The 97,871-nt window shown below is 65.4% G+C and carries 75 protein-coding genes, 3 pseudogenes and 1 other annotated feature (1 of these 79 only partly in view); of the genes and pseudogenes, 43 read left to right on the forward strand and 35 right to left on the reverse strand.

Annotated features, from left to right (window positions below):
* The 5 genes from ASD15_RS19555 to ASD15_RS32935 all read left to right on the forward strand — a co-directional run.
* Positions 1 to 46, forward strand: the end of a protein-coding gene (locus ASD15_RS19555; RefSeq protein ID WP_057156661.1) for a glycosyltransferase. The gene continues 1,109 nt to the left of window position 1, outside the view; only the last 46 of its 1,155 coding nucleotides appear in the window; the start codon falls outside the window, past its left edge; its stop codon occupies positions 44 to 46.
* Positions 47 to 90: 44 nt separating this feature from the next.
* Entirely contained in the window at positions 91 to 657 is a 567-nt protein-coding gene (locus ASD15_RS19560; RefSeq protein WP_082551992.1) for a dual specificity protein phosphatase family protein, read from the forward strand.
* Entirely contained in the window at positions 657 to 1,262 is a 606-nt protein-coding gene (locus tag ASD15_RS19565; protein ID WP_057156663.1) for a hypothetical protein, read from the forward strand. Before ASD15_RS19560 ends, ASD15_RS19565 begins: the two co-directional genes overlap by 1 nt.
* A gap of 56 nt (positions 1,263 to 1,318) precedes the next feature.
* A complete protein-coding gene (locus ASD15_RS19570; protein WP_057156664.1) occupies positions 1,319 to 5,791 on the forward strand; it encodes a DEAD/DEAH box helicase in 4,473 nt (1,490 codons plus the stop codon).
* 245 nt (positions 5,792 to 6,036) lie between these two features.
* Positions 6,037 to 6,918: a PEP-CTERM sorting domain-containing protein gene (locus ASD15_RS32935; protein ID WP_200954001.1), complete on the forward strand. Its 882-nt coding sequence runs from the start codon at positions 6,037 to 6,039 to the stop codon at positions 6,916 to 6,918.
* On the opposite strand, the gene ASD15_RS19580 is transcribed toward ASD15_RS32935, so the two are convergent.
* Genes ASD15_RS19580 through kbl form a run of 3 tightly spaced genes read right to left on the reverse strand, consistent with a single transcriptional unit; the run spans position 6,893 to position 10,498 of the window.
* A complete protein-coding gene (locus ASD15_RS19580; protein WP_057156666.1) occupies positions 6,893 to 8,272 on the reverse strand; it encodes an L-serine ammonia-lyase in 1,380 nt (459 codons plus the stop codon). The two genes, ASD15_RS32935 and ASD15_RS19580, sit on opposite strands and share 26 nt — an antisense overlap.
* Positions 8,273 to 8,307: 35 nt before the next feature.
* Entirely contained in the window at positions 8,308 to 9,270 is a 963-nt protein-coding gene (locus tag ASD15_RS19585) for an NAD-dependent epimerase/dehydratase family protein (protein ID WP_057156667.1), read from the reverse strand.
* A 22-nt stretch (positions 9,271 to 9,292) separates the two neighbouring features.
* Positions 9,293 to 10,498, reverse strand: a complete 1,206-nt coding sequence (gene kbl, locus ASD15_RS19590) for a glycine C-acetyltransferase (protein ID WP_057156668.1) — start codon at positions 10,496 to 10,498, stop codon at positions 9,293 to 9,295.
* Positions 10,499 to 10,662: 164 nt separating this feature from the next.
* On the opposite strand from kbl, the gene ASD15_RS19595 reads away from it, so the two are divergent.
* Positions 10,663 to 11,238 (forward strand): helix-turn-helix domain-containing protein, encoded by a 576-nt coding sequence (locus tag ASD15_RS19595; RefSeq protein ID WP_057156669.1) that lies wholly within the window; start codon positions 10,663 to 10,665, stop codon positions 11,236 to 11,238.
* A gap of 49 nt (positions 11,239 to 11,287) precedes the next feature.
* On the opposite strand, the gene ASD15_RS19600 is transcribed toward ASD15_RS19595, so the two are convergent.
* From ASD15_RS19600 to ASD15_RS19625, 6 genes are all read right to left on the reverse strand, one after another.
* The gene (locus ASD15_RS19600; RefSeq protein WP_057156670.1) at positions 11,288 to 12,346 is read right to left on the reverse strand and encodes an oxidoreductase; all 1,059 of its coding nucleotides are present in this window, start codon (positions 12,344 to 12,346) and stop codon (positions 11,288 to 11,290) included.
* Between the two features lie 66 nt (positions 12,347 to 12,412).
* Complete coding sequence (locus tag ASD15_RS19605; protein ID WP_057156671.1) at positions 12,413 to 13,615, reverse strand: ammonium transporter; 1,203 nt, start codon at positions 13,613 to 13,615, stop codon at positions 12,413 to 12,415.
* A gap of 177 nt (positions 13,616 to 13,792) precedes the next feature.
* Complete coding sequence (locus ASD15_RS19610; protein WP_200954003.1) at positions 13,793 to 16,270, reverse strand: zinc-dependent metalloprotease; 2,478 nt, start codon at positions 16,268 to 16,270, stop codon at positions 13,793 to 13,795.
* A gap of 102 nt (positions 16,271 to 16,372) precedes the next feature.
* Positions 16,373 to 18,544: a prolyl oligopeptidase family protein gene (locus tag ASD15_RS19615; RefSeq protein ID WP_082551961.1), complete on the reverse strand. Its 2,172-nt coding sequence runs from the start codon at positions 18,542 to 18,544 to the stop codon at positions 16,373 to 16,375.
* Between the two features lie 116 nt (positions 18,545 to 18,660).
* Positions 18,661 to 21,078, reverse strand: a complete 2,418-nt coding sequence (locus tag ASD15_RS19620; RefSeq protein ID WP_057156672.1) for a bifunctional diguanylate cyclase/phosphodiesterase — start codon at positions 21,076 to 21,078, stop codon at positions 18,661 to 18,663.
* An 8-nt stretch (positions 21,079 to 21,086) separates the two neighbouring features.
* Positions 21,087 to 21,716, reverse strand: a complete 630-nt coding sequence (locus ASD15_RS19625; protein ID WP_229418267.1) for a methylamine utilization protein — start codon at positions 21,714 to 21,716, stop codon at positions 21,087 to 21,089.
* Positions 21,717 to 21,855: 139 nt separating this feature from the next.
* Here ASD15_RS19625 and ASD15_RS19630 point away from each other — a divergent pair, with 139 nt between their 5' ends.
* Positions 21,856 to 23,658, forward strand: coding sequence for a GGDEF domain-containing protein (locus ASD15_RS19630; protein ID WP_057156674.1), 1,803 nt, complete (start codon positions 21,856 to 21,858; stop codon positions 23,656 to 23,658).
* Positions 23,659 to 23,665: 7 nt separating this feature from the next.
* On the opposite strand, the gene ASD15_RS19635 is transcribed toward ASD15_RS19630, so the two are convergent.
* The 3 genes from ASD15_RS19635 to ASD15_RS19645 all read right to left on the reverse strand — a co-directional run bounded on the left by ASD15_RS19635 (position 23,666) and on the right by ASD15_RS19645 (position 27,063).
* Positions 23,666 to 25,066, reverse strand: coding sequence for a tetratricopeptide repeat protein (locus ASD15_RS19635; RefSeq protein ID WP_057156675.1), 1,401 nt, complete (start codon positions 25,064 to 25,066; stop codon positions 23,666 to 23,668).
* 102 nt (positions 25,067 to 25,168) lie between these two features.
* Positions 25,169 to 25,807: a PolC-type DNA polymerase III gene (locus tag ASD15_RS19640; protein ID WP_057156676.1), complete on the reverse strand. Its 639-nt coding sequence runs from the start codon at positions 25,805 to 25,807 to the stop codon at positions 25,169 to 25,171.
* Positions 25,807 to 27,063, reverse strand: coding sequence for an Hsp70 family protein (locus ASD15_RS19645; protein WP_057156677.1), 1,257 nt, complete (start codon positions 27,061 to 27,063; stop codon positions 25,807 to 25,809). The genes ASD15_RS19640 and ASD15_RS19645 overlap by 1 nt, the downstream gene beginning before the upstream one ends.
* 198 nt (positions 27,064 to 27,261) lie before the next feature.
* On the opposite strand from ASD15_RS19645, the gene ASD15_RS19650 reads away from it, so the two are divergent.
* Positions 27,262 to 28,362: a LacI family DNA-binding transcriptional regulator gene (locus tag ASD15_RS19650; protein ID WP_057156678.1), complete on the forward strand. Its 1,101-nt coding sequence runs from the start codon at positions 27,262 to 27,264 to the stop codon at positions 28,360 to 28,362.
* A 23-nt stretch (positions 28,363 to 28,385) separates the two neighbouring features.
* Here ASD15_RS19650 and ASD15_RS19655 read toward each other — a convergent pair whose 3' ends face one another.
* Positions 28,386 to 28,859 (reverse strand): hypothetical protein, encoded by a 474-nt coding sequence (locus tag ASD15_RS19655; protein WP_057156793.1) that lies wholly within the window; start codon positions 28,857 to 28,859, stop codon positions 28,386 to 28,388.
* 122 nt (positions 28,860 to 28,981) lie between these two features.
* Here ASD15_RS19655 and ASD15_RS19660 point away from each other — a divergent pair, with 122 nt between their 5' ends.
* Positions 28,982 to 29,329 (forward strand): DUF2200 domain-containing protein, encoded by a 348-nt coding sequence (locus ASD15_RS19660; RefSeq protein WP_057156679.1) that lies wholly within the window; start codon positions 28,982 to 28,984, stop codon positions 29,327 to 29,329.
* A 16-nt stretch (positions 29,330 to 29,345) separates the two neighbouring features.
* On the opposite strand, the gene ASD15_RS19665 is transcribed toward ASD15_RS19660, so the two are convergent.
* The 3 genes from ASD15_RS19665 to cphA (ASD15_RS19675) all read right to left on the reverse strand — a co-directional run bounded on the left by ASD15_RS19665 (position 29,346) and on the right by cphA (ASD15_RS19675) (position 34,520).
* Entirely contained in the window at positions 29,346 to 29,705 is a 360-nt protein-coding gene (locus ASD15_RS19665; RefSeq protein WP_057156680.1) for an MmcQ/YjbR family DNA-binding protein, read from the reverse strand.
* Positions 29,706 to 29,720: 15 nt separating this feature from the next.
* Positions 29,721 to 32,291: a cyanophycin synthetase gene (gene cphA, locus ASD15_RS19670; protein WP_057156681.1), complete on the reverse strand. Its 2,571-nt coding sequence runs from the start codon at positions 32,289 to 32,291 to the stop codon at positions 29,721 to 29,723.
* A gap of 63 nt (positions 32,292 to 32,354) precedes the next feature.
* Positions 32,355 to 34,520 (reverse strand): cyanophycin synthetase, encoded by a 2,166-nt coding sequence (gene cphA, locus ASD15_RS19675; RefSeq protein WP_057156682.1) that lies wholly within the window; start codon positions 34,518 to 34,520, stop codon positions 32,355 to 32,357.
* 213 nt (positions 34,521 to 34,733) lie between these two features.
* On the opposite strand from cphA (ASD15_RS19675), the gene ASD15_RS19680 reads away from it, so the two are divergent.
* The 4 genes from ASD15_RS19680 (at position 34,734) to ASD15_RS19695 (ending at position 38,659) form a co-directional block, all read left to right on the forward strand.
* Positions 34,734 to 37,016, forward strand: a complete 2,283-nt coding sequence (locus ASD15_RS19680; protein ID WP_082551962.1) for an ABC transporter ATP-binding protein — start codon at positions 34,734 to 34,736, stop codon at positions 37,014 to 37,016.
* A complete protein-coding gene (locus tag ASD15_RS19685) occupies positions 37,006 to 37,500 on the forward strand; it encodes a DUF1854 domain-containing protein (protein WP_229418268.1) in 495 nt (164 codons plus the stop codon). Before ASD15_RS19680 ends, ASD15_RS19685 begins: the two co-directional genes overlap by 11 nt.
* A 10-nt stretch (positions 37,501 to 37,510) precedes the next feature.
* The gene (locus tag ASD15_RS19690; protein WP_057156685.1) at positions 37,511 to 37,957 is read left to right on the forward strand and encodes an NUDIX domain-containing protein; all 447 of its coding nucleotides are present in this window, start codon (positions 37,511 to 37,513) and stop codon (positions 37,955 to 37,957) included.
* A 144-nt stretch (positions 37,958 to 38,101) separates the two neighbouring features.
* Complete coding sequence (locus tag ASD15_RS19695) at positions 38,102 to 38,659, forward strand: hypothetical protein (RefSeq protein WP_157201019.1); 558 nt, start codon at positions 38,102 to 38,104, stop codon at positions 38,657 to 38,659.
* Here the strand turns inward: ASD15_RS19695 and ASD15_RS33850 are convergent.
* From ASD15_RS33850 to ASD15_RS19715, 5 genes are all read right to left on the reverse strand, one after another.
* Positions 38,613 to 38,768 (reverse strand): hypothetical protein, encoded by a 156-nt coding sequence (locus ASD15_RS33850; protein ID WP_373888193.1) that lies wholly within the window; start codon positions 38,766 to 38,768, stop codon positions 38,613 to 38,615. The two genes, ASD15_RS19695 and ASD15_RS33850, sit on opposite strands and share 47 nt — an antisense overlap.
* Positions 38,769 to 39,158: 390 nt before the next feature.
* Positions 39,159 to 41,264: a TonB-dependent siderophore receptor gene (locus ASD15_RS19700; RefSeq protein WP_082551963.1), complete on the reverse strand. Its 2,106-nt coding sequence runs from the start codon at positions 41,262 to 41,264 to the stop codon at positions 39,159 to 39,161.
* 70 nt (positions 41,265 to 41,334) lie between these two features.
* Complete coding sequence (locus ASD15_RS19705) at positions 41,335 to 42,927, reverse strand: M23/M56 family metallopeptidase (protein WP_057156688.1); 1,593 nt, start codon at positions 42,925 to 42,927, stop codon at positions 41,335 to 41,337.
* 2 nt (positions 42,928 to 42,929) lie between these two features.
* Positions 42,930 to 43,304, reverse strand: a complete 375-nt coding sequence (locus ASD15_RS19710; protein ID WP_057156689.1) for a BlaI/MecI/CopY family transcriptional regulator — start codon at positions 43,302 to 43,304, stop codon at positions 42,930 to 42,932.
* Between the two features lie 99 nt (positions 43,305 to 43,403).
* Positions 43,404 to 43,601 carry a hypothetical protein gene (locus tag ASD15_RS19715; protein ID WP_057156690.1) on the reverse strand — a complete coding sequence of 66 codons (198 nt, stop codon included), beginning with the start codon at positions 43,599 to 43,601 and terminating at the stop codon, positions 43,404 to 43,406.
* A gap of 237 nt (positions 43,602 to 43,838) precedes the next feature.
* Between ASD15_RS19715 and ASD15_RS19720 the strand changes: the two genes are divergently transcribed.
* Entirely contained in the window at positions 43,839 to 44,339 is a 501-nt protein-coding gene (locus ASD15_RS19720; protein WP_082551964.1) for a hemerythrin domain-containing protein, read from the forward strand.
* A 252-nt stretch (positions 44,340 to 44,591) separates the two neighbouring features.
* On the opposite strand, the pseudogene ASD15_RS19730 reads toward ASD15_RS19720, so the two are convergent.
* Positions 44,592 to 45,101 (reverse strand): annotated as a pseudogene (locus ASD15_RS19730) (helix-turn-helix domain-containing protein); the annotation flags it as partial.
* Positions 45,102 to 45,306: 205 nt separating this feature from the next.
* Here ASD15_RS19730 and ASD15_RS19735 point away from each other — a divergent pair.
* Together ASD15_RS19735 and ASD15_RS19740 are read left to right on the forward strand one after the other, a co-directional pair.
* Positions 45,307 to 45,699, forward strand: a complete 393-nt coding sequence (locus tag ASD15_RS19735) for a YbaN family protein (protein WP_057156692.1) — start codon at positions 45,307 to 45,309, stop codon at positions 45,697 to 45,699.
* Between the two features lie 62 nt (positions 45,700 to 45,761).
* Positions 45,762 to 45,968, forward strand: a pseudogene (locus ASD15_RS19740) (IS3 family transposase); the annotation flags it as partial.
* A gap of 225 nt (positions 45,969 to 46,193) precedes the next feature.
* On the opposite strand, the gene ASD15_RS32435 reads toward ASD15_RS19740, so the two are convergent.
* Entirely contained in the window at positions 46,194 to 46,661 is a 468-nt protein-coding gene (locus ASD15_RS32435) for a hypothetical protein (RefSeq protein WP_157201020.1), read from the reverse strand.
* A 3-nt stretch (positions 46,662 to 46,664) separates the two neighbouring features.
* Positions 46,665 to 48,242, reverse strand: coding sequence for an RHS repeat domain-containing protein (locus ASD15_RS31860; protein WP_082551965.1), 1,578 nt, complete (start codon positions 48,240 to 48,242; stop codon positions 46,665 to 46,667).
* Positions 48,243 to 48,407: 165 nt separating this feature from the next.
* On the opposite strand from ASD15_RS31860, the gene ASD15_RS19750 reads away from it, so the two are divergent.
* The 3 genes from ASD15_RS19750 to ASD15_RS19760 all read left to right on the forward strand — a co-directional run bounded on the left by ASD15_RS19750 (position 48,408) and on the right by ASD15_RS19760 (position 54,849).
* Positions 48,408 to 48,926 carry a hypothetical protein gene (locus ASD15_RS19750; protein WP_057156695.1) on the forward strand — a complete coding sequence of 173 codons (519 nt, stop codon included), beginning with the start codon at positions 48,408 to 48,410 and terminating at the stop codon, positions 48,924 to 48,926.
* Positions 48,927 to 49,029: 103 nt separating this feature from the next.
* Positions 49,030 to 51,855 carry a glycosyl hydrolase 115 family protein gene (locus ASD15_RS19755; protein ID WP_057156696.1) on the forward strand — a complete coding sequence of 942 codons (2,826 nt, stop codon included), beginning with the start codon at positions 49,030 to 49,032 and terminating at the stop codon, positions 51,853 to 51,855.
* An 18-nt stretch (positions 51,856 to 51,873) separates the two neighbouring features.
* Complete coding sequence (locus ASD15_RS19760; protein WP_082551966.1) at positions 51,874 to 54,849, forward strand: DUF4982 domain-containing protein; 2,976 nt, start codon at positions 51,874 to 51,876, stop codon at positions 54,847 to 54,849.
* Positions 54,850 to 54,912: 63 nt separating this feature from the next.
* Here ASD15_RS19760 and ASD15_RS19765 read toward each other — a convergent pair whose 3' ends face one another.
* On the reverse strand, positions 54,913 to 55,560 hold the full coding sequence (locus ASD15_RS19765) for a GntR family transcriptional regulator (protein WP_307188288.1): 648 nt from the start codon (positions 55,558 to 55,560) through the stop codon (positions 54,913 to 54,915).
* 118 nt (positions 55,561 to 55,678) lie between these two features.
* Positions 55,679 to 58,003, reverse strand: coding sequence for an outer membrane beta-barrel family protein (locus ASD15_RS19770; protein ID WP_057156698.1), 2,325 nt, complete (start codon positions 58,001 to 58,003; stop codon positions 55,679 to 55,681).
* 116 nt (positions 58,004 to 58,119) lie between these two features.
* Here ASD15_RS19770 and ASD15_RS19775 point away from each other — a divergent pair, with 116 nt between their 5' ends.
* From ASD15_RS19775 to ASD15_RS19800, 6 genes are all read left to right on the forward strand, one after another.
* Positions 58,120 to 59,625, forward strand: coding sequence for a hypothetical protein (locus ASD15_RS19775; protein ID WP_057156699.1), 1,506 nt, complete (start codon positions 58,120 to 58,122; stop codon positions 59,623 to 59,625).
* A 188-nt stretch (positions 59,626 to 59,813) separates the two neighbouring features.
* A complete protein-coding gene (locus ASD15_RS19780) occupies positions 59,814 to 61,052 on the forward strand; it encodes a D-amino acid dehydrogenase (protein ID WP_057156700.1) in 1,239 nt (412 codons plus the stop codon).
* Positions 61,049 to 62,863, forward strand: a complete 1,815-nt coding sequence (locus tag ASD15_RS19785; protein WP_057156701.1) for an AI-2E family transporter — start codon at positions 61,049 to 61,051, stop codon at positions 62,861 to 62,863. Before ASD15_RS19780 ends, ASD15_RS19785 begins: the two co-directional genes overlap by 4 nt.
* Before the next feature lie 119 nt (positions 62,864 to 62,982).
* Positions 62,983 to 64,197: an ABC transporter substrate-binding protein gene (locus ASD15_RS19790; RefSeq protein WP_057156702.1), complete on the forward strand. Its 1,215-nt coding sequence runs from the start codon at positions 62,983 to 62,985 to the stop codon at positions 64,195 to 64,197.
* Between the two features lie 240 nt (positions 64,198 to 64,437).
* Positions 64,438 to 67,428, forward strand: a complete 2,991-nt coding sequence (locus tag ASD15_RS19795; RefSeq protein WP_162249924.1) for a sensor histidine kinase — start codon at positions 64,438 to 64,440, stop codon at positions 67,426 to 67,428.
* 106 nt (positions 67,429 to 67,534) lie between these two features.
* The gene (locus tag ASD15_RS19800) at positions 67,535 to 68,506 is read left to right on the forward strand and encodes an alpha/beta fold hydrolase (RefSeq protein ID WP_057156704.1); all 972 of its coding nucleotides are present in this window, start codon (positions 67,535 to 67,537) and stop codon (positions 68,504 to 68,506) included.
* A 15-nt stretch (positions 68,507 to 68,521) separates the two neighbouring features.
* Here ASD15_RS19800 and ASD15_RS19805 read toward each other — a convergent pair whose 3' ends face one another.
* Entirely contained in the window at positions 68,522 to 69,166 is a 645-nt protein-coding gene (locus ASD15_RS19805; RefSeq protein ID WP_082551968.1) for a response regulator transcription factor, read from the reverse strand.
* Positions 69,167 to 69,238: 72 nt separating this feature from the next.
* On the opposite strand from ASD15_RS19805, the gene ASD15_RS19810 reads away from it, so the two are divergent.
* The 4 genes from ASD15_RS19810 (at position 69,239) to zwf (ending at position 74,220) form a co-directional block, all read left to right on the forward strand.
* Positions 69,239 to 69,646: a cupin domain-containing protein gene (locus ASD15_RS19810; protein WP_057156705.1), complete on the forward strand. Its 408-nt coding sequence runs from the start codon at positions 69,239 to 69,241 to the stop codon at positions 69,644 to 69,646.
* Positions 69,647 to 69,699: 53 nt separating this feature from the next.
* Positions 69,700 to 70,488 carry an alpha/beta fold hydrolase gene (locus ASD15_RS19815; RefSeq protein ID WP_157201021.1) on the forward strand — a complete coding sequence of 263 codons (789 nt, stop codon included), beginning with the start codon at positions 69,700 to 69,702 and terminating at the stop codon, positions 70,486 to 70,488.
* Positions 70,489 to 70,644: 156 nt separating this feature from the next.
* Positions 70,645 to 72,693, forward strand: a complete 2,049-nt coding sequence (locus ASD15_RS19820) for a GDSL-type esterase/lipase family protein (protein ID WP_082551969.1) — start codon at positions 70,645 to 70,647, stop codon at positions 72,691 to 72,693.
* A 63-nt stretch (positions 72,694 to 72,756) separates the two neighbouring features.
* Positions 72,757 to 74,220: a glucose-6-phosphate dehydrogenase gene (gene zwf, locus ASD15_RS19825; RefSeq protein ID WP_057156707.1), complete on the forward strand. Its 1,464-nt coding sequence runs from the start codon at positions 72,757 to 72,759 to the stop codon at positions 74,218 to 74,220.
* A 49-nt stretch (positions 74,221 to 74,269) separates the two neighbouring features.
* Here the strand turns inward: zwf and ASD15_RS19830 are convergent, their stop codons facing one another.
* On the reverse strand, positions 74,270 to 74,704 hold the full coding sequence (locus tag ASD15_RS19830; RefSeq protein ID WP_200954005.1) for a DUF2177 family protein: 435 nt from the start codon (positions 74,702 to 74,704) through the stop codon (positions 74,270 to 74,272).
* 331 nt (positions 74,705 to 75,035) lie between these two features.
* Between ASD15_RS19830 and ASD15_RS19835 the strand changes: the two genes are divergently transcribed.
* Positions 75,036 to 77,960, forward strand: a complete 2,925-nt coding sequence (locus tag ASD15_RS19835) for a TIM-barrel domain-containing protein (RefSeq protein ID WP_057156709.1) — start codon at positions 75,036 to 75,038, stop codon at positions 77,958 to 77,960.
* A gap of 197 nt (positions 77,961 to 78,157) precedes the next feature.
* Positions 78,158 to 79,072 carry a GntR family transcriptional regulator gene (locus ASD15_RS19840; protein ID WP_057156710.1) on the forward strand — a complete coding sequence of 305 codons (915 nt, stop codon included), beginning with the start codon at positions 78,158 to 78,160 and terminating at the stop codon, positions 79,070 to 79,072.
* Positions 79,073 to 79,079: 7 nt separating this feature from the next.
* Here ASD15_RS19840 and ASD15_RS19845 read toward each other — a convergent pair whose 3' ends face one another.
* The 6 genes from ASD15_RS19845 to ASD15_RS19870 all read right to left on the reverse strand — a co-directional run bounded on the left by ASD15_RS19845 (position 79,080) and on the right by ASD15_RS19870 (position 84,705).
* Positions 79,080 to 79,844 carry an SDR family NAD(P)-dependent oxidoreductase gene (locus tag ASD15_RS19845; protein ID WP_057156711.1) on the reverse strand — a complete coding sequence of 255 codons (765 nt, stop codon included), beginning with the start codon at positions 79,842 to 79,844 and terminating at the stop codon, positions 79,080 to 79,082.
* Complete coding sequence (fucP, locus tag ASD15_RS19850; protein ID WP_057156712.1) at positions 79,837 to 81,150, reverse strand: L-fucose:H+ symporter permease; 1,314 nt, start codon at positions 81,148 to 81,150, stop codon at positions 79,837 to 79,839. Before fucP ends, ASD15_RS19845 begins: the two co-directional genes overlap by 8 nt.
* Before the next feature lie 64 nt (positions 81,151 to 81,214).
* Complete coding sequence (locus ASD15_RS19855) at positions 81,215 to 82,081, reverse strand: fumarylacetoacetate hydrolase family protein (protein WP_057156713.1); 867 nt, start codon at positions 82,079 to 82,081, stop codon at positions 81,215 to 81,217.
* Between the two features lie 53 nt (positions 82,082 to 82,134).
* The gene (locus ASD15_RS19860; RefSeq protein WP_057156714.1) at positions 82,135 to 83,148 is read right to left on the reverse strand and encodes an aldo/keto reductase; all 1,014 of its coding nucleotides are present in this window, start codon (positions 83,146 to 83,148) and stop codon (positions 82,135 to 82,137) included.
* Between the two features lies 1 nt (position 83,149).
* Positions 83,150 to 84,370: a UxaA family hydrolase gene (locus ASD15_RS19865; protein WP_057156715.1), complete on the reverse strand. Its 1,221-nt coding sequence runs from the start codon at positions 84,368 to 84,370 to the stop codon at positions 83,150 to 83,152.
* On the reverse strand, positions 84,370 to 84,705 hold the full coding sequence (locus ASD15_RS19870) for a UxaA family hydrolase (RefSeq protein ID WP_057156716.1): 336 nt from the start codon (positions 84,703 to 84,705) through the stop codon (positions 84,370 to 84,372). Before ASD15_RS19870 ends, ASD15_RS19865 begins: the two co-directional genes overlap by 1 nt.
* A 212-nt stretch (positions 84,706 to 84,917) precedes the next feature.
* Between ASD15_RS19870 and ASD15_RS19875 the strand changes: the two genes are divergently transcribed.
* The 6 genes from ASD15_RS19875 (at position 84,918) to ASD15_RS33285 (ending at position 90,260) form a co-directional block, all read left to right on the forward strand.
* The gene (locus ASD15_RS19875) at positions 84,918 to 85,928 is read left to right on the forward strand and encodes a zinc-binding alcohol dehydrogenase family protein (RefSeq protein WP_057156798.1); all 1,011 of its coding nucleotides are present in this window, start codon (positions 84,918 to 84,920) and stop codon (positions 85,926 to 85,928) included.
* Positions 85,928 to 87,073, forward strand: coding sequence for a D-mannonate oxidoreductase (locus ASD15_RS19880; protein WP_057156717.1), 1,146 nt, complete (start codon positions 85,928 to 85,930; stop codon positions 87,071 to 87,073). Before ASD15_RS19875 ends, ASD15_RS19880 begins: the two co-directional genes overlap by 1 nt.
* Before the next feature lie 88 nt (positions 87,074 to 87,161).
* The gene (locus ASD15_RS19885) at positions 87,162 to 88,004 is read left to right on the forward strand and encodes an amidohydrolase (RefSeq protein WP_057156799.1); all 843 of its coding nucleotides are present in this window, start codon (positions 87,162 to 87,164) and stop codon (positions 88,002 to 88,004) included.
* On the forward strand, positions 88,001 to 88,720 hold the full coding sequence (locus ASD15_RS19890) for a FadR/GntR family transcriptional regulator (RefSeq protein ID WP_082551970.1): 720 nt from the start codon (positions 88,001 to 88,003) through the stop codon (positions 88,718 to 88,720). Before ASD15_RS19885 ends, ASD15_RS19890 begins: the two co-directional genes overlap by 4 nt.
* A gap of 182 nt (positions 88,721 to 88,902) precedes the next feature.
* A complete protein-coding gene (locus ASD15_RS19895; protein WP_157201022.1) occupies positions 88,903 to 89,757 on the forward strand; it encodes a hypothetical protein in 855 nt (284 codons plus the stop codon).
* Positions 89,758 to 89,768: 11 nt separating this feature from the next.
* Complete coding sequence (locus ASD15_RS33285) at positions 89,769 to 90,260, forward strand: hypothetical protein (RefSeq protein WP_057156719.1); 492 nt, start codon at positions 89,769 to 89,771, stop codon at positions 90,258 to 90,260.
* 66 nt (positions 90,261 to 90,326) lie between these two features.
* Here ASD15_RS33285 and ASD15_RS33855 read toward each other — a convergent pair.
* Positions 90,327 to 90,581: pseudogene (locus ASD15_RS33855) on the reverse strand (PrpF domain-containing protein); the annotation flags it as partial.
* Positions 90,582 to 90,722: 141 nt separating this feature from the next.
* On the opposite strand from ASD15_RS33855, the gene ASD15_RS19905 reads away from it, so the two are divergent.
* The 6 genes from ASD15_RS19905 to ASD15_RS31870 all read left to right on the forward strand — a co-directional run bounded on the left by ASD15_RS19905 (position 90,723) and on the right by ASD15_RS31870 (position 97,832).
* Positions 90,723 to 93,083, forward strand: coding sequence for a hypothetical protein (locus ASD15_RS19905; RefSeq protein ID WP_057156720.1), 2,361 nt, complete (start codon positions 90,723 to 90,725; stop codon positions 93,081 to 93,083).
* Between the two features lie 146 nt (positions 93,084 to 93,229).
* On the forward strand, positions 93,230 to 94,378 hold the full coding sequence (locus ASD15_RS19910) for a PEP-CTERM sorting domain-containing protein (protein WP_057156721.1): 1,149 nt from the start codon (positions 93,230 to 93,232) through the stop codon (positions 94,376 to 94,378).
* A 54-nt stretch (positions 94,379 to 94,432) separates the two neighbouring features.
* Complete coding sequence (locus ASD15_RS19915) at positions 94,433 to 94,732, forward strand: hypothetical protein (RefSeq protein WP_057156722.1); 300 nt, start codon at positions 94,433 to 94,435, stop codon at positions 94,730 to 94,732.
* Between the two features lie 644 nt (positions 94,733 to 95,376).
* On the forward strand, positions 95,377 to 95,952 hold the full coding sequence (locus ASD15_RS19920; protein WP_057156723.1) for a TetR/AcrR family transcriptional regulator: 576 nt from the start codon (positions 95,377 to 95,379) through the stop codon (positions 95,950 to 95,952).
* A gap of 11 nt (positions 95,953 to 95,963) precedes the next feature.
* The gene (locus ASD15_RS19925; protein ID WP_057156724.1) at positions 95,964 to 96,251 is read left to right on the forward strand and encodes a YciI family protein; all 288 of its coding nucleotides are present in this window, start codon (positions 95,964 to 95,966) and stop codon (positions 96,249 to 96,251) included.
* A gap of 352 nt (positions 96,252 to 96,603) precedes the next feature.
* Positions 96,604 to 97,832, forward strand: a protein-coding gene (locus ASD15_RS31870; protein WP_373888190.1) for an IS3 family transposase whose coding sequence is annotated in 2 segments (ribosomal slippage) — positions 96,604 to 96,886 and positions 96,886 to 97,832 — 1,230 coding nt in all. Because the reading frame shifts where the segments join, the coding sequence is not laid out codon by codon here.
* Positions 96,885 to 97,001: a sequence feature (AL1L pseudoknot), on the forward strand. It overlaps the preceding gene by 117 nt.
* Positions 97,833 to 97,871 lie beyond the last annotated feature (39 nt).

A 97,871-nucleotide genomic window follows, 5' to 3' on the forward strand; every position in this document is an offset into this window, starting at 1 on the left:
TCAACCGGAAGCGCCGCGGCAGTTCGCCAGCGCGCGTGCGGCATGAAGGCGCCGTCCGCCATGGCCTGCGCCGCGTTGCTTGCAGCCCTCATGACTGCCACCGCAGCAGCGACAGCGACGGCTGCTTCGCCGGCTAAGCCCGCGCAAGTTGAGGCAGTGACCGCGCGCAACCAGGACTGGGCCACCCTGATCCACGAGCCCGGCAACCTGTACAGCGTGACGCCGACCTTGTTCCGCAGCGCGCTGCTGCGGCCGGACGACGTCAAGCGGCTGCAGGCCCTGGGCATCAAGACCGTGGTCAGCCTGCGCGCCTTCCACAATGACAAGAAAGTCCTGCGCGGCAGCGGCATCAAGCCGGTCAGTGTGCCGATCAACACCTGGGACATCAGCGACGGCAAGATCATCCAGGCGCTGCGCGCCATCCGCGCGGCCGAGCAGCACGGGCCGGTGCTGCTGCACTGCCAGCACGGCGCCGACCGCACCGGCCTGGTGACGGCCATGTACCGCATCCTGTACCAGCAGCGCAGCAAGGAAGACGCGCTGCGGGAAATGAAGGAAGGCGGCTACGGCTACCATTCGGTCTGGAAAAATATTGAATCGTACCTGCGCAAGGTGGATGTGGAAGCTATCCGCGCAGGCGTGGAAAGGGAACTGTGATGACGCGCACCACCCTGCTGGCACTGCCCGCCGCCCTGCTGTGCCTGGGCGCCGGTGCGGCCGAGGCGATCGACCCGGCCAGGCTGTCCGAGAAGGAAGTCACACTGCACGAAGTGCACTCGAAGGCTGAGCCGAAAGGCAAGGCCTTCGTCGCGGCCACCATCATCGGCGCACCCATGTCCAGGCTGTGCGCCATCATCCAGGACTACGCCGCCTATCCGGGCTTCATGCCCAGCGTGTCGCACACGGCCCTGTCCAAGGCAGCCAGCGGCAATCCGCTGGTCGATATGACGCTCAAGTTGCCACTTGGAAAAGTTAAGAAATACCGCTTGGAAATGACGCCAACAGTCAGCGCGCAGCAGTGCCGGCTGGCGTGGATCATGGCGCCGTCCGCCGGGTTGAGACCCGAGGAAACCATCGCTGGAACGGACGGCTACTGGCAGCTCTCGCCCGTCGCCGGCGACGGCGCCAGGACCGTGGTGCAGTATTATGTCTACACCGATCCCGGTCCCGTACCGCTGGGCGCTGGCTGGATCGTGGACAGCATGAGCAAGGACAGCCTGCCCAAAACGCTGGAAGCGCTGCGCGCCAGGGCTGCGCGCTAGGCGCCAGGCAGGCCGGCCCCCTTGCCATCCACGGCGGCGCCCCCACCTGAACCGCTATGAACAAGCGCACGCCATTGCCTGGCCTTGCCGGGGACTTCCATCCCGCCGTTGCGGCGTGGTTCGGTGCGGCTTTCCCATCCGCCACCGAGGCGCAGCAACGCGCCTGGCCGCAGATCCAGGCCGGCCGGCCCACGCTGGTGGCCGCGCCCACCGGTTCGGGCAAGACCCTGACCGCCTTCCTGGCCGCCATCGACGCGCTGGTGCGCGCCAGCAGCGGCGGCCCGCTGCCGGACGAAACCCGGGTACTGTATGTATCGCCGCTCAAGGCGCTGTCGAACGACATCCGCCTGAATCTGGAGGCGCCGCTGGAAGGCATTGGCGCGCAACTGGCGGCCATGGGCATGCCGCCGCACGGCATCCGCGCCGCCGTGCGCACCGGCGACACCACCACCGCCGAGCGCAACGCCATGCGGCGGCGCGCGCCGCACATCCTCGTCACCACGCCCGAGTCGCTGTACGTGCTGCTGGGTTCCGACAGCGGACGCGCCATGCTGTCGACCGTGCGCACCGTGATCGTGGATGAGATCCACGCCGTGGCGGGCAGCAAGCGCGGCAGCCACCTCACGCTCAGCCTGGAGCGGCTGGATGCGCTGTGCGCGCTGAATGCACCGGACGGGCAACGTCCGGTGCGGGTGGGCCTGTCGGCCACCCAAAAGCCCTTGTCCGCAGTGGCCGATTTCCTGGTCGGCGGCGGCGGCGACCATGCATGCGCCGTGGTGGACGTGGGCCACGTGCGTGCGCGCGACTTGGCGCTGGAACTGCCGCCGGTTCCGCTTGAAGCAGTGCTGCCGAACGAAGTGTGGGAGCGTGTCTACGACCGCATGGCCGAGCTGGTGGTACTGCACCGGACCACACTCATTTTTGTCAATACGCGGCGCCTGTCGGAGCGCATCGCGCGCCACCTGGGAGACCGGCTGGGCGCCGGGCACGTGGCCGCGCACCACGGCAGCCTGGCCAAGGAATACCGGCTGGCGGCCGAGCAGCGGCTCAAGAAGGGCGAGCTGCAGGTGCTGATCGCCACCGCGTCCCTGGAGCTGGGCATCGACATCGGCGACGTGGACCTGGTGTGCCAGGTGGGCTCGCCCCGCAATATCGCCTCCCTGCTGCAGCGCGTGGGCCGCTCGGGCCACCACGTGGGCGGCATGCCCAAGGGGCGCCTGTTTCCCACCTCACGGGACGACCTGATCGAGTGTGCCGCGCTGCTGGACTGCGTGCGGCGCGGCGAGCTGGATGCGTTGCGCATACCGTCGGCGCCGCTGGACGTGCTGGCGCAACAGATCGTAGCCGAAGTGGCGTGCCGCGAATGGAGCGAGGACGAGCTGTTCGAGCTGGTGCGCCGTGCGCAGCCCTACGCGCAGCTGGGGCGGGCGCGCTACGACCAGGTGCTGCGCATGCTGGCCGAAGGCTACACGACGCGCAACGGCGTACGGGGCTCCTACCTGCACCGCGACGCGGCCAGCCGTTCGCTGCGCGGACGGCGCGGCGGCAAGCTGGCCGCCGTCACGTCGGGCGGCACCATCCCGGACAATGCCGACTATACGGTACTGCTGGAGCCACAGGGGCAGTCGGTGGGCACGGTGAACGAGGACTTCGCCGTGGAAAGCCTGGCGGGAGACGTCTTCCAGCTCGGCAACACGTCCTACCGTATCATGAAGGTCGAGGCAGGCAAGGTGCGGGTGGAGGACGCGCACGGCGCAGCGCCCAACATTCCGTTCTGGCTGGGCGAGGCGCCCGGACGCAGCGATGAACTGTCCGCCGGCGTGGCGCGCCTGCGCAGCGAGATCGAGCGGGAGTTGGCTGCGGCCGCCAGCGGCGGCGGTGAGGCAGCGCTGGACCGCGCCGTGGCCTGGCTGGAAGAGCATCTCGGCATGCACGACGCAGCCGCGCGCCAGATCGTCGACTACCTGGCCGTGGCGCGCGCCGCCCTGGGCGCCCTGCCGACGCAGAATACGCTGGTGATGGAACGCTTCTTCGACGAATCCGGTGGCATGCAGCTGGTGATCCACGCGCCTTACGGCAGCCGCATCAACCGCGCCTGGGGCCTGGCGCTGCGCAAGCGCTTCTGCCGCACCTTCAACTTCGAACTGCAGGCCGCCGCCACCGAAGACGCCATCATCCTCTCTCTATCGACCAGCCACAGCTTCCCGCTGGACGAAGTATGGCGCTACCTGCGCTCCAGCAGCGCCGAGCAGATCCTGGTACAAGCCCTGCTGGACGCCCCGCTCTTTAACGTGCGCTGGCGCTGGAACGCCACCACCGCCCTGGCCCTGCCACGCTTCACCGGTGGCCGCAAGGTCGCGCCGCAACTGCAGCGCATGAAAAGCGACGACCTGCTGGCGTCGGTGTTTCCGGACCAGGCGGCGTGCCTGGAAAACATCGTGGGCGAACGCGAACTGCCCAGCCATCCCCTGGTGGACCAGACGCTCGATGACTGCCTGCATGACGCCATGGACAGCGAAGGCTGGCTGGCGCTGCTGCGCCGCATGGAGGCGGGTCACGTGCGCCTGCTTGCGCGCGACCTGCCCGCGCCTTCCCCGCTGGCCATGGAAATCCTGAACGCCCGCCCCTACGCCTTCCTGGACGATGCACCGCTGGAAGAGCGCCGCACGCAAGCCGTGATCAACCGCCGCTGGACCGATCCCGCCAGTGCCGGCGATCTGGGCGCGCTGGACGCGGACGCCATCGCCGGGGTGGCTGAGGACGCTTGGCCAAACGCGCGCACCGAAGACGAAATGCAGGAAGCACTCGTTGCGCTGGCCTGCCTGACCCACGAAGAGGCGCAGCGGCAGGAGGGCTGGCCGGCATGGCTGGCGGCCCTCGCACACCAAGGCCGCGCCACCCGCCTGCGGGGCGGCGGCAGCGGTAGCGCCGGCGATCCCGCAGCCACAGGTGGCGGCGGACCTGATCTGTGGGTCGCCCTCGAACGCCTGGACTGCCTGCAAGCTGTTTATCCCGGCGCCACGGCGGCCCCGGCGCTGACTGTCCCCGATAGCCATCGCGGCAACGGCCCGGACGACTGGACGCGCGACGCCGGGCTGGTCGAGCTACTGCGCGCCCGCCTCACCGGCTTCGGGCCGCAGCCGCTGGCCGCCATCGCAAGCGCACTGGCACTGCCCGAAAGCACCGCCGCCATCGCCCTGGCCCAACTGGAAAGCGAAGGCTACGTCATGCGCGGCCGGTTCACACCCGGCGTGGCGGAGGAAGAATGGTGCGAACGGCACCTGCTGGCGCGCATCCACCGCTACACCATCAGGCGGCTGCGGCGCGAAATCGAGCCTGTCGAGCAGCAGGACTTCATGCGCTTCCTGTTCGACTGGCAGCACCTCACGGACGACACGCAACTGCAAGGCCAGGACGCGCTGCCCGCCGTGCTGGCCCAGCTGGAGGGCTACGAAGCGGCCGCCGGCGCCTGGGAAGCCGACCTGCTGGCGCCGCGCCTGCGCGACTACTCCATCCTGTGGCTGGACGACCTGTGCCGCGCCGGCAAAGTGGTGTGGACCCGCGTCGGCGCGCCGCGCTCAGCAGCGGGCGGTCCGGTGCGCAGCACGCCCATCGTACTGCTGCCGCGCCGCCAGGCCGCGCTGTGGCACGGCTTGAACGGCGCCAGCGAACCGCCCGAGGTGTCGTCCCGCGCCGCCGCCGTGCTGGAACTGCTGCAGCGCCACGGCGCCATGTTCCTGGACGAACTGCAGCAAGACGCGCGCATGCTGCCGGTGGAGCTGGAAAACGCGCTCGGCGAGCTGGTGTCGCTCGGCCTGGTGAACGCCGACAGCTTTGCCGGCATGCGCGCCATGCTGCTGCCCGCATCCAAGCGCGCCAGCAACGACAAGCGCCGCCGCCGGGGCGCCGGCCCTACCATGGAAGAAGCGGGCCGCTGGGCGCTGGTCCGGCGCGACGCCGCAAACACGGCCAGCGCGCTAGCCCCGCCCGCAGCCGGGCTCTCGGCGGTCCGCCCCGCCGGAGCCAGCGCCAGCACCTCCACACCCGGCAAACCTGCCCGCAAGCCGCGCCTGCCACCCGAGACGCTGGAGTACGTCGCCATGATCCTGCTGCGGCGCTATGGCGTGATGTTCTGGCGCTTGCTGGAGCGCGAGGCATCGTGGCTGCCGTCCTGGCGCGAACTGCTGCCGGTTTACCACCGGCTGGAAGCGCGCGGAGAAATCCGTGGCGGGCGCTTCGTGGCGGGCTTCTCCGGCGAACAGTTCGCGCTGCCCGAAGCCATCCCCTTGCTGCGCGAAGTGCGGCGGCGCCAGCACAACGGCAACCTGGCCTGCATCTCCGGCGTGGACCCGCTCAACCTGTGCGGCACGCTGCTGCCCGGCGACAAGGTGCCCGCCGTGCCGGGCAACCGCATCCTGTTCCGCGATGGACTGCCGGTGGCGACCATCGTTGCCGGCAAGCTCAGCTATCTGTCTCCGCCCGGCGCCGAACGCGAACTGTTGCACGCGCGCCTGGTGGGCAGGCGCTAACGCGATCAACCACGCCCGCCAGCCGCTGTGCCCAAACCCCGCGCAGCAGAAGATCGGCAAGCTTCCCTATGGTCACAACGGTGCCGTCTACCTTCTTGAGCGCGACCGGTTAGGGATCATCCCGAACGTGGAAAACCGGGCGCTGGCGGGAGTCAAGTACGTAAACGTAAGGCCCGGCCAGCACCAGCATTTAATGCTAAAATCCGGCGACGTACTTTGATGTCATTTTTACATTGGAGGCATTCATGCGTCGTCTGCTGCTGGCAATTTCCTTTGTGTGCGGACTGGGCAGCGCTCCAGTGTACGCCACGCCCACTCAAACCAGTTTTGCCGCTGACGGCTATTCCGCCACATGGGACTGCCGCTACCGGTCCGATATGTCGCGCTGCAACCCGGTCAACCCGACGCTGAATGGCAGCACGACGCGCTGGCAGTCGGGTGCCAGCTCCAGCGCTTCGAGCCCCCGGGGCGAAGCATGGTCGCTGGCCACGGCTGACGCGGGCGCGTATTTGCCTATCCTGAAAACCTATGCCGCCAGCAATGCCGACTATGTGCCGGATGCGCCGAACGGCGAGACGTCCATGGCCGACGCCAATATTTGGGGCGTGCAAGGCTACCGCTACTCCGGCGCGACGCCGTTCGAGCTGACAGTGAGCGTAACGCTCGACTCGCAGTTCTCCCCTGCCGTCGCCGGCGCGGGATACAACCATTCGTTCTTCGCGGTGAGCCTGTTCGACGTTGAAGGCTATGCGTTCGACTACAATCAGAATGCGGCGAGCGGCAGCACCTGCCCGATTCTTCGGACGGCAACCGGGCCTGGCTGCGCAAGCTTGCCCGCGATCTTCGCGCGGGACCAGAAGTTCCTCTACGACACAGGCTCCGTCACCACCACGGTTTCATACCTGCTCAATCCCGGCCAGGCCTTCTATGTCGGCGCCTACCTGGATGCGAACGTATGCTGTGGCGGCGTGGTGGACTCGTCGCACACGCTGACCATGCGCTTCAACGACGCCACCATGCTGGACAGCTTTGCAGTAACCATGGTGCCCGAGCCGGGCCAATGGGCGCTGATGCTCTCCGGCCTGGCGCTGCTTGCCGTTGTCAGCAGGCGGCGTGGTTCACGGTGACTACGTGGATGGCGAGGCCGCCCAGCGAGGTTTCCTTGTATTTGACCTGCATGTCGGCGCCGGTCTGGCGCATGGTTTCGATCACGTCGTCCAGGCTGACGAAGTGGGTGCCGTCGCCTTTCAGCGCCAGCGAGGCGGCGGTGATGGCCTTCACCGCGCCCATGCCGTTGCGCTCGATGCAGGGGATCTGCACCAGCCCGCCGATCGGATCGCAGGTCATGCCGAGGTGGTGTTCGATGCCGATTTCGGCCGCGTTCTCGATCTGCAGGTTGGTGCCGCCCAGTGCCGCCACCAGGCCGGCCGCGGCCATCGCGCAAGCCACGCCGACTTCGCCCTGGCAGCCGATTTCGGCGCCCGAAATGGACGCGTTGCGCTTGCACAGCATGCCGATGGCCGCAGCCGTCAGCATGAACTCGCGCACGCCCTTGACCGGATCGCTCGGATGGCAGTCTTCCGCGTAGTAGCGCAGCACTGCCGGGATGATGCCCGCCGCGCCATTGGTGGGCGCCGTGACAACGCGGCCGCCGGCGGCGTTTTCCTCGTTCACCGCCATCGCGTACAAGCTCACCTGGTGCAGCGCGTCGTGCGGCAGCGCGTTGGCGACGTCGCCGCCTCTGGCTTGCAGCCACAGGCCGGCAGCGCGGCGTTTCACATTCAGGCCGCCCGGCAGCTGGCCGGCGGTTTCCAGCCCGTGCGCGATGCAGTCGCGCATCACGTGCCAGATCCGGTCCACGCCGGCGTTCAGCTCATCTTCCGAAACGCGCATCAGCTCATTGGCGCGCAGCATTTGCGGGATGGTCAGGCCGGTGCGTTTGCCGTGTTCCAGCAGCTGGGCCATGGTGTCGAACGGATATGGCAACTCGACCGCTGGCCGGCCGTCGATGCCGCCGGTCTCGCCCTCTTCGCGAATGAAGCCGCCGCCCACCGAGTAGTAAACTTTGCTCAGCACCGAGCCGTCGGCGCGCTTGAGCGTGAAGCGCATGCCGTTCGGGTGCTCGGGCAGCGTTTCGGCCTTGTGGAACAGCAGGTTCTGCGCGCGCGTAAACGGCACCGCATGGGTGGCGAGCAGCTTCAGCTCCTTGTTCGCTTCGGCCGCAGCGAGCATGGCGTCCACTTGCGTGGGATCGACATGCTGCGGCGTCTCGCCCATCAGGCCCAGGATCACCGCCTTGTCGGTGGCGTGGCCGACGCCGGTCAGCGCCAGCGAGCCATACAGGGCAGCTTCCACCTCTACCACGTCATCCAGCGGACCGGCGTCGACCAGGAAACGGCGCGCCGCCACCATCGGTCCCACGGTGTGGGAACTGGATGGCCCGATGCCGATTTTAAACAGGTCGAAAACGCTCATGTCCATTGGATGTCTCTTTATAGTAGTTAGCGGGTAGCTATTCAGGCGGCCTGGCCCAGGCTGACGTCGATGTTCGCCAGCATGTCCTTGACCATCTCTTCGGTGCCGACCTTGGCTCGCCAGCCCCAGTCGGCGGTCGCGTGGCAGTCGTCCAGACTGTGCGGCCAGGTATCGGCAATCGCCTGGCGGCTGTCCGGCTTGTATTCGATCCTGAACCCCGGCACGGAGCGGGTAATCGCCTCGGCCAGCTGCGCGGGATTGAACGACACGCCGGCCACATTATATGAGGAACGGACTTTAATTTGTGACGCAGGTGCCTCCATCAATTCCACAGTTGCGCGGATGGCGTCGGGCATGTAGATCATCGGCAGCGTGGTCTGCGGGCCGAGGAAGCACTCGTAGGTCTCGCCGCGCAGCGCCGCGTGGAAAATGGCGATGGCGTAGTCGGTGGTGCCGCCGCCCGGAGGCGACTTGTAGCTGATGATGCCCGGGTAGCGGATGCTGCGCACGTCCACGCCGTATTTCAGGAAGTAGTACTCGCACAGGCGCTCGCCGGCCAGCTTGCTGATGCCGTAGATGGTGGTCGGGTCCATGATGGTCAGCTGCGGCGTGTCGTGCGACGGCGTGTTGGGGCCGAAGGCGGCGATCGACGATGGCCAGAACACGCGCAGCGGCTTGCCCTCGGCGCCGCGCACCCGCGCAACTTCCAGGATGTTGAGCAGGCCGTCCATGTTCAGGGTCCAGGCCTTCAGCGGGGCCGCCTCGCCGGTGGCCGACAGCATGGCCGCCAGCTGGTACACCTGGGTGATGTTTTCGGAAGCCACCAGGGTTGCCAGTGCGTCCTTGTCCAACACGTTCAGCACCTGGTAGCGCGCTGCGTTGTAGACATTTTTGGCGCCGATGTCGGTGGCGATGACGTTTTGGGCGCCATGTTTCTGCGCCAGCGCGTCCACCAGTTCACTGCCGATCTGGCCGTTTGCGCCAATTACTAAAATGCGTTCCATGCTGTGCTTTCTGTTCTCTGATTTAGTTCTTCAGCAAGCCGAGTTCCCGGCCTGCCTGCTCGAATGCTGCCAATACCGTGTCCAGTTGCGCGCGGGTGTGGGCGGCGGACAGCTGCACACGGACGCGGGCCTGGCCCATCGGTACTACGGGGTAGAAGAAGCCGCTGAGCAAAACGCCCAGCTCGTACATTCGTGCAGCGAACTTCTGCGCTACGGGCGCTTCGAACAGCATCACCGGCACCACCGGGTGGGTGCCCGGCTTGATGGTGAAGCCGATGCGCTCGATCTCCTTGCGGAAGTAGGCGGTGTTCTCGTGCAGGCGGTCACGCAGCTCGGTGGAGGCGGACAGGCGCTTGAGCACGGCCAGCGAGGCGCCGGCGATCGAGGGCGCCAGGGTATTGGAGAACAGATAAGGGCGCGACTTCTGGCGCAGCGTGTCGATCACTTCCTTGCGGCCGGAGGTGAAGCCGCCCATGGCGCCGCCCAGGGCCTTGCCCAGGGTGCCGGTGATGATGTCGATCTTGCCCAGCACATTGTGATGCTCGTGGGTGCCGCGCCCGGTCTTGCCCATGAAACCGGAAGCGTGGCATTCGTCGATCAACACCAGCGCGCCGTATTTCTCGGCCAGCTCCACGATCTTGTCCAGCTGGGCGATGGTGCCGTCCATGGAGAACACGCCGTCGGTGACGATGATCTTGTTGCGCTTGCCGGCGGCGTCCTGCAGCTGCTTTTCCAGGTCGGCCATGTCGTTGTGGGCGTAGCGGAAGCGCGCGGCCTTGCACAGGCGGATGCCGTCAATGATGGAGGCGTGGTTCAGCGCGTCCGAAATGATGGCGTCGTTCTCGTCGAACAGCGGCTCGAACACGCCGCCGTTGGCGTCGAAGGCGGCTGCGTACAGGATGGTGTCTTCGGTGCCCAGGAAGGCGGAAATGGCCTGTTCCAGTTCCTTGTGCACGGTTTGCGTGCCGCAAATGAAGCGCACCGACGACAGGCCGTAGCCGTATTTCTCGGTCGCTTCGATGGAGGCCTGGGCCACCCACTCTTCGCCGGACAGGCCCAGGTAGTTATTGGCGCACATATTGATGAGCGTGCGGCCGTCCTGCGCCACCACTTCCGATCCCTGGCGGGAAGCGATCACGCGCTCCGGCTTGTACAGGCCCTGTTCGCGCAGGGTATCCAGATTCTGCTGCAGGCCGGTGTAGAAGGCGTTTTTCGCTTGCTCGCTCATGATCTTCCTCTTTTGGTGGTGTGGGGTTATGCTGTGGGTTGAGTGGAGTTTACTCCAATTTTTTCACCGCACTCCTGAAATCCGTTATTTCGAACTCAAGTTCAATATAATGGATATTACCGAAGGCCAGTGAACTTTGCAACATATAAAAGAATGAAAACCGCATGAGCGCATCCGTCCCAAACAACGCCCCGCCGGAAGTCGGCGCCGCCCTGCAACGCCTGCGCCTGGCGCGCGGGCTGACGCTGGAAGACCTGTCGCGCATCGCGGGGGTATCGAAGTCCATGCTGTCGCAGATCGAGCGCGAGAAGGCCAACCCCACTATCGCCATTACGTGGCGGCTGGCCAATGCGCTGGGCGTGGCCATCGGCGAACTGCTGTCCGAGTCGGGCAAGAGTGTCGAAACGATCAGGGTGCTGGACGCCCACGAGACGCCCACGCTGCCCGGCGCCCACGCCGGCTACACGATGCGCATCCTGGGCCCGATGGAACTGGCAGGCAAGTATGAGTGGTACGAACTGACGCTGGCGACCGGCGGGGAACTGGTATCGCAGGCGCACGACCCAGGCACCACCGAGCACCTGACGGTGCTGCACGGGGCGATGGAACTGGAAGTGGGCGGCAGCAAGAAGAAGGTCAAGATGGGAGGCACCGCCCGCTACCCGGGCGACCTCGATCATGCCATCCGCAATGCGGGCAAGACCGAGGCCAAGGCGATTCTGGTGGTGATCCACCGCTAAGCGGCGCCGGGCTGAGCAGGGCTACACAGGACGCGGCGCCGGGGGCCATTTACAACGGAAAATCGACGGTACGGCGCTCGCGGTGACTGGCTTGGGCTGCCTCGATTACGCGCACCACGTTGAGCGCATCCGCCGCCGCCACCGGGACCGGCAGGCCGGCGTTGATCGCCCGCCCCATGCCGGCGTAGTAACTTTCGTAGCTGCCGGCCAGCGTGGGCAAGCGTTCGGCCACCGGGACGCCGGCGGCCATCACGGTCACCGTGGCGTAGTGAGCGCCTTCGTCGCCGCCCCAGCCCTTGTCACCCGGCCTGGCGCCATGCTTCAAGGCGGTTTCCTGCCCGTCTATGCCGTATTTTGAGAAGCTGCCTTGCGTGCCGTGTACCTCGTAGCGCGGACCGGGCGCGCACACCTGCATGCCGGCACGCAGCACCGCCTTGCAATGGCCGTAGTCCATCGTAAGGTGGAAATAGTCCTCCACCAGCGCGCCCGCGCGCTGCACGGACAGGTCCGCCGTCACTGCGCGCGGCATGCCAAACAGCTGAAGCGCCTGGTCTATCAGATGGGAGCCCAGGTCCCACAGGATGCCAGCGCCCGGTTGCTGCTCCTCTTTCCAGCGCGTCTTCACCTGCGGAGCATAACGGTCGAAATGGGCGAAGTAGGAGTGCACCTGTCCCAGCCGGCCGGATTCGATGCAGTTGCGCAGCGTAAGAAAGTCGTTGTCCCAGCGGCGGTTGTGAAAGGCGCTGAGAAGCAGGCCTTTCCCGTTCGCCAGTGCGACCAGGGCTTCGCCCTGCTCCGACGACACCACGAAGGGCTTGTCGATCACCACATGCTTGCCGGCTTCCAGCGCGGCGCGCGCCAGCGCATAGTGGCTGGCGTTGGGTGTGGCGACGACGATCAGGCCGATGTGCGGGTCGGCCAGCATGGCCTGCGGCCCGGCGTCCAGGACCACGCCCGGATAGCTGCGCCGCACCTCGTCCGCGTCGGCGCTGCTGCTGGAAATGCGCGCCAGCCTCAGGCCCGACGAAGCGGCGGCGGCGATCAGCGGCGCGTGGAACACTTTGCCGGCGAGGCCATATCCGATCAGGCCTACGGAGCATGCTTGCATGGCTTGCCTTTCTGTTCATGTTGATCTATCGCACACCCCGCAACTATAGCCTATCGGAACGGAGGCTTACCAGTTCGACTCGCGCTCCGGGGTGGATGTGATGCGGTGCACCGACAGGTCGGCGCCCTGGAATTCCTGTTCGGGGTCGAGCCGCAGGCCGAGGGTGGCTTTCAGCAGGCCGTAGATGACGTAGCCCGACACACCGGCGATGGCCACGCCCAGTGCGGTGCCGGTCAGCTGCGAGACGAAGGACACGCCGCCCATGCCGCCCAGCCCCTTCAGGCCGAAGATGCCGGCCGCGATGCCGCCCCAGGCGCCGCACAGGCCGTGCAGCGGCCACACGCCCAGCACGTCGTCGATCTTCCATTTGTTCTGCGCCAGAGTAAACATCCACACGAACACGGCGCCGGCGATGCCGCCGGTGACCAGCGCGCCCAGCGGGTGCATCAGGTCGGAGCCGGCGCATACCGCCACCAGCCCGGCCAGCGGGCCGTTGTAGGCGAAGCCGGGGTCGTTCTTGCCCATCAGGACCGCGACCAGGGTGCCGCCCACCATGGCCATCAACGAATTCACCGCCACCAGGCCGTTCATCTTGTCGAGCGCCTGCGCGCTCATCACGTTAAAGCCGAACCAGCCCACGGTGAGTATCCATGCGCCCAGGGCCAGGAAGGGGATAGACGACGGCGGATGCGCCGCGATGGCGCCGTTCTTCATGTAGCGTCCGCGCCGCGCACCCAGCAGCAGCACAGCCGGCAGCGCGATCCAGCCGCCCATGGCGTGCACCACCACCGAACCGGCGAAGTCGTGGAACTCCGCACCAAAGCTGTGCAGCAGCCATTGCTGGAAGCCGAAGCGCTGGTTCCAGACCATGCCTTCAAAGAAGGGATAGACAAAGCCGACCAGCAGCGCGGTGGCGATCAGCTGCGGATTGAAGCGCGCCCGTTCGGCGATGCCGCCGGAGATGATGGCAGGAATGGCGGCGGCAAAGGTGAGCAGGAAGAAGAACTTCACCAGCTCGTAACCGTTCCTGGCCGCCAGCACCTCGGCGCTGGCGAAGAAGTCCACGCCATAGGCGATGCCGTAGCCGATGAAAAAATAGGCGATGGTGGACACGGCGAAATCGACCAGAATCTTCACCAGGGCGTTGACCTGGTTCTTCTTGCGCACCGTGCCCAGTTCCAGGAAGGCAAAACCCGCGTGCATTGCCAAAATCATGATGGCGCCGAGCAGGATAAACAGCGCGTCTGCACCAGAATTGTTACCAGCCATACCAGCCACTCCCCAAAAGAATGCAAAGTCAATTAAAGAATGTTCTTATAAGCAAATTTCGTACCAATTTGGTGCGAATTGCTAAGCGCTTGATTTGACTGGGTTTGGGCAATGCCAGCGACGCCGCGCGACGGTGCGTTCGCACCATTGCGGGGCGCCAGCTTGGTGCGCAGATGGTCAGATCGGCGCGCCGGGCGGGACGGACGGCATGGCGCGCAGCTTTACGCTGCGCGGGTCGGCCAGGTAGGCGCGCACCAGGTCGGCAGCCTGCTTGCGGCTGGCCGCCGTGGCGCCCTGCCCCGGATTTTTCGCCAGCCACGCGGCAAACTCGCTCGCCACGCCGCGCAACTCGGCCTGCACGCCCGCATGCAGCTTGCCGCCGTCGAGCAAGTTCAGCGTGGCGTCCAGCAGCACCCAGTTGGCGGCTGTCTGCACCGCCTCGCCCCCCACCACGGACGCCGGGATGGGTTCGCGTTTCCAGGTGCGCTGCAGCAGCAGGTTCAAGGTCTCCGCCGCGCCGGGCTGCTGCGCGTCGCGCGCGTGCTGCCAGGACAGGCGGTTCAGGCGCGCCGGGTCCAGCAGGAAGCCGGCACTGTGCGCAGCCCCGGCCTCCGCCGCCGACAACGCGTCGAACACACTGTCCATGCGGCCCTGGAAGTACTCGCGGCTGCGCTCATAGCCTTGCGCCGGCGGCGTGAGCGCGTCCAGCACCTTGGCCGGCAGCGCCAGGTATTCGGCGCGCAAGGAGTCGGCCAGCCGGGCCAGCGCCTGGCGCTGGGTCGCAGCGGGAACCGTGCGCACCCCGCCCTTTGCCAGCCCGGCCTTCACGTCGCCGCTGGTGGCGTATTCAAAGTCGCCGCCACCGATCAGGCGCGCCAGCGCTTCGCCCTGGTAGCGCTGCAGCAGATACACCGGCACCAGGCGCGCTTCCAGTTCGCCGGCCTGGCGCTCGTCCGGCAGCACGTCGAAGGAAAAGCGCTCCAGCGCGCGGCGGCGCACGGCGGTCAGGTTGTCCCAGGTCTTGATGGAGTCGGGGCCGAAGTCCCACAGCAGGCCTTGCGGATGGACGGAGCCGGCCGAGCGGGCGTCGCTGTCGCCGCTGTACTCCAGGCCGGCGGCACGCGCTTCGGCGCGCAGTTTGGCCAGCGCCGCCTGCTCGTCGCCGGGGAACTGGCCGTAGACGTGCTTGACCACGTGGTCGTCCCACGGGCCGAGGCCGGCGCCATAGGCGTCCTGCAAGTCGATCTCGCCCTGCGCATTGATCTTCAGGACCGGATGGGGATAGTCCATCACCGAGCCGTTGCCGTGGCGGCTGGCGGCAAAGTTGTGGGCGAAGCCCAGCGTATGGCCAACCTCGTGTGCGGACAGCTGGCGCAGGCGCGCCAGGGCCATGGCTTCGGCCAGTTTCTGTTTGTCCGGGGCGGCGTCCTTGCCGTACGGCGCCAGCAGGCTCTCGGCGATCAGGATGTCCTGCCGCACGCGTTGCGAGCCGAGGTTGACGGCGCCGCGAATGATTTCGCCGGTGCGCGGATCGGCCAGCGCATTGCCATAGGACCAGCCGCGCGTGGCGCGGTGGGTCCAGGTGATGACGTTGTAGCGCACGTCCATGGCGTCCGCACCCTCGGGCAGCAGTTCCACGCGGTAGGCATCCTTGAAGCCGGCCTTCTCGAAGGCGCTGGCCCACCAGCGCGCGCCGTCCAGCAAGGCGCTGCGCACCGGCTCAGGTGCGCCACGGTCGACGTAGAAGACGATGGGCTTGTTCACCGGACTGGGCAGGCCTGCGGCCGCCGCGGCGGCATCGGACTTCTCCAGGCGGTGGCGTACCTGCCAGCGCACGTCCAGGCTCTTGGCCAGCGGCGTGGCGAAGTCGGAATAGCCGGTGTCGAATCCGCCGGATGCGGGATGGTAGGGGCGCGGCTGGTAGCGTGACACGGCGCCGGGACCGGTGTCCGGCAGGCGCACCAGGCTGATGTGCTGGCGCATGGACAGGCTGGCCGGGTCGGCCGCCACCTGCTTGACGAAGTCACCCTGGCCCGGCCCCTGGAAGGTCAGCAATGCTTCAAGCTCCGTATTGTCGGGGAAGCTCCTGGCCAGGTCCGGCAGCACCGCGCTGCGCTTGGGGTCCACGCTGTAGGCGCCTTGCCTGGCGGCGGCGATGCGGCCCGCCACGCCGTGCTGGTCGGCCAGCAGGAAGCTGGAGAAGTCCACCAGGTGCTTGCCGCCGTCGCTGGCCAGGATGTCGCCGGCCCACAGCACGGCGCCGGCGAACGATTCGGCCACCGCAGCGCGCTCGCCGGCGTCGCGCGAGTTGGCCACGAAGCGGGTGTTGTCCTGCACAAGGAACAGGCGGGCGCCGTGCTTCTGGAAACGCACCACTTTCACCTCGCCCGGCTGGCCACGGTCCAGGCCCACGTCGTTCGAGCCCAGCGCGTACGGCAGGGAGCTGACCAGCAGGAAGGGCTGCTCGAGCGCGGCCACGGACAGCAGCACCCTGCCCTTGTCGCTGTCGCGCCAGAGGTCGATGAAGCCGGGCTGCGCTTGCAGGCCCCTGGTGTGGTCGGAGGCCGTCCCGCGGGGCTCGGCGGCGAGGACGGGCATGGCGCTTAGCAGCGAGGTGGCGAACAGCGTTGCAAGGAGCGTGGCGGGCTTGGTCATGGGCATGGTCGATGGATGGTAAAACGCGCCCCGGAGGGCGCGTGTGAATTAAAGCCGGGGGCCGGCCGGCAAGGCGGTTGCAACCCGCCCTGCCGGGCCGTATTACTGGCTGCCGCCCGAGACCGGCGCAGCTGGCGCGTCCATCTGCAGGGCGCGGGTCAGGAAGCCCCAGCGGTCGGCCACTTCTTCAATCTGTTTCGCGGTCGGCTTGCCGGCGCCGTGGCCGGCTTTGGTATCGATGCGGATCAGGATCGGGTTGGCGCCGGCTTGCGCGGCTTGCGCTGCGGCGGCGAACTTGAAGCTGTGCGCCGGCACCACGCGGTCGTCATGATCGGCCGTGGTGACCATGGTGGCCGGATAGCAGCTGCCGGCCTTCAGGTTGTGCAGCGGCGAGTACTTGACCAGCGCCTTGAACTCTTCCGGGTTGTCCGACGAACCGTAGTCCGAGGTCCAGGCCCAGCCGATGGTGAACTTCTGGAAGCGCAGCATGTCCATCACGCCCACGGCCGGAATGGCAGCGGCGAACAGGTCGGGACGCTGCGTCATGGCTGCGCCCACCAGCAGGCCGCCGTTGCTGCCGCCGCCGATCGACAGCTTGGCAGGCGAAGTGACCTTGTTGGCCACCAGCCATTCGGCCGCGCCGATGAAGTCGTCGAACACGTTCTGCTTCTGCAGCTTGGTGCCGGCCTTGTGCCAGGCTTCGCCGTACTCGCCGCCGCCGCGCAGGTTGGCCAGCACGTACACGCCGCCCATTTCCAGCCACGCCAGGTTGGCCACCGAGAACGACGGCGTCATCGAGGCGTTGAAGCCGCCGTAGCCGTACAAATAGGTCGGGTTGCTGCCGTCCAGCTTGATGCCCTTCTTGGCCACGATAAACATCGGCACCTTGGTGCCGTCGCGGCTGGTGAAGAACTGCTGGCGGGTTTCGTACGCTGCCGGGTCGAAGTCCACTTTCGGCTGGCGGTAAACGCTGCTCTTGCCGGTCTTCATGTCGTAGCGGTAGATGGTGGACGGCGTGGTGAAGCTGGTGTAGGCGTAGAAGGTTTCGCTGTCCTTGGCCTTGCCGTTGAAGCCGGCCGCCGAGCCGATGCCCGGCAGGTCCAGCGTGCGCACCGGCTTGCCCTTCAGGTCGAAGATCTTGACGGCGCTGTGCGCGTCGGTCAGGTAGTTCAGCACCAGTTGCTTGTTGATGATGTTGGCGGAGGTCAGCGTTTCGGCAGCTTCGGGCACCAGCTCTTTCCACTGGTCCGGCGCCGGCTTGCGGATGTCGATCGCGATGATGCGCGACTTCGGCGCGTTTTTGTCGGTGCGGAAGTAGAACAGCGGGCCTTCGTTGGCGATGAAGTCGTAGGAGGCGTCGAACTGCTCCAGCAGGCCGACCACTTTGGCGTCCTTCTTGCTCAGGTCTTTGACGAAGACACGGTTCTTGCGCTCGGTGCCATGGCTGCCGTTGATGATCAGGTAGCGGCCGTCGTCGGTCACCTCGGCGCCAAAGCCCCACTCCTTCTGGTCGGGGCGGTCATACACCAGCACGTCCGCGCTTTGCGGCGTGCCGATCTTGTGGAAGTACAGCTTCTGGAAGTAGTTCACGCCGGCCAGCTTGGTCGCTTCGGTCGGCTCGTCGTAGCGGCTGTAGTAGAAGCCGGAACCGTCGTGATTCCAGGCAGTGCTGGAGAACTTGACCCACTTGATGTGGTCCTCGGTGTCCTTGCCGCTGTCGATGGCGCGCACCTTGATCTCGTTCCAGTCGGAGCCGGAAGCGGCGGTGCTGTAGGCCAGCAGCTTGCCGTCCGGGCTGACGGCGGCGCCGGCCAGCGCCACGGTGCCGTCGCTGGACAGCGTGTTCGGATCGAGCAGCACGCGCGGCGTGTCGGTCAAGGTCTTCATGGTGTACAGCACGGACTGGTTCTGCAGGCCGTCGTTGCGGCTGTAGAAGTAGCGGCCGCCTTCCTTGTACGGCACGCCGTAGCGTTCGAAGTTCCACAGCTTGGTCAGGCGCGCCTTGATGGCTTCACGCGCCGGAATCTGGCCCAGGTAACCCTGCGTCAGCTTGTTCTGCGCGTCCACCCATTCCTTGGTCTCGGCGCTGTTGGCGTCTTCCAGCCAGCGGTAAGGATCGGCCACCATGGTGCCGTGGTAGTTGTCCTGCTGGTCGACCTTCTTGGTCAGCGGATAGCTGACCGCCGAGCCGTTGCCGGGGCAGGTTTGCGCCAGCGCGGCGCCGCTGAAGGCTGCGGCCAGCGCGAAGATCAGGGAAGCACGTCGTAATTGCATAGGAATTATTCTCGTCCAATGTTGTTCGGGGAAGGCACGGCTATTGCCACGCCGAAATCGATCATAGCGTGGAATGTGACAAATTTGAAATGTTCCAGAGGGCGCTGCGGCGCTTTTTATTCGGCCAGCGCGGCCGGCACGGCGCCGCTGCCGGCCAGTGCGATCGGCGGCCGCCACTGCTCCAGCCAGCCGGCCAGCTGCCCGGCCGGCATGGGGCGGCTCATGAAATAACCTTGCCCCTGGTCGCAGCCCATGCGCGCCAGCAGGCGCCACACGGCTTCGGTCTCGATGCCCTCGGCCACCACCCGCAAGCCCATGTTGTGGCCCAGGTCGATGGTGGAACGCACGATCTTGGTGTCGCCAATGTCGTGCTCCATATTCATGACGAAGGACTTGTCGATCTTCAGCTCGTCCACCGGCAGCCGTTTCAGGTAGGCCAGCGACGAGTAGCCGGTACCGAAGTCGTCGATGGACAGCTCCAGGCCCATGGCATGCAGGCGCTCCAGCGTATTTTGCGCACGCACCGGATCGTCCATGATGGCGCTTTCGGTGATCTCCAGGCAAAACGAGCCGGGCCCCAGCTGGTGCTGCGCCAGCAAGTCGGCGAACTTCACCGGCAGGTCCTGGTCCATCAGGTCGCGCGTGGACAGGTTGACGGAGATTTTCAGCGCGATGCCCTGCTCGGCCAGCTGGCGGCACAGCACGGCCGACTGCTCCATCACCCAGCGCGTCAGCACGCGGATGAAGCCGGTCTGCTCGGCGAAGGGAATGAACTGGTCGGGGAACACATTGCCGCGTTCCGGGTGCACCCAGCGCACCAGCGCCTCGGCGCCCACCGCCTTGCCGGAATCGAGCAGGATCTTCGGTTGCACGAACAGCCGGAACTCGTTGCGCTCGATGGCGTTGCGCAGCTCGGTGAGCAGCGACAGGCTTTGCTCGCTGGACTTGTCGAAGCCGGCGTCGTACACCACGGCGCCGTCGTTGCGCTGTTTGGCGGTGTACATGGCCACCTCGGCCGCGCTCAGGATGGCCTCGGCGCTGTCGCCGTGCAGCGGATAGCCGGCAATGCCCAAGCCGGCGCCGATGTCGACCATCTGGTCTTCCAGCGACAGCGGGGTTTCCAGCGCGGCCAGGATTTCCCGCGCAATCAGCTGCGCCTGTTCCAGCGCGGTATCGGGCAGCAGCACCACGAACTCGTCGCCGCCCAGGCGCGCCACTTGCGCAGACGTGTTGCGGCGGTTGGCCAGTTGCAGCTGCAGCCGCCCCGCCACCTGGCGCAGCAGCGCGTCGCCGAAGCTGTGGCCCATGACGTCGTTGACGTGCTTGAAGCGGTCCAGGTCCATCATCAGCACGAACACCGAGGACTCGCGTTTGCGCGCCTCGGCGAGGGAATCGTTCAGGTGCAGCACGAACTGGGCGCGGTTGGGCAGGCCGGTCAGGGTGTCCCAGTATGCCAGGCGGCGGATTTCCTGCTCGCGCTTGGCAATCCCGTCGCGCATGCTGTCGAACGCCTGCGCCAGCGCGCCGATTTCGTCCTCGCGCTTGAATTCGATCTGGCCCTTGTAGTCGCCGCGCTCGAGGCGCTTGGCGGTGTCGGCCAGCAGCGTCAGCGGCTGCGCGATGCGCTTGGCGGTGAAGACGCTGACGGCGGCCGAGATCAGGATGCCGGCAATGGCCAGGCCCAGCAGCCAGCGCTCCAGGCGTGCATACTCGGAAATCGCTTCATCGATGGAGCGCGCCAGCAGCACGGTAACGGCCTGGCCGGCATCCTCGCCGATCAGCAGCTGGCGCACGCTGTAGCGCGCGTCCTGCACGTCGAGGTCGAACGGGGCGTCCGGGCGCGCCGGCGCGGCGCGCAATTGCTGCACCAGCCCGGAGATGACGGGCACGCCGAACGTGGACGCCACCGGCAGCAAATTGCCCTGGCGGTCGCGCGTGAGGATGGAGGTGTGCAAGCCGCTTACGCTTTGCATCTCGGCCGCCAGCTGGCCGTCGATCGGGAAGGTCATCACGATGTAGCCGATGACGATGGGCGCTTTCACCGGCATCACCACCACCTGGTAGGGATAGCGGTCGACCACGGCAATGCCGTTGGCGCCGTCCGACGCTTCGGCCTGGTCCAGCATGCTCATGACCAGCTTTTCCAGGCCGGCCGACTGCGCCTCGCTGGTGGTGGCGGTAATCTTGCGCTCGGCCGATACCAGCATGGAGGCGGTGGCCTTGATGCGGCGCCCGCTGTTGGCCAGCGCCGACTCGATGGTGGCGCGGTCCGATTCGTCGTTGTTGCCGATGGCGGCCACGAAGGCGGTGTCGCGCGCCAGCAGGCGCGCGCCGAAACGCAGGCTTTGCGCGTTTTGCTCCAGCAGGCGGCGGAACACCTTGGCGCCGTTGTTCAGTTCCACGCCGATGGCGGCGCGCGCGTTGCTGTCGATGCCGCCCTGGATCACCAGCAGCCCCACCACCTGCACTGCGACGATCAGCACCAGGAATAAGGTGGCGATGCGGCTTTCCAGGCTGCGGAATCGGAAGCGCATGCAGGCTCCTACAGCGCGTCGCCGCCGGCGGGCGGCTTCATGGCCAGGCGCAAGCTGGCCGTGCCGTACGCCTCGCCGGCCTTAATCGCCACCGCCTGCTCGGAAGGCTGGCCGCCGGCCATATTGAAATGCCAGACCTTGAGCACGTACTTGCCGGCCGGCGCGTCCACGCGGCCCAGGCCGCTGGCGTCGGCCTTGGCGAAGTACGGCGTGTCCACCACCCGCACGTAGGCCACCATCTTGTCGTGGATATTACAGCCCAGCACCACCACACCGGGCTTGTCGAAAATCTGCGGCGTGGCCGAGGTGCCCGAGTACAGTTTCTGGTCGAACTTGTGTGCCGGCGAGAAGGAATAGATGTGGTGGCGCACCTTGTCGTTGTTCGGGAAATCAATGCGGCTGCCGGTCTGCACCACGGTCACCAGCGGCAAGAATTTAAGGCCCTTCTGCTCGATTTCCGCGCCCTTGGCCGGCTTGGCCTGGCCCTGGCCGGCCTCCGGCTCCAGCCAGGCCACGGCGTCCGGCAGTGGCGCGCCGGCAGTGTCGGCCACGTGCACGGCCAGTCCGGAAGCGCCGGCGCCGCCCGCCGTGAGGCACAGGGTAGCGGCGGCTGCCATGCGGTGAATCAGTATGCTCATCGGGAGAGACGCGGCGCGGAATAGAGGAAAACCTATTGTAGCGCCAGCCGCCTGAGGCGTTAAGTAGTTTCCTGAATTCATCACCCTGTCATATTCGATGCCTAATATGGCAGGGTTGCTACTTTCTTGCCTGCCTATCATGAACAATGTGGCCTACCTGCGGCCCGCGCCCGACGACGATGCCTTGCTGCGCATGCAACTGAACGACATCATCGAGCGCCGCCAGCTGAGCGCGCTGCTGCAGCCCATCGCCCGCATGCAGGACGGCGAGATCATCGCCTACGAAGGGCTGATCAGGGGGCCATCCGACAGCCCGCTGCACTCGCCGCTGAACCTGTTCAAGGCGGCGCGCGCCTGCGGCCGCACGGTGGAGGTGGAGCACCTGTGCCGGCGCGTGGTGCTGGAGCGCTTCGCCGAACTGAAGCTGCCGGGCAAGCTGTTCCTCAACGTGAGCCCCGAATGCCTGTTGCTGCAACCCGACGGTACGCGCGGCGAAACCTTGCAATACATACACCAGATCGGCATCAACCCGGACCGCGTGATCATCGAGCTGACGGAGAACCAGCCCACCTACGACTATGAGCTGATGCGCGAAGCGGTGCTGCATTACCGCAACATGGGCTTCCAGATCGCCATCGACGACCTGGGCGAGGGCTTCTCCAGCCTGCGCCTGTGGTCCGAACTGCGGCCCGAGTACGTGAAAATCGACATGCACTTCATCCAGGGGATCAACCAGGACCCGGTGAAGCTGCAGTTCGTGCGCTCGATCCAGGAAATCGCCGACAAGTCGGACACGCTGGTGATCGCCGAAGGCATCGAAACACAGGCCGAACTGCTGGTGCTGCGCGACATCGGCGTGGCCTACGGCCAGGGCTACCACCTGGGACGGCCGCACAGCGCGCCGGCGCGCGCCCTGCCAGCCGAGGTGGCCAAGGCGCTGAGCCGCAATGGCGTGGCGGTGTATCCGCAGCGCAGCGGCGAGAAGCAGGCCGCCACCATCGCCAAGCTGCTGCACGAGGTGGCGGCGGTGGCGCCGTCGCTAAGCAACAACGAAGTCTACGAAATCTTCATGGCCGAGCCCAAGCTGCTGATCATCCCGGTGGTGGACGACGGCGTGCCGCTGGGGCTGATCAGCCGCTTCGACATGATCGACCACTTCGCGCGGCCCTACCAGCGCGAACTGTACGGCAAAAAATCCTGCCGCCAGTTCATGGACCCCAAGCCGCTGATCGCCGACAAGGACACCAGCCTGCAAGACCTGTCCTACCGCATGGTGGAATCGGCCGCGCACCACCTGTTCAACGGCTTCATCATCACCGAGCACGGGCGTTACCTGGGCATGGGCACCGGCCACGACCTGATGCGCGAGATCACGCAGATGCAGATCCATGCGGCGCGCTACGCCAATCCGCTGACCCAGCTGCCGGGCAATGTGCCGATCAACGAGCACATCGACCGCCTGCTCGAGAGCGGCACCCGGTTCTGGGTGTGCTACTGCGACCTGGACCACTTCAAGCCCTTCAACGACGTATACGGCTACCGGCGCGGCGACGACGTGATCCAGATGACGGGGCGCATCCTGAGCAGCCATTGCGACCCGGACCGCGACTTCATCGGCCACATCGGCGGCGACGATTTCATGCTGCTGTTCCAGAGCGAAGACTGGGAAGCGCGCTGCCGCGCCATCCTGGCCGATTTCGAGGCCGGCGTGCTGGACTACTACAGCCTGGAAGACCGCGAGCGCGGCGGCTATATCAGCGAGGACAGGCAAGGCAAGAAAGTGTTCTACTCAATGATGAGCTTGTCACTTGGCACGATACGGGTGGAGCCGCACCAGTACTATTCGCACCACCAGATCGCCACCCAGGCCTCCGACGCGAAAAAGCAGGCCAAGAAGATCCACGGCAACAGCCTGTTCGTGGACCGCCGCCAACCGGCTTGAAGCCGGCTCAGGCATCCGCTTGCGGACCGTTTGGGCGCGCGCCCTGGCCGGGGACCGGCAGGAATTGCGCCGCCAGCGCCTGCGCGTCGGCCAGTTGCGCCTCGCTCAGCCTGGCGCGCATCTGCTCGCGCTGCACGGCGGCGCTGGCGTTGCCGCTGGCGGCCGCCACCGAGATCCACATATAGGCTTGCACCGGATCGCGCGCCACGCCGCGCCCGCCGTTGTACATGCCGCCCAGGTTGTACTGCGCCAGCGCATGGCCCTGCTCAGCGGCCTGGCGGTAGCAGGCCACGGCCTCCTCGTCGCTGCGCGCCAAGCCCTGGCCGTTGGCGTACATCACGCCCAGGTTGTTCAGGGCGCTGGCGTCGCCCTGCCCGGCCGCCGCCTGGTACCAGGCCACGGCGCGCGCCTCGTCCCGTTGCACGCCCTGGCCGTTGGCGTACATGACGGCGGCGTTGAACTGCGCGTTGGCCACGCCCTGCGCGGCGGCCAGGCAATACCATTCCAGCGCGCGCCCCGCGTCGGCCGCCACGCCGCGCCCCTGCGCATACATGGCGCCCAGGTTGTACTGCGCCAGCGCATGGCCGGACTCGGCGGCGCGGCGGTACCAGATGAACGCTTCCGGCTCGTCGCGGTCCACGCCGAAGCCGTTGGCCAGCAGCACGCCCAGGTTGAATTGCGCATCGACGTCGTCCTGCGCGGCGGCGCGCGCCAGCCAGCAGTACGCGCGGCGCTGGTCGGGCGCCACGCCGCGCCCTTCGGCATAGGCCACGCCGACCTGGCGCTGCGCCGCCGGATGGCCTTGCGCGGCGGCTTGCCGGAACCAGGCCAGCGCGGCCGCGTCGCTGGGCGGCACGCCCTGGCCGCGCCGGTGCATCAGCCCCAGGTTGAGCTGGGCGCCGGCGTCGCCCTGCAGCGCCGCCTTGCGCAGCCAGGCCAGCGCCAGTGCTTCGTTGCGCGGCGCGCCCAGGCCCAGCAGGTAGGCTTCGCCGGTCAGCGCCTGCGCGCTGGCCACGCCCTGCTCCGCGGCACGGCTGAACCAGGCCAGCGCATCGGCCTCGCTGTGCGGCACGCCGCGTCCCTTGCGGTACATCTGGCCCAGGTTCTGCTGGGCCGACGCGTCGCCCTGGTCGGCGGCCTGGCGGAACCAGAACGCGGCTTCCCCGTCGCGGCAAGGCGTGCCGCGCCCGTTGTAATACATGGCGCCGACGTGGTTCTGGGCGAAGGCCAGGCCTTGCAGCGCGGCCAGCCGCATCCAGACGAAAGCGCGTTCCTCGTCGCGGCGCACGCCCTGGCCTTTTTTGTACAGCAATGCCAGGTTGAACTGGGCATAGGGATCGCCGCGCGCGGCCGCATCCCGGTACCAGGTGAAAACAGAGGTGTCGGCTGTGGGATGGCGGTGGTCCATGATGGCCCTTTGCGTCGCGTGTGCCTCAAGCTTAGACAGTCAGGCGGACGCGCGTTTGATCCCGCTCAATCGAAATTGCGAATTGATAGCCTTGTGGAAATACTAACGTTGTGCGCCGGCGTCCGCCTGCTTGAGCAGGTAGGCATGCACTTTGGCGGCGGCCAGTTTGTTGACCGACAGCAGCAGTTCCGGCGCCACGGCGGGCAGGCCGTAAGTGTCGCCCAGGTGGCGGGCAATGTGCAGCAGCACCTGCGCCGCCACTTCCGCGTCGGACTCGGCCCGGTGGGCCGCGCTCTTGAAGCGGATGCCGAGCTGGCCGGAGAGCTGGCCCAGCTTGTAGCTGCCCAGCGCGGGGAACACCCGGCGCGACAGCTTGAGCGAACACACCGTGCCCTGGTGCGCGGGCGCCAGGCCCAGGCGGGCGCTTTCGGCGCGCAGGAATTTCTCGTCGAAACTGGCGTTGTGCGCGGCCAGCGCGTCGGCGCCGATGAACGCCAACAACGCCGGCACCACTTCGTCCACCGGCGGCGCCGTGTCCACCATGCGCTGCGTAATGCCGGTCAGGCCGGTGATGAAGGACGGAATCCGCACCCCGCAATTGATCAGCGAGACGTAACGCTCGGTGATGCGGCCGTCCTCGATGCGCAGCGCCGCCACTTCGGTGATGCGGTCGCCCATGTCGGGCGAGAGCCCGGTGGTCTCGAAGTCGATCATCACGATGGGCTTGCTGTACACCGCCATCACGCGCCCCCGAACTTGCGCACCGCGTCCAGCGCCAGGCCAGCGCCGATGCTGCCGAACAGGTCGCCTTCCACCTTGCGCGCCGCCGGCAGCACCGCGCCGATGCGTTCGCGCAGCGACTGCACGCCGCTGGAGCCGCCGGTGAAGAACACCGTGTCCACCTGCTCCGGCTTGACGCCGGCGTCGGCCAGCATCTTCTGTACGGTTTGCTCGACCGAGCCCACCAGGTGGCCGATGGCGGCATCGAAGCCGCTGCGGCTCAGGTCCAGCGTGACGGCCGGCGACAGGCGGTCCAGCTCCAGCGCCACCTGCTCGGCGCCGGACAACGCGATCTTGCCCTCCTCCACCTTCATCGCCAGCCAGTGGCCGGCGCGCTCGTCGATCAGCTTCTGCAGGCGGCTCAGCTTGTCCTGCTCGCGCGCGTCGCGCACCAGTTCGGACAGCTGGGTCCACATCTTCTTGGTGTAGGCCAGGTTGATGGTGTGCCAGGTGGCCAGGTTGAAGTAGTAGCTCGACGGCACTTCGCTGTTGTTGTTCAGCTGGCTGCCATAGCCCAGCAACGGCATCACGGCCGACAGGCTCAGGTATTTATCGAAATCGGTGCCGCCGATGTGCACGCCGCCGGTGGCCAGGATGTCGTCGCGCCGCTCGGCCTTCCTGGCCAGTTCGGGCGACAGGCGCACCAGCGAAAAGTCCGAAGTGCCGCCGCCGATGTCGGCGATCAGCACCAGCTCTTCGCGCTCGATCTGCGACTCGTAGTCGAAGGCGGCGGCGATGGGCTCGAACTGGAAGGCGATGTCCTTGAAGCCCACCGAACGGGCGATCTCGGCCAGCGTGTCCTCGGCCAGCTGGTCGTTCGCGGCGCTGTCGTCGATGAAGTGCACGGGGCGGCCGAACACGGCCGAGTTGAACTGGCGGCCGGAGGCCAGTTCGGCGCGCTTCTTGACTTCGCCGATGAAGTTGGCCAGCAGCATGCGGAACGGCAACGCGCGTCCGCCCACTTCGGTCTGGCCATCGATCAGGCTGGTGCCCAGCAGGCTTTTCAGCGAGCGCATCAGGCGGCCTTCGTAGCCGGCCAGGTATTCGCCCAGGGCGGCGCGGCCGAAGGTGACTTCCTCGTCCTCGGCGTTATAGAACACCACCGAAGGCAAGGTGGTTTTGCCGTCCTCGAGGGCCAGCATGGTGGGATGGCCTGGACGCACCCAGCCAACCGTGGAATTGGACGTGCCAAAATCGACTCCGCAAGCTATGGCCATGTCTCTCTTCCAGTGTGTTGAAGGGGCGGTAGTCTACCAGAAACGGCCGGGTCCGGCTACCGCCCCGCGGCGTAAGTCTTGCTGCGCCGAAATAGCGACACTTGCTTGCCAAATCAGTGCAAACTATTGCCACAAGGTAAGATCCTGAGCTATCCTCAAGTCACAACTATAAACATGCAACGGCTGGCCTACGAGACAATGAGAACCACAAAAGACGCGCCGGCACCCACTATCGCCGAGCACAAGGCCGCCATTCAGCGGGAAAACCGCCGCGTCACCTCCTACGACGTGGCGCTGGTGGCGGGCGTGTCGCAATCGGCCGTGTCGCGCTGCTTCAAGCCCGGCGCCAGCGTTTCCAAGCATACCTATGCGCGGGTAATGAAAGCGGCCGACGGCCTCGAGTATATTCCCAACGCGGCGGCGCGCAGCCTGATCACGCGGCGCAGCAATATGGTGGCGGTCATCATCTCCAACGCCGCCAATCTGTTCTATCCCGAAGCGCTCTCCGAACTCAGCAAACACGTGGCCCGTGGCGGCAAGCGCGTGCTGCTGTTTACGCTGCACAAGGAAAGCGAGCTGGACCTGGTGCTGAACGACGTCTGGCAATACCAGGTCGACGGCGTGATCGCCGCCGCCACGCTCAGCGAAGCGCAAGTGGCCGAGTTCGAGCGCCGGCGCGTGCCGCTGGTGATATTCAACCGCAACCTGCGCGGCCAGGCCGCCAATACGGTAGCGTGCGACCAGTACGAAGCGGGGCGCGCGCTGGTTTCGCGGCTGGCGGCGGCGGGGCACCGCGTGTTCGGCATGATAGACGGCGCGCAGGACAACGCGGTGGCCAGCGAACGCCGGCGCGGGGCCTGCGAGCGCCTGGCCGAACTGGGCTTGCCGGAGGCCGTCATCGTGCGCGGCAACTTCGACTACGCCAGCGGCAAGCTGGGGCTGCGCGAAATCATCGCCCGCAGCGGCGGCCGGGTGCCAGACGCCGTCATCTGCGGCAGTGACGTGATGGCCATCGGCTGCCTGGACTGCGCGCGCCACGAGTTGGGGCTGGCCGTGCCGGCGCAGCTGTCGGTGGCGGGTTTCGATGCGGTCGAGGCGTCCAACTGGCTCAGCTACAACCTGACCACCTTGCGCCACCCGATGCAGCAAATGACTGCCGCGGCGGCCGAACTGCTCTACAGCCTGATCGACAATCCCGGCGGCGCGGCCGAAAAGCGCATGTTCGCGCCCCAGTTCGTCGAAGGCGCCACCGCGCGGCTCGTCGCCCTGCCCCCTGCCGCCGTCTCGCTCGCGGCCTGAAAACGCTGTTCGGCTGCGCCGGCCTACTCGTGGCCGCGCCTGGTTGCCAGCGCCACCACGGCGGCGCCTGCCGCCACCACCAGCGCATCTTCGATCAAGCCGCTGCGGGTTTGTCCGATGCGCGCCATGGCTTGCTTGCGGACGGACAACGTCAAGTAGGCAAGCGGCACGGCGGTTGCGATGGCGACCGCCGCGCCTGCGCCCTCCCGGCCTTTCGGGGCCAGCGCGGCACCTGCAATTCCGGCGCTCATGACACGCGCAAGCAGCCCCAGGAACACGGTGCGGTCCGGCGCACTCTTCATCTTGTCGCCGGCCAGTTCGCCCAGCCCCATCGCCAACGCACCGGCCTTGACCACCGGCCGATCGAGGAGGACCAGTTCGCCGCTGGTACGGCGGTGCGCCAAGCGCGCTGCAGCGAGAGTCGCCATGGGCGTCATGGAGCGGGCGCTGGCGACAGCGCCCATCAGGGCGGAGGAAAGAAGGCTGGGAATCTTCATCGTTGTACCCCTATGCAAGTGGAATGCGAACTTGAGGTTCAACCATACAGGCAATTGCGCATTCCATCTGTTAGATGGAACATATAAACTCTGGCTTCATGGCGGTTCCAGGAGAATTGACGATGTCCAATCACCCTCTTTTCACGATGCCGTTCGCCAAGGTCTACCCGCTGTATGTCAAGAAGGCGGAACGGAAGAATCGCACCAAAAAGGAAGTCGATCAGATCATTTGCTGGCTGACGGGCTACGACCAGGCCGGGCTGGAGCGGCAAATCGCACAGCAAGACGATGTTGCCGCTTTCTTCGCACAAGCGCCCGCCATGCACCCGCACGCCGCACAGATCAAGGGCGTGGTGTGCGGCATACGTGTGGAACTGATCGACGATACGCTGATGCGCAACATCCGCTATCTGGACAAGCTGATCGACGAGCTGGCGAAGGGAAAGGCGATGGAAAAGATCCTGCGCTAGCTGCGCCGGCGCCGCGCTAGGCGCCCAGCGCCGCCAGCCGCTTGGGCTTGCTCAGGCTGGACAGCGCCTTGTCGTAGGACCACTGCACCAGCTCGGCCAGGTAGTCTTGCGGGAAGTGCTGGACATTGACGATGGTGACCCAGTGGAAGCGGCCCATATAGCGCGCCGGCTTGACGCCGGGCACGCCGGTCAGTTCCAGAAAGCGGTCCGGCGAGGCGCGGAAGCTGAAGCGCCAGCGCTCAGGGTCGCTGGTCTTGAAATAGGCGAACGACTTTTCGCCCACCGCGTACACCAGGATGTTGCTCGGGGCGCCGTGCAAGGTGGCCACGGCGCCGGGAAACTGCGCGCAGTGCGCTTTCAGCTGTTCAACATCCATTCCGGTGCGGCCGCCTTAAGCTTCGGCGACGCGCTTGGCGATATGCGCCAGCGATTCTTCCACCTGGTCCACCAGCACCAGGCACAGGTCGCCCGGCTGCAGGCGGGCCAGCGCCGTGTCGATGGCGATGAACTCGCCGTTGATCTCGTCGACGTAGTTGGTGCGCGGCGCGCCGGCCAGGCCCTGGCGCAACAGCGCGACCACTTCGCCGTCGGCGCGGCCGCGCTGGCACTGGTCCTGGTAGAGCAGCACGTCGTCGAAGGCCTTGCCCAGGATTTCGGTCTGCTGGCGGATGTCTTCGTCGCGGCGGTCGCCGGCGCCGGAGATCACCACCGAACGGCGCTTGGCCGGCAGCGCGTCCACCGCCTGCACCAGTGCCAGCATGGCATCCGGATTGTGGCCATAGTCGGCGATCACGGTGGCGCCCTTGTACGAGAACATGTTGAAGCGGCCCGGCGCGTTGTCGCTGTCGTTGGCGAAAGTGGCCAGACCCTTGCGGATCGACTCCCAGTCGATGCCGGCGCCCCATGCCGCCGCCACGGCGGCCATCACATTCTCCACCTGGAAACCGATGGCGCCGTTGCGCGTGATCGGCACTTCCGACAGCGCCACCGCTTCGGCGTGCTTGCCTTCGGCGGCGATCAGCTGGCCGTCTTCGATGTAGACCGTGCGGCGGCCCTGCGCCAGGTGGGTGGCGATGACCGGATGCTCGCGGTCGGCGCCAAAGAAGGTCACCTTGCCTTTGCACGACGCCGCCATGCCGGCCACGATGGGGTCCATCGCGTTCAGCACGGCCACGCCGTTCTTGTCCACGTTCTGCACGATGACGCGCTTCAGCACCGCCAGGTCTTCCACGGTGGTGATGTAGTTCAGGCCCAGGTGGTCGCCGGCGCCAATATTGGTCACCACGGCCACCTTGCAGCGATCGAAAGCCAGGCCTTCGCGCAGCACCCCGCCACGCGCGGTTTCAAACACGGCCGCGTCCACGTCCGGGTGCTGCAGCACGTTGCGCGCGCTGCGCGGGCCGGAGCAGTCGCCGCTGTCGGTGCGGCGGCCGTTGATGTAGACGCCGTCGGTATTGGTCATGCCCACGCGCAGGCCGCTGGAAGCCATCAGGTGCGCGATCAGGCGCACGGTGGTGGTCTTGCCGTTGGTGCCGGTGACTGCCACCACGGGAATGCGGCCGTCGTCGCCCTCGGGGAACATGGCCGAGATGATGGCTTCGCCCACCGGACGGCCCTTGCCGTAGGAAGGTGTCAGGTGCATGCGCAGGCCCGGCGCGGCGTTCACTTCCACCACCCCGCCGCCTTGCGCTTCGATCGGCTGCAGCACGCTGTCGCACACCACGTCCACGCCGCAGATGTCGAGGCCGATCATCTGCGCCGCTTCCACCGCACGCGCCGCCACTTCAGGGTGCACGTCGTCGGTCACGTCGGTGGCCGAACCGCCGGTAGACAGGTTGGCGTTGTTGCGCAGGATCACGCGCTGGCCTTTCGGCGGCACCGAGTCGGCCTCGTAGCCTTGCAGCGCCAGGCGCGCCAGGGCGATGTCATCGAATCGGATCTTGGTCAGCGAGGTGGCGTGGCCGGAGCCGCGGCGCGGGTCCGCGTTCACCAGTTCCACCAGTTCGCGCACCGAGTGCACGCCGTCGCCGACCACGTGCGGCGGGTCGCGGCGCGCGGCGGCGATCAGCTTGTTGCCGATCACCAGCAGGCGGAAATCGTGGCCTGGCAGGAAGCGCTCGACCAGGATGTCGTCGCGGAATTCGCGCGCGGCGGCAAAGGCCTTGAAGACCTGCTCGCGGGTGGTGATGTTGACCGTCACGCCCTTGCCCTGGTTACCGTCCTTCGGCTTGATCACCACCGGCAGGCCGACTTCGTTGGCGGCCTTCCAGGCGTCTTCCTCGTCTTCGGCCGCGCGGCCGTGCGGTACCGGCACGCCGGCCGCGTCCAGCAGTTTCTTGGTCAGTTCCTTGTCCTGCGCGATGGTCTCGGCGATGGCACCGGTGGAATCCATCTCCGCGGCCTGGATGCGGCGCTGGCGCGAGCCCCAGCCGAACATCACCATCGAACCCTTGGTCATGCGCTTGAAGGGGATGTTGCGCACCACGGCGGCGTGCACGATGGCGCCGGTGCTCGGCCCCAGGCGCACGTCCTCGTCCAGGTCGCGCAGCTGCGCCAGCGCGCCGGGCAGGTCGAACGGCGTGTCGTCCAGCGCGGACTTCAGCAGCTGCTCGGCCAGTTCCACCGCCAGGCGGCCCACTTCTTCTTCGGTGTACTCCACCACCATCTGGTAGATGCCGGTTTCCAGCGTCGGCGTGGTGCGGCTGAAGGTCACCGGGCAGCCGGCCTCGGCCTGCAGGGCCAGCGTGGCCAGCTCGAGCACGTGCGCCATCGGAATCGCGTCGTCATGGCCGATCGGCTGCAGCGCAGCGATCCCCGGGAAGCGCGCGCGCAGGCGTACTTCGAAGCCGGGCAGCTTGTCGATGTTCTCTTCATCTGCCGTGCATTTGACGATGGCTTCGACCGCCGTGTGGTGACTCCAAAGATTGGGACCGCGCAGCGCGCGGATGCGAATAACTTCCATTACCTGTGTCCTGTATGTGAACTGGGTGATCTGCTGATCTGTCTACGTGAGCTGAGTGATGTTTCAGTTGGCCTTGAAAGTGCGCAGCGCGGCGGCGATCAGGCCCGGTTCCAGGCCCAGCGCCCAGCCGGCGGCGATGGCGGCCAGCACGGCTTCCTCGTTGCCTTTCTGGCTGGCCGGCATGCAGGACAGCGGCAGCATCGCCACTTCATTGGCGCCGGCCGCCAGCACAAAGCCGGTGGCGCGCATGAACACCGCGCGCTCGCCGTCCTGGCGGTGCTCGACAATGGCTGGCAGCTGCTCGTCCAGGCCGTAGAAAATCACCGCGCCGTCGCACAGCTCGGCCATTTCCACCACTTGCGGCTCGGCGGCGTTCAGCACCGCGGCGCCGTCCGGCAGCACCACATCGACCTGGGTGCGCAGCACGCCGTACATGTCGTCTTCGTCGCCGATGTAGAACTCGGACAGGTCGCCGTGGCCGGCCACGTCGGTGACGATGCCCACCGAGCACTTGTCGTAGGCCAGGCCTTCGGTCAGGATCATGCGGCTGCCGTTGTGGAACACGGCCGCTTCCACGTTACGGTTGAGCAGCAGGCGCTGGCCCGATTCCCAGGCCGTCAACGGGCCGCGCGGCACCTTGCGGCCGTTCAGGTAAATGCCTTCTTCGCAGCTCAGGCCGACCGACTTGCCGCTCACTTCGAGCAGCCAGGCGGTCAGGTTGGCGATCAGCACGCTGTGCCGTTCGCCGGCCACGCCCACCACCGGGATGCGGCCGGTGTCGTCATGCGCGAACAGCTGGTCGACTATGGCGGCGCCCACCGGGCGCGGCTGGCCGCCTTCGGCCGGCTTCAAATGGGCCAGCAGGCCCGGGCTGGCGTTCACTTCGATGACGGCGCCGCCCTGCTGGTCCAGCGGGCGCGAAATGTCCTGCGCCACCAGGTCGATGCCGGCGATGTCCAGGCCGATCACGCGCGCGGCCAGGGTAGCCATGTCGGCGATGTCCGGATGCACCAGATCGGTCACGTCCACCGCCACGTTGCCGTTCGGCTGGATCAGCACCTTGTGGCCGGCGGCCGGCACCGATTCGTGCGTCATGTTCTGGCGCTTGAGCTCGAGGATGATCTCGGCCGACTCGTGCGGCTTGATCAGGCCCAGCGGCGAGCCTTCGGTCTCGCCCCGGCGCGGGTCGATATTGATGTGCAGGTCGCACAGCTGCTTGATGGTGTGCTGGCCGTCGCCCGTCACCCACAGCGACTCGCCCTTGGCGGCCGCAATCAGCTTCTTGCCCACCACCAGCAGGCGGTGCTCGTCGCCGGCAATGAAGCGTTCCACGATCACGCTCTTGCTGCCGCCCTTGCGCGCGGCCAGCTCGTAGGCCGCGTGCACGTCGGCTTCGGTGGTCAGGTTCAGGGTCACGCCGCGGCCGTGGTTGCCGTCGTAGGGTTTGACCACCACGGGCAGGCCGATGTCTTCGGCCGCTTCCCACGCCTCTTCGGCGCTGCGTACCAGCTCGCCTTCCGGCACCGGCACGCCGGCCGAGGCCAGCAGGCTCTTGGTCAGGTCCTTGTCGCTGGCAATGCCTTCGGCAATGGCGCTGGTGGCGTCGGTCTCAGCGGTCCAGATGCGGCGCTGGCGCGCGCCGTGGCCCAGTTGCACCAGGTTGCCGTCGGTCAGGCGGATCGATGGGATCTTGCGGTCAGTGGCGGCGTCGACGATGTTGGCCGTGCTCGGGCCCAGGCACAGCGACTCGACCATGTCGGTCAGCTCGGCCACGGTGGCGGCCAGGTCGTACGGCCGGTCTTCGATGGCGGCCATCAGCAGTTCGCGGCCGGCGGCCAGCGCGGCGCGCCCCACCTGTTCCTGGCGGGTGCGGAAGGCCATCTTGTAGATCACGCCATCCTCGGAGGTCTGGCGCGTCTTGCCGAAGCCGGTGCGCATGCCGGCCAGGTTCTGCAGCTCCAGCACCACGTGCTCGAGGATGTGGCCGGCATAGGTGCCGTCCCGCAGGCGTTCGTTGAAGCCGCCGCGCTCGCCCACGCCGCAGCGGTGCTCCACCAGGTGCGGCAGGATGGCCGTCAGGCGCTCGTACAGACCGGGGATTTTGTCAGAGGGGAAATTTTCGAGCTCGCCAATATCCAGCCACGCCTCGATCACCGGGCGGTAGGTCCAGATATTTGGTCCGCGCAAGTGTGTTACACGGAGAAATTCAATGTCTTTCTTCTTTGTCATGTTTTTGCTCTTGTACCTCTTGCGGTATACTCCGCAAAAGCAGGCCGCACTTGGCGGTCCCCCTCTTTTATTTCGTCAAATGATGAATAACTGACAGAATACCGTAAATCACTGCCTAGCTACGACGCGCTTACGACTATCCTGCTTCGCTATTTTCCCACTGTTTCTCTTTCCTTGCCAATTGGCAAAGCCCGCACTGGAGTATGTTGCACAATGATAACAAAACAGCTTTCCCCGGAACTCAGCCATACGGAACTACCAGAAGTATGGCGTGCCGAGGTGCAACTACAACTTTCCTCCGGGGAAAACGTTTCAAGTGCGCTCGAGGTTGACCTCGACGCGCGCCTTCATTTTTCCAAGGGCCTCATCCTCGTTACCGAGCGCCGCATTATGGCACGCGCGCCGGGGGAAACGGTATGGCAATCTTGGCCTTACGAACAGGATTTGACCTTAAAACTGCACGACCATGCGGGCGTCGGCCACCTGGAGTTATTCAACCAACAAGGCCGCCTGGCTAACTGGCGCTTCACGCTGGGCCAGAACCTGCTGGCCATCCGCCTGGCCGAAAAGTTCGCCGCGCTGCGCGACAGTTTCGTCAGCGGCCAGCCCATCGTACAGGACGAGGAGCACATCTGCCCGTCCTGCAAGGCGCCGCTGGAGCCGGACCAGGACGAATGCCCGATCTGCACCAAGGTGGTATACACGCCGCCGTCCACCTGGACCCTGTTCCGCCTGTGGCGCTTTGCCGCGCCCTACCGCTGGCCGCTGCTGGCCGGCTTCCTGCTCATGCTGCTGAGCACAGCGGCGCACATGATCCCGCCGTATCTGACCATGCCGCTGATGGACAACGTGCTGATCCCTTACCAGAACGGCAAGCCGGTCGACACCGGCCTGGTGACCATGTATATGAGCGGCCTGTTCGGTTCAGCGGTGCTGGCCTGGATCCTGGGCTGGGGCAAGACCTATGTGCTGGCCCTGGTGTCCGAGCGCATCGGCGCCGACCTGCGCACGACTACCTATGAGCACCTGCTGCGATTGTCGCTGGAATACTTCGGCGGCAAGCGCACCGGCGACCTGATGTCGCGCATCGGCAGCGAATCGGACCGCATCTGCGTGTTCCTGTCGCTGCACCTGCTAGACTTCGCCTCCGACGTGCTGATGATCATCATGACCGGCGTGATCCTGGTCTCCATCGACCCGTGGCTGGCCGCCATCACCCTGCTGCCGCTGCCCTTCATCGCCTGGCTGATCCACCTGGTGCGCGACCGCCTGCGCACCGGTTTCGAAAAGATCGACCGCGTGTGGGGCGAAGTGACCAACGTGCTGGCCGACACCATTCCCGGCATCCGCGTGGTGAAAGCCTTCGCCCAGGAATCGCGCGAAGCGGGCCGCTTCCGCACCGCCAACAAGCACAACCTGGCCGTGAACGACAAGCTCAACAAGGTGTGGTCGCTGTTCTCGCCCACCGTGTCCTTCCTCACCGAGCTGGGCCTGCTGGTGATCTGGGTGTTCGGTATCTACCAGGTGTCGCAATCGAACATCACGGTCGGTGTGCTGAGCGCCTTCGTGGCCTACTCCAGCCGCTTCTACGGCCGCCTGGACTCGATGAGCCGCATCGTCTCGGTGACCCAGAAATCGGCCTCCGCCGCTAAGCGCATCTTCGACATCCTGGACCACGTGTCGTCGGTGCCGGAGCCGGTCAAGCCGGTCAAACTGGGCAAGGTGGAAGGCAATATCGCGCTGCGCGACGTCGGTTTCCGCTACGGCAACCGGGCCGTCAACCGCAACATCAGCATCAACATCAAGGCCGGCGAAATGGTGGGCCTGGTGGGCCACTCCGGCTCCGGCAAGAGCACGCTGGTCAACCTGATCTGCCGCTTCTACGACGTGACCGAGGGCGCCATCCTGCTGGACGGCGTGGACATCCGCGCGCTGGGCGTATCGGACTACCGCCGCAACATCGGCCTGGTGCTGCAGGAGCCGTTCCTGTTCTTCGGCACCATCGCCGAGAACATCGCCTACGGCAAGCCGGACGCCACCCGCGAGCAAATCATTGCCGCCGCGCGCGCCGCCCATGCGCATGAATTCATTCTGCGCCTGGCGCAGGGCTACGACTCCATGGTGGGCGAGCGCGGCCAGGGCCTGTCCGGCGGCGAGCGCCAGCGCATCTCGATCGCGCGCGCACTGCTGATCGACCCGCCTATCCTGATCCTGGACGAAGCTACCGCCTCGGTGGACTCGGAAACGGAGAAAGAGATCCAGAAAGCGCTGGACAACCTGGTTACCGGCCGCACCACCATCGCCATCGCGCACCGCCTGTCCACGCTGCAAAAGGCCGACCGCCTGGTGGTGCTGGACCGTGGCCGCGTGGTCGAGGAAGGCGGCCACGACGAGCTGATGGCCGCCGAAGGCGCCTACTACCGCCTCTATATGGCACAGGCGCGCAACGTCGACACCGACCTTGACGACGCCCCCGGAAAACGACATGACGACTGATTCCATGACTACGCTGAGCATTCACAACTTCACCCTGGCGCGCGACTCCTTCGGCCGCCTGAACCTGACCGACGCCGCCGGCGTGCTGCACGAAAACGTGGCGCCGGTACGCGCCTTCCCGATCCAGGCGCCGGAACAGGGCATTTCGCTGGTGACCACGGACGGCAAGGAGATCGCCTGGATCGACGCCCTGGCCGACCTCAGCGGCCCCAACGCGGCACTGGTGCGCGAGGAGCTGCAAGGGCGCGAATTCATGCCCGAAATCGCGCGCATCCTGGCGGTGACCAGCTACGCCACGCCATGCACCTGGACCGTGGACACCAACCGCGGCCAGACCGAATTCGTGCTGCGCGGCGAGGAAGACATCCGCCGCATCGGCAGCGATACGCTGCTGGTGTCGGACACCCATGGCATCCACTTCCTGATCCGCAACCAGTACGAATTGGACAAGCACAGCAAGAAAATCCTGGACCGTTTCCTGTGACCGCACGCTCATGAAACAAAAATCGCTCTCGGCCGGCGCAGTAGTTCTGCATGGCAACGGCGACACCCGCCGCTACCTGCTGATGCGCTGTTTCCAATACTGGGACTTCCCGAAAGGCATGGTGGAGCCGGGCGAGTCGCCCTTCCTCGCTGCGCAGCGCGAGATTGCTGAAGAAGCAACCCTGACAGACCTGGATTTCCCGTGGGGCGAACAGTTCACCGAAACCGCGCCCTACGGCGACGGCAAGGTGGCGCGCTACTACCTGGCGGTGAGCGCCACGCGCGACGTGGTGCTGGGCGTGAGCGAAGAACTGGGTTTCCCGGAACACGACGAGTTCCGCTGGGTCGATGTTGACGAAGCGCGCTCCCTGCTCGGCGCCCGCGTGCGGGCGGTGCTGGAATGGGCGCACCAGCTCAGCGCCACGCCGCCGCAGGCATCCAGCTCTGGAAGTAGCTGAAAAGCAACATCTTTTTCCTCACAGAGTCGCGCCAGTCGCGGCTTTTTGTTTACTTGGCGGCCGCCAGGGGCTAGCATGATAAACATAAGCAACGAAAGTTGCTACATGTGAAATTTGCAAGACGCCTCAATGCCGGAGACCGCCATGTGCCGCACCCCAACCGCTCGTCAACTATGCCAGCTGCTTGCAGCCGGCTGGCTGGCTGCGGGCGCGCCGCTGGCTTTTGCCGCCGCCATCGCTGATGGGGGATCTTCCGGCGGCGCGCCTGCAGCAGCCGTCCCGGCCATCGCGTCCGCTCCGCGCAGCACCCCAGCGTCGCCGACGGCAGCGCAAGCAGCGGCAACGCCAGCGCCTACCGGCCCGTCAGCTGCCTTCGAAGCACTGGATCAAACGGAACCGCAGCTGCTGGCAGCCGCCGGCAGCGTCGCACAGGGCTATGTAACGCCAGCCAGTTTCTCCAAGCCGCAGGCCTACGACCACAGCGCCAACCGCCTGCACCTGCCGCGCCAGGACGCGGACCTCGATTCCCTTGATCCATTCAAAGGCAAAGCTGCCAAGGCGGATGAAGGCATGAATCCGGCCCTGCTCTGGCTTTCCATACTGGGCCTGGCCACGGCCGCCATCTCCGGCATCCTGCAATACGCGCGCAATCCGATTACGCGCAAACGCAAATACCGCAACTACGACCGCACCACGCCGTAGCCGGGCGTCTCACATTCCTTTGAAGCGATGCTGGAAGCGCTGGCTCACCGTCGCTGTGGCGGTTGGCCGCTGCGATGCGTTTCACCGCCACCACATGTCTGCGGTGCACCTGCCAAAATCCCGCCTCGTCCAGCGTTTCCGCCAATTCCTTGAGCGGCGTGCGGATTGGCGGAATACGAGGCCGGAGAGAACTATTCCTTCCTGCAGTTCGTCGGCATGAAGGGCGACGGCATGGCTTCCAAAATCGACCTATCTGCGCTGGGCACCTCCTTGACTGTGCCGGTGTTCCTGGTGCAAGGCGAAGAAGACCTGCTGACCGTACCGGCCGGCACGCGCCGCTACTACGACGGCATCCGCGCGCCGCAGAAGGACTACGTCAGCATCCCGCGTGTGGGCACGATCCCAACCAGGCCATGGTGGACAGACAGTTCAAGCTGCTGCAAGAGCGCGTGCGGAAACTGGCACAATAGGCGCGCCCGGCCAGCTTTACGAGCTCGACCTACCAGCTGCGTTCAAGCCCCGCGCGCAGCGTCGGAGAGACGTCGGTCCGTGTCAGCAAGCGCTGGACACCGCCGGGAATGTCGGCGCTGGCCCAATCCGTCGTGTCCTTACGCATCAGGTTCTCCGCACCCAGCCGCACCCGGGTTGCGCTGTCCAATTCCCACACCGCGTACAAATCCAGCTTGCGCACACTGCCAACCGACGACGCCTCCACCAGCGACACCTGGGTACGCGCCCCGCGCTGATAGTTCAGGTCCGCGCCGGCCTTCAGTCCCGGCCGCACCTGCCAGTCCAACCCGGCGTTTGCGCTCAGCGGCGCCTGGCGGTCCAGCCGGTTGTCCGGCCCCGTCACGCTCTCCACGCGCGACCAGTTGCGGGCCAGGTTCGCCCGCAGCGACCAGCCGGCCGACAAAGCCGCCTTCGCCTCCAGCGCCAGGCCATGCGCAACCGCCCGTCCCTGGTTCGACGGCGTCCGCACCCAGCGGGTGCTGTCCTTGAACAGCAGCGGCAGCGTGACGTCGCTGATCCTGCGCGCATAGGCGCTGGCGCTGACCATGCCGTCCTTGCCGAAATAGTGGTCGTAGCCCGCGTCCAGACCCCACGCCAGTTCCGGCCGCAGGGCCGGGTTGCCCTGTGTGTCCGGGTTGGTGGCGCTATTATTGTTGTCGGCCGTATAGCGGCGCGGAATCAGGTCCACCATGGTCGGCGCCTTGAAGGTGCGGGCCAGTCCAAGGCGCACTTGCCGTTCGGGCGACAGCTTGACCATCCCCTGCAGCACTGGGCTCAGCACCGGCGAGCGCTGCGCGATGGAACCAGCCTCGCGCTGCCTCACCGACGTCTCCAACGCCTCCCAGCGCACGCCCGCCGACAGCGACCAGCCGCCGGCCAACTCCCACTCATCCTGCGCGAACACGGCCAGGCGGGTGATCAGGCCTCGGTAACGCTCATCGTATGCCTGCGCGGTGGTGTGGTCCTGCTCCTCCCGGCTCTGCGTGCGCCGTGTCCGGCCAGTGTCCCAGCCCACCGCAAGCGCATGGCCGCCGCCCAGCGGCCGCTGGTACTTGCCGCTGAAGGTCAGGCCTGCCTCGCCGATATCAGCGTGCACCACTTTCTGGTCCGGCGAGCGAATCCCGCCTGCCAGCGAATGAAACTCGAAGTCCGAGCTGCGCGGATTGGCCAGCAATCCCACCTTGACCTCCATGCGCGCGCCCTGCTCCAACACGCGTTGCCAGGTCAGATCGCTGCGCAGCAGAACGCCTCGCAAATCCACATGGCGGCCGTTGTCGGGAAACTGCGTCGGCGCGCCAGCTAGCACCGTCTCATGCGACTCCACGCCGATGCTGCGTTCATACAGGTTCACAAAGGTTTGCGACGCCAGCGTGTCCGTACCCCGGTTCCAGGTGAGGCGCGGCGCCACGCTGGCCGTCCGCGCCACATTGAAGTTCAGTTGTGGGCTCACTCGCGACAGCGACGGGGCGCCGCTCGGCCCATCCTGCGCGGCCACCGTTTCGTACTCCACGCGCCAGTCCGGCGCCGACACCCTGCTGGCCGTGGCGGCAACCGAGTAGCTGTAGCCTTCGCCCTTGTCCGACGCCTGCCATGCCAGGCTGGGTGAAAGGGCTCCCGCCAGCGCATCCACTCCCAGCTTGGCCTCCTGCCGCGCACGCGGCGCGCTCTTGCGCAGAATGATGTTGACGGTACCCGCAATGGCTTGCGTGCCCAGTTCAACCGACGCGCTGCGCAGGATTTCCACCTTCTCGACCAACTCCGGCGCCAGGCTCTCGATATTGAATCCGGGCGGCACCGCAACGCCGTTCAGCAGGATTTGCGTATAACCATTGCCCAAGCCACGCATGCGGATCTCGCTGCTTCTGCCGGCGCCGCCCTCGCCGATCGTGATGCCCGGCACGCGCTTTAGCACGTCGGCCAGCGTGCGGTCCCCTTGGCGCTGTAACTCCTGCGCTCCAATGACGATGGCCGCCGCAGTCTGCTCGCGGCGCTGATCCAGCTTCGCACCGGTCACTTCGACCTTTTGCATCTCTTGCGCCCCGACGGCAGCCGGAAATGCCACAACAACGGCCAATGCACAGACGTGTAATTTCATGGTTCTCCTCGAATGGATGGACGTGCGAAGTCCTGCCACGCAGGCACGGACTTCGTTAAAGCAAAGGGGATTAGTTGGCCAGTGCGGCCGAACGCGCACGAAGCGCGGATGGGAATGCGTTGCGATCCAGGTCGGCGATCAGTTGCGCAGGGTCGATATGCTCGCCGTTCCGCAGCACCTCAAGATGCAAATGCGGTCCGGTGACGCGCCCGGTGGCGCCGGACAAGCCGATCGCCTGCCCCTCTGCCACGCTCTCGCCGACACGCACAGAGCGCCGGTCCAGATGCGCGTACATCGAACGCAAGCCCTCGCCATGGTCGATCACAATGACCTGGCCGTATTTGGGCTGCCCGTCATACATGGCAGTGGACTCCACCACTTTGCCGGCAGCAGGCGCCAGCACGGGCGTACCGCGCCTGGCGGCGAAGTCTACCCCATGGTGGAAGGCGCTGCTCGAAGCCAGCGGCTTGCTGCGCGCCCCATAGAAGCTGCTGACACGCGCCGCCTCGAGTGGCGCGCGCCACGACGGCACAGACGGAACTGCAACGCTGGCCGCAGCCGGCACACGCTGCACGTCGCCGGCGCGCCAGGCAAACGCGGGCTGGAGCAGCACGCTGGCAGCCAGCAGCGCCAACGCTGCGCCACCCAGCAAAAGCTTGCCGGCCGCGCCCAGCACCCTGGCCCCGCCTCCTCGTATCAGCTTGATCCTGTCCGCCAGCGCCGCTACGCCAGCGCCGCCGAATGCGGTCGCCGGGTACCCGCCCGCCATCATCCCCTGCTGCAATTTAAGCTGCGCCACCAGCGCCGCCGCATAGCTGTGCCGCTGCTGCTCCGGGCGCCCAGCCAGCACCTGCTGATCGCAGGCCAGTTCCTGTGCCCAACTCATTTTCGACCGCATCAGCCCAACCGCTGGATTGAACCAGAACAGCGTCTGCAACAGGAGACTCGCATGCAGCCAGACGTGATCGCGCCGGCGCCAATGGGTAAGCTCATGCGCCACGATCAGCTGCTGTTGCTGCGCGTCGAACTGCGCCAGGTGGCAAGGGAGCAGCAGGCGCGGCGCCAGCAAGCCAACCAGCATGGGAGACACCGGCACCGGCGTTTCCAGCACAGGCGGGCCGCGGTACGGCGACACCTCGGCGAAACCCTGATGCGTTTTCAGCGCCGCGCCGCTCACGCGGTCCGCCGTGCGCAATACCGCGCGCAGCGCCTGTTGCGCGCGCACCCAGCGTCTCACCGCGTACAGCAAACCGGCGCAATAGCACGCCAGCCATGCCTGCGACAACAGCGAGAGCCAACGGGACGCAGCCATGGTCGGCGCTGCGTCCAGGTCGGCGTCGCCTGCGGCGCCGTCCAGAACACCCCAGGGCCAGCCATCCGGCGGCGTCAGCGTGCCCGGTATTGGCGACGCCTGCTCCGGTCCACTCGGCGCGGCGCGCGACAATTCGATGGCAGGCACCACACTCAGCGTCGCAGTGCGCGGCGCCAGCGCCAGCGCGAACGTCACCGCCACAACCAACTGCGCCGCCAGCCACACCGCGCGCTGGGCCGCGATCCCCGGCCACACACGCTCGGCCAGCTTCAACAGCGCCCACGCAAGGGCGCCCGCCGCCAGGCACGTGGCGCTGGCCAGCAAAAACAGGAATGGGGAAAATGCCGGCATGCTCAGTCCTTCCCGGCAGGCCAGTCTTGCAGCAGTTGATCCAGCGCAGCGAGCTCTTGCTGGTCAACCAGTTTGCTGCCCGTGAACATATTGACCGGCAGCGGCGCGTCCATTTCCATCACGCGCTTGCCGAAGTCGTGCGCGAAAGCGGCCAGCGTGGCCACCTTTTCCACTGCGGCCGAATACACGTTCACACCGTGCACCGCTTGCAGCGACACCATTTGCTTCTCCAGCATCCGGTCCAGCGTCTTGCGGGTGGACGAGTACGACCACTCCAGCTCTTCCACAACCCGCTCATGGATCTCGCGCGCGCTGAGCGGCTGTTCCTTCCACAAGCACTTCAACAAACTCAATTCCGTTACCGATGGCGTAGACATGGATCGCCCCTATGTGACTAGAGACGCCATCATACGACAGCTGTCGCACTCCTGCAATTACTTTGTGCGACAACTGTCGCAAACCCGGCTCCGGCTGCTTTAACGGTTCTGCTTTCCGCCGCCGGATGAGCTGCCCGAGCCACCGGACTGCTTGCTGCCCGACGAGCTGGCGTTGTCATTCTTGTGGCTTTGACGGCCAGCCTCCACATGCTGCTCGTGCGTGCCGCCCTGCGTGCCGGCGCGCGAGCCGCTGGATTTACCGCCGCGTTTTTTGTCGTCCTTGGATTGGTTCGGCATGATGCTTTCTCCTGTCAAGTTGATAGCTACCGGCACCATGCCGGTATGTGCGCATGATGCATGCCACGATTTCCGCGAAACATCGGAGCGCAGGCAACAAGCGCGTAGGACTGAACTGAGTTCCGGAAGAACATAAAAGCGTTGTGACGATTAGGTGAACTAGCGCACCGAGCCAAGTGCGGTGCGGCATCAGACTGGCCCCTGCTCTGTTCACACCAACAGCCTGAGGAGGCCACCATGCGTACCGAAAAAAACCCATCCAAAGCCATGCCCAAAGCGATGCCCACCAAATCCGGCGACACTGACGCGATCAGCCTGCTGATGGCCGACCATGAAAACGTCAAGGACATGTTCGAGCAATTTGAAAGCATGACCGACCGGGCCGTGGTCAGCAAGAAGAAGCTGGCTGACGAAATCTGCAGCGAACTGACCAAGCATACCCAGGTGGAAGAAGAGATCTTCTACCCGGCCGTGCGCGCCGCCGGCAAGGAGTTTGAAGATCTGATCGACGAGGCCGTTGTGGAGCACGGCTCCGCCAAGCAGCTCATCGCCGACATCGAGGCCATGGACCCCGGCGACGACCTGTACGACGCCAAAGTGAAAGTGCTGTCGGAAATGATTGAACACCACGTGCAGGAAGAGGAAGGCGAACTGTTCCCGAAAGTGCGTAAGGCCAAGCTGGACTTGGTTGAACTCGGCCAGCAGATGGCCGAACGCAAGGACCAAATATCGGGATAACTCTGCAAGCGTGGCGCCCAGGTCACCAAACGGCACAGCGAAAGGAATAAACTAGCATTCCCTAAGCTGGCCGCGGTGACGCATGAGGCGAACATGGAACGGTTCAAAGAAGGCGATCTCGTGCAATTGCGCGGCGGCGGCCCGGAGATGCTGGTCGTCGGCGCGTATGAAGGACTGCAATGCGGCGACGAAGCCGTGGTGGGCATATTCTGCGTCTGGGACTGCGAACATCAGCTAAGCGAAAGGGTGTTCGTCCTGGCTACCAAGGTAGCCAGGGTGGGCCGTTTCAATTTCGCCGTGGGCGGCATCGTCGTCCTGCTTTCGTTCAAGCGCGATAACTTGGGCTTCGGTCAGAACGTCGCCCGTCTCCGCAACATGGCGCTCCAGCGCCGCCAAGCGCTTCTTAAACGACTCCAGATCACGTCGCAGCCATACCGACCGGACACCGGATGGAGAGATGAATATGCCACGCTTGCGCAGCTCGTTGGAGGCGCGCACCTGCCCGAAGGCCGGCTGCTCTAGGCAGAAGGCTACAACGGCGCTCTCCGTGGCTTCTTCCACTCGGTTCTTAAGGTTGGGTTTCTTGCGGTTGGCATCAATCAGAGCATCGACGCCGCCGGCCTCGACGGCTGATTGATAGCGGTAAAACGTGTCTCGCGAAAATCCCATTACCTTGCAGGCACGGGACACGTTGCCCAACTCGGTCGCTAAATTTAGCAAGCCGACCTTGTGTTTGATGACGCTTTGAGGAACACTGCTCATGGGGTTACTCCTTGGCGCTTTCGCGCTGGTTTAATAAAGATTCGCACCTCTATCAAACCGGGTAACCCCACCCTTGGCAAGGCCTTACTGTCAGATCAGATTGGAACTACTACAAATAAGTGGATTTTCCGGTCCGGTTCAGTCACCAGCTTTTGCGCAAATCGCACAGATTAGCACTCACAGGCTAGGCTATACTGTATCCCATATGAAACTCCTCCTCATCGTCCTCGGCTGCATCTTCCTCGCGCTTGCGGTACTGGGGGTGTTCCTGCCCTTGCTGCCGACCACGCCGTTCCTGCTGCTGGCCTCTGCCTGTTTCGCGCGCAGTTCGGAGCGTTTGCACACTTGGCTGCGCAACCATGGCGCGCTGGGGCGTTATTTGACGGACTTCGAGGATGGGCGTGGCATACCCTTGCGCGGCAAGGTGCTGGCGCTGGGGCTGATGTGGCCGTCGATGGTGTATTCGATGTACCGCGTCCCCTACACGGGGCTGAAAGTGATGTTGTTCTTCATTGCCTGCGGCGTCACGATCTACCTGCTGAGACTGCCGACCACGGCATCGACCAAGGCCGTGGCGGCTAGCCCTGCGGAACGCTGATCGAACCGGGACGTGGATAGCGGCGGCGCTCGTAGCGAATGATGTCGAGTTCGTCCGGGGCGATTCTGCAGGAGTTCTACCAAGTCGCGTTCCGGCGCAAGATCTACCGGAGCATCGAAGAGCTCCAGTCAGACCTTGATGACTGGATCGCCTACTACAACAACGAGCGCACGCACCAAGGCAAGATGTGCTGCGGGCGCACTCCGATGCAAACGCTAGTTGACGGAAAGGAGGCATGGCGCGATAAAATCACCACACTGAACAGCTGAATTTGACCTGACAGTCGCAGGCTTCAAACCGGGTAACTGTCAGATCAAGTCGCGACCACTACAACTTATTACCTGAAATATCCACTTATTACCTGAAATTACAGGAAATTACATGGAATTAATGTTCTCAGCCGTCGTTCGAAATCGAATACGGCCGAGTCCTTGTCTAAATACTGGAACTGCTCATTGTCGAGCCAGCGATTGACATCATCGCACGCTGATTCGTCAGATTCCCAGCTGCCGCTTTATAGCTGCGACATACTTGTTCTCTCGCCCGGCCAAGGAGTCTTCAAGGCGTTCCTCGACATGAAAGGAAAACCATGTCGAAAGCACCTCCAAATGACGACAAGTTTCAATATCGGCAGGAGCCTCTTGCCCTGCCGAATAGATGTAGCACTCTGTGGAGCCGATGGGCTTATGAAGATACTTTCCAGGCTCAGAAAATTCCCCCTCTGGCACTTCCTGACCAATATGCAACCACCCGCCCGTTTCGGGTGCGTCTTGAGCCACGGGCACTCGGAATGCCAGTTGAATATCCTGCGCCCTCACTGGCATCGCAGGTTCATTCACACGTTGGTTAAAGAATGCAAAATCCCGCCCAACACAAACAAGACCATAGGCAAATCCACCAGACTTTAAGGGGACAGCGTAAAGATCGCCTACTTCAAAAGCTTTTTTCTTTCTCTTACTCATATATTACGGCCCTAACCGAGGTCTATTCGGGGAGTTATCTATCAATGGTCCAAATGCTGAGATTGCAGCCCCAATGTAAATCGGTCTCAGTGGATTAAAGTCAGCTACCCCATTAATCATATTTCTAGCAGAACCACCTACGCTTTTCGCGCCCCCATAAAAGTCAATAAGCTGCTGTTCACGTCCACGAATTGGAACCTTTGACTCAGACCAGCGATCAACTACCGGTGGACCGAAGCCTTCCTTATTCAAGTGATCTTGCTGTCGGCCACGCTGGGTAGCAAGCTCCTGCGGCTCACCCACTCCACTTGTCCTGCCAGAATAGACCTGAATTTCACCAGTCACCGGATCCACCCGAGTACGCGTATAGGTGACGTAAATGTATCTGTCTTCCGCACGCGCTTCGCTTCCACTAATCGTAGCGGTGGCAATCAACGCGGCTGCACCACCAAGACCAGCAGTGGCCCCGGCAAGCGCTTCGCCGCCGCCAACGCCACCAGGAACTGCAACACCGCCAGCACCTGCCATTTGCAATCTACCAGCAACAGCAGTTGCGCCCGCAGCCGCAGCTGCTGCAGTATTTGGCGATCCCAGTCGCACGGTTGGTGGCAGCCCACCAACCCGCGAACCGAAGTAGCCTGAAACTGTCGCAATCGCTGCGAGTTCACCTGCCTTGGCACCATCGAAAATCACAGTGGAAATTCCGTAGCGGAAAGACCCCAGGCTAAAGCCAGACTTGGTTTTATCCGACTCCCCTTCGACGACGACCTGAGGCGGTGCTGGGGTCTCCTCACCCTCTGCAGCAAAGCCAGTTGGGTCCACCAGGTTAGTAGGATTGTTCAGCACATAGCTATAGCGATTGTAGTTCTGGCCATTGCTTGGATCGGCAATAAGCAGATCTCCCGACAGGAACTGGGCTACAAAGGGATCATACACGCGTCCGTTCATGTGGACCAAATCGAGTTGGTCGAGCATCTCATGGCCGGTATAGCCCTTGTTGTCCACCTCACCACTGACAGAGTCTGGCGTGGCTTGGTTAGTCAGCATTCGGCGCTTGCCCCACGCATCGTAAGCGAGCTTCTCCGCCAGCGTCCCATCAAGGCGAGTCATCGCTACCACACTGCCAAGTCGGTCCGTATGCGTCCAATAGAGTTTGGTCTGTGCAGCCTGTTCGATCTCCACACCGACACCGAACGGCCAGTAAGTCTTTACCGTGGTCGACAACTTACCGTCTAGCGTCACAGTTTCAACTTCCTGCGCCCCTGCATAGATGACCGTTGTGCCATCACTTCGGCTCTGTACTGTTCGCTGATGCTCACTCCCGTAAACGAATGCACTTGACTTCCCGTTTCGTTTAATCGTCTTGGGCATGTCGAAGCTAGTCCATGTGACCTCATACCCGTTACCAGTGGTGCGGTTGCCGTTGAGGTCGTAGCTGAATTCGCCTGGTACGCCAGGTATGCTCTTCACCGCATGTGGCTGGATCACACCGGCCCCCGGCTGGGGATAGACGTAATCACCGGTGCCAACACCGCTTTTGCTCTTGATACGTCCGTCCGCAAAGTACTTGAAGCTCTGCAAGTCATTCCCAATCTTGCTTGATTCCAAGCGATTTAAGCTGTCGTAAGTGAAGTATTCGGTGAACCCTTCATTAAGCTCGTTATCCCAGTACTGGGTTCGTTCCTTTACGTTGCCAACACGTGGATCGCGGACGTGCTTGCAGGTGAGCCAGCGGTTTCAGCCCGCATGGCCGGCGCCGACTGGCGCTACTTGCGCTTTCCGTTCCTGAGCGCCGGCGGTGAGCGCCAGCCGGCGGCACTGGAATACTTGTACGGACGTGGCTACCAGGTGGCCGACGTCAGCTTCTCCTTCAGCGACTGGGTCTACACAGACGCCTACGCCCGCTGCGTTGCGCAGGAAGACGCAGCGGCGATCCAGGCCATGAAGACCGAATACCTGGCCGGCGTAGATAGCGCTATCGTCCGGATGAAGGAGGATTCTCAGCGAGTATTCGGCCGCGTGATCCCCCAAGTGCTGCTGACACACTTGGGCGGCTGGAGCGCCGTCACGCTGCCGGACGTCATGGCCAGGCTGAACGCAGCCGGGGCGCGCTATGTCACCCTGAAGGAAGCGCAGACCGACCCGGCATACGCCGTGCCAGGCGACGGCTCGGTCATTTCCCGCATTGCCAACCTGAAGGGCATCAAGCTGCCAAGCGCCAAGCCAGCCGCCCCGCCCCTGGACGTCGGCAAGCTGTGCCGATAGCGGATTTGCGCGGATGAAATAGTCATCCGCATGAGCAGTTGCGGCGGCGGGGCCACGCATCTGCCATGCTAATATTTCAGCGCCTTCACTTACCGGCCTCTCCATGCTGACACTGAAATCCAAACTGGCCCCTCTGCTGTGCGGCATGTTGCTGGGCGCACCATTCTCTCACGCCGCCAGTGTCCGCCTGGCCGGTCCCGAGGGCGTGGCCGACGTGCTGGCCGAAGACAACGCCACCATGAATCTGGCCGCCGGCCTGCTGCGGCGCGACCTGCAATCGGTCAGCGGCAAAGTTCCGCGTAGCCTGGCACCCAGCCGTCTGGACGACTGCACGCGGGTCTGCGTGGTAATAGGCCGCCATGACAGCCCACTTCTGCGCGAGCTCGCCCAGCGCGAGCACCTGGACTTCTCAGCCCTGAAGGGCGAGTGGGAACGCTATATCCGCATCAGCCAGCCCTCGCGCACCAAGCCGGGCACACAGTTGCTGGTCATCGCGGGTTCGGATGCGCGCGGCGCTGTGTACGGCACGGTGGATTTGAGCCGCGAACTTGGCGTGTCGGCCTGGGAGTGGTGGGCGGATGTGAAACCCGCGCAGCGCCCCGTGGCCGAAGTGCGGGCCGGGCGCATTGTCTCCGACCGGCCCTCGGTACAGTACCGGGGCGTGTTCCTGAACGACGAGGACTGGGGCTTGCAGCCCTGGGCCGCCAGGACATATGACCCAAGCGGTGACATTGGCCCGGCTGCCTATGCCCGCATCTACGAGCTGCTGTGGCGCCTGAAGGCCAATCTGATCTGGCCGGCGATGCACGATTCCACCAAGCCGTTCTACCAGATGCCGGGCAATGCGCAGACGGCGCACGACTACGCGATCGTTGTTGGCACTTCGCACGCGGAGCCGATGATGCGCAACAACGTGCGCGAGTGGAAAAAGAGCGACGGCGCCTTCAATTTCTTCACCAACCGCGATGCCCTCGCGCACTACTGGCAGCAACGTGTGGATGACGTGAAGGCGTACGAGAATTTCTATTCCATGGGCATCCGTGGTGTGCACGATTCGGCCATGGAAGGAGCGAGCACGCTGGAGGAGGCACGCGGCGGCGTGGCGGCCGTCATCGACATGCAGCGCAACATGCTGTCCAAGGCGCTGACGCAGCCATTGCCGCAAATCCCTCAGGCGCTCACTTTGTACAAGGAAGTGCTGGACATATACAACAGCGGCCTGAAGGTGCCGGACGACATGACGCTGGTCTGGCCGGATGATAACTACGGCTATCTGCACCAGCTCAGCACGCCGGCCGAAGCCACCCGCAGCGGCGGCGCCGGACTGTACTATCACATCTCTTATTGGGGCCGGCCGCACGACTATCTGTGGCTGGGCACCACGCACCCCGGCCTGATCCGCGACCAGCTGCAGCGCGCCGCCAGCACAGGCGCCGCCAGGGTCTGGGTGGTAAACGTGGGCGACATCAAGCCAGGGGAGTATCTCACGCAATACTTCCTTGACCTGGCGTTCGACCGGCGCCTGCTGGAACGTGGCGCCAAAGTACACATGCAGGATTGGTTCGGCGGACAGTTCGGCGCCGCGCAGGCTCCTGCCATCGCGTCCATCATGCAGGACTTCTACGACCTGGCATGGGAGCGCCGCCCGGAATTCATGGGGTTCAGCCAGACCGAGCCCACTACTCCCACGCGCCAGAGCGACTATCTGCAGTCGGGCGGCGAGGAGGCCGAGCAGCGGTTGGCGCGCTATCAGGCGCTGGTGTTGCGTGCGCAAGCCGTGGGTGCGGCGTTGCCCCAGTCCAGTCAGGAAGCTTACTTCCAGCTGGTGCTGTACCCGGTGCGCTCTAGCGCCAACCTGAATGCGCGGATTCTCAAGCTGGACCTGGCGGCGCAGTACGCGCGCATGGGCCGGCCGGCTGCGCAGTTATATGCGCGCCAGGCGGAAGCGGCGCAGGCGGCGATCGTGGCCGACACGGCGCGCTACAACGCCCTTGGCGGCGGCAAGTGGCGCGGAATGATGGACGCCGCGCCGCGCCGCCTGCCGGTATTTGACGCGCCCGCGTTTCCGGCGTATGGGCCAGCCGGCCGCAGCGGCTGCGCGCTCGCCTATCCGACGCCGCTGTCGGCACAAGGCGGCACACTGGCCTTTACGCGTGGACGGGCCGAGACCAAGACCATCACCCTGGTCCAGTACGGCGCGCAGCCGCAGCCATGGTCTGCGGTCTCCGTGCCTGACGGGATGAGCCTGTCGGCAAGCAAGGGAGCGCTCAATGAGGCCAACGGCTACGAACAGCGGGTCGATGTGCGCTACGACGGTGGCGGCGGCAAAGTTTCGGCGCTGCGCTTCACCTGCGGCGATGCGCACTTGCAGGCAAAGCTGCAATGGGCGTCCGGCGCCGCAGACGGCGTGGCGACGGAGCACGAACGCATCATCACGCTGCCCGCCGCAACAGGCGCGGTCACTGCCGGCTGGTCGGCAATCGATCTGGGCAGCTTCGGCTCCAGTATGCGTTCAGACCTGGACATGCCTACGCGCGAGCTGGCAGCGGCTGCCGCCGGCGCCGTACCCACCCTGCTCTACCGCTTCCACAGCCACACCAAGGGCGCGGCGCAACTCAAAGTCGTCGCCGTGCCGGTGCATCCGCTCACCTCGGCCAATAAGCTGCGCATCGCCCTCAGCCTGGATAGCCAGCCCCCCGCCGCGCTGGACTTCACCACCCACGGCCGCAGCGACGAGTGGAAGAACAACGTGCTGACCAACACTGCGGTGCGCACCATCCAATTGGGCGACTTGCCGCCCGGCGCCCACACGCTGACTGTCCACGCCCTGGACCCCGGCTTCATCCTGGACCGCATCGAAATCGTCTTCGACGGCGCGCCCAGGTATTACGGCAAACCTGCACCCGCCGCTATGCGGACCACTCCCTGAAACCCTATCCGCCCCACCATGAAACCACGCCCTACGCCGCTCCATAGCCTGCCCCTGCTCCGCCTGGCCGCCGCCCTGACCGCCGCCGGCCTGATGCTGCCCGCCCACGCCGAACGCCAGACCTACAATTTCAACCCCGGCTGGCGCCTGGCGGTGGCCGATCCGGCGGACGCCGCCCAGCAAGCGTTCGACGACAGCGCGTGGCAGGCCGTCACCCTGCCGCGTGCATGGAACGAGGACGACGCTTTCAGCAAGGACATTGTGGACCACACCACCGGCGTTGCCTGGTACCGCAAGCACTTCACCCTGCCCGCCACCGCCGCAGGCCAGAAGGTCTTCCTGGAGTTCGAGGGCGCGCGCCAGGCGGCAGAGGTGTACGTGAACGGCAAGCGTATGGGCCTGCACGAGAACGGCATCAACGCCTTCGGCTTCGACATCACCCCGGCGCTCCAGGCCGGCGACAACGTGGTGGCGGTACGCACCGACAACAGCTGGGACTACCGCGAGAAAGCCACCAACCAGCGCTACCAGTGGTCCGACAGGAATTTCAACGCGAACTATGGCGGCTTGCCGAAGAACGTGCGGCTGCACGTGACGGACAAGCTGTACCAGACCTTGCCGCTGTATTCCACGCTGGGCACCACCGGGGTCTACGTCTACGCGCGCGAGTTCGACATTCCAGGCCGCCGCGCCACCATCGCCGCCGAGTCCGAGGTGCGCAACGAGTATCCAGAGGCGCGCAGCTTCATTTACGAGGTCCGCATCAAGGACCGCGACGGCAAGCAGGTGGCGCAGTTCGCCTCGCCGGCCCAGACCGTGGCGCCAGGAGCGACCGCCATGGTCAAGGCCAGCGCCGCAGTCCAGGGCCTGAACTTCTGGAGCTGGGGCTACGGCTATCTGTACGACGTGGTGACCACCCTGAAAGTGGACGGCAAGGCGGTCGACAGCGTGACCACCCGCACCGGCTTCCGCAAGACCGAGTTCGGCAACGGCATGGTCAAGCTGAACGACCGCGTGATCCAGATGAAGGGCTATGCCCAGCGCACCTCCAACGAATGGCCCGCCGTCGGCATGTCGGTGCCGGCCTGGCTGAGCGACTACAGCAACGGCCTGGCCGTGGCCAGCAACGCCAACCTGATACGCTGGATGCACATCTCGCCGTGGAAGCAGGACACCGAGTCGCTGGACCGCGTGGGCATGATGCAGGCCATGCCGCCGGGCGACTCGGAGGCGGACGTGACCGGCCGCCGCTGGGAACAGCGCATCGAGGCCATGCGCGACTCCATCGTCTACAACCGCAACAACCCGTCCATTGTGTTCTACGAGAGCGGCAACCGTGGCGTCAGCGAAGCGCATATGCGGGAAATGAAGGCCCTGCGCGACCGGTTCGATCCGCACGGCGGGCGCGCCTCGGGCAGCCGCGAAATGCTCAGCACCAGGCTGCAGCAGGTGGCCGAGTATGGCGGCGAAATGCTCTACATTAACAAGAGCGCACGCATCCCGATGTGGGCCATGGAGTATTCGCGCGATGAAGGCGCCCGCATCTACTGGGACGAGTTCAGCGCACCCTTCCACAAGAACGGCGACGGCCCGCCGCACAAGGGCCAGCCTGCGCCCACCTACAACCACAACCAGGACTCGCACGCCATCGAGAACGTGAAGCGCTGGTATGACTACTGGGAGCAGCGGCCGGGCACCGGCACGCGCGTGTCGAGCGGCGGCGTGAACATCATCTTCTCCGACTCCAACACCCACCATCGCGGCGCCAACAATTACCGCCGCAGCGGCGAGGTGGACGCCATGCGCATTCCCAAGGACGGCTTCTACGCGCACCAGGTGATGTGGGACGGCTGGGTGGACGTGGAGAAACCGCGCGCCCACCTCATCGGCCACTGGAACTACGCTCCGGGCACGGTCAAGCCGGTGACCGTGGTCTCCAGCGCCGAGCGCGTGGAGCTGTTCCTCAACGGTAAAAAGCTGGGCCAGGCGCGGCAGAGCGAGCGCTTCCTGTTCACCTTCGACGGTGTGGCCTGGCAGCCGGGCCAGCTGAAGGCGGTCGGCTACGACGCCAAGGGCAAGGCGATCTGCGAGTCCGTGCTGGCCACGGCCGGCGCACCCGCCAGGCTGCGCCTGACGTCCATCGCCTCGCCCAAAGGCCTGCAGGCCGACGGCGCCGACCTGGCGCTGGTGCAGGTGGACGTGGTGGACGCCAAGGGCCGGCGCAATCCGGTGGCGCTGAACACCGTCGAGTTCGAGCTGCAGGGGCCGGCGGAATGGCGCGGCGGCATTGCGCAGGGTCCGGGCAACCTTATCCTGTCGCGCACCTTGCCGGTGGAAGGCGGCGTGAATCGCGTGCTGCTGCGCAGCGCTACGCAGGCCGGCAAGATCGTGCTGCGCGCCAAATCCCCGGGGCTGGCTGCGGCCGAGCTGACGCTGGTGTCGAAGCCGGTGCAGGTGAAGGACGGCCTGTCGGTACAATTCCCCGCGGATGGCTTGCCGCTGAACTTGCAGCGCGGCCCGACCCCGGCCACGCCGTCCTTCCAGGTGTCGCGCGTGCCGGTGGCAGTGGCCTCAGTCGAGGCGGCCAGCAATGCGGCGGACGGGGGCCTTGCGGTGGACGACGACGAAACCACCAAGTGGTCCAGCATGCCGGGCGAAGGCAGCATTACCTTCAAGCTGGCGCGCACGGCCAAGCTCAGCGAAGTGGTGCTGAAACTGGCCGGCTGGCGCGAGCGCAGCTATCCGCTCCAAGTCGAAGTGGATGGCAAGCAGGTCTACGATGGCTTGACTCCCAAAGGACTGGGCTATGTGACGCTGCCGCTGGCGGCCAACAGTGGGCAAACGGTGCGCATCGCCCTGAACGGCGTGGCCGACGAGAGCAATGCCATCAAGCTGACAGAGGTGGCGAACCAGGCGATCGCGGATACAGGTGCGAACCAGACGCCGAAAGGCGTGCTGTCCATCGTGGAGGCGGAGTTCTACGAACGGCCGTAGCGGATTGCGCCGCAATGCGAGGCCCGCAGGACGGATTAGTGCGGAGCACGCAGCCCGCGAGCGTCAAGGATTCGGCAGCATGAAGCTCGGATACTGGAGCTTTAGCTGCTCGATTTCCGACAGCGTGCCGGACAGGTGCTGGCGCACGCACCGCTGCGCCGCATCCGGGTCGCCGGCGCCGATGGCGCGCGCAATCGCGCTGTGCTCTTCCAGGATCGATTGCGCCTTGCCGTTCAGCGGCAGGTGCAGCCGGCGCAACCGGTCCAGGTTGCCACTGCTGCTACGCATCACGGTCCACAGCTGTTCCAGCTGCGCCGCTTCATAGAGCCGCTGGTGAAAGGCCAGATCGACGCGCGTGAAGTTTTTCAAGTCGCCCGTTTCCAGGCAGGCGCGCTGCTGCTCCACCAGCTGCACCAGGGTCCGTTCAAGAGCGGGATCGGGCTTCTCGGCCAGCATCCGCACCATCTCCAGCTCCACCGACAGGCGCAGGAAATGCGCTTGCCGCGCCGACGCCAGGTCCACGCTGCGCACGCGCGTAATGTGCTGTGGGAAGATGTCCACCAGCCCTTCATCTCCAAGGCGCGTCAAGGCGTCGCGGATCGGCGTGGCGGAAAGATTGAAGTAACGGGTCAGCTCGTTGCGGGGCAGCACCGCCCCCGGCTCCAGCGCCAACGTGACGATCAGCTCACGCAAATGTTCAAACACTTGCACCGTGGCGTTCCTCGACCGGTCCAGCTGAAAAATCCCCGGAATTGCTACAGTTTCCATAGTGCCGCGCGTGCTGGTCTAAAGCTTGGATATTAGCATATCAGCACGCTGCGGCGCAGTGTCAGAAGCCCGGTCCGCCCCCCTCGCCGCGCGGCGGACCGCCCGCGCCCGGCCCCTGGCGCGGGCCCTGGAACTGTTGTTCGCCGCGCGACTCGGCGCCGCCTCCTGCACCGCCAATGCGGTACGACAGGCCGACGTAGAACACTCGCCCGTCAAAGCGCCGTATCGTGCTTTCCTTCAGCAGCGGCGTATCGATGACGGTGGCCATCTTGTTCTTGTCGAGCACGTCGGTCACGTTCATGACCAGGTTGAGCTGCGGGGTCAGCGCGCGGCGCAGGCTCAGGTTCAGCGTGCGGTTCGGCTCGCGGTAGCCCTGGCCGGTCAGCATCTTGCCCTGCATCTGCAGCATGGCCTGCAACTGCGTGGCGCTGTCGAACTGGTAGTTCAAGCGCGCACGGCCGCTCAGCGACGTGGCGTTGCGGGTGATGTCGGCGCCGCTCAGGTCGCGCGAGGTCAGCTCGCTGCGCGCCAGGTTGCCGCTGGTGTTCAAGGTCAGCGACGGGGTCAGCTTGCCGCTCACGGTGAACTCCAGGCCGCTGGAATGGCTGGCGCCGCCGTTTTCGCGCGTGGTCAGCAGCACGGTCGGGCTGATGAAGGTGCTGCGCTCGACGATGGTGTCGGTCTCGTCGCGGTAATAGGCCCGCAGATTGGTCTCCAGCGTGCCGAACCTGGTTTCATAGCCGACCTCGAAGGAATCGGTCTTGGCCGGGTTCAGCATCGGGTTGCCGGATGAAACGTTGAACTCATCGCGGTACACCACGTAGGGATTCAGGTCGTTGGCCATCGGACGGCGGATGCGGTGCGCGTAGCTGAAGCGCATATTGGCCGTGTCGCTCACTTTATAGGTGGCGAAGAAGCTGGGAATGTAGTTGATGTAGCTGTTCTTCGCCTCGATACCGCTGGTGATCTGTTCGATATCCATGTCGGTATGCTCGGCGCGCAGGCCGGCCAGCGCGCCCCAGCGTTCGTTCAGCCGCATCTGGTAGGAACCGTACAGCGCAATCGTGGTTTCGTCCAGGTTGAAGCGGTTGGTGCGCGAAGGATTCACCGTTTCCGCCAGGGTGGCGGTGTTGATGTCCGCGAACAGCGTATCGAAGCTGCTCTTGGTGTTGGCCACCTTGTAGCCCAGCTTGGCCGTGCCGCCGGCGATATTGCGCTCATAGTCCCCGGTCAGGTCGACCACGCGGTTGCTGGTATCGCTGGACAGCCGGCTGCGGTCGGCCGGCGCGTTGAACGGACGCACAGTGTAGGCGTTGCTGTAGTCGGTGTCGCTGTCGTTGTCGGACGACGACACGCGCAGATCCGTCTTCATGCTTTCGCCGGGCGCCTCGCCCTTGTGGTCCCAGCGCGCGCCCCAGCTGTAGCTCTTGCTGTCGCCCTGGCGCTGCGTAGTGCGCAGGTAGTCGCTGACGGTGGCCGTGCCGTTGCCGGTCACGTTGCCGGTCATATAATGCTCGCTGGACTTCTGGTCGTTGCCGCGTGCAGTGTAGTTGGCGCTGGCGGTCAGCGTGTCCTTCGCGCCGAGGTTATAACTGACGGTACCGTTCAGGCCGACCGAGTCGTTCAATCCCTTGCTGGTGGAATTCTGCGTGCTGTGCTCGACGGCACCGGTGGCGCGGTTGATCCGGTCGCGCACGGTGGCGCCGGTGGAATCGCGGCCGTCGTGGCGCACGTTGATGCCGCCCTGGTAGCCCCAGGCGCCCTCGTTGTAGCTGCCGGACACGGCGCTGTTGTAGCGCCCGTCCTTGCCGGCGTTGGCGTTGACGGTGGCAAAGCCGCCCGGTTTGCGGTTGCGGCGCATCACCAGGTTCAGGATGGGACCGCCGCCGCCTTCGTTGCCGAACTGCGCGCCGGGATTGTTGATCACCTCGACCGACTCGATATCGTCGGCCGCCATCGCGTTCAGGGTGGCGCCACGGTTATCGCCCTGCATCATGGCCGACGGCTTGCCGTCCACCAGGATCTGCACATTGCTGCTGCCGCGCAGGGTGACGGAACCGTCCGGGTCGACCGCGACCGACGGCACGCTGTTCAGCGCATCGGCCGCCGTGCCGTTGGTGCTGCTGACGTCGGACTTCACGTCGTACACCTGGCGGTCGATGCGGTTGGTGGGGCGCTCGGCAGCCACCGTCACCGACGGCAGCGGCGCGCCGGTTTCCGTGGATTTCTCCAGCGGTTTCGGTTCTTTCTTGGGCGGAGCGCCCTTCACCACCACTTCGGGCGTGGCGGCAGGCTGGGATGGAGGCGCGGATTGCGCCAGGGCGGCGCTATCGGGATACAGCACGGCGCCGCCGGCTACGCAGCATGTCAGGAGAATTTTTTGCATTGGACAAGGTGTTTGATGGATGTCCGCATTCTATCCGCGCGCAGCGATTCAAACTATTGTCATTACGTAATTTTACATAGGCTAAACTTTACAGCAACATTTGCCGTTAAGGAGGCATGACCTCCATCTCCACACTCTCAAACTGGCAGCCGCTCACCCCGCGCCTGCCCGCCGCGGGCGCGCCAAAAGCCGCTGCCACGGAAAACAAGTGGCCGGCGCCGTCCGCCATCGTCAACCTCAGTCCCGCCAGCATGGCCGCCGCCAAGCAAAGCGAAGCCGAAGAAGCGGCGCTGCCGCCCTCCACCGCCGCCCGCTTCAAAGGCCTGGGCGCGGCCATGCTGAGCCATTTCCGCACCGGCGCCGCCGTGCCGGTGGAGCAGGCCAAGCTGCCGGAAGCCGTGGACAACAAGTTCACGCTCAGCATTACCACCCGCAGCGGCGTCAAGGTTGACCTCAGCCTGGCCAGCCTGGATGACGGCATGGCCCTGCAAGTGAGCGCCAGCGCGGAGCTGAACGAGGACGAGCGCAATGCGCTGTCCAGCCTGGCCGCCGGCTTCCAGAACGCCATCGACGGCATGGCCATAAACGAGCCGCAGGTGCGCCTGGGCGCCCTGGCCCAGTTTGACAGCAAGTTCCTGCAGTCGGTGGAGTTCCACGCCGCCGTGAAGCAGTACACCGAGCCGCCCAGCACGCAGACGCTGGATTTCGTGGCCGATGGCAAGCAACGCAAGGTCAGCATCGGCGGCGCGTCCGGCTCGGCCGAGGTGAGCGTCGACACCAGCAAGATCGAGAGCCTGGGTACCAAGGAACAGCAGGCGAAGGCGATTGCAAGCTACTTGAAACAGTTCGACCAGGCGGCCGCGCGCGGCCGGGGCGATGCCGGGCTGATGACCATGTTCAAGGACGCGTTTTCCGACATGAGCCGCACCGCCACCCGCGAGGCGCCGCGCGATAACGGCCTGTCGCTGCCGGACAAGTGGACCCTGGCGCCGGAAGACCACGCGGTGCTGACCGGGCTGGCCGACTTCAGCGCCTCCGTCACCCAGTCGCCGAAGTGGCCCAACCCTCTGCGGCTCAGCGAAAAGGACAGTTTCGCCTACGAAGTGTCGCAAAACACCCGCACCGAAGGCGCGCGGCGCGACGACCGCGCCATTTCGCAGACCCAGCAGGCGCGGTTGACCGCCCAGTTCCATGAGCCGCCCAAGAAAGGTGGCGTCCTGAACCTGGACGTCACGCCGCAGTCGCAGAATTACACCTACCACCTGATCGACGACAGCGCCAGCAGCAAGGTCGAACTGGGCTACAAGGAAGGCAAGCTGTTCAAGGCCACGCTCCAGCAGAGCGCCAGCCAGTCCGAGCAGGTGCTGAAGTACGTGATGGGCAAGCAGACCTCCAACCAGACCATCCCTTCCGACTACAGTGTGGAGCGCGACCTGATGGCGTCGCTGGCGCCGTACCAGCCGGGCAAGTCGGACCGCAGCGACGAGCAGACCGGCGCGGCCAAGGTAGAACGGCGCGCGCAAAGCCTGTCAGCGCTGCGCGACACGGTCTTCCTGCTCGGCACACCGAGCGAGCTGGCCGCGCGCGCGGCAGAATACCGCCCGCTTGACTCAGGCCATTGACGCCCATTGAAAGCGGCAGCATGGTCCCTCCATGTCGGTCACAGTGCTGACGTTTGCCATCATCAACGCTCCGCAAAAGGCTGCGCCATAGCCGCCCCCCTGCGCCGGCAAACGCCGGGTAGCCCGCAGGCAGCCGGGCTGCCGGCGAAGAACCGCTCAGCAGCGGGATCGTGTAACATGCTTGTCCCATGAAGACAATCGCAGTCATCGGTGGCGGCATTACCGGCGTCACAACAGCCTATGCCCTGGCCAAGCGCGGCCTGGACGTCACTTTGTACGAGCGCCACCGCTATCCGGCCATGGAAACCTCGTTCGCCAACGGCGGCCAGCTGTCGGCCTCGAACGCCGAGGCCTGGAACCACTGGTCCACCGTAGTGAAGGGGCTGAAATGGATGTGGCGGCACGACGCGCCGCTGCTGGTGCGTCCCTCGCCCAGCTGGCACCAGCTGTCCTGGTTCGCCGAGTTCGTGCGCGCCATCCCGCGCTACCGCAGCAACACCATCGAAACCGCGCGCCTGGCCGTAGCGGCGCGCCAGCACTTGTACGCCTGGGCCGCCGCCGAGAACATCGATTTCGACCTGAAACGCAAGGGCATCCTGCACATCTACCACGACAAGGCCGGCTTCGACCACGCCGCGCAGGTCACGCGCCTGCTGGCGCAGGGCGGACTGGAGCGGCGCGCCGTCACGCCGGAGGAAATGCGCGCCATCGAGCCCACGCTGGCCGGCAGCTACTACGGCGGCTTCTACACCGAGAGCGACGCCAGCGGCGACATCCACAAATTCACGGTCGGCATGGCGGCCGCAAGCGAACGCCTGGGCGTGCGCTGCGTGTACGGACACGACATCGGCCGGCTCTCGCTGGGCAGCCACGGCGTCACCGTGGAGGCGCAAGGGGCCCACCGCTACGACGGCATCGTGATCTGCGCCGGGAACGGCAGCCGCCGCCTGGGCGCCATGCTGGGCGACCATGTCAACGTCTACCCGGTGAAAGGCTATTCCATCACCGTCAACCTGACCACGCCGGAAAGCCAGCTCGGCGCTCCGCAGGTGAGCCTGCTCGACGACGCCACCAAGCTGGTGGCCAGCCGCCTGGGACAGGACCGCCTGCGCATTGCCGGCACGGCCGAATTCAACGGCATGAACCGCGACATCCGCGCCGACCGCATCCGCCCGCTGGTGGACTGGGTGGAGCGCTGTTTTCCCAGCGTCAGCACGCGCTCTGTGGTGCCGTGGGCCGGGCTGCGGCCCACCATGCCCGACATGATGCCCAGGGTAGGACGCGGGCGCGCACCGGGCGTGTTCTATAACACCGGCCACGGCCACCTGGGCTGGACGCTGGCCGCCGTCACCGCCGACGCGGTGGCCGACGCCGTGGCCAGCGCCGCGCAGCAGGCAACCGGACGCCGCCCAGCAAGCAGCGCATGATCAAGGCCATCCATATCATCTCCGGCAGCTGCGTGCTGGCCGTGCTGTACTTCGGCCGCGACGTGTTCCAGGCGCTGGCGCTAGCCGCCATCCTCAGCATCGCGCTGGCCCCGCTGACGCGGCGCTTTACCCGGATCGGCCTGGGCCGCGTGCCCGCCACCCTGGCCACCGTGATCCTCGCCGCCGTCTGCCTGGCCGGCCTGGCCGGAGCGCTGGTGTTCCAGTTGTCCGACCTGACCGCCGACGTGCCGCGCTACAAGCAGGCGCTGCAGGTGAAAGCCGAGCAGTTGCGGGTGCTGGCGGAACGGCCGTTCATTGCCCTGGAGGCGCGCCTGCAAAGCTCGGACGGCGCCGGCGCCGCAACGCCTGCCCCGGGTGTGTCCGCCAAGCAGGCGGGCCCAGCGGTGGCCGCGCCCGTGCTGGCCCGCCCCGGCATGCGCGACACCGTCACGCGCATGCTATCCCAGGTATGGGGGCCGATAGGCCAGGCCGGCATCGTGCTGGTGCTGTTCATCTTCATCTCGCTGGAACACGAATCGCTGCAAGACCGCCTGATCCGGCTGGCGGGAAACGCCAGCCTCAGCCGGACAATGCAGACGCTGGTTGACGCCGGCCAGGGTATTTCGCGCTTCTTCTTCGCCCAGGTGGTGGTCAATATCTCGTTTGCGCTGGCCGTCACCGCCTGCCTGTGGGCGCTGCAGGTGCCGCACGCCGTGCTGTGGGGGGCGCTGAGCGGCATCCTGCGCTTCGTGCCCTACCTCGGCATGCTGATCGCCGGCGCCGCCATCGGCCTGTTCTCGGCCGCCGTCGATCCCGGCTGGGCGCTGGCCTTGTGGTGCATGGCCCTGTTCCTGGTGCTGGAGCTGCTGGTGGCCTACCTGGTCGAGCCGCGCGTGTACGGCCACAGCTCGGGCCTGTCGCCGCTGGCCGTGATCGTGGCGGCGCTGTTCTGGGGCGCCCTGTGGGGCCCAGTCGGCCTGATCCTGTCCACGCCGCTGACCCTGTGCCTGGTGGTGGCCGGGCGCCATGTGCCGGTGCTGGAGCCGCTCACCACGCTGCTGGGCGCCGCGCCCAGCGTCAGCGCCGCCCAGCGTTTCTACCAGCGCGCGCTGGCCGGCGACATCGCCGCCATCGTGCGCGACGGCCAGGCCATTTTGAAGCGCAGCAGCCTGGCGGCCTATTGCGACCGGGTGCTGATTCCGGCGCTGACGCTGGCCATCCCCGACATACAAACCGGCCGCATCGACGATGCCCAGCTGGACCGGCTGCGCAAGGCCATGGCCGAAGCCACCGAGGCGCTGACCGCGCCGGGCTCCGGCGGGCCGGGCCGGCGGCGCCCGGTGCCGCTGCTCGACACCAATGTCGGCGCCCACCTGCGCAAGCTGCGCCAGGCCCGTTCAGGCCAGTGGCAAGGCTCGCTGGACGTGCCGGCGCACTCGGTTTTCCTGTGCGCCGGGCTGGGCACGGACCGCGACGACTTTCTGACCGAATTGCTGGTGCGCGCGCTGAACGATGCCGGCGCGGATGCGCGCAGCATGGTGCTGAATGGGGACGGCGAGCACCCGGGCGAGGAAAAGGCCTACCTGGTCTCCGCCGTGATCCTGCCCTATCCCGAGGAGGCGGAACTGGGCGCCTGGCTGCAAGCGGTTGCCGACCTGCGCACCGGCTTGCCGGAGGCCAGCCTGGTCACCATCAAACTGCCGCTGGACGGCAAGCTCGCGCGCACGGCCGAGGCCTCCGTCGAGGCCGCAGTGGACTTGGTGCTGCAATCATTCGAACAGGCACGATCGTTTGCAGTGAGCGACCGGTAGATCCCCGCGCTGTAGTTGACATGCACCATATTCGGGCACAGACTTCCATCATGCATGCTGTCCGAACCACCCATGCTTCCCGCTTCAAGGCGCGTGCCCGGCAGTGGCAGGCGACGGGTATGCTGTTGGCCTGTTTCGCGCTGCCCGCTGCGGGCGCGGAACAACTGGTGATCGACTACGTGGTGTCCAACACCCCTCAGCGGACCGCGTGGCTACGCACCATCAACCAGTTCGCCGCCGCCAATCCGGATATCCAGATCACCCACAACGGCTATCCCCAGGAACAGTACAAGCGGGACTTCACCGCCGGCCTGCGCACGGGCCGGGCCGACCTGGCGTTCTGGTATGCGGGCGAACGCCTGCGCGACGCCGCCGACAACAAGCTGCTTACCCCGCTCGATGCGGACACGGTGGCGCTGTTAAAAAGGAAAAAATTCCACCCGGCGACCATCGAAGGCACCCGCATAGACGGCGAAGTCTACGGCTTCCCGCTGTACTACTACGTGTGGGGCCTGGTCTACCGCAAGTCCCTGTTCGAGCGCCTGCAACTGCAGCCACCCGCCACCTGGAGCGAATTCCTGCAGGTGTGCGCACGGCTGAAAGCTGCCGGCGTGGCGCCGCTGGCGGTCGGTGCGAAAAGCGGCTGGCCGGCGGCCGGCTGGTTCGACTACCTGAACCTGCGCATCAACGGCATCGACTTCCACCGCAAGCTGCTGCGCGGTGACGCGCGCTTCACCGACGCGCGGGTGCGGCAGGTGTTCGACGTATGGGGCGGCTTGCTGCGCAAGGGCTACTTCCTGGAAGCGACGATGGACCAGGAAATGGACCGCGTCCTGCCCTATCTGTACCGCAACCACGTCGGCATGATGCTGATGGGCAGCTTTATCGCGGCCAGGTTTCCAGAAGCGATCGCCGCCGACATGGGCTTCTTCGCTTTCCCGAACTACTCGCCAGCCATGCCGCCCTACGAAGAGGCGCCGCTCGATGTGCTGATCCAGCCCGCCGGCGGCATCAATCATGCAGCGCGCAAACGCTTTCTCACCTTCCTGGCCGAGAGCGGCTCGCTGCGCCACATCGCCGAAGCGGACCAGACCCTGGCGGCGCAGGCGGACCGGCCGCCGTCCTCCGTCCGGCTGGGCGAGGCCAGCAGCAGCATCCTCGGCAGTGCGGCAGGCCTGACCTATTTTTTCGACCGGGATGCCAAGGCCGAGCTGGTGGGACCGCTTTTCGATGGCCTGCGCCAATTCCTGAAAGCGCCCCATGACACGGATCAGGTCGTGCACCACATTGAAAGGGCGCGCCTGGGGGCGAAAGCCTCGGAGAGTCAACATTGACCGCATGGCAAGCGGTCGCCGCCCAGCGGCGTGCAAGGCCGCGTTCAGTATGGGGAGGCGCATGGCTACCGGGGTTTCCTCCTCGGCGTAGCGTTTCAGGGACCTGGCATCGGGACCGGCGCCGCCAGCGCAGCGCTGACTGGCAAATGCGAAGAAACATTCGATGCAGAATTAGCATTTCTGCGCCATCTTTCGTTACACTGTGCCCGGCCAACCAACAGCCTGAACATGCCCAGCTCCTTGTTTCGACTTCTCCTCCTGTTTTCCGTATTTGCACTGGCGGCGGCCCGCACCGCCGCCAGCCCGCTGCCCGGCTACGCCCACACCGCCTGGAACGGCCAGCGCGGTGCGCCGTCGGACGTGCTGCAGTTCACCCAGACCCCGGACGGCTGGCTGTGGCTGAGCTCCCCCAATGGCCTGTTCCGCTTCGACGGCGTGGACTTCCAGCGCATGGACAGCGTGCAGGGGCACCGCCTGCGCTCGGCCAGCGTACTGGGCCTGCTGACCACGCGCGACGGGCGGCTGTGGGTGGGCGACCGTTTCGGCGGCATCAGCGTGTTCGGCGCCAGGCGCATGAGCGTGTTTACCGAAACGGAAGGCCTGCCGCGCGGCGCGGTCATGACCATGACCGAAGGCCCGGATGGCAGCGTGTGGGCCGCCACCAGCACCGGTCTGGCCTACCTGGCGCCCGGCGCGGCACGTTTCCAGCGCGTCGGGCGCCAGGAAGGCCTGCCCGAAGCGCGCACCCGCCAAGTATTGTTCGGCCGCGGCGGCCGCCAGTGGGTGTCGGTCGAAGGCGGCATCTATTATCGCGACCCCGGCCAGGCCGGCTACCGGCGCGCCTGGCCCTACATCGACATGATGGCGATGGCCGAGGCGCCGGACGGCACGCTGTGGGGCTCGGACGGCGTCGACAAGCACTACCGCGTGCTGACCCGGCCGCCGCCGGGCAATCCGGCGCCGCTGGCCGAACTGGGCGGCAACGGCGCGCTGTTCGACCGCGACGGCAATATGTGGATACTCAAGGTGGACGCGCTGGAGCGCCGCCAGGCGCCCTACGTGGGCCAGGCCGCCGATGCCCGGCGGCTGACCAAGGCCACGGGCCTGAGCGGCCCCCTGCCCCAGACCGCGTTCGAGGACCGGGAAGGCAATTTGTGGATCGGCACCTCGGCCGGCCTGGACCGCCTGCGGCGCACGCGCATGCGCTCGCTACCGGTCGAGAAGGCATTCGACCGGCCCGGCGTGATCGGTGACGCGCGCGAGGGCGTCATTATCGGCGACTGGCGCCAGCCGGTGCGCCGCTACAGCCCCGGCGGCGCCATCGAAACGCTGGAACAGATGCGTTTGAGTTGCGCCTACCGTGCGCGCGACGGCAGCTTGTGGCTGGCCAACAACCAGGAACGCCGCGTGCGCAGCCCGTCGGGGGCAGTGACGCGGCTGCCTCACCCCGAGCATTTACGCGGGCTGGACATACAAGCCATGACGGTCGACGGCGCGGGGCGCATGTGGGCCTCGGTGTCGCGCCAGGGCGTGTTCCTGATCGAAGACGGCGACTGGCGCAAGGCCGGCGGCCTGCAGGGCATGCCCGACGGCACGGCCACGGCGCTCGCCACCGACCGCGCCGGCCGCGTCTGGGCGGGCTACCTGCGCAACCGCATCGCCCTTATCGACGGCGCGCGCGTGCAGGTGTTCGGCCAGGACGACGGCCTGGACCTGGGCAATGTCCAGTCGCTGCTGGCCGACGGCCCGCGCCTCTGGGCCGGCGGGCAAAACGGCCTGGCCTGGTACGACGGGCAGCGCTGGCACAGCGTGCGCCCTGCAGACGGGCAGGTGTTTCGCGGCATCTCCGGCATGGCGCGCACCGCCGCCGGCGAGCTGTGGCTGCATGGTTCGGACGGCGTCACGCGCATTGCCGCCGCCGACCTCGAGCACTTGGTGCGCGTGCCAGGGCAACCGTTGTCCTACGAGCGCTTCAACGCGCTCGACGGCCTGGTCGGCAGCGCAGAACAGCTGCGCCCCTTGCCGTCGCTGACCCAAAGCCAGGACGGACGGCTCTGGTTCGCCTCCGCCAGCGACGTCAGCAGCATCGACCCGGCCCGCATCGCGCGCAACCGGCTGGCCCCGCCCGTGGAGATCCTGTCGCTGCGGTCGGGAGAAATCTCCCACCCGGTCCGCAACGGCTTGCAACTGCCGACCGGCAGCCGCGACCTGCAAATTGCCTACACGGCCCTGGGCCTGGCCGTGCCGGAGCGGGTCAATTTCCGCTACAAGCTCGAAGGCGTCGATGAGCGCTGGCAGAATGCCGGCACGCGCCGCGAGGCCTTCTACACCAACCTGCGTCCCGGCGCCTACCGTTTCCAGGTACTGGCCGCCAACGAGGACGGCGTGTGGAACGAAGCCGGCGCCACGCTGGAACTGCAGATTCCGCCCCGCTTCGTCGAAACCGGCTGGTTCACCATGCTGCTGGTGCTGCTGGGCGCGATGCTGCTGGCGGGCCTGTACTGGCTGCGCATGCGCCACCTGACCTTCCGCATGCGCGACTTGATGCAGGAGCGCCTGGCCGAGCGCCAGCGCATCGCGCGCGGCCTGCACGACACCCTGCTGCAAAGCGTTCAGGGCCTGATCATCTTTTTCGACAACCAGGCCAGCAAGCTGCCGCTCGATTCCGAAGAGCGCGGCAAGGTCGAACAGACCCTGGAACTGGCGGACGCGCTGATGTCCGAAGGCCGGGACTGCATATCCGACCTGCGCGCCGCCAGTGAGCCGGAAGACTTGGGCCAGCGCCTGATCCAGTACGGCAGCGTGATGCTGCACGACCGCTTCCAGGCCACCATCCACGGCGAGCCGCGCGTCCTGGTGCCGCGCGTATACGAGGAAGTCCACGCGATCGCCCGCGAGGCCCTGTTCAACGCGGCGCGCCACGCCCACGCCTGCCAGGTGCAGCTGATACTCGACTACCGGCCGGACGCGCTGATCGTGATGGTGCGCGACAACGGCTGCGGCATACCGCCCACGCAGTCGCCCGCCTGCGGGCCGCCCGGCCACTACGGCCTGGTCGGCATGCGCGAGCGGGCCGCGGCCATAGGCGCGGCGTACACGCTGGTGTCCGCGCCAGGCAAGGGCACCTCGGCGCACCTGGAAGTGCCCGGCGAGCGGGCCTATCCCGGCCAGCGTTCGGCGGCCCTGTTCACGCGCCTGCTGCAACGGCGCCGCGCGGCCGGCCCGGGGTAGCTTTCGATACCTCAAAAGAGCGATAGCGCTTCCACTCGTCCTGACGATGCCGGCCCAGCCGGCGCTGGCTACACTGATGCCAGTCACCAGATGAGAGGAAACACCCATGAGCCAACACCCCCGACCTGACCTGCGCCGCCGCAACATGCTGATGAGCGCCGCCACGGCCGCCGCCGGCACCGCCGCCGTCTCGCTGAACGCCACCGCCGCGCCGGCCGGCAGACCCGCCAACACACCCGCCCGCGCAGGCGGCCAGCTGACCACGCGCGACGGCGTCACCCTGTACTACAAGGACTGGGGCCCCAAAAACGGCCAGCCGGTGGTGTTCAGCCATGGCTGGCCACTGAGCTCGGACAGCTGGGAGTCGCAGATGCTATTCCTGAGCAACCAGGGCTTTCGCTGCATCGCCCACGACCGGCGCGGCCACGGCCGCTCCAGCCAGCCGTGGGACGGCAACGACATGGACCACTACGCCGACGACCTGGGCCAGCTGCTGGACGCGCTGGACCTGAAGAATGCCGTGCTGGTAGGCTTTTCCACCGGCGGCGGCGAAGTGGCGCGCTACGTGGGCCGCCACGGCACGCGGCGCGTGGCCAAACTCGCGCTGGTGTCGGCCGTGCCGCCGCTGATGCTGAAGACCGCCGACAACCCGGGCGGCCTGCCGATCGAAGTGTTCGACGGCATCCGCGCCGGCTCGCTGGCCAACCGTGCGCAACTGTACCGGGATATCGCCTCCGGTCCCTTCTTCGGCTTCAACCGCCCGGGCGCCAAGGTTTCACAGGGCCTGATCGACAGCTGGTGGATGCAGGGCATGATGGGCGGCCACAAGAACACCTTCGACTCGATCAAGGCCTTCTCGGAAACCGACTTCCGCGCCGACTTGCGCAAGTTCGACAAGCCGACGCTGGTGATCCACGGCGACGACGACCAGATCGTGCCGCTGGACGCATCCGGCCGCGCTTCGGCCGCCATCGTCAAGCACGCCAAGCTGCTGGTCTATCCGGGCGCGCCGCACGGCCTGACCGACACCCACAAGGACCGTGTCAACAGCGACCTGCTGGCCTTCATCAAGGGCTAGCCGGGAAGCGCGCAGCTACAGCGCGAGGATGCCGCGCCGGGCGGCGATGGCAACCGCGTGGGTGCGGTCGCGGGCATCGAGCTTGGACAGGATGGTGCGGATATGCGACTTCACGGTTTCTTCCGCGATCCCGAGGTGGACCGCGATGGCCTTGTTGCCGTTGCCGGCGGCGGCACTGCGCAGCACCTCCACTTCCCGCTCGCTCAGGCTCGGCTGCCCCAGGTGCTCGGCCAGCGCGCACGCCACATCCGGCGGTATCCAGCGCCGGCCGGCATGCACGGCGCGAACGGCATCGAGCAGTTCCTTGCGCAGGCTGGTTTTGAGCAGGAAACCGGAGGCGCCCAGCTCCATGGCCCGGCGCATCTGGTGATCGCCTTGCATGGCGGTCAGCATGATCACCCGGGCATGGCTGTGCAGGCGCCGGATCGCTTCCAGCGCCTGCATGCCATCCATCTCAGGCATCGCCACGTCCATGATGGTGAGGTCCGGCCGCAGCGTCTCGAACGCCTCCAGGGCGCGCGCGCCGTTATCAAGCTCGCCGGCCACGCACATATCGGGCTGGCTGGAAATGATGTCGCCCAAGCCCGCCCTGATCATGGGGTGGTCGTCGACGATGAGGATGCGGATCGGCGTGGTGCTGGATGGTGCGGTACTGCTCAAGGACGATGCTCCATGTAGAAGGTAAAAAACTAACACGCATTGTAAACACTCCAACCCAAGCCAGGAGAATTCATGAACCGATTTACCCAATTCACTGCCGCCGCGGCATCGCTGCTGCTGGCCACCGCCGTCCAGGCGCAGGCGCCCGCGCCGAAGTTCGACGCCAAGGGCATTGCCCGCACAGAGACTGTGCGCAGCGCCTTCGACGCCGAACGCGAGGCGATCCAGGTGCGCGTCGACTTCAAACCGGGTGCCTCGTTCCCGCTGCATTCGCATCCCGGCGCTGAAATCGCCTATGTGCTGAGCGGCAGCATCGAGTACGTACTGGAGGGCAAAACCGTCCGCCTGCAGGCCGGCGAGTCGCTCTTCATTCCGGCCGGCGCCAGGCATTCGGCCACCAACGTCGGCGCCGAGGTGTGTTCCGAACTGGCCACCTACGTGGTCGACAAGAACCAGCCCATCGTCATTCTAGCCAAGTGACCATCCCGATATCAGCAGGCACCCGCGCAAACCCACCATAGAAAGCTATCGCCATGAAAATCATCAACAAGCTCGCCCTCACCCTGTCCGTCATCGGTAGCGCCGCAGGCGGCGCCAGCGCCGCGCCCGCAGCGGACATCAAGCCTACCGTCATTCTCGTGCACGGCGCCTTCGCCGACTCGGCCAGCTGGAACGGCGTGGCCGCCAAGCTGCGCAGCGACGGCTACCAGGTCATCGGCGCCGCCAATCCGCTGCGCAGCGTCAAGGGCGACGCAAGCTCGGTTGCCAACGTCGTCAAGAGCGTCAAGGGTCCGGTGGTGCTGGTCGGCCATTCCTACGGCGGCGCCGTGATTTCAGCAGCCGCCAACGGCCAGGCCAACGTCAAGAGCCTGGTGTACGTGGCGGCTTTCGCGCCGGACCAGGGCGAAACCGCGCTGGAGCTGTCCGGCCGCTATCCCGGCGGCACGCTGGGCAGCGCCCTGGCCGAGCCGGTCGCCCTGCCCGACGGCGGCAAGGACTTCTACATCCAGCAGGACAAATTCCACCAGCAGTTCGCCGCCGACGTGCCAAAAGCGCAGGCTGAACTGATGGCCGTGGGCCAGCGTCCGATCGCCGAAGCCGCCCTGACCGAAGCGGCAGGCGCTCCTGCTTGGAAAAACCTGCCGTCCTACTTCATCTACGGCACCGCCGACAAGAACATCCCTGCAGCAGCGCTGGGCTTCATGGCGGAACGCGCCAAGTCGCGCAAGACCGTCGCGGTTGCCGGTGCCTCCCACGTGGTGATGACCTCGCATCCAGACGCCGTGGCCAAGCTGATCGAAGAAGCCGCGCAGGCGAAGTAAGACCTTCAGTCCGACGTATCAGCACTCGAAATTGGTTGACCAGTTGCAGGCAAACGCCTACCATGGTCAGGCCAATTTTACTTGAGCCGGCCGCACAGCGGCCGGCCCGGGGCCGACGCCACGCTGCCCCCGCGGACTGATATCTCGACTGGAAATATGACGCTCACCTTGCACCCCGCCGCAATGCTGGCAGTTTCGCTATTGCTCTTCACGCTCCCCGGCCGGGCCCAGACCCCGGCCGGGCAGCACTACGACTTCACCAGCCAGCCGGCGCCGGGCGCGGTTGCCCTGCACGCCAAAACGCCCCCCTTGTACAGCACCGCCACCGGCTACGGCTTCGTCGGCCAAAGCGGTGCCTTGCCGGCCCGCGCCGTGCACACAGCGCCGATCCGGCACGAGCCCGAGGGCTATGTCATTACCGAGCCGGCCGTCGATCCCAACGCCGCAACCGACCACTACAACAATTTCGGCATGGTCTTCCGCGTCAAGGCCGCGCCGGGCGCCTACGCGATCCGGGTGCGCACAACAACCGGCGCGGCGGATGCCATCGTGTCGATCAGCGGCATGCAGACCAGCCGCCTGACCGCGCCGGTGTTCTGGGACGCAGCCGGCTTGATGCCCAACCATACCCGGATGACCGTGGCGGGGCGTGACTGGTCCTACCGCTACGTGAACGGGCGCGAGTTCATCGATATCGAGATTGAACCGAGGCGCGCCGGCGTGGCCGTGGGCTTGTCCGAAATCGTGCTGACGCCGATTCCGCCCCGGCAGCGCCCCGCCGCCACCCTGCCTGCGATCTTCACCCTGGGCGACTCGACCGTTAAGTCCTACACCTTCGACGAAGCGCCGATGAGCGGCTGGGGGCAGGTGTTGGACCAGCTGTTCGATCCCGGCAAAGTTCGCGTGATTAACTATTCGATGGGCGGCCGCTCCTTCCGCAGCGCCTACGCCGAAGGCCGCCTGAACGACCTGCTGCTGGCTGGCAGCATCGGCGACACCGTCATGGTCCAGTTCGGCCACAACGACGAAAGCACCGACGAGACGCGCCGCTTCGGCCGCGGTTCCAGCGAGGCGATGTATGAAGAGTTCATCCGCGCGGTCTACCTGCCTGCGATCCGCGCCCGGGGCATGCAGCCGGTGTTCGTCACGCCGATGTCGCGCGTGAACGGCAACCAGAAGCCCGGCGAACCTTACGCCGATTCCTTCAGCAAGCGCCGTTTCCCGGACCTGATGAGAAAGCTGGGCGCTGAACTGGGCGTGCCGGTGGTGGACCTCAATGCCCGCAGCGTGGCGTACTACAACGCCGCAGGACGCGAAGCCATCACCGCCATGGTCATGTCGATCGAGGCCGGCGAGACGCCGGGCAAAACCAACGACGGCAGCTACGCCAATGGCCATCCCGCCAACAAGATCGACGGCACGCACTTCAAGGAGGCTTTGTCGAAACAGTATGCGCGCATGGTGGCCACCGAGTTGGCGCGCCTTGCCGCGCAGGGCGATCCGGTGGCCGCAGGCATCACTTCCCAATTGAGTCCCAAAGTCCGCCATGCGCTGGCCGCAAACGACTGGTCCGCAGTGCATCCGGAAATCGCGAACGATATCGTCGCCGGCAGCGGCGCCTACTACCGCAACCAGGTTGAGAAGCTGATCCAGCTCGGCGCGTTCACCAAGGACACGCAGGGCAATTTCAGGCCGCAGGAGGCCATGCAGGCCAGGGAATTCGCTGCGGCGCTGGCCCTGCTGCTGCGCCTTCCCGCCGGCGCGGTAGCGGCGCCGCCGGAAGGCACGTTGACACGGGAAACGATGGGCGCGCTCCTGCTCGAAGCCTATCGCGCGAGGTTCGGCACGCAGTCCCTCGCCAGGCCGGCCTACATGACGGACTACAACGGCAAGACCATCGTTCCGGGCAGCCCCGGCTACGATCCGAACCTAGATAGCGGCGCACAGGGCGCGATGTACTACCCGCTCGTGCGCTGGGAGCAGTTGCAAGACACCGCCGACGTATCGGCGGCCAACGCGCAAACGCTCCGGGAAGCCTATGAACTGGGGCTGATGCGGTCCGAGAGCGGCATCGAGCGCGGCCGCATGCTCAATGGCCGCACGCTGGAGCCGGGAGCGCTCGTCACCCGCGCCAAGGCGGCCAAGGCCCTGTACTTCATGTGGGTTCTGGCGCAGCCGCCCAAGGCCGAGAATGACGCACGCTGAAGCGCGCCATGCTGCAAGGCTGGTATAGTTACTTCCCGTACCTACCATCCTCCAGCCAGATACATGACTTCGACCGTTCAATCTGATACCAGTCTGCCCCTCGACATGATTATTTTCGGAGGGATGGGCGACCTCGCAATGCGCAAGCTGCTGCCAGCGCTGTACATGGCCCACCTGCACGGCAACCTGCCGCCAGCGACCCGCATCATTTCCACCGGCCGCCAGGACTTCGGCCGCGAAGCCTACCTCGCCTTCGTCGAGGAGCATTCGCGCTCCTTTATCACTGGCGGCAACTTCACCGAAGAAGCGTGGGGCAGCTTCCTGCGCCTGCTCGAATTCGTCCGCCTGGACGTGCAGCAGGACGGCCTGGACGCGCTGGCAAGCGTTTCGCGCGCCGGCGCTGAGCGCGTGTTCTATCTGGCCACGGCCCCGTCGCTGTTCACCACCATTTGCGACAAGCTGGCCGCAGCGGGCCTGGTGGACCGCAACGCGCGCGTGGTGCTGGAAAAGCCGCTCGGCCGCGACCTGGCGTCCGCCGTTGAGATCAACGAGGCGGTGGGCAAGCATTTCGAAGAATCGCAGATCTACCGCATCGACCATTACCTGGGCAAGGAAACCGTACAGAACCTGATGGTCCTGCGCTTTGGCAACTCCATCCTGGAGCCGCTGTGGCGTGCGCCGAATATCTCCAGCGTCCAGATCACGGTAGCCGAGGAAGTGGGCGTGGGCAGCCGCGCGGGTTTCTACGACAGCACCGGCGCCATGCGGGACATGGTGCAGAACCACCTGCTGCAGCTGTTGTGCATCATCGCCATGGAGCCCCCCGCTTCGCTGGCCCCGGATGCCGTGCGCGACGAAAAGCTCAAGGTATTGCGCTCGCTGCGCCGTTTCAGCCTGGCCGGCATCGCGCGCGACACGGTGCGCGGCCAATATGTGCGCGGCGCCAACGGTAGCCAGGAAGTGCCAGGCTATTTGGAAGAGCCCAATGTCCCGGCCGGCAGCAGCACGGAAACCTTCGTGGCGCTGCGCACCTATGTCGACACCTGGCGCTGGTCCAAGGTACCGTTCTACCTGCGCACCGGCAAGCGCATGCAGAGCCGCTCGTCCAAGATCGTGGTGGAATTCGCCAACCCGCCATTCCCCCTGTTCCCCGAGAATCCGGGCGGGGTCGCCAACCGGCTGGTGATCGAACTGCAGCCGGACGAAGCGATCAAGCTGCAGGTCATGGCCAAGCAGCCAGGCAGCGGCATGCAGATGCAGCAGGTGGCGCTGAATCTGGACTTGCAGTCCGCCTTTTCGCAGCGGCGCGCCGAGGCGTACGAGCGGCTGCTGATCGACGTGGTGCGCGGACGCCTTACCCACTTCATGCGGCGTGACGAACTGGAAGCGGCGTGGGAATGGGTCGAGCCCATCATCAACGGCTGGGGCACCCTGGCCGAAAAGCCCTGCAAGTACGCTGCCGGCACCTGGGGCCCGTCCGAATCGTTCGCGCTGCTGGCGCGCGACGGGTTTGCCTGGGTCGAGTAGCGCATCGCAGCGCTGCCGCGGCCTAGCTGGGCCCCTTGCGCAGGTGGGGTCAGCCCCAGCGGCTGGCGGCCAGCCAGCCGGCGGCGGCGGCAATCGCAGTCAATAGCGCGCCCCAGCCGATATCGAGCAGCGACAGGCCAAGCGGCCATGCCTTGAGGATGGAGTAGTTGGTCAAGTCATAGGTGGCGTAGGCGATGAAGCCGAGCACCGCCCCGTGCAGGGCGGCCGTCTGCCAGCTCAGCGCCCGCAATCCAGGCGCGACCGCCAAAAACACGATGCCAGCCGCGTACACCAGGTAGAACGCCGCGGCGGCCATGAAGCGCGGCTGCGCCAGCATCAGATCCCCCAGCGCGGATTTGTAGGCCGGAGCCATGTAAAGTCCGATCCACAAGGCGTCGAGCGCCAGCATCGAGAGCAGCGTGCCGCCGTAGGCTAGCAGCCAGTGTTGCAAGCTGAATTCCTGAACTGGATCGGATGTGAGCATGAGTTATCCTCGGGTAGGCAACGAAGGTAGGCCCATGCTAGCAGGGCTGGCTGACGCGGTCGGTATGCCAAAGCACATTCAGGCCCCGCGCTGATGCCGCGACGGTAGCGGGAATCCCGCAACAAGGCGTTTTATTCAGGACGGTTTGTGATAGCATCTGCGTCGGTTCTTTATATATAGGGGACCGTCAGTTCCAATAAAAAAACAAGCACGACGGCGCTTGCTGGTGGTAAAGTCGTGTTATCGATATCAAATAAAATCAACCCCCGGGGTGCGTCCACGATTTTTGGAAGCCGTGCCGCCGCCGGTCCTCCAGAGACAAGGGAAACAGATGGGAAAAAATACTACGCTGCCGGCGCTCGCGCTAGTCACCGCGCTGGCATCGGCAACTGCGGCAGCGGCACCAACTCCTCCGGCCGGCCTCGACGCCAATGGACACATGGCTGCCACCGCCGGAACACCCTCCGCCACGCCATTCGGCTACAGCTTGATCGAGCACGGCGTACAGGTCCGGGTGGGTAACGTGACCAAGAACGTGATCTTTTATGGCCCCAGGACGGTGCGCGTGAACGCCACGCTGGGCGAGAATTTCTGGCGCCATGCAAGCCTGGTTGTGACGCGCAAGCCAGCCGCCGTCGCCTTCAAGACGCGCGACAGCGCCGGTAGCCTCACGCTGGAAAGCAAACAGCTTCACATCGTCATCGACAAGTCGACTGGCGCCCTGACCTTCAAGGACGCCACCGGCAAACTCTACACACAGGAAAACCAGGCCGCGCCGCAAACGCTGAAGAAGATCGCCGTGTCCGGTGCACCGACCTACGAGGCCAGCAACAGCTTCACGCTCAAGCCCGAGGAAGCCATCTATGGTTTCGGCTTCACAGGCGAAGGCGAGATCAATCGCCGCAACAAGGAACTGCTGCTGGTGCAGACCAACATCGGAATCATCATCCCGGTCATGGTGTCGTCCGAACGCTACGGCATCCTGTGGGACAGCTACTCCAAGATGCGCTTCAAGGACTCGTCCGAAGGCGCCTCCCTGTGGGCGGAAAGCGCGCCGGGCGGCGTGGACTACTACTTCATGGCGGGCGACACGCTGGACCAGGTGGTGGCCGGCTACCGTGACCTGACCGGCGCCGCGCCGATGTATCCAAAACAGGCCTTCGGCCTGTTCATGAGCAAGGAGCGCTACGAAACGCAGGCCCGCCTGCTGGAAGTGGCGCAAACCTTCCGCAAGGAACAGTTCCCGCTCGACTATATCGTGCAGGACTGGCAGTACTGGGGCGGCGACAAGGACGGCAGCTGGAGCGGCATGACCTGGAACCCTGAGCGCTTCCCCGATCCCAAGCGTCTGACCACGTCGCTGCATGACATGAACCTCAAGCTGATGGTGTCCATCTGGCCGTCGATCGGCAATGACACTGCGCTGGGCAAAGAACTCGACCAGCACGGCCTGCGCTTTGAACCGCTGCACTGGATTTCGAAAAAGGCCCGCATCTACGATGCCTTTAGCCCAGAGGGCAGGAAGATCTACTTCAAGCACATCAAGCAGGGCCTGCTCGACGCCGGAGTGGACGCGCTGTGGATGGACGGCACCGAGGTGGAAGTGGGTACGGCGGTCCATGACGCCGGTGAGACCGAACGCGACATCAAGGGACTCGGCAACAATGCCATGGGCGACTTCACCCGCTACCTGAATCCCTACTCCCTGATGACCACCATGGGCACTTACGAGGGACAACGGGCTAGCGGCAAGCAGCGCGTCCTTACCTTGACCCGCTCGGCCTGGGCCGGCGCGCAAAAGACGGCGGCCACTTCCTGGTCCGGCGATACGCGGGCCAGCTGGAAGACCTTGCAGGAACAGATCAACGGCGGCGTCAACGTCACCATCACCGGCAATCCATACTGGACCCAGGACAGCGGCGGCTTCTTCGTCTCGGACTTCCCGGGCGGCGAAAAGAACGCCTCGTACCGCGAACTGTATGCCCGCTGGCTGCAGTACGGCGCCTTCAATCCGCTAATGCGCATCCACGGCACCAACATCGAGCGCGAGCCCTACATCTTCAAGCAATCGGACCCCGAGATGTACAAGGCGCTGCGCGACGCGGTGCACCTGCGCTACCGGCTGCTGCCCTATATTTACAGCCTGAGCTGGAAAGTCACCAACGACGGCTACACGATGATGCGCGCCTTGCCGATGGATTTCCCGGACGACCGCAAGGTCCACAACATCAACGACGCTTTCCAGTTCGGGCCTTCGTTCCTGGTCCACCCTGTCGCCCGTCAGATGTACAGGATTCCGCCGCCGCCCGCCACCACCATCCCGGCTACCGCACTGCGCACCCCGGACGGCAAACCGGGCCTGGCCGGGCAGTACTTCGAAGGCACGCGCTTCGAGTCGCCAAAGGGCCGCACCGTCGACGCCACCATCGACTTCCAGTGGCCGGGACCGCCCTTGGCGGACATTCCCGGCGATTTGAAAAGCCTGGAGAACTTCTCCGCGCGCTGGACCGGCAATATCGTGGCGCCCGAAGACGGCGAATACGACCTGGGCGTGGAAGGCGACGACGGCTTCCGCCTGTTCATCGACGGCAAGCTGGCGGTGGACGACTGGAACACCGGCGGCAGGCGCTACGTGGGCACGAAAGTCACGCTGAAGCAGGGCCAGAGCCTGCCCGTGACGCTGGAGTACTTCCAGGGCCTGTCGGACCGCAACTTGCGCCTGGCCTGGCGTACCCCGTCGCAGATTGCCGGCGCGGCCAACACCGCCGGCGTGCCGGACACCAGCATGCAGACCTACCTGCCCGCCGGCGGCGACTGGTACGACTTCTGGACGCACCAGCGCTTCGGCGGCGGCCAGACCGTGACCAGGGAAGTGCCGCTCGACGTGTTCCCGCTCTACGTGCGTGCCGGCGCCATCGTGCCGATGGGGCCCGTGGTCCAGTACGCAACCGAGCGCGCCGATGCGCCGCACGAGATCCGCATTTACCCCGGCGCCAGCGGCAAGTTCACCGTCTACGAAGACGACAACGAAACCTACGCCTACGAGAAGGGGCAGTACGCAACGTATGAGCTGGTGTGGAACGACGCAGCCAGGTCGCTGACGGTTGGCGCCCGCAAGGGAACCTACCCGGGCCTGGTCAAGTCGCGCAAGCTGAACCTGGTCCTGGTCGGCCCCGGCAACGCCACGGCAATCGAACCGGCGGCCGCCACCAGGTCGGTCACCTATTCGGGCCAGCCGCTGACGGTGAAGTTCTAGCCGCCTGGCGGTTCAAGCCGCGTGCAGCAGCGGACGCGCGGCATGGCCCGCAGCGGCCATTGTGCTTCCGCAGTGTATTCACGCAGTGTATTCAATCTATAATGTACAACCCATTCACAAGCCCGGGCGCGCCCCGGGCTTGGAGGTAAAATAGTGTTTCGTTTCCTATCCGCCGCCCTGGCGCCCACACCGAATAAATGGCCAAGCTTCCTATCACGACACGGCGCAGCATCAACCTGCTTCTGGATCACGCCGCCGAGCAGCTGAACATTGGCGACCCCTTGCCCACGGAAATGCGGATGACGGAAATCGTGGCCAGCAGCCGCACGGCCGTACGCAGCGCGCTGGCATACCTGGCCGAGCACGGACTGATCGCGGGCATGAAGCAGCGCTATCTGCTGCGCAAGCCCAGGCCTGACGATTACTTCGACGTATCCGAACTGCACAGCGCCACCGAGAAACTGCAGCAGGTACTGATGGAACGCATCTACGAGCGCGACCTGCCGCCGGGCGCGGAGTTCACCGAGGTGGAGCTGTCGCGCGCGGCAGGCGTGAGCACCATCGCCGTGCGCGAATTCCTGATCGGCTTCTCGCGCAACGGGCTGATCGAAAAGAACCCGCGCGGCGGCTGGCGGCTGTGCGCCTTCGACACGAAGTACGCGCAGGAACTGGGCGATGTGCGCGAAATGTTCGAATTGAAGGCGATCGAACGTATTGCCGGCCTGGCGCCGGACGACCCGGTGTTTGCCCGCCTGCGCGAGCTGCTGGCGCGCCACGAAGCGCTGGGCAAGCTGCCGGCCGAGAACCACGCGGAATTTCCCGACCTTGACAGGGAGTTCCATACTTTCCTCATCGGGCTGCTGGACAATCGCTTCGCCGAGGGCCTGAACGACGCCGTCTCGATGGTGTACCACTACCATTACCAATGGGACAAGCGCGACGAGATTCCGCGCAACCAGTACGCGCTGCAGGAGCATTTGGCCATCCTGCGCCCGCTCACCAAGGGCGACGTACCGGCCGCCATGGCTGCCATGCGCAGCCACCTGAACTCATCGCGCGCCACCATGCTGAGCGCGCTGCGCAAGCGGGAACACCAGGCACACCAGGCTTAATTGGGGATCAGGCGTTCAGCGTAATGAAGCCGCCGTCGATCGGATAGTCGCTGCCGGTGATGAATGCGGCCTCGTCGCTGCACAGGTACAGCGCCAGCGCCGCCACTTCCTCGGGCCGCGCCATCCTGCCGATCGGCTGGGTCTTCGACAAGCGCTCGAACATCTCCGCCTCCTGGCCCGGATAGTTGCGGGCCAGGAAACCGTCGACGAAGGGCGTGTGCACGCGTCCGGGCGAGATCGAATTGCAGCGTATCCCTTCCTGAACGTAGTCCTTGGCCACCGACAGCGTCATGGCCATCACGGCGCCCTTGGCGGCTGAGTACGCAAATCGTTCGGGTACCGCCACCCATGCAGCCACCGACGCCATGTTGATGATCACGCCGCCGCCGTTTTCCTTCAGGCGCGGAATGGCCGCGTGCAGGCAGTTGTAGGCGCCCTTCACGTTGACGCCGATCACCCGGTCGAAGTCCTCCTCGCCGGTATTGTCCGCCTTGCCGACGTGCGCCACGCCGGCGTTGTTGATCAGGATACCGACCGGTCCTATCGCCGCAAAGCTGGCGTGAACATCGGCCTGCCGGGTCACGTCGCAAGCGTGCGCGCTGGCCTGGCCGCCCTGCTCCCGAATCTCGCGCACCACCTGGGCGCACGCGGCCTCGCCGATATCGAGTATATGCACGGTTGCGCCCCGGCGCGCGAACAGCATGGCAGTCGCCTTGCCTATGCCGCTGCCCCCGCCGGTGATGACTGCCGTTTTTCCTGTCAATTCAAACATGTGCGATGCTCCCGGTTGAAGTGGCGGCTGCCGCAGGATGCACTTCCTGCAGCACGGTGCGCGCGAACCATGCAATCACGAGGAAGCACAGCAGCGGCGCCGCATAGCCGTATTGAAGATTGTGGGTGGCGTCGCTGATGACGCCGAACAGCAGCGGCAGCACGGCCCCGCCCACGATGGACATGATGATCAGGCTGCTGCCCATCTCGGTGTCGGGCCCCGCGTTGCTGATACCGAGCGAGAAGATGGTGGGGAACATGATGGACATGAAGTAGGCAATGCCGATCACCGCCGCCAGGCTGGCAAGGCCGCCAGCGAACATCGCCACCGCGCACAGCGCCACGCTGGCCAGCGCGTAGGCCAGCAGCAGGCGCGCCGGCGCCACGTACTTCATCAGGCAGGTGCCGGCAAAGCGCCCCACCACGAACGCGGTGCCGCAGCCCCAGCCCAGGTAATCCGCCGCCACAACCTGGCTGACGCCGGCCGCCTTGGACGCGTACAAGATGAAGAAGCTGAACACGCAGACTTGCGCCCCCACGTAGAAGAACTGGGCGATGACGGCGCGCCGGATCTGCGGCCGCTGCAGCGCGCGCAGGATGGCGCCCTTCGGCGGCAAGCCAGGCTGGGCGTGGCCGGCGCCGGCGGCCACGCCGACGGCGGGCAGTTTGAGGAAGAAGAACACCACCGCGATGGCAATGATCACCAGCGCAATCGCCAGGTACGGCCCCTTGACACTGGCCGCTTCCGCCGCCAGCACCGCCTGGCGCATACTTTCCGGCATCGCCTGCAGTTGTTCGTCGCTGGCGCCGTCCACCAGGATCAGGCGGGCGCCGGCGATGGGCGCCAGCGTGGCGGCCAGGCCGTTGAACGACTGCGCCAGGTTGAGGCGCTGGGTCGCCCGCTCGGGGCGGCCCAGCAAAGTGACGTAGGGATTGGCGGCCGTCTCCAGCACCGTCAGCCCGCACGCGATGATGAACAGCGCCCCCAGGAAGTACAAGTAGCGGTGCGTATCGGCTGCGGGGATGAACAGCAGCGCACCGGCGGCGAACAGGGCCAGGCCGCACAGCATGGTGTTCTTGTAGCCGGCCTTGCGTATCATCAGGCCGGCGGGCAGCGCCATCAGGAAATAGGCGATGAACACGGCCGAATCCACCAGCGCCGCCTGCAGCACGGTGAGGCTGAACGATTTCCTCAGATGGGGAATCAGTATCGGGTCGAGATTATGGACAAAGCCCCACATGAAAAACAGCGAGGTGATCATCACGAAGGCAACCTGGTAGGTTTGCCGCTGGGTCGGTTCGGTCATGCCTGGGTGTCTCCCCTGTTCCAATGCTACGCGGCGCCTTGTGTTTTTTTGCGCGCCGTGCCTGTCAACCGTCGATCAACTCCGGATTCCAGGCGTGGACGGTCTGGTTTTGCTGGCCGAGGCCATCGATGCCCAGCGTAATCCGGTCGCCCGGGCGCAGGTAGACCGGCTCAGGCTTCTGTCCCAGGCCAACGCCGGGCGGCGTGCCGGTGCTGATCACATCGCCGGGGTTGAGCGTCATGAAGCGGCTGATGTAGCTGACCAGGTGGGCCACCGTAAACACCATGGTGCGGGTATTGCCGGTTTGGTAGCGCTTGCCGTTCACGTCCAGCCACATGCCCAGGTTCTGCGGATCGGGCACCTCGTCGGCGGTGACCAGCCACGGCCCGACCGGCCCGAACGTATCGCAGCCCTTGCCCTTGTCCCACTGCCCGCCGCGCTCAAGCTGGTACTCGCGCTCGGACAAGTCGTTGACCACGCAGTAGCCGGCCACATGATCGAGCGCGTCGTCGATCTCCACGTAGCGCGCGCGGGTGCCGATCACCACCCCCAGTTCCACTTCCCAGTCGCTCTTGAGCGAACCGCGCGGCAGCACTACCGGGTCGTTGCAGCCGACGATGGCGCTGGTGGCCTTGGTAAACAGCACCGGCTCGGAGGGCACCTCCATGCCGGATTCGGCCGCATGGTCGGAATAGTTCAGGCCCACGCAGATCAACTTGCCGATGTCGGCCACCACGGGCGCGAAGCGGACCGGCTGCGCCACTTGCGGCAAGCGGGCGGGATCGACCGAAGCCAGGCGGTCCAGGCTGGCCCTGCCGAGGTGCGCCGAGGTCAGGTCCGGCAGCACGCCGGACAGATCGCGCAGCATGCCGCCGGCGTCGATCAGGCCGGGTTTCTCGTTGCCCTTGGGGCCGAAGCGTAGCAATTTCATTTGAGTCCTTTATACGTCTTGTCGAAACAGGCTAAAGCGAAGAAAAGCGGATATCACGCGCCCAGCGGTATGGGCGCGCGGCGGTCGATCAGGCCGCGCGTGGCCAGCGCGTCCCACAGCGCCGCGGGCAGCGGGCGCGCGAACCACGCCGCGTTCTGGCGCAGCTGCACCGCGCTTTGCGCGCCGGGAATGCAGGACACCACCGCCGGGTGGGCCATGGGGAACTGCAAGGCGGCAGCCTGCAGCGGCACGCCGGCTTGCGTGCAAACCGCCGCGATCTCATCCACCCGGTCGACGATGTGGGCCGGCGCGTCTTCATAGTTGAACTTCCTGGTTCCGGCCAGGATGCCGGAATTGAACGGGCCGCCGATCACAATGCCGACACCGCGCTGCGCGCAGCGGTCCAGCAGCGGCTCCAGCGCTACCTGTTCCAGCAAGGTGTAGCGCCCGGCCAGCAGCGCGCAGTCCAGGTCGCACATGTCCATCGCCGCGGCCACCGCCTCCCATTCGTTGACGCCCAGGCCGATGGCGCCCACGCAGCCCTCCGCGCGCAACTGCTCGAGCGCGCGGAAGCCGCCGCCGCGCGTCAGCTGCTGCCAGTAGCGCGCGTTCAGCTCGCCGTGCGTGGCGCGGCCGATGTCGTGAACATAAAGAATATCGACGCGGTCCATGCCCAGGCGCTGCAGGCTGTCCTCGTGCGAACGCATGACGCCGTCATAGCTGTAGTCGAAATGCGGGCGGAACGGCAACGGATCGGCCCAGCCGGATTCACCGGGCCGCACGCCGGCGTCGGGCAGCATCAGGCGCCCGACTTTGGTGCTGATCACGTAGCTGCCGCGTGGCCGCGCGCGCAGCGCAGCGCCAACGCGGCGCTCGGACAGCGTGTAGCCGTAGTATGGCGCGGTGTCGAAATAGCGGATGCCGAGCTCCCACGCGGCATCGACGATGGAGTGCGCTTCCCCCTCGCCGACGGCCTGGTACAGCCCGCCGAGCTGGGCGCAGCCCAGTCCCAGGCTGCTTAGCGTGATGGCGCGGCGCGGCAGCTTGCGCAGGTCGCTCGCCTCCATGTCAGGCCGCTTTCAACGGAAAGCACTCGGGACCGGACGCCTCGAACTGCTTGTACGTGAGGATGAATTCCTGGTGACCCAGCGCCTCCGAACAGCTTTGTTCGCCGTTGGCCACCCGCGCCACCAGTTCCACGATCTCGGCGCCGACCTGCTCCAGCGTCGCCTCGCCGGCCAGGATGCGGCCTGCGTTGACGTCCATGTCCTCGGACAGGTGCTGGAAGGTGGCCGGGTTGGCGCACACCTTGATCACCGGCGAGATAGCCGAGCCGACCACCGAGCCGCGCCCGGTGGTGAACAGCGTGACGTGGGCGCCGCAGGCGATCAGTTCCACGATTTCAGCATTGTCGGCAATGTTCGGGAAACCGAACCGTACCTCGCCGTCCGGCACCACATCCAGCAGGTACAGGCCTCCGCCCCCGGGCTGGTCGCCCGGTCTCAGGACGCCGCTGATGGGCGAGGCGCCGCTCTTGGCGTAGGCCCCCAGCGACTTTTCCTCCTGCGTCGTCAGGCCGCCGTCCGCATTGCCGGGGGCGAAGCTGCCGTGGCCCAGCACGGTGTAATAGTGCGCAGCCTTGTTCACGCAGGAGACGATGGCGTCGCCCAGCTCCGGCGTGGCGGCGCGCCGCTTCATGTGGAATTCGCAGCCCACCAGCTCCCCGGTCTCTTCGAAGATGCAGGCCGCGCCGGCGGCAACCAGCCGGTCGAAGGCGACGCCGACGGCGGGATTGGCCGTGATGCCGCTGGTGCTGTCCGATCCGCCGCAGATGGTGGCCACCACCAGCTCATCGACACCCATCGGGACACGCTGCTGCAGTGCCAGCGACTCGCGCGCCCAGCGCACCCACTCGATGCCGTCGGCCACGCTGGTGCGGGTACCGCCGTTCTGCTGGATGGTAATGGTGTGCACCGGCCTGCCGCTAGCCGCCGCCGCCTCTTCCAGGCCGCGCCGGTTGAAACTCTCGCAGCCCAGCGACACGATCAGCGCGGCGCCCACGTTGGGATGCGTGACCAGGCGCTTCATCATGCGGTCGGCATAGTCGTTCGGGTAGCATCCGGGGAAGCCGATCAGGTGTACCTCCTGGCCGGGAAAAGCGTTGACGATCAGCCGCGCCACGTGGTGCGCGCATTCGACGGTATAGGCCACGGCGACAACGTTGCGGATGCCCTTGCGGCCATCGGCGCGCGGGAAGCCCGACAGTGCGGGCATGCAGGCCGTAGGCATCAATGGATGCTCCCGATAAAGGAATGGGCGTCCGACGCCAGGGTGTAAGTGGGAATGTAGTCGCTGGCCAGGTTATGCGTGTGCAGCATGGCGCCCGGCGCCACGTCGGCCGTAACGGTGCCAATGATGGCGCCGTAACGCAGTACCTTGTCGCCGGTCTTGAGCGCGCGGCGCGCGACCTTGTAACCAAGCGGGATGGATTCCGGCAGCACGACGGACGCGCCGTCGATCTGCAGCGCCTCGCCCGCCTCCAGCGGCGTGCGGGCGATCAGGCAATTGTCGTCGGGCGACATTAATAGCAGGCGTGGCGCGGCTGGCGCCGGGTTGCTTGTCATACGTGCTTCCTTCCGGGTTGGTGCGGTCTTCGATCAGGAGGGCCCCGTCTGTTTTTAATATATCCCAAACCTTCGCGCTGGTGGGTGTCCCGATTCAAAATAATCAAAAACATAATTGGAACAGCAGATTTTATGGTGAAATGTTTTCCATATATGCGGTACACTGGCGACATCCCATACCTCATGCTCACATCCTACCGAGAAGTCCCATGATGAAAACCGTTGTATGCCGGGCCCCAGGCGAACTGGAACTGGTGGAGCGCCCGCTACCGCACGCGGGCGCAGGCGAGGTGTTGCTGCGCGTGCGCCGCGTTGGCCTGTGCGGCACCGACATGCATATCTTCCGGGGCACCCAGCCTTTCTTGCAGTACCCGCGCGTGATGGGCCATGAGCTGTCCGGCGAAGTGGTGAGCGCGCCGGATGACAGCGGCCTGGCGCCGGGCGACACGGTCTTCGTGATGCCCTACCTGTCCTGCGGCACGTGCGTAGCCTGCCGCCAGGGCAAGACCAATTGCTGCACCAATATCCAGGTGCTGGGCGTGCACCGCGACGGCGGCATGGCCGAGTATCTGGCGCTGCCTGAACGTTATGTCTTCAAGACCGGCGGCATCTCCCTCGATGACGCAGCCATGCTGGAATTCCTTGCCATCGGCGCCCACGCGGTCCGCCGCGGCGGCGTGCGGCCCGGCCAGAAAGTGCTGGTGGTGGGCGCTGGCCCCATCGGCATCGCGGCCTCCCTGTTCGCCCGGCTCAAGGGCGGCCAGGTGACGGTGCTTGATGCGCGCGAGGACCGGCTCGCGTTCTGCCGCAGCGCGCTCGGCATCGGACAAACGGTGCAGGTGGCTGCGGACGACAAGGCACGCCTGTCGGAGCTGACCGGCGGCGAGTTCTTCGACGTGGTATTCGACGCCACCGGCAACGTTAAGGCCATGGAGCGCGGCCTGGAGTTCGTGGCGCACGGCGGCACCTATGTGCTGGTGTCCATCGTTCCGGACCGCATTTCCTTTGCCGACCCCGAATTCCACAAGCGCGAAACCAGCCTGCTGGGCAGCCGCAACGCCACCGCCGAGGACTTCAGCGAAGTGCTGGCGGCGATGCAAGCGGGCTTGGTGCCCACCGGGCTGATGAACACCCACCGCACCACCCTGTCCGGATTCGTGGACGCGCTGCCGCAGTGGATGGACCCTGCCGCCGGCGTCATCAAAGCCATCGTGGAGGTCTGATGGCTTCCCCCATTCTGCAATTCGGCACCAGCCGCTTCCTGCAGGCGCACGTGGACCTGTTCGTCCACCAGGCATTGGCACAGGACCAGGCACTGGGCCGCATTACCGTGGTGCAGACCACCGCCAGCTCCCAAAGCGCGCAGCGGGTGGCCGCTTTCAACGCGCCGGACGGCTATCCGGTGCGCATCCGCGGCATCGAGGACGGCGCGCCAGTCGAGCAGGAGCACCGCGTTACCGCGATCGAAGCCGGCCTGCACGCGGACCTGGACTGGCCGGCCATCCGCGAACTGGCCGCCACCTCCGTTAGGGTGATCGTGTCGAACACGGGCGACCGGGGCTATGAACTTTGCCCCGGAGACGGGCCGGCACTGCTGGACGCGGCAACCGCGCCGCGCAGCTTCCCCGCCAAGCTGCTGGTGCTGCTATACCAGCGCTTCCTGCGCGGCGCGGCACCCGTCACGCTCTACCCTTGCGAGCTGGTGGCCAACAACGGCAGCGTGCTGCGCGCCGTGGTGCGCAAGCTGGCGCTCGCATGGCAGCTGGACAGCGGCTTCATCGTCTACTTGAGCACGGGTTGCGTATGGATCAATTCGCTGGTGGACCGCATCGTGTCCGAAGCGATAGCGCCGGCCGGCGCGGTCGCCGAGCCATACGCCATCTGGGTGATCGAAGCCCAGAAGAAGATGGTGCTGCCGTGCACTCATCCGCAGATTATCGTGACGGACAAGCTGGAACCGTACGAGCGGCGCAAGCTGTTCCTGCTGAACCTGGGCCACACTTTCCTGGCCGAGCAATGGCTGCAATACCAGCGCCACAAGGACGAGACAGTGCTGCAGGCCATGTCCGCGCCGAAGCTGCGCGCCGAGCTCGAAGCGCTGTGGGAAGAGGAGGTGCTGCCCGTGTTCGACGCGCTGGACGAGGCCGAGCCAGCCCGGAGCTACCTGGCGCAGGTGCGCGACCGCCTCTGCAATCCCTTCCTGGCGCACCGGCTGGCGGACATCGCCCAGAACCACGAAGAGAAAAAGCGCCGCCGCCTGCTGCCCGTGGTGGCGCTGGCCAATGCACTGCAGTTGCCGCTGCCGCAACCGCGCCTGCGCGCGGCGCTGCGGCTGGCGGCGGCGCGCACCGCTGCCCAGACGGCATGAGCGGCGCATCCTCTCCGCTGGGGCCATGCATGCGAGCCGCGACCCTGACGGCGCACCGTTGCGCCATCATTCCATTGAAGGCCACGCCATGAAGCGGATCGACGCCCACCAGCACTTCTGGCAGCTGGCCGCGCGCGCCGGCGCATGGCCGCCGCCGGAACTCGCCCCCATCTACCGCGATTTCGCGCCGGACCAGCTGGCCAGCCTGCTGAAGCAGCATGGCGTCGCCGCCACCGTGCTGGTGCAATCCATGCCGGACGAAGCGGACACCCGATTCATGCTGGACCTGGCGGACCGCCACGAGTTCATCGCCGCCGTAGTCGGCTGGGTCGACTTGAAGTCCAGCGCCGCGCCTGCGCGCATCGCCGCCCTGGCCGCCCACCCCAAACTGCGCGGCCTGAGGCCCATGCTGCAGGATCTGGACGACGACGGCTGGATCGACGACGCCGCATTGGCGCCGGCGGTGGACGCCATGCTGCGCCACGGCCTGCGCTTGGACGCGCTGGTGCTGCCGCGCCATTTGGCGCCGCTGCTGGCCTTTGCGCGCCGCCACCCTGCCCTGCCCATCGTCATCGACCACATCGCCAAACCAGCCATGGGTGGCGCTCCGGACGCACAGTGGATGCGAGACATGGAGCGCCTCGCAGCCGAACCGCAGTTGGCATGCAAGCTGTCCGGCATGGTCACCGAGGCCGGCCCCGGCTGGACGGTGGAGCGGCTGATGCCGTATGCGCACCATGTGCTGCAGGTCTTCGGGCCGGAGCGCGTGATGTGGGGCAGCGACTGGCCGGTGGTCAGGCTGGCAGGCGACTACACGGCCTGGCTGGAGGCCAGCGAAGTGCTGCTGGCGCACCTGCCTCCTGCGCAGCGGGAGGCGGTGTTTGGCCTGAACGCGATGCGCTTTTACGGCATGGAACAAGGAGCGGCATGAAGGACTTCCATATACAAGCGGCCCTTGCGCCCGAGGCGGCGCGCCCGGCCGAGACCCGCATGTACCGGGCGGTGGCAGGCCGCATTCAAGAACTGATTCGCGAACAGCAGCTGGAACCCGGCGCGCGCCTGCCGTCAGAGAGGGAACTCGCCACGTCGCTGCGGGTCAGCCGCGCATCCCTGCGCGAAGGGCTGATCGCGCTGGAACTGGGCGGCGTGGTCGAGGTGCGCGGAGGCTCCGGCGTGTACGTCAGCCGGCAGCCGGCATCGCCGGACGAGGTGCCGGAAGCCGGGCCCGGCCCGTTCGAGGTGCTGTCCGCCCGCAGCGCGATCGAGACCGAGGTGGCGGCGCTCGCCGCAAAGAACGCGTCCCCCGCAGCTGTGCAGGCCATTCTTGCGGCGCTGCTGGAAATGGAGCGCAGCCACGAAGACCGCGCCAGCAACGAACTGGCGGACCGCAGTTTTCATTCCGCCATCGCGCAAGCGACCGGCAACGCGGCGCTGGCCGGCGTGATCGACTACCTTTGGCAGCAGCGCAACAGCCTGTGGCACCGCCTGAAAGAGCATTACCGGACCGAGGCGCTGCGCATGTCGACCTTGCAGGATCACCGTGCGATATACGACGCCATCGCCGCGCGCGACGGCGCGGGCGCCCGCAGCGCCATGCGGCAGCACCTGGAACGGGTGACCCGCACCTTTGCCGGCGGCAGCGCCTGACCGCCAATGCCGGCGCCGGCGCCGCTGCGGAAATACCACGCGAATTCCCCACACGATAGTTGTAAATTGCAGTATTCTTTTCGACAATTTACCACTCACGCGTCGCTCGCCCTTTGAAAGGAACTGCCTTGTTCCACTCACCTTCAACACGCGCGCCCTCCACGGCGCGCTGCATCCACACTTTGCTTGCCGGCCTGTGCGCCCTTTTGCTTTCCGGCTGCGCCAACCTCGGCGCGGTCCAGGAGTTCGCGAAGACGTCGGCCGACAGCGCCGCGTACACCCAGCTGACGGACGAATACGTCAACAGCCCGGAAACCAGCAAGCTCTACACACTGGAAAACGACGCCGGTGAGCGAGCCAGGCTGGACACCCTGGCGGCTGAACGCAAGCCGCAGGCGGCCAGGCTGATGCTCATGCACCAGGCCCTCGCAGGCTACATGGCCGCCGTCGGCGATCTCGCGGCGGACGATCTTACCGAGGCCGACACACAACTGGATGGCATGTTCGACGCCGCGGTGAAGGCGAATTACGTCGATGAAACGACGGGGGCACCGCTGCGCAGCATCGGCAAAATCCTGGCCGAGGCGGCGATGAACGGCTACCGGCAACGCGAACTGAACAAGGTGATCGCGGCCGCGAACGCGCCACTGCAGCAGCTCATTGCGCACCAGCTGGCGCTCATGGAAGGCTATGGCCAGTCGCTCGCCAACGAGCGCGCCATGCAGATCCGGCACCAGCGCGTGCTGCACGCCATGGCACGCGACAAGGGCCGCGAACCGGTGGCGGCCGAACTGATCTGGGAACGCAGCAACCTCACCGCCATGCAATTCGCCCAGCGCGAAAAGGCTGTGCCGAAATACCTGGAAACCTTGAAACAGATCGCAGCGGGACACCAGGCACTGTACGACAACCGCGACAATCTGTCGAACAAGGAAGTGGCAGCGCAAATCAAGCGCTACACCAAGCGGATCCGGGCAGCGCTCAAGGCTGCGCGCACGCCCAGCGATGCCGCCGCGCCGGCCGCCGCCAAACCATAAAGGAATCCGCCATGACCACCACTACCCTGACGGCGCAGCACGCGCTGGAACTGGCGCGCAGCTTCCGGGAAACATCGACCGCGCTGGGCGACTATCTGTACGCGCCGGCCAACTGGCCGTCGCTGCCGGAAGGCGAACGCGACACGCTGCGCTCCCTCGAAGTCACTTTGCTCAATGTGGCGACCGATCTGGTCACCCAGGCTGTGGGCAAGGTACTCGACGAGGCCCAGCAAAGCGTGGACGACTTGCTGGCTGTGACCAGACAGGCCAGGGACGCGATCAAGCGCATCGATGATGTGAAAGCAGGCATCGCTATCGCCACCGCGCTGATCGGCCTCGCGGCGGCGATCTCGGCCGGAAGCGCCGGTGCGATATTCGGCGCGTTCAAGCTGGTCAAGGACACCATGGGGACTAAGCCGGCGAAGACGGGCAAGGAAAACGCCGAGGTCAAGAAAAAGGCGGCCGAGCCTGCAGCCGTCAAGGTCAAGAAGATCAAAAAATAAGCTAAGAGATCCCAACAACAACCGTAAACCATGCGGGCGCAACAGCTCAGGCCACCTGCACAGCAGCGCCAGCTTGGGCAACACCTTGGCGGTGGCGTCGCCCATTCCCATCAGCCTTGCCGCTTGCACACGCCGCTGCTCCAGGCGCGCCAGCGGCGCCGCGTCGGCGCCCAGATCGGCCTTGCTTTCGTGGCCAGTTTGGCCGAACGAAGCGGCGCCAATCAGCACCATGGGCGTGCACTGTAGAGCAAGCTGGCAACGGGCAGGCAACAGCAACCGGCATCTGCCGGTTTTTTTTTCGCGGGCCGAACGAGGTTGCATTACAACGCTTGAGTCAAATCATTCAGCCGTCCGGTGATTTTCATATATAGCAAACAATAGCTACTTCCTATACTGGGCTTCCCGATGGCGGATCACCGCGCCGGGCCGACAAAACCATAATCCATTTCTGGAGGAGCACATATGAAACTGACATACAACGTCAAGCTCGTTGTCCCCACGATGCTGGCCGGTCTTCTCGCTAGTCTTCTCGCCGGCATGCTGGCCGGCTGCAGCGGCGGCGCCGGCAGCGCTTCGCCCGCCAGCGCGGCGCCGCCCGTCCGCCTCTCACTCGGCGGCGGCCCGCCGGCCACCAGCTGGACCAGCGTGAAATGGGGCGGAGGCGGCTACGTCACCGGCATCGTCTACCATCCGGGTACCGCCAACCTCGCCTATGCCCGCACCGATATCGGCGGCGCCTACCGCTGGAACCCGGCTACCTCGTCGTGGACGCCCATCACCGACGGTGTAGGGTTCGGCGCGGCCGAAAGCTCCCACCACGGCGTGGAAAGCATCGCCATCGATCCTGCCAACGACCAGCGCGTCTACATGGCCACCGGCATGAGCCTCGGTAACGGCAATGGCCGCCTGTACATTTCCAGCAACCGCGGCGCCAACTGGACCTGGGTCAACCTGCCGTTCCCGGTGGGCGGCAATGATTCCGGCCGGGCCATGGGCGAACGCCTGAAGGCCGACCCCACCAATCCGTCAATCCTGTTCTATGGTTCGCGCACCGCCGGCCTGTGGAAGAGCGCGGACTCGGGCCAGACCTGGGCCCAGGTCACGGGGCTGTCGTCCCACACGATGACCGCAAGCGGCGGCGCCAAGGGCGTCACGCAGGTCATGTTCGACAATTCGAACGTGGGCGGCGGGCAGACCACGTGGAACATGTATGCAGCCGTCGCCCCGGACTACGCCAACGCTGCGGGTCTGACCTCGTCGCTGTACAGATCTGTCAACGGCGGCTTCTCGTGGACCCCGGTCACGGTCCCGGCTCTCGTTACCGGCTACCACGTCCCGCACATGGTGCGCGCTGCCGACGGTAACTATTATGTTGCCTTCAACCAGGGCGCCGGCGAAGGGGTCAACGGTCCCAGCTACCTCTACAAGTTCGGCGGTGTGGCCTTCAACGGCGCCTGGACCTTGCTCAAGAGCTCCAACAGCAGCGGATTCGGCAGCGTGTCCGTCCATGGGACCGGAGCGGCCACCCGCATCGCGCTGGGCATGAGCGGATGGGCCAATACCAGCCAGCAAGTTCAATTGTCCGACAACGATGGCGCCAGCTGGCGCGAGATCGAGGCCGGCATGCCCCATGCGCAGCCCAACATCTCCACCATCGGCTGGGTGGACGACATCGAGATCGATCCCTTCAACCGCGACCACATCTCGCACGTCTTCGGCGGCGGCATCGTCGAGACCTGGAACGCCTCGTCGGCCACGCCGAACTGGAGCCTCTCGGTCAACAACCTGGAGGAGACCGCCACCCTGGCCGTCAACACGCCGCCAGCCGGCGCGCCATACAAGCTGATCAACAGTGCCGGCGACATCGGCACCTGGGTCCAGACGGACCTCGCGGCGACGCCGACCAGGGGCCCCAATCCCAATTGGAACAATGGCAATTCGGCCGACATGGCATGGTCCGATCCGCGCTACATTGCCACAGTCGGAGCTGACAACGCCAACGGCCACGTCGGGAAGGGCTACTGGTCCGGCGACGGCGGCACGACCTGGGCCGCGTTCGCCGCCCTGCCCGCCGGCGCCGGCGCCGCAGCCAACGCGCGCGAAACGTCCAATATCGCCGTCACCACGCGCAACAACGCAATCTGGGCGCCGGCCGATTCGGTGCCGTCCTACACCACCAACAATGGCGCAAGCTGGACCGCGACCAACCTGCCTGCGCTCACCGTCATCGGCGGCTTCCCGCGCGCCTATCGACTGAAAGTGGACCGCAAGAACCCGAACAGGGTCTACGCCTACGATTCGGGCGGCGCATGGTGGGGCAGCGCAGGCAAGGTCTACGTGTCGACCGACGGCGGCCACAACTTCACGCTGAGCCAGGGTTCGGTGGCGGCCAACCTGCGCGCCAATCCGTGGGGCGTCACCTCGATGGAGGTCAACCCCAACGTCGAGGGCGACATCTGGCTGGCCGATGGCAACGCCGTGTACCACTCGGTCGATTCGGGCGCGACCTGGACCAGGCTGAACACCTTTGCGTCGCTCTGGGGAAATCGTCAAACGTGGGAGTGGCCCGACGTGCAGGGCGCCAGTACCCTGGCGCTGGGCAAGGCGGCGCCCGGCGCCTCCTACTCGGCCGCAGTGTACGTGGTGGGCGTGGTCAACGGCGTCTGGGGCGTGCACCGCTCCGACGACAGCGGCGCCACCTGGTCACGCTTCAACGATGATGCTCACCAGTTCGGCGGCATCGGCGCGATGGCGGGCGACTGGAACACCTATGGACGGATCTACGTCAATGGTACCGGGCGCGGTCTGATCTATTCCAACTAGAACTAGCACCGTTTATGCCGCGCACTTATCACAGAAAATCACAGAGCGAATAAATAGGAATAGCGCACAACAAAGCAATCATGCGCTAGTGCAGCCCGCTACTATAGTCCGTCCACCCGCGAGGGGAACCTGAAAAGGAGACGGACATGAAACTTGCAAAATGCGTCGCGCGTGCGCACGCGGCAGCGCTGGCCTTGTTGTTGCCAGCGCTGGCCCAAGCGGGCACGTATACGTTCAACTACCTCAACATCATGACGGAGTGGCAGTACAGCTCCGGTGGCACGATCTCCGCCATCAACAACAGCAATCAGGTGACCGGGTATGTGAGCTTCGGGCCGGAATTGCCTGGCAGCTCTTTTCTCTACCAGCAGCACTGGGCCACTTACCTCTCATCCCAGCTTGCCAATATCCATGACATCAACAATGCCGGCGTCATGGCAGGCACAGCGCCAGGGGGTGTGGCAGCGCTGCTGGCCAATGGACAGACGACTACCTTGCTCAACGATGGCCGTTCCTCCACAGCGCTTGCCATCAACAACCACGGCGTGGCGGTGGGCTACGCCATGAATACCGACGTGTTCAGCTACCGCGCCATGGTTTACAGCAATGGCACGGCAACCGAACTGGGCACCCTGGGCGGCCGCGATTCGTTTGCCACCGACATCAACGACGCCGGCGTGATCGTCGGTAATTCACACGTGGACGAGAACTATTTCGCCACGCATGCCTTCATTTACGAGAACGGCGTCATGACCGACCTCGGCGTGCCGGCGGGGGCGACGTCCAGCGCCGCCCTGAGCGTCAGCGAGGACGGTTCGGTCCTCGGCAGGGCTTACCTCCCCAACGGCACGGCCAAGAGCTTTCTTTACCACGATGGCGTGACGACCGACCTGAGCGGGATTTTCACGCGCACGGTGGCCGACATGAACGGCAGCGGCACCATCCTCGGCGAGTCGAACGAAGGCTTCCTGCTGTACAACAAACAGGGTCAGGTAGTGAACCTGAGCCTCGAGGTGGCGCAAAGCACCGGCTCCACGCTCAGCCAGGTTTTCGCCATCGGCGATAACGGCACGGTTGGGGCGGAAATCTGCGGCGATCTCGGTTGCACACTCGCCCTGATGATCCCTTCGCCCGTGCCGGAACCGGAAACCTACGGCATGCTGCTGGCCGGCCTGGGCGTGGTGGGCTGGATGGGCCGCCGCCGCGCCAGCGCCACAGGCGGCAGTGGCGGCAGTGGCGACAGCGACGCTGCCATAGCACGGCGCGCAACAACATCTTCGTCCAATCGAATATGATGGAAAGATGGTCGCAGCAGCAATGATCCTCCTTGCACGTGGAGCGCCAAACCCATGAAATACGACATCGATTTCTCGATCTTTGAATCGCCAAACCACCCATATGGAAACGTGACGGGCGAGCTGGAACTGACGTTCCTGCCATCGGTTGGCACTGTGATCCAAATTTCGGAAGGGATGCTGGCGCTGCGCGTGCAATTCATCAATATCGTCAATGGGCGAACCGTAATAGGATTTGATGATGTGGTGGCAGATTCTCCAAGTCACGCAGCTTGGCTTGCTGAACGGCTGGAGCGGGACGAAGGTCTATTTTGCCCCAAGTACGACTTGATCCGCTTTGGAAAAATCAGATAACAAATGCTGTGAATTTTCGGCGCGATTGAGCGTGACTTGCCGCACGCAGCCATGACCTGACGCACGCGCAAGATGCTATCGCTCACTGCCGAAACGACGTTCTCCATTATCTTCCCCTACCTGTTTCTGAACGGATTGATAGATTTAATGCGGCCACGCCACCCGCGCCGGGCAACGCACATCGGAAATGGATGCCGCATCCATGAGGTGGATCGAGACGAACCAGGGGCCGCGTAAAAGCTAGTTGCTGATGCGCCAGTACCAAGGCGTCAGCGACAAAGAGGTGAGCTTCGCAAGGTAGAGCGTGCCACGCCTACCATGCCAGCTACCGAAGGGAATCGCAAATGAACAAGACTCGCCAAATGACAACAGGGCCAGCTACTGTAGATTCCACTCTAGCCTTGGGCGGTTTGGACTTCAAGGTGATGTACACCGAAAAGGCTCTTTAAATCCAACGGGGTTTCATTTGGCTTGACGATTCGTCACGCTGGATGGTCGTGGGCTCCGGAGGGTGCTTTCACGCCGCAAGCATTGCCTGCCCGCGCTGACCGGGCCTTCCGGCGCTTAGGCATTTCAATACATACTTGACAAGTTTAGGACGATCGCCCTACCATTAGGACAATTGACCTACAGCATGGCCGCCAATGATAGCCACCCGAGACCGTATAGTCGAAGCAGCCGACAAACTCTTTTACGAGCAGGGATTCGAACGCACTTCGTTTGCAGATGCGGCGGCGGCTGTTGCCATCTCCCGCGGCAATTTTTACTACCATTTCAAGACCAAGGACGAGATTCTCGACGCGGTCATCCAACGTAGGCTGGCAAACACGCGAGCGATGCTGGACCAATGGCAGATCGAGGGCGCTTCACCTGCAGCACGCATCGGCTGCTTCATTGAAATCCTCATCCGCAACCAGAGCAAGATCAAAATGTATGGATGCCCGGTCGGGACTTTGAGCACGGAACTGGCCAAGCTCCAGCATCCCGCCAGCTCCAGCGCCAATGAGCTGTTCGGCCTGTTCCGCGACTGGCTAAGCGACCAGTTCGCGCTGCTCGGACGCGCGCAGGACGCTACTCAACTGGCCTTGCATTTGCTCGCACGCAGCCAAGGCATCGCAACGCTTGCCTCGGCATTCCAGGATTCAGCTTTTATCGAGCAGGAGGTCCGACTCTTGCACAACTGGCTCCAATCGCAGCTTCCCCAAACCACTCATCAGTGAGGAGTTCAACGATGTTTGTCGTACTGCTGAAATTTTCCGAAAACAAAGGACTGGCGCAGCAATATATGGCCGGCCACAAAGAATGGATCGATGCCGGATTCAATGACGGCGTGTTCGCACTTGTCGGAGGCCTGCAACCGAATGCAGGTGGAGGAATCCTCGCCATCAACACGACGCGCGACGCACTGGAAGAACGCGTTCGTCGCGATCCGTTTGTCGAGCATGGCATCGTCACGCCAGACATCATCGAGATTGCTCCCGCCCGTACCAACGGCCAACTGGCCTGGCTCACACAATGAGGGCTCGCAATGACAGCAACCATTGAAGGAATAGACGGCAGGCAAACGCTTCCGTATCGAACAGGCCTTCCCGCCCTTTGCGCTTGAGCGAGTGGGCCGCACCCATCCGTCTTACGAGCGGCGCCGTTATCCGCGCTAATTGGCAGTGTTCCCTGCCATCGCGCAGCGCAGCCGGCGCACGTGCCATAGCAAAAGCAAACTGAACCGGACCGGAAATCTGGGAGGCTCCAACATCTGAGAGAATGGAGCCATGAAACGAAAATCCACGAAGTTTTCCCCCGAAGTGATGGAGCGCGCTGNATTGAACCGGACCGGAAATCTGGGAGGCTCCAACATCTGAGAGAATGGAGCCATGAAACGAAAATCCACGAAGTTTTCCCCCGAAGTGATGGAGCGCGCTGTGCGCATGGTCGAGGAATCGGCCGGGCAGCATGAATCGCAGTGGGCAGCCATCGAGTCCGTCGCGGCCAAGATCGGCTGCACATCGGAGACGCTGCGCCGTTGGGTACGCCAACGTGAGCGCGACACCGGCAAACGCGAAGGCACCACCACCTCCGAACAGGAACGCCTGAAGGCGCTGGAACGCGAAGTTAAAGAGCTCCGCAAAGCCAATGAAATTCTACGTCTTGCGAGTGCTTTTTTCGCCCAGGCGGAGCTCGACCGCCGCTTCAAGTCCTGATGGCCTTCATCGACCAGCATCGTGCGGTCTACGGAGCCGAGCCGATTTGCAGGGTGCTGCAGATCGCTCCATCGAATTACTGGCGTCACGCTGCCCTGTGTCGTAACCCTGAATTGCGCTGTGCCCGTGCAAAGCGTGATGAGTCGTTGAGTGACCACATTCGTCGCGTATGGCAAGCCAATTTCCAGGTGTACGGCGCTGAAAAGGTCTGGCGCCAACTGCGCCGGGAGAAGATTGAGGTCGCTCGCTGCACTGTTGAACGTCTGATGCGCCGTGATGGCTTGCGTGGCGTCATACGAGGCAAGGTTGTGCGCACGACGATTGGCGACAAGGCGGCGCCGTGYCCTTTGGATCGGGTGAACCGCCAATTYCGCGCCGACCGTCCGAACCAGCTTTGGGTCAGCGACTTCACCTATGTCTCGACCTGGCAAGGCTTCGTCTATGTCGCCTTCGTGATCGACGTGTTTGCGCGCCGAATTGTGGGCTGGCGCGTGAGCAGCTCGATGCGCACGGACTTCGTGCTGGATGCACTGGAGCAAGCGCTTTATGCCCGACAGCCCGAACGGGACGAAGCCCTGATCCACCATAGCGACAGGGGTTCGCAATACGTATCCATCAAGTACAGCGAACGCTTGGCCGAAGCCGGTATCGAACCGTCCGTGGGCAGCAAAGGGGACAGCTACGACAATGCCTTGGCCGAGACCATCAACGGCTTGTACAAAGCGGAATTGATTCACCGTCGTGCTCCTTGGAAGACCCGTGAAGCTGTCGAACTGGCTACTCTGGAATGGGTGTGCTGGTTTAACCATCATCGATTGCTGGAGCCCATCGGCCACATTCCACCGGCCGAAGCTGAAATGAACTACTATCGTCAACTATCGAGTCAAGCCATCCCGGCATGACTCAAACCGAGGCGCCTCTCAATATCCCGGTCCGGTTCA

The sequence above is a fragment of the Massilia sp. Root351 genome, assembly GCF_001425045.1.
Classification (GTDB): Bacteria; Pseudomonadota; Gammaproteobacteria; order Burkholderiales; family Burkholderiaceae_D; genus Rugamonas.

What these genes read in the sequence shown, in the direction of transcription:
- ASD15_RS19890 (WP_082551970.1), top strand. Translation starts at nt 88,001, where the DNA reads ATGAAGGACTTCCATATACAAGCGGCCCTTGCGCCCGAGGCGGCGCGC.
- ASD15_RS19700 (WP_082551963.1), bottom strand. Translation starts at nt 41,264, where the DNA reads ATGAAATTACACGTCTGTGCATTGGCCGTTGTTGTGGCATTTCCGGCT.
- ASD15_RS19865 (WP_057156715.1), bottom strand. Translation starts at nt 84,370, where the DNA reads ATGCCTACGGCCTGCATGCCCGCACTGTCGGGCTTCCCGCGCGCCGAT.
- ASD15_RS19695 (WP_157201019.1), top strand. Translation starts at nt 38,102, where the DNA reads ATGTGCCGCACCCCAACCGCTCGTCAACTATGCCAGCTGCTTGCAGCC.
- ASD15_RS19580 (WP_057156666.1), bottom strand. Translation starts at nt 8,272, where the DNA reads ATGGACATGAGCGTTTTCGACCTGTTTAAAATCGGCATCGGGCCATCC.
- ASD15_RS19925 (WP_057156724.1), top strand. Translation starts at nt 95,964, where the DNA reads ATGTTTGTCGTACTGCTGAAATTTTCCGAAAACAAAGGACTGGCGCAG.
- fucP (WP_057156712.1), bottom strand. Translation starts at nt 81,150, where the DNA reads ATGACCGAACCGACCCAGCGGCAAACCTACCAGGTTGCCTTCGTGATG.
- ASD15_RS19880 (WP_057156717.1), top strand. Translation starts at nt 85,928, where the DNA reads ATGGCTTCCCCCATTCTGCAATTCGGCACCAGCCGCTTCCTGCAGGCG.
- ASD15_RS19915 (WP_057156722.1), top strand. Translation starts at nt 94,433, where the DNA reads ATGAAATACGACATCGATTTCTCGATCTTTGAATCGCCAAACCACCCA.
- zwf (WP_057156707.1), top strand. Translation starts at nt 72,757, where the DNA reads ATGACTTCGACCGTTCAATCTGATACCAGTCTGCCCCTCGACATGATT.
- kbl (WP_057156668.1), bottom strand. Translation starts at nt 10,498, where the DNA reads ATGAGCGAGCAAGCGAAAAACGCCTTCTACACCGGCCTGCAGCAGAAT.
- ASD15_RS19660 (WP_057156679.1), top strand. Translation starts at nt 28,982, where the DNA reads ATGTCCAATCACCCTCTTTTCACGATGCCGTTCGCCAAGGTCTACCCG.
- ASD15_RS19735 (WP_057156692.1), top strand. Translation starts at nt 45,307, where the DNA reads ATGAAACTCCTCCTCATCGTCCTCGGCTGCATCTTCCTCGCGCTTGCG.
- ASD15_RS19705 (WP_057156688.1), bottom strand. Translation starts at nt 42,927, where the DNA reads ATGCCGGCATTTTCCCCATTCCTGTTTTTGCTGGCCAGCGCCACGTGC.
- ASD15_RS19680 (WP_082551962.1), top strand. Translation starts at nt 34,734, where the DNA reads ATGATAACAAAACAGCTTTCCCCGGAACTCAGCCATACGGAACTACCA.
- ASD15_RS19630 (WP_057156674.1), top strand. Translation starts at nt 21,856, where the DNA reads ATGAACAATGTGGCCTACCTGCGGCCCGCGCCCGACGACGATGCCTTG.
- ASD15_RS19620 (WP_057156672.1), bottom strand. Translation starts at nt 21,078, where the DNA reads ATGCGCTTCCGATTCCGCAGCCTGGAAAGCCGCATCGCCACCTTATTC.
- ASD15_RS19615 (WP_082551961.1), bottom strand. Translation starts at nt 18,544, where the DNA reads ATGCAATTACGACGTGCTTCCCTGATCTTCGCGCTGGCCGCAGCCTTC.
- ASD15_RS19845 (WP_057156711.1), bottom strand. Translation starts at nt 79,844, where the DNA reads ATGTTTGAATTGACAGGAAAAACGGCAGTCATCACCGGCGGGGGCAGC.
- cphA (WP_057156681.1), bottom strand. Translation starts at nt 32,291, where the DNA reads ATGGAAGTTATTCGCATCCGCGCGCTGCGCGGTCCCAATCTTTGGAGT.
- ASD15_RS19920 (WP_057156723.1), top strand. Translation starts at nt 95,377, where the DNA reads ATGATAGCCACCCGAGACCGTATAGTCGAAGCAGCCGACAAACTCTTT.
- ASD15_RS19815 (WP_157201021.1), top strand. Translation starts at nt 69,700, where the DNA reads ATGAAAATCATCAACAAGCTCGCCCTCACCCTGTCCGTCATCGGTAGC.
- ASD15_RS19750 (WP_057156695.1), top strand. Translation starts at nt 48,408, where the DNA reads ATGGCCGGCGCCGACTGGCGCTACTTGCGCTTTCCGTTCCTGAGCGCC.
- ASD15_RS19755 (WP_057156696.1), top strand. Translation starts at nt 49,030, where the DNA reads ATGCTGACACTGAAATCCAAACTGGCCCCTCTGCTGTGCGGCATGTTG.
- ASD15_RS19715 (WP_057156690.1), bottom strand. Translation starts at nt 43,601, where the DNA reads ATGCCGAACCAATCCAAGGACGACAAAAAACGCGGCGGTAAATCCAGC.
- ASD15_RS19835 (WP_057156709.1), top strand. Translation starts at nt 75,036, where the DNA reads ATGGGAAAAAATACTACGCTGCCGGCGCTCGCGCTAGTCACCGCGCTG.
- ASD15_RS19635 (WP_057156675.1), bottom strand. Translation starts at nt 25,066, where the DNA reads ATGGACCACCGCCATCCCACAGCCGACACCTCTGTTTTCACCTGGTAC.
- ASD15_RS19690 (WP_057156685.1), top strand. Translation starts at nt 37,511, where the DNA reads ATGAAACAAAAATCGCTCTCGGCCGGCGCAGTAGTTCTGCATGGCAAC.
- ASD15_RS19565 (WP_057156663.1), top strand. Translation starts at nt 657, where the DNA reads ATGACGCGCACCACCCTGCTGGCACTGCCCGCCGCCCTGCTGTGCCTG.
- ASD15_RS19665 (WP_057156680.1), bottom strand. Translation starts at nt 29,705, where the DNA reads ATGGATGTTGAACAGCTGAAAGCGCACTGCGCGCAGTTTCCCGGCGCC.
- ASD15_RS19655 (WP_057156793.1), bottom strand. Translation starts at nt 28,859, where the DNA reads ATGAAGATTCCCAGCCTTCTTTCCTCCGCCCTGATGGGCGCTGTCGCC.
- ASD15_RS33285 (WP_057156719.1), top strand. Translation starts at nt 89,769, where the DNA reads ATGACCACCACTACCCTGACGGCGCAGCACGCGCTGGAACTGGCGCGC.
- ASD15_RS19570 (WP_057156664.1), top strand. Translation starts at nt 1,319, where the DNA reads ATGAACAAGCGCACGCCATTGCCTGGCCTTGCCGGGGACTTCCATCCC.
- ASD15_RS19685 (WP_229418268.1), top strand. Translation starts at nt 37,006, where the DNA reads ATGACGACTGATTCCATGACTACGCTGAGCATTCACAACTTCACCCTG.
- ASD15_RS19610 (WP_200954003.1), bottom strand. Translation starts at nt 16,270, where the DNA reads ATGACCAAGCCCGCCACGCTCCTTGCAACGCTGTTCGCCACCTCGCTG.
- cphA (WP_057156682.1), bottom strand. Translation starts at nt 34,520, where the DNA reads ATGACAAAGAAGAAAGACATTGAATTTCTCCGTGTAACACACTTGCGC.
- ASD15_RS19720 (WP_082551964.1), top strand. Translation starts at nt 43,839, where the DNA reads ATGCGTACCGAAAAAAACCCATCCAAAGCCATGCCCAAAGCGATGCCC.
- ASD15_RS19910 (WP_057156721.1), top strand. Translation starts at nt 93,230, where the DNA reads ATGAAACTTGCAAAATGCGTCGCGCGTGCGCACGCGGCAGCGCTGGCC.
- ASD15_RS19560 (WP_082551992.1), top strand. Translation starts at nt 91, where the DNA reads ATGACTGCCACCGCAGCAGCGACAGCGACGGCTGCTTCGCCGGCTAAG.
- ASD15_RS19870 (WP_057156716.1), bottom strand. Translation starts at nt 84,705, where the DNA reads ATGACAAGCAACCCGGCGCCAGCCGCGCCACGCCTGCTATTAATGTCG.
- ASD15_RS19785 (WP_057156701.1), top strand. Translation starts at nt 61,049, where the DNA reads ATGATCAAGGCCATCCATATCATCTCCGGCAGCTGCGTGCTGGCCGTG.
- ASD15_RS19860 (WP_057156714.1), bottom strand. Translation starts at nt 83,148, where the DNA reads ATGGAGGCGAGCGACCTGCGCAAGCTGCCGCGCCGCGCCATCACGCTA.
- ASD15_RS19775 (WP_057156699.1), top strand. Translation starts at nt 58,120, where the DNA reads ATGACCTCCATCTCCACACTCTCAAACTGGCAGCCGCTCACCCCGCGC.
- ASD15_RS19650 (WP_057156678.1), top strand. Translation starts at nt 27,262, where the DNA reads ATGAGAACCACAAAAGACGCGCCGGCACCCACTATCGCCGAGCACAAG.
- ASD15_RS19790 (WP_057156702.1), top strand. Translation starts at nt 62,983, where the DNA reads ATGCTGTTGGCCTGTTTCGCGCTGCCCGCTGCGGGCGCGGAACAACTG.
- ASD15_RS19800 (WP_057156704.1), top strand. Translation starts at nt 67,535, where the DNA reads ATGAGCCAACACCCCCGACCTGACCTGCGCCGCCGCAACATGCTGATG.
- ASD15_RS19780 (WP_057156700.1), top strand. Translation starts at nt 59,814, where the DNA reads ATGAAGACAATCGCAGTCATCGGTGGCGGCATTACCGGCGTCACAACA.
- ASD15_RS19770 (WP_057156698.1), bottom strand. Translation starts at nt 58,003, where the DNA reads ATGCAAAAAATTCTCCTGACATGCTGCGTAGCCGGCGGCGCCGTGCTG.
- ASD15_RS19595 (WP_057156669.1), top strand. Translation starts at nt 10,663, where the DNA reads ATGAGCGCATCCGTCCCAAACAACGCCCCGCCGGAAGTCGGCGCCGCC.
- ASD15_RS19810 (WP_057156705.1), top strand. Translation starts at nt 69,239, where the DNA reads ATGAACCGATTTACCCAATTCACTGCCGCCGCGGCATCGCTGCTGCTG.
- ASD15_RS19710 (WP_057156689.1), bottom strand. Translation starts at nt 43,304, where the DNA reads ATGTCTACGCCATCGGTAACGGAATTGAGTTTGTTGAAGTGCTTGTGG.
- ASD15_RS19875 (WP_057156798.1), top strand. Translation starts at nt 84,918, where the DNA reads ATGAAAACCGTTGTATGCCGGGCCCCAGGCGAACTGGAACTGGTGGAG.
- ASD15_RS19585 (WP_057156667.1), bottom strand. Translation starts at nt 9,270, where the DNA reads ATGGAACGCATTTTAGTAATTGGCGCAAACGGCCAGATCGGCAGTGAA.
- ASD15_RS19885 (WP_057156799.1), top strand. Translation starts at nt 87,162, where the DNA reads ATGAAGCGGATCGACGCCCACCAGCACTTCTGGCAGCTGGCCGCGCGC.
- ASD15_RS19645 (WP_057156677.1), bottom strand. Translation starts at nt 27,063, where the DNA reads ATGGCCATAGCTTGCGGAGTCGATTTTGGCACGTCCAATTCCACGGTT.
- ASD15_RS19600 (WP_057156670.1), bottom strand. Translation starts at nt 12,346, where the DNA reads ATGCAAGCATGCTCCGTAGGCCTGATCGGATATGGCCTCGCCGGCAAA.
- ASD15_RS19905 (WP_057156720.1), top strand. Translation starts at nt 90,723, where the DNA reads ATGAAACTGACATACAACGTCAAGCTCGTTGTCCCCACGATGCTGGCC.
- ASD15_RS19625 (WP_229418267.1), bottom strand. Translation starts at nt 21,716, where the DNA reads ATGAGCATACTGATTCACCGCATGGCAGCCGCCGCTACCCTGTGCCTC.
- ASD15_RS19605 (WP_057156671.1), bottom strand. Translation starts at nt 13,615, where the DNA reads ATGGCTGGTAACAATTCTGGTGCAGACGCGCTGTTTATCCTGCTCGGC.
- ASD15_RS19820 (WP_082551969.1), top strand. Translation starts at nt 70,645, where the DNA reads ATGACGCTCACCTTGCACCCCGCCGCAATGCTGGCAGTTTCGCTATTG.
- ASD15_RS19760 (WP_082551966.1), top strand. Translation starts at nt 51,874, where the DNA reads ATGAAACCACGCCCTACGCCGCTCCATAGCCTGCCCCTGCTCCGCCTG.
- ASD15_RS32935 (WP_200954001.1), top strand. Translation starts at nt 6,037, where the DNA reads ATGCGTCGTCTGCTGCTGGCAATTTCCTTTGTGTGCGGACTGGGCAGC.
- ASD15_RS19855 (WP_057156713.1), bottom strand. Translation starts at nt 82,081, where the DNA reads ATGAAATTGCTACGCTTCGGCCCCAAGGGCAACGAGAAACCCGGCCTG.
- ASD15_RS32435 (WP_157201020.1), bottom strand. Translation starts at nt 46,661, where the DNA reads ATGAGTAAGAGAAAGAAAAAAGCTTTTGAAGTAGGCGATCTTTACGCT.
- ASD15_RS19640 (WP_057156676.1), bottom strand. Translation starts at nt 25,807, where the DNA reads ATGGCGGTGTACAGCAAGCCCATCGTGATGATCGACTTCGAGACCACC.
- ASD15_RS19840 (WP_057156710.1), top strand. Translation starts at nt 78,158, where the DNA reads ATGGCCAAGCTTCCTATCACGACACGGCGCAGCATCAACCTGCTTCTG.
- ASD15_RS19830 (WP_200954005.1), bottom strand. Translation starts at nt 74,704, where the DNA reads ATGCTCACATCCGATCCAGTTCAGGAATTCAGCTTGCAACACTGGCTG.